Origin of the sequence: Myroides gitamensis (assembly GCF_029894455.1) — a bacterium.
GTDB classification, from domain to species: domain Bacteria; phylum Bacteroidota; class Bacteroidia; order Flavobacteriales; family Flavobacteriaceae; genus Flavobacterium; species Flavobacterium odoratum.
The window spans coordinates 2,825,114-2,940,456 of sequence record NZ_JARYHN010000001.1; the positions used below are offsets into that span (position 1 = coordinate 2,825,114).

113 protein-coding genes, 4 tRNA genes, 2 pseudogenes and 1 riboswitch (1 of these 120 cut by a window edge) are annotated in these 115,343 nt (G+C 36.2%); of the genes and pseudogenes, 50 read left to right on the forward strand and 69 right to left on the reverse strand.

From position 1 onward, the window contains the following. Positions 1-247: the 5' portion of a hypothetical protein gene (locus M2306_RS12450; protein WP_259187706.1), read on the reverse strand. It extends 89 nt beyond the left edge of the window; the window shows 247 of its 336 coding nt (coding positions 1-247); the start codon lies at positions 245-247; its stop codon lies beyond the left edge, outside the window. A 601-nt stretch (positions 248-848) separates the two neighbouring features. Between M2306_RS12450 and M2306_RS12455 the strand changes: the two genes are divergently transcribed. Next, positions 849-1,574 carry a hypothetical protein gene (locus tag M2306_RS12455; RefSeq protein WP_115092388.1) on the forward strand — a complete coding sequence of 242 codons (726 nt, stop codon included), beginning with the start codon at positions 849-851 and terminating at the stop codon, positions 1,572-1,574. 660 nt (positions 1,575-2,234) lie between these two features. Further along, positions 2,235-2,305 (forward strand) — tRNA-Trp (locus M2306_RS12460). 32 nt (positions 2,306-2,337) lie between these two features. Here M2306_RS12460 and M2306_RS12465 read toward each other — a convergent pair. Next, positions 2,338-3,213 (reverse strand): AraC family transcriptional regulator, encoded by an 876-nt coding sequence (locus M2306_RS12465; RefSeq protein WP_050899471.1) that lies wholly within the window; start codon positions 3,211-3,213, stop codon positions 2,338-2,340. 152 nt (positions 3,214-3,365) lie between these two features. On the opposite strand from M2306_RS12465, the gene M2306_RS12470 reads away from it, so the two are divergent. The 4 genes from M2306_RS12470 to M2306_RS12485 are packed head-to-tail and all read left to right on the forward strand — an operon-like array spanning position 3,366 to position 5,809. Next, positions 3,366-3,662, forward strand: a complete 297-nt coding sequence (locus M2306_RS12470) for a hypothetical protein (RefSeq protein ID WP_002989677.1) — start codon at positions 3,366-3,368, stop codon at positions 3,660-3,662. A gap of 1 nt (position 3,663) precedes the next feature. After that, positions 3,664-4,035, forward strand: a complete 372-nt coding sequence (locus M2306_RS12475; RefSeq protein WP_002989675.1) for a hypothetical protein — start codon at positions 3,664-3,666, stop codon at positions 4,033-4,035. A gap of 9 nt (positions 4,036-4,044) precedes the next feature. Further along, on the forward strand, positions 4,045-5,187 hold the full coding sequence (locus tag M2306_RS12480) for a glutathionylspermidine synthase family protein (RefSeq protein ID WP_259187705.1): 1,143 nt from the start codon (positions 4,045-4,047) through the stop codon (positions 5,185-5,187). 49 nt (positions 5,188-5,236) lie between these two features. Next, positions 5,237-5,809 carry a pentapeptide repeat-containing protein gene (locus M2306_RS12485; RefSeq protein WP_002989671.1) on the forward strand — a complete coding sequence of 191 codons (573 nt, stop codon included), beginning with the start codon at positions 5,237-5,239 and terminating at the stop codon, positions 5,807-5,809. A 62-nt stretch (positions 5,810-5,871) separates the two neighbouring features. Here the strand turns inward: M2306_RS12485 and M2306_RS12490 are convergent, their stop codons facing one another. Genes M2306_RS12490 through M2306_RS12500 form a run of 3 tightly spaced genes read right to left on the reverse strand, consistent with a single transcriptional unit; the run spans position 5,872 to position 9,949 of the window. Further along, on the reverse strand, positions 5,872-6,306 hold the full coding sequence (locus M2306_RS12490) for a DoxX family membrane protein (protein WP_259187704.1): 435 nt from the start codon (positions 6,304-6,306) through the stop codon (positions 5,872-5,874). 4 nt (positions 6,307-6,310) lie between these two features. Further along, on the reverse strand, positions 6,311-7,567 hold the full coding sequence (locus M2306_RS12495) for a DUF4374 domain-containing protein (RefSeq protein WP_115092384.1): 1,257 nt from the start codon (positions 7,565-7,567) through the stop codon (positions 6,311-6,313). 12 nt (positions 7,568-7,579) lie between these two features. Beyond that, complete coding sequence (locus M2306_RS12500) at positions 7,580-9,949, reverse strand: TonB-dependent receptor plug domain-containing protein (RefSeq protein ID WP_259187703.1); 2,370 nt, start codon at positions 9,947-9,949, stop codon at positions 7,580-7,582. Positions 9,950-10,058: 109 nt separating this feature from the next. On the opposite strand from M2306_RS12500, the gene M2306_RS12505 reads away from it, so the two are divergent. From M2306_RS12505 to M2306_RS12525, 5 genes are all read left to right on the forward strand, one after another. Continuing rightward, the gene (locus tag M2306_RS12505) at positions 10,059-10,433 is read left to right on the forward strand and encodes a hypothetical protein (protein ID WP_498882873.1); all 375 of its coding nucleotides are present in this window, start codon (positions 10,059-10,061) and stop codon (positions 10,431-10,433) included. A gap of 28 nt (positions 10,434-10,461) precedes the next feature. Further along, on the forward strand, positions 10,462-11,067 hold the full coding sequence (locus M2306_RS12510) for a helix-turn-helix transcriptional regulator (RefSeq protein WP_498882875.1): 606 nt from the start codon (positions 10,462-10,464) through the stop codon (positions 11,065-11,067). A 106-nt stretch (positions 11,068-11,173) separates the two neighbouring features. Further along, entirely contained in the window at positions 11,174-13,462 is a 2,289-nt protein-coding gene (locus M2306_RS12515) for a DUF748 domain-containing protein (RefSeq protein WP_259187701.1), read from the forward strand. An 11-nt stretch (positions 13,463-13,473) separates the two neighbouring features. Next, positions 13,474-14,229 (forward strand): SDR family NAD(P)-dependent oxidoreductase, encoded by a 756-nt coding sequence (locus tag M2306_RS12520; RefSeq protein ID WP_259187700.1) that lies wholly within the window; start codon positions 13,474-13,476, stop codon positions 14,227-14,229. Positions 14,230-14,257: 28 nt separating this feature from the next. After that, the gene (locus tag M2306_RS12525) at positions 14,258-14,920 is read left to right on the forward strand and encodes a WG repeat-containing protein (protein WP_259187699.1); all 663 of its coding nucleotides are present in this window, start codon (positions 14,258-14,260) and stop codon (positions 14,918-14,920) included. Positions 14,921-15,226: 306 nt separating this feature from the next. On the opposite strand, the gene M2306_RS12530 is transcribed toward M2306_RS12525, so the two are convergent. Continuing rightward, positions 15,227-17,110, reverse strand: a complete 1,884-nt coding sequence (locus tag M2306_RS12530) for a TonB-dependent receptor plug domain-containing protein (RefSeq protein WP_259187698.1) — start codon at positions 17,108-17,110, stop codon at positions 15,227-15,229. A gap of 301 nt (positions 17,111-17,411) precedes the next feature. Here M2306_RS12530 and M2306_RS12535 point away from each other — a divergent pair, with 301 nt between their 5' ends. Together M2306_RS12535 and M2306_RS12540 are read left to right on the forward strand one after the other, a co-directional pair. Continuing rightward, positions 17,412-17,948, forward strand: a complete 537-nt coding sequence (locus M2306_RS12535; RefSeq protein ID WP_498882877.1) for a L,D-transpeptidase scaffold domain-containing protein — start codon at positions 17,412-17,414, stop codon at positions 17,946-17,948. Then, positions 17,914-18,915 (forward strand): L,D-transpeptidase family protein, encoded by a 1,002-nt coding sequence (locus tag M2306_RS12540; RefSeq protein ID WP_498882878.1) that lies wholly within the window; start codon positions 17,914-17,916, stop codon positions 18,913-18,915. Before M2306_RS12535 ends, M2306_RS12540 begins: the two co-directional genes overlap by 35 nt. A gap of 57 nt (positions 18,916-18,972) precedes the next feature. On the opposite strand, the gene M2306_RS12545 is transcribed toward M2306_RS12540, so the two are convergent. Together M2306_RS12545 and M2306_RS12550 are read right to left on the reverse strand one after the other, a co-directional pair. Beyond that, positions 18,973-19,431 carry a MoaF-related domain-containing protein gene (locus M2306_RS12545; RefSeq protein ID WP_259187696.1) on the reverse strand — a complete coding sequence of 153 codons (459 nt, stop codon included), beginning with the start codon at positions 19,429-19,431 and terminating at the stop codon, positions 18,973-18,975. 196 nt (positions 19,432-19,627) lie between these two features. Then, positions 19,628-20,392 (reverse strand): murein L,D-transpeptidase catalytic domain family protein, encoded by a 765-nt coding sequence (locus M2306_RS12550; RefSeq protein WP_115092376.1) that lies wholly within the window; start codon positions 20,390-20,392, stop codon positions 19,628-19,630. Positions 20,393-20,694: 302 nt separating this feature from the next. On the opposite strand from M2306_RS12550, the gene gpmI reads away from it, so the two are divergent. The 11 genes from gpmI (at position 20,695) to M2306_RS12605 (ending at position 32,212) form a co-directional block, all read left to right on the forward strand. Next, entirely contained in the window at positions 20,695-22,212 is a 1,518-nt protein-coding gene (gene gpmI / locus M2306_RS12555) for a 2,3-bisphosphoglycerate-independent phosphoglycerate mutase (protein ID WP_115092375.1), read from the forward strand. A gap of 110 nt (positions 22,213-22,322) precedes the next feature. After that, positions 22,323-22,898 (forward strand): hypothetical protein, encoded by a 576-nt coding sequence (locus tag M2306_RS12560; protein WP_259187695.1) that lies wholly within the window; start codon positions 22,323-22,325, stop codon positions 22,896-22,898. A gap of 134 nt (positions 22,899-23,032) precedes the next feature. Then, entirely contained in the window at positions 23,033-23,698 is a 666-nt protein-coding gene (locus M2306_RS12565) for a VOC family protein (protein WP_259187694.1), read from the forward strand. A gap of 116 nt (positions 23,699-23,814) precedes the next feature. After that, positions 23,815-24,633 (forward strand): type I methionyl aminopeptidase, encoded by an 819-nt coding sequence (gene map, locus M2306_RS12570; protein WP_002989643.1) that lies wholly within the window; start codon positions 23,815-23,817, stop codon positions 24,631-24,633. A gap of 13 nt (positions 24,634-24,646) precedes the next feature. After that, entirely contained in the window at positions 24,647-25,417 is a 771-nt protein-coding gene (locus tag M2306_RS12575; protein ID WP_259187693.1) for a class I SAM-dependent methyltransferase, read from the forward strand. A gap of 69 nt (positions 25,418-25,486) precedes the next feature. Further along, positions 25,487-26,152 carry a hexitol phosphatase HxpB gene (gene hxpB / locus M2306_RS12580; RefSeq protein ID WP_259187692.1) on the forward strand — a complete coding sequence of 222 codons (666 nt, stop codon included), beginning with the start codon at positions 25,487-25,489 and terminating at the stop codon, positions 26,150-26,152. 13 nt (positions 26,153-26,165) lie between these two features. After that, entirely contained in the window at positions 26,166-27,410 is a 1,245-nt protein-coding gene (locus M2306_RS12585; protein ID WP_115092369.1) for a type IX secretion system plug protein, read from the forward strand. A gap of 20 nt (positions 27,411-27,430) precedes the next feature. After that, positions 27,431-27,817 carry a Co2+/Mg2+ efflux facilitator ApaG/CorD gene (apaG, locus tag M2306_RS12590; RefSeq protein WP_002989631.1) on the forward strand — a complete coding sequence of 129 codons (387 nt, stop codon included), beginning with the start codon at positions 27,431-27,433 and terminating at the stop codon, positions 27,815-27,817. A gap of 98 nt (positions 27,818-27,915) precedes the next feature. Continuing rightward, a complete protein-coding gene (gene pruA, locus M2306_RS12595; protein ID WP_002989628.1) occupies positions 27,916-29,541 on the forward strand; it encodes an L-glutamate gamma-semialdehyde dehydrogenase in 1,626 nt (541 codons plus the stop codon). Positions 29,542-29,746: 205 nt separating this feature from the next. Continuing rightward, entirely contained in the window at positions 29,747-31,333 is a 1,587-nt protein-coding gene (gene tmaT, locus M2306_RS12600) for a trimethylamine transporter TmaT (RefSeq protein ID WP_115092368.1), read from the forward strand. A 6-nt stretch (positions 31,334-31,339) separates the two neighbouring features. Then, on the forward strand, positions 31,340-32,212 hold the full coding sequence (locus tag M2306_RS12605; protein WP_115092367.1) for a universal stress protein: 873 nt from the start codon (positions 31,340-31,342) through the stop codon (positions 32,210-32,212). Between the two features lie 273 nt (positions 32,213-32,485). Here M2306_RS12605 and rsmG read toward each other — a convergent pair whose 3' ends face one another. Continuing rightward, positions 32,486-33,115 (reverse strand): 16S rRNA (guanine(527)-N(7))-methyltransferase RsmG, encoded by a 630-nt coding sequence (gene rsmG, locus M2306_RS12610; RefSeq protein WP_259187691.1) that lies wholly within the window; start codon positions 33,113-33,115, stop codon positions 32,486-32,488. A 115-nt stretch (positions 33,116-33,230) separates the two neighbouring features. On the opposite strand from rsmG, the gene M2306_RS12615 reads away from it, so the two are divergent. From M2306_RS12615 to M2306_RS12630, 4 genes are all read left to right on the forward strand, one after another. Next, positions 33,231-34,421 carry a pyridoxal phosphate-dependent aminotransferase gene (locus tag M2306_RS12615; protein ID WP_002989614.1) on the forward strand — a complete coding sequence of 397 codons (1,191 nt, stop codon included), beginning with the start codon at positions 33,231-33,233 and terminating at the stop codon, positions 34,419-34,421. Positions 34,422-34,527: 106 nt separating this feature from the next. After that, complete coding sequence (locus tag M2306_RS12620) at positions 34,528-35,106, forward strand: Crp/Fnr family transcriptional regulator (RefSeq protein WP_002989608.1); 579 nt, start codon at positions 34,528-34,530, stop codon at positions 35,104-35,106. Between the two features lie 297 nt (positions 35,107-35,403). After that, positions 35,404-36,135: a pirin family protein gene (locus tag M2306_RS12625; protein WP_002989606.1), complete on the forward strand. Its 732-nt coding sequence runs from the start codon at positions 35,404-35,406 to the stop codon at positions 36,133-36,135. A 27-nt stretch (positions 36,136-36,162) separates the two neighbouring features. Further along, positions 36,163-36,693, forward strand: a complete 531-nt coding sequence (locus M2306_RS12630) for a YceI family protein (RefSeq protein ID WP_002989604.1) — start codon at positions 36,163-36,165, stop codon at positions 36,691-36,693. A 66-nt stretch (positions 36,694-36,759) separates the two neighbouring features. Here M2306_RS12630 and M2306_RS12635 read toward each other — a convergent pair whose 3' ends face one another. The 8 genes from M2306_RS12635 to M2306_RS12670 form a co-directional block, all read right to left on the reverse strand. Beyond that, positions 36,760-37,695 (reverse strand): pseudouridine synthase, encoded by a 936-nt coding sequence (locus M2306_RS12635; RefSeq protein ID WP_181816753.1) that lies wholly within the window; start codon positions 37,693-37,695, stop codon positions 36,760-36,762. Positions 37,696-37,765: 70 nt separating this feature from the next. Beyond that, positions 37,766-38,689: a geranylgeranylglycerol-phosphate geranylgeranyltransferase gene (locus M2306_RS12640; RefSeq protein ID WP_259187690.1), complete on the reverse strand. Its 924-nt coding sequence runs from the start codon at positions 38,687-38,689 to the stop codon at positions 37,766-37,768. Between the two features lie 55 nt (positions 38,690-38,744). Then, on the reverse strand, positions 38,745-39,683 hold the full coding sequence (locus M2306_RS12645) for a mevalonate kinase family protein (RefSeq protein WP_259187689.1): 939 nt from the start codon (positions 39,681-39,683) through the stop codon (positions 38,745-38,747). 73 nt (positions 39,684-39,756) lie between these two features. Continuing rightward, a complete protein-coding gene (locus M2306_RS12650; RefSeq protein ID WP_115092364.1) occupies positions 39,757-40,110 on the reverse strand; it encodes a cysteine-rich CWC family protein in 354 nt (117 codons plus the stop codon). Positions 40,111-40,115: 5 nt separating this feature from the next. Continuing rightward, positions 40,116-41,540, reverse strand: coding sequence for a COG3014 family protein (locus M2306_RS12655; protein ID WP_259187688.1), 1,425 nt, complete (start codon positions 41,538-41,540; stop codon positions 40,116-40,118). Between the two features lie 11 nt (positions 41,541-41,551). Then, entirely contained in the window at positions 41,552-42,145 is a 594-nt protein-coding gene (locus M2306_RS12660; RefSeq protein ID WP_036462937.1) for a penicillin-binding protein activator LpoB, read from the reverse strand. 30 nt (positions 42,146-42,175) lie between these two features. After that, positions 42,176-42,574, reverse strand: coding sequence for a hypothetical protein (locus tag M2306_RS12665; protein ID WP_002989576.1), 399 nt, complete (start codon positions 42,572-42,574; stop codon positions 42,176-42,178). Positions 42,575-42,628: 54 nt separating this feature from the next. Continuing rightward, positions 42,629-43,720 carry a diphosphomevalonate decarboxylase gene (locus M2306_RS12670; RefSeq protein WP_259187687.1) on the reverse strand — a complete coding sequence of 364 codons (1,092 nt, stop codon included), beginning with the start codon at positions 43,718-43,720 and terminating at the stop codon, positions 42,629-42,631. A 218-nt stretch (positions 43,721-43,938) separates the two neighbouring features. Here M2306_RS12670 and M2306_RS12675 point away from each other — a divergent pair, with 218 nt between their 5' ends. Continuing rightward, on the forward strand, positions 43,939-44,559 hold the full coding sequence (locus M2306_RS12675; protein WP_259187686.1) for a hypothetical protein: 621 nt from the start codon (positions 43,939-43,941) through the stop codon (positions 44,557-44,559). Between the two features lie 197 nt (positions 44,560-44,756). Here M2306_RS12675 and M2306_RS12680 read toward each other — a convergent pair whose 3' ends face one another. Both M2306_RS12680 and M2306_RS12685 read right to left on the reverse strand, forming a co-directional pair. Continuing rightward, positions 44,757-45,242, reverse strand: coding sequence for a PH domain-containing protein (locus M2306_RS12680; protein ID WP_115092360.1), 486 nt, complete (start codon positions 45,240-45,242; stop codon positions 44,757-44,759). Positions 45,243-45,251: 9 nt separating this feature from the next. Then, positions 45,252-46,467: pseudogene (locus M2306_RS12685) on the reverse strand (BaiN/RdsA family NAD(P)/FAD-dependent oxidoreductase). Positions 46,468-46,587: 120 nt separating this feature from the next. On the opposite strand from M2306_RS12685, the gene M2306_RS12690 reads away from it, so the two are divergent. Together M2306_RS12690 and M2306_RS12695 are read left to right on the forward strand one after the other, a co-directional pair. Next, entirely contained in the window at positions 46,588-47,163 is a 576-nt protein-coding gene (locus M2306_RS12690; protein WP_259187684.1) for a hypothetical protein, read from the forward strand. Then, positions 47,163-47,567: a hypothetical protein gene (locus M2306_RS12695; protein ID WP_259187683.1), complete on the forward strand. Its 405-nt coding sequence runs from the start codon at positions 47,163-47,165 to the stop codon at positions 47,565-47,567. Before M2306_RS12690 ends, M2306_RS12695 begins: the two co-directional genes overlap by 1 nt. Here the strand turns inward: M2306_RS12695 and M2306_RS12700 are convergent. The 5 genes from M2306_RS12700 to M2306_RS12720 form a co-directional block, all read right to left on the reverse strand. Further along, positions 47,556-48,245 (reverse strand): carboxypeptidase-like regulatory domain-containing protein, encoded by a 690-nt coding sequence (locus tag M2306_RS12700; RefSeq protein WP_259187682.1) that lies wholly within the window; start codon positions 48,243-48,245, stop codon positions 47,556-47,558. The two genes, M2306_RS12695 and M2306_RS12700, sit on opposite strands and share 12 nt — an antisense overlap. 24 nt (positions 48,246-48,269) lie before the next feature. Then, complete coding sequence (locus M2306_RS12705; protein ID WP_259187681.1) at positions 48,270-48,686, reverse strand: lipocalin family protein; 417 nt, start codon at positions 48,684-48,686, stop codon at positions 48,270-48,272. A gap of 10 nt (positions 48,687-48,696) precedes the next feature. After that, on the reverse strand, positions 48,697-49,425 hold the full coding sequence (locus M2306_RS12710; RefSeq protein ID WP_259187680.1) for a YqjF family protein: 729 nt from the start codon (positions 49,423-49,425) through the stop codon (positions 48,697-48,699). Positions 49,426-49,846: 421 nt separating this feature from the next. Next, positions 49,847-50,758 carry a GYDIA family GHMP kinase gene (locus M2306_RS12715; protein ID WP_259187679.1) on the reverse strand — a complete coding sequence of 304 codons (912 nt, stop codon included), beginning with the start codon at positions 50,756-50,758 and terminating at the stop codon, positions 49,847-49,849. 5 nt (positions 50,759-50,763) lie between these two features. Next, entirely contained in the window at positions 50,764-52,080 is a 1,317-nt protein-coding gene (locus tag M2306_RS12720; protein WP_259187678.1) for a hydroxymethylglutaryl-CoA reductase, degradative, read from the reverse strand. Positions 52,081-52,487: 407 nt separating this feature from the next. Between M2306_RS12720 and M2306_RS12725 the strand changes: the two are divergent. The 6 genes and pseudogenes from M2306_RS12725 (at position 52,488) to M2306_RS12750 (ending at position 62,526) form a co-directional block, all read left to right on the forward strand. After that, positions 52,488-54,654 (forward strand): annotated as a pseudogene (locus M2306_RS12725) (S9 family peptidase). A gap of 68 nt (positions 54,655-54,722) precedes the next feature. After that, complete coding sequence (locus M2306_RS12730) at positions 54,723-56,495, forward strand: peptide MFS transporter (RefSeq protein ID WP_259187676.1); 1,773 nt, start codon at positions 54,723-54,725, stop codon at positions 56,493-56,495. A 38-nt stretch (positions 56,496-56,533) separates the two neighbouring features. Further along, on the forward strand, positions 56,534-58,060 hold the full coding sequence (locus M2306_RS12735) for a peptide MFS transporter (RefSeq protein WP_115092348.1): 1,527 nt from the start codon (positions 56,534-56,536) through the stop codon (positions 58,058-58,060). A gap of 151 nt (positions 58,061-58,211) precedes the next feature. After that, a complete protein-coding gene (locus M2306_RS12740) occupies positions 58,212-59,846 on the forward strand; it encodes an MFS transporter (RefSeq protein WP_115092347.1) in 1,635 nt (544 codons plus the stop codon). 101 nt (positions 59,847-59,947) lie between these two features. Next, on the forward strand, positions 59,948-62,056 hold the full coding sequence (locus M2306_RS12745; RefSeq protein WP_259187675.1) for a peptide MFS transporter: 2,109 nt from the start codon (positions 59,948-59,950) through the stop codon (positions 62,054-62,056). A 17-nt stretch (positions 62,057-62,073) separates the two neighbouring features. Further along, positions 62,074-62,526: a thioredoxin family protein gene (locus tag M2306_RS12750; protein WP_115092345.1), complete on the forward strand. Its 453-nt coding sequence runs from the start codon at positions 62,074-62,076 to the stop codon at positions 62,524-62,526. Between the two features lie 2 nt (positions 62,527-62,528). On the opposite strand, the gene M2306_RS12755 is transcribed toward M2306_RS12750, so the two are convergent. From M2306_RS12755 to surE, 5 genes are read right to left on the reverse strand one after another with little or no spacing between them, the layout of a single operon-like run. Next, a complete protein-coding gene (locus M2306_RS12755) occupies positions 62,529-64,544 on the reverse strand; it encodes a ComEC/Rec2 family competence protein (protein WP_259187674.1) in 2,016 nt (671 codons plus the stop codon). A 48-nt stretch (positions 64,545-64,592) separates the two neighbouring features. Then, positions 64,593-65,198, reverse strand: coding sequence for a C40 family peptidase (locus M2306_RS12760; protein ID WP_002989512.1), 606 nt, complete (start codon positions 65,196-65,198; stop codon positions 64,593-64,595). 15 nt (positions 65,199-65,213) lie between these two features. Further along, complete coding sequence (gene lpxB / locus M2306_RS12765; protein WP_259187673.1) at positions 65,214-66,341, reverse strand: lipid-A-disaccharide synthase; 1,128 nt, start codon at positions 66,339-66,341, stop codon at positions 65,214-65,216. Then, positions 66,342-66,620 (reverse strand): hypothetical protein, encoded by a 279-nt coding sequence (locus M2306_RS12770; RefSeq protein WP_115092342.1) that lies wholly within the window; start codon positions 66,618-66,620, stop codon positions 66,342-66,344. It lies immediately after the preceding gene. Next, a complete protein-coding gene (gene surE, locus M2306_RS12775; protein WP_181816752.1) occupies positions 66,621-67,391 on the reverse strand; it encodes a 5'/3'-nucleotidase SurE in 771 nt (256 codons plus the stop codon). Between the two features lie 183 nt (positions 67,392-67,574). Here surE and M2306_RS12780 point away from each other — a divergent pair, with 183 nt between their 5' ends. Together M2306_RS12780 and M2306_RS12785 are read left to right on the forward strand one after the other, a co-directional pair. Further along, entirely contained in the window at positions 67,575-69,809 is a 2,235-nt protein-coding gene (locus M2306_RS12780; RefSeq protein WP_310503454.1) for a carboxy terminal-processing peptidase, read from the forward strand. Positions 69,810-69,821: 12 nt separating this feature from the next. After that, positions 69,822-70,907, forward strand: coding sequence for an ABC transporter permease (locus M2306_RS12785; protein ID WP_259187671.1), 1,086 nt, complete (start codon positions 69,822-69,824; stop codon positions 70,905-70,907). Positions 70,908-70,909: 2 nt separating this feature from the next. Here the strand turns inward: M2306_RS12785 and M2306_RS12790 are convergent, their stop codons facing one another. The 5 genes from M2306_RS12790 to M2306_RS12810 all read right to left on the reverse strand — a co-directional run bounded on the left by M2306_RS12790 (position 70,910) and on the right by M2306_RS12810 (position 74,964). Then, positions 70,910-71,809 (reverse strand): glycoside hydrolase family 25 protein, encoded by a 900-nt coding sequence (locus M2306_RS12790; RefSeq protein ID WP_002989493.1) that lies wholly within the window; start codon positions 71,807-71,809, stop codon positions 70,910-70,912. Between the two features lie 55 nt (positions 71,810-71,864). Next, a complete protein-coding gene (locus M2306_RS12795; protein WP_115092339.1) occupies positions 71,865-72,701 on the reverse strand; it encodes a mechanosensitive ion channel family protein in 837 nt (278 codons plus the stop codon). A 157-nt stretch (positions 72,702-72,858) separates the two neighbouring features. After that, positions 72,859-73,320 carry a hypothetical protein gene (locus M2306_RS12800; RefSeq protein ID WP_259187670.1) on the reverse strand — a complete coding sequence of 154 codons (462 nt, stop codon included), beginning with the start codon at positions 73,318-73,320 and terminating at the stop codon, positions 72,859-72,861. Next, the gene (locus tag M2306_RS12805) at positions 73,301-74,434 is read right to left on the reverse strand and encodes a DUF4221 domain-containing protein (RefSeq protein ID WP_259187669.1); all 1,134 of its coding nucleotides are present in this window, start codon (positions 74,432-74,434) and stop codon (positions 73,301-73,303) included. The genes M2306_RS12800 and M2306_RS12805 overlap by 20 nt, the downstream gene beginning before the upstream one ends. Positions 74,435-74,484: 50 nt before the next feature. Then, positions 74,485-74,964: a hypothetical protein gene (locus tag M2306_RS12810; RefSeq protein ID WP_259187668.1), complete on the reverse strand. Its 480-nt coding sequence runs from the start codon at positions 74,962-74,964 to the stop codon at positions 74,485-74,487. Positions 74,965-75,328: 364 nt separating this feature from the next. On the opposite strand from M2306_RS12810, the gene M2306_RS12815 reads away from it, so the two are divergent. After that, entirely contained in the window at positions 75,329-77,116 is a 1,788-nt protein-coding gene (locus tag M2306_RS12815) for a hypothetical protein (protein WP_259187667.1), read from the forward strand. Positions 77,117-77,309: 193 nt separating this feature from the next. Further along, positions 77,310-78,839 carry a sodium/proline symporter PutP gene (putP, locus tag M2306_RS12820; protein ID WP_259187666.1) on the forward strand — a complete coding sequence of 510 codons (1,530 nt, stop codon included), beginning with the start codon at positions 77,310-77,312 and terminating at the stop codon, positions 78,837-78,839. An 8-nt stretch (positions 78,840-78,847) separates the two neighbouring features. On the opposite strand, the gene M2306_RS12825 is transcribed toward putP, so the two are convergent. The 17 genes from M2306_RS12825 to M2306_RS12905 all read right to left on the reverse strand — a co-directional run bounded on the left by M2306_RS12825 (position 78,848) and on the right by M2306_RS12905 (position 88,209). Continuing rightward, the gene (locus M2306_RS12825) at positions 78,848-79,234 is read right to left on the reverse strand and encodes a hypothetical protein (RefSeq protein WP_259187665.1); all 387 of its coding nucleotides are present in this window, start codon (positions 79,232-79,234) and stop codon (positions 78,848-78,850) included. 108 nt (positions 79,235-79,342) lie between these two features. Beyond that, positions 79,343-80,653 (reverse strand): DEAD/DEAH box helicase, encoded by a 1,311-nt coding sequence (locus M2306_RS12830; protein WP_259187664.1) that lies wholly within the window; start codon positions 80,651-80,653, stop codon positions 79,343-79,345. A gap of 277 nt (positions 80,654-80,930) precedes the next feature. Continuing rightward, positions 80,931-81,365 (reverse strand): DUF6896 domain-containing protein, encoded by a 435-nt coding sequence (locus tag M2306_RS12835; protein ID WP_259187663.1) that lies wholly within the window; start codon positions 81,363-81,365, stop codon positions 80,931-80,933. Between the two features lie 43 nt (positions 81,366-81,408). Next, entirely contained in the window at positions 81,409-81,735 is a 327-nt protein-coding gene (locus tag M2306_RS12840) for a DUF1493 family protein (protein WP_259187662.1), read from the reverse strand. A gap of 42 nt (positions 81,736-81,777) precedes the next feature. Further along, positions 81,778-81,936, reverse strand: coding sequence for a hypothetical protein (locus tag M2306_RS12845; protein ID WP_259187661.1), 159 nt, complete (start codon positions 81,934-81,936; stop codon positions 81,778-81,780). 168 nt (positions 81,937-82,104) lie between these two features. Next, complete coding sequence (locus M2306_RS12850) at positions 82,105-82,440, reverse strand: hypothetical protein (RefSeq protein ID WP_259187660.1); 336 nt, start codon at positions 82,438-82,440, stop codon at positions 82,105-82,107. A 184-nt stretch (positions 82,441-82,624) separates the two neighbouring features. Further along, entirely contained in the window at positions 82,625-83,089 is a 465-nt protein-coding gene (locus M2306_RS12855) for a hypothetical protein (RefSeq protein WP_259187659.1), read from the reverse strand. Between the two features lie 104 nt (positions 83,090-83,193). Beyond that, positions 83,194-83,526 (reverse strand): hypothetical protein, encoded by a 333-nt coding sequence (locus tag M2306_RS12860; protein WP_259187658.1) that lies wholly within the window; start codon positions 83,524-83,526, stop codon positions 83,194-83,196. Positions 83,527-83,549: 23 nt separating this feature from the next. Continuing rightward, the gene (locus tag M2306_RS12865) at positions 83,550-83,867 is read right to left on the reverse strand and encodes a hypothetical protein (protein ID WP_259187657.1); all 318 of its coding nucleotides are present in this window, start codon (positions 83,865-83,867) and stop codon (positions 83,550-83,552) included. Positions 83,868-84,085: 218 nt separating this feature from the next. Further along, the gene (locus M2306_RS12870; protein WP_259187656.1) at positions 84,086-84,232 is read right to left on the reverse strand and encodes a hypothetical protein; all 147 of its coding nucleotides are present in this window, start codon (positions 84,230-84,232) and stop codon (positions 84,086-84,088) included. A gap of 21 nt (positions 84,233-84,253) precedes the next feature. After that, on the reverse strand, positions 84,254-84,571 hold the full coding sequence (locus M2306_RS12875; protein ID WP_259187655.1) for a hypothetical protein: 318 nt from the start codon (positions 84,569-84,571) through the stop codon (positions 84,254-84,256). A gap of 319 nt (positions 84,572-84,890) precedes the next feature. After that, positions 84,891-85,325: a DUF6896 domain-containing protein gene (locus M2306_RS12880; protein ID WP_259187654.1), complete on the reverse strand. Its 435-nt coding sequence runs from the start codon at positions 85,323-85,325 to the stop codon at positions 84,891-84,893. 208 nt (positions 85,326-85,533) lie between these two features. Further along, positions 85,534-86,034, reverse strand: coding sequence for a HEAT repeat domain-containing protein (locus M2306_RS12885; protein ID WP_259187653.1), 501 nt, complete (start codon positions 86,032-86,034; stop codon positions 85,534-85,536). Positions 86,035-86,150: 116 nt separating this feature from the next. Next, positions 86,151-86,507 carry a hypothetical protein gene (locus M2306_RS12890; RefSeq protein WP_259187652.1) on the reverse strand — a complete coding sequence of 119 codons (357 nt, stop codon included), beginning with the start codon at positions 86,505-86,507 and terminating at the stop codon, positions 86,151-86,153. Positions 86,508-86,657: 150 nt separating this feature from the next. Beyond that, positions 86,658-86,987 (reverse strand): hypothetical protein, encoded by a 330-nt coding sequence (locus M2306_RS12895; protein ID WP_259187651.1) that lies wholly within the window; start codon positions 86,985-86,987, stop codon positions 86,658-86,660. A 672-nt stretch (positions 86,988-87,659) separates the two neighbouring features. Beyond that, positions 87,660-88,025, reverse strand: coding sequence for a hypothetical protein (locus M2306_RS12900; RefSeq protein ID WP_259187650.1), 366 nt, complete (start codon positions 88,023-88,025; stop codon positions 87,660-87,662). Between the two features lie 102 nt (positions 88,026-88,127). Continuing rightward, a tRNA-Leu gene (locus M2306_RS12905) sits at positions 88,128-88,209 on the reverse strand. A 148-nt stretch (positions 88,210-88,357) separates the two neighbouring features. Here M2306_RS12905 and M2306_RS12910 point away from each other — a divergent pair. Further along, positions 88,358-89,746 carry a dipeptidase gene (locus tag M2306_RS12910; protein ID WP_259187649.1) on the forward strand — a complete coding sequence of 463 codons (1,389 nt, stop codon included), beginning with the start codon at positions 88,358-88,360 and terminating at the stop codon, positions 89,744-89,746. A 22-nt stretch (positions 89,747-89,768) separates the two neighbouring features. On the opposite strand, the gene M2306_RS12915 is transcribed toward M2306_RS12910, so the two are convergent. After that, positions 89,769-91,031 (reverse strand): glycosyltransferase, encoded by a 1,263-nt coding sequence (locus M2306_RS12915; RefSeq protein WP_259187648.1) that lies wholly within the window; start codon positions 91,029-91,031, stop codon positions 89,769-89,771. Between the two features lie 90 nt (positions 91,032-91,121). Here M2306_RS12915 and M2306_RS12920 point away from each other — a divergent pair, with 90 nt between their 5' ends. Further along, on the forward strand, positions 91,122-91,703 hold the full coding sequence (locus M2306_RS12920) for a MiaE family protein (RefSeq protein ID WP_115092327.1): 582 nt from the start codon (positions 91,122-91,124) through the stop codon (positions 91,701-91,703). Between the two features lie 31 nt (positions 91,704-91,734). Here the strand turns inward: M2306_RS12920 and M2306_RS12925 are convergent, their stop codons facing one another. After that, positions 91,735-92,271, reverse strand: a complete 537-nt coding sequence (locus M2306_RS12925; protein WP_498882879.1) for a HEAT-like fold family protein — start codon at positions 92,269-92,271, stop codon at positions 91,735-91,737. A 139-nt stretch (positions 92,272-92,410) separates the two neighbouring features. Here M2306_RS12925 and M2306_RS12930 point away from each other — a divergent pair, with 139 nt between their 5' ends. From M2306_RS12930 to M2306_RS12945, 4 genes are all read left to right on the forward strand, one after another. Then, positions 92,411-92,830, forward strand: a complete 420-nt coding sequence (locus M2306_RS12930) for a hypothetical protein (protein WP_259187647.1) — start codon at positions 92,411-92,413, stop codon at positions 92,828-92,830. Then, on the forward strand, positions 92,827-93,192 hold the full coding sequence (locus M2306_RS12935) for a BlaI/MecI/CopY family transcriptional regulator (RefSeq protein ID WP_060872810.1): 366 nt from the start codon (positions 92,827-92,829) through the stop codon (positions 93,190-93,192). Before M2306_RS12930 ends, M2306_RS12935 begins: the two co-directional genes overlap by 4 nt. 3 nt (positions 93,193-93,195) lie before the next feature. Continuing rightward, positions 93,196-94,440, forward strand: coding sequence for a M56 family metallopeptidase (locus tag M2306_RS12940; RefSeq protein WP_259187646.1), 1,245 nt, complete (start codon positions 93,196-93,198; stop codon positions 94,438-94,440). A gap of 92 nt (positions 94,441-94,532) precedes the next feature. After that, positions 94,533-94,970: an energy transducer TonB gene (locus M2306_RS12945; protein ID WP_259187645.1), complete on the forward strand. Its 438-nt coding sequence runs from the start codon at positions 94,533-94,535 to the stop codon at positions 94,968-94,970. Positions 94,971-95,004: 34 nt separating this feature from the next. Here M2306_RS12945 and M2306_RS12950 read toward each other — a convergent pair whose 3' ends face one another. Genes M2306_RS12950 through ruvC form a run of 4 tightly spaced genes read right to left on the reverse strand, consistent with a single transcriptional unit; the run spans position 95,005 to position 97,850 of the window. Next, positions 95,005-95,376: an MmcQ/YjbR family DNA-binding protein gene (locus M2306_RS12950; protein ID WP_002989458.1), complete on the reverse strand. Its 372-nt coding sequence runs from the start codon at positions 95,374-95,376 to the stop codon at positions 95,005-95,007. Between the two features lie 11 nt (positions 95,377-95,387). Next, positions 95,388-96,158 (reverse strand): cyclase family protein, encoded by a 771-nt coding sequence (locus M2306_RS12955; RefSeq protein WP_115092320.1) that lies wholly within the window; start codon positions 96,156-96,158, stop codon positions 95,388-95,390. Between the two features lie 4 nt (positions 96,159-96,162). Continuing rightward, positions 96,163-97,296, reverse strand: coding sequence for a radical SAM family heme chaperone HemW (hemW, locus tag M2306_RS12960; protein WP_259187644.1), 1,134 nt, complete (start codon positions 97,294-97,296; stop codon positions 96,163-96,165). Then, positions 97,296-97,850: a crossover junction endodeoxyribonuclease RuvC gene (gene ruvC / locus M2306_RS12965; RefSeq protein WP_002989453.1), complete on the reverse strand. Its 555-nt coding sequence runs from the start codon at positions 97,848-97,850 to the stop codon at positions 97,296-97,298. The genes hemW and ruvC overlap by 1 nt, the downstream gene beginning before the upstream one ends. Before the next feature lie 60 nt (positions 97,851-97,910). Here ruvC and M2306_RS12970 point away from each other — a divergent pair, with 60 nt between their 5' ends. Further along, complete coding sequence (locus M2306_RS12970; RefSeq protein ID WP_115092318.1) at positions 97,911-98,849, forward strand: hypothetical protein; 939 nt, start codon at positions 97,911-97,913, stop codon at positions 98,847-98,849. 181 nt (positions 98,850-99,030) lie between these two features. Here the strand turns inward: M2306_RS12970 and M2306_RS12975 are convergent, their stop codons facing one another. After that, positions 99,031-99,510, reverse strand: a complete 480-nt coding sequence (locus M2306_RS12975) for a hypothetical protein (protein WP_115092317.1) — start codon at positions 99,508-99,510, stop codon at positions 99,031-99,033. Positions 99,511-99,560: 50 nt separating this feature from the next. On the opposite strand from M2306_RS12975, the gene M2306_RS12980 reads away from it, so the two are divergent. After that, positions 99,561-100,064, forward strand: coding sequence for a DUF456 domain-containing protein (locus M2306_RS12980; RefSeq protein WP_115092316.1), 504 nt, complete (start codon positions 99,561-99,563; stop codon positions 100,062-100,064). On the opposite strand, the gene M2306_RS12985 is transcribed toward M2306_RS12980, so the two are convergent. From M2306_RS12985 to trxA, 9 genes are all read right to left on the reverse strand, one after another. Then, on the reverse strand, positions 100,061-100,933 hold the full coding sequence (locus M2306_RS12985; RefSeq protein WP_259187643.1) for a DMT family transporter: 873 nt from the start codon (positions 100,931-100,933) through the stop codon (positions 100,061-100,063). The two genes, M2306_RS12980 and M2306_RS12985, sit on opposite strands and share 4 nt — an antisense overlap. A gap of 143 nt (positions 100,934-101,076) precedes the next feature. Continuing rightward, positions 101,077-102,174, reverse strand: coding sequence for a DUF4465 domain-containing protein (locus M2306_RS12990; RefSeq protein ID WP_115092314.1), 1,098 nt, complete (start codon positions 102,172-102,174; stop codon positions 101,077-101,079). Between the two features lies 1 nt (position 102,175). Then, positions 102,176-103,123, reverse strand: a complete 948-nt coding sequence (locus tag M2306_RS12995) for a PKD domain-containing protein (protein ID WP_115092313.1) — start codon at positions 103,121-103,123, stop codon at positions 102,176-102,178. A 107-nt stretch (positions 103,124-103,230) separates the two neighbouring features. After that, entirely contained in the window at positions 103,231-104,364 is a 1,134-nt protein-coding gene (locus tag M2306_RS13000) for a YncE family protein (protein WP_115092312.1), read from the reverse strand. 4 nt (positions 104,365-104,368) lie between these two features. Next, positions 104,369-106,441, reverse strand: coding sequence for a TonB-dependent receptor (locus M2306_RS13005; RefSeq protein WP_259187642.1), 2,073 nt, complete (start codon positions 106,439-106,441; stop codon positions 104,369-104,371). A 101-nt stretch (positions 106,442-106,542) separates the two neighbouring features. Then, a riboswitch (cobalamin riboswitch) is annotated at positions 106,543-106,722 on the reverse strand. A gap of 58 nt (positions 106,723-106,780) precedes the next feature. Further along, positions 106,781-107,710: a YncE family protein gene (locus M2306_RS13010; protein WP_259187641.1), complete on the reverse strand. Its 930-nt coding sequence runs from the start codon at positions 107,708-107,710 to the stop codon at positions 106,781-106,783. A gap of 299 nt (positions 107,711-108,009) precedes the next feature. Continuing rightward, positions 108,010-108,086, reverse strand: a tRNA-Asp gene (locus tag M2306_RS13015). Between the two features lie 114 nt (positions 108,087-108,200). Continuing rightward, positions 108,201-108,274: transfer RNA gene (locus tag M2306_RS13020), tRNA-Asp, on the reverse strand. Positions 108,275-108,694: 420 nt separating this feature from the next. Next, on the reverse strand, positions 108,695-109,012 hold the full coding sequence (gene trxA / locus M2306_RS13025) for a thioredoxin (protein ID WP_002989433.1): 318 nt from the start codon (positions 109,010-109,012) through the stop codon (positions 108,695-108,697). Between the two features lie 203 nt (positions 109,013-109,215). On the opposite strand from trxA, the gene M2306_RS13030 reads away from it, so the two are divergent. Further along, positions 109,216-109,746, forward strand: a complete 531-nt coding sequence (locus M2306_RS13030; RefSeq protein WP_259187640.1) for a MepB family protein — start codon at positions 109,216-109,218, stop codon at positions 109,744-109,746. 94 nt (positions 109,747-109,840) lie between these two features. Here the strand turns inward: M2306_RS13030 and dnaE are convergent, their stop codons facing one another. Further along, positions 109,841-114,376 carry a DNA polymerase III subunit alpha gene (gene dnaE / locus M2306_RS13035; RefSeq protein ID WP_115092308.1) on the reverse strand — a complete coding sequence of 1,512 codons (4,536 nt, stop codon included), beginning with the start codon at positions 114,374-114,376 and terminating at the stop codon, positions 109,841-109,843. A gap of 117 nt (positions 114,377-114,493) precedes the next feature. Continuing rightward, positions 114,494-115,090, reverse strand: coding sequence for a DUF6252 domain-containing protein (locus M2306_RS13040; RefSeq protein ID WP_115092307.1), 597 nt, complete (start codon positions 115,088-115,090; stop codon positions 114,494-114,496). Positions 115,091-115,343 lie beyond the last annotated feature (253 nt).

A 115,343-nucleotide genomic window follows, 5' to 3' on the forward strand; every position in this document is an offset into this window, starting at 1 on the left:
ACACCTGTTTACTTGCATTGGGATACGTCAGGGTGGTTTCTACATGAAATTCGAGTAAGGCGTGCGTATAAACATAACGTACCACCAGCTCTCCTTTTTTGTTGATTTCCTGTAAATACAATTGGGTAACGCAAGCAGGCTTTATGGGACTATATTCTTCAAAATAACTTTTCACTTCCAAAAAAAGTCCACCTACTTTGACGGGCTGTACTTGAATAGAATCAATCGTTGTTCCTTGCTGTAGCACCTTTAGTTGTTGTTTTATTCCTTGACTTCGCGCAGGTTGGCCACAAGACAGAACCAAAAGGGCAATCAACACCGCCTTACGAAAATCACAATTTTTTCTTAATTCTAAAAAAAGGCACACATATTGCATATAACAATAATAAGATTAATTATCATAAAAGTCTAGAAAAGTACAACAATCTGAAAAAATAAAATGGGGACAGCCCCTAGAATTTGAATAAATATTTTCACAAAATGCCACTAATAACAAAACAAAAATGGGTATTTAGCGTTTATTCTAAACAATGTACTTGCTCTTATCACATAATGAAAGCAACAAAACAAATAAAAACAAAGATATGCGTTAGCAAAATTCATTTTTTAAAAAATTTTAACTATTTTTAATAAACATATGTTTAATTTTGTAGATGATAAATAATCTCCTCATAACGAAAAGAAAATAGTAGGTTTAGGCTTCTAAAACAGCCTTGGAGATGAACCGTTAATCAGAGTGTAATTATAAACAAAAAGTAGCGCTTTATCGCGCGCTTTTTTAGCTACACTTCGAAAGGAAAAAGATTATTTTATATTAAATTTGCAACTGAAAGAAATAAAGAAAAGAAATGAAAAAGATTATCTCACTATCCATTCTACTATTGGCTTTTTCGGTGTCCTATGGGCAAAGAAAACCAGTTATTCAAAGTAGCAGTGATGTTATTGTTTATAAAGATATAGAGAACATCCTTCAGCACAAAGCCGAATTGGGATTAAGTCAAAAACAAGAAGCTTCTTTTGTCGTTAAAAACGAATACATCAAAAGAGACCTACAAGCGTTAAACGACAGAACAGACATGTTGCCTGTTGAGAAAAAAGAAACGGAAAAAAAAGTAAAGGATTCGTATCAACTATTCATTCAACGTACTTTAAACAAAGATCAAATGGATGTTTGGGCGCAAAAGAAAGTTGAATATGATTTGGCTAATATCAAAGACGACGGTTTAAAAGCAGATTTAAAAGCGTTGGATGCTGTGTATAAAGCAGATCAAAAAGAGATTTACAGAAAATATGGTATGGACCGTGCAATTTATGGAGCACAGAAAAATACCCTTCGCAAAAAATATGAGACAGATCGCCTGAGACTAATGGAATACTACAATGCTTCTGGAGAAGAAAGCGAAGTAATGTCCTTAGAAGAAATTGCGAATTTGGTCAAAGAGTTTGATGATTACTACAGTGGAGAAGCTCCATCTAATCCTTTAAAGTATTTGAACATTAGAGAAAATACAGAAGGGGAAGGGGAAGAAGCAGTAGAAGAATCATCGTATACAGAAGAACAAGCAGCGGAATAATAGTACTTTCCCAATCAACAGCAGTAAATCATGGTTTACTGCTGTTTTTTTTATCTTGACTTTATTGTCCGGTATCAATGTCCTAATGCTTTTTATCTTTTTCAAGACAATCAACGCTATAGCGATAAAATAAAACAACAACAAATACGAAAACAGCAATTAAAATGTCTGAATTGTACCAAAATACAGCATTTTAAAACCTATACATTTCAGTATTTTTACTTTACTTTGCATAAAAATAATCTTATGTCATACATATCAAGAGTTTTAAGTGGAAAATGCCCAAATTGTGGCAAGGAAGATTTATTCTATGATAAGGGAAATCCCGTTACAATGCGCATGCCCCAAAATGGCGAAAGAGTGTTCTCATTGTCATTATAATTTCCATAGAGAAACTGGTTTCTACTTTGGAGGGATGTATGTAAGCTATGGTCTTACAGTTGCAGAAATGTGTGCAGTAATGGTATTGAGATTAATCATCAATGCACTTTTTGACGTGCATATTACTCTCCTTCAAACCTTTATCGCCATTGTAGTTGTTCTACTTTTATGTTGGACTTTTAACTACCGATTATCCCGTATAATTTGGTTAAACATATTTTTCAAAAAAGAATAGTTTCTTTCAAAAAGTTATTTATCTTTGCACCACTTGAAACAAAAACGGGTGTAGTTCAAGGGTAGAATAGCGGTCTCCAAAACCGTTGATGGGGGTTCGAATCCCTCCACCCGTGCAAAAAAGTCCTTACTCGCGTAAGGACTTTTTTTATTGGTATCGTTTAAAGAATTCTTTAGGCGTTTCTCCTACTCTTTTCTTGAATAGTTTGGAAAAATAAGAGTAATCATCATACCCTAAAATAGACGCAATATCATTGAGTGGATAATCGGTATAAATCATCATGCGTTTGGCTTCTAAAACCACGCGATCTAGGATAATATCCGTTGTTGTTTGATTGACCATTGTTTTACACACGCGATTCAAGTGCTTTTGCGTCATATTCATCCAGTTCGCATACACAGCAGCTGACTTTTCTTCGGCAAAGTGTTTTTCAATTAATTCCTCAAACAACTGCAAATGGGTTGCATATAAGTTATTGTTAATCGTTTTAAAGGTTTCTCCTTGCAACAAGATTCGATTGGTCTCAATGTAAAACAACAGCGTTAAGCTCACCAATTGCTGGTTGCGCTTCCACTGCTCTTGTCGAACCTCTTTCACCATGCGATTCAAAACAAAAGCCAATACTTGCGTATCCGATTCATTTAAGCAGACATGATTGGGGTAAAAAGCAGAACGAAATACGGGATAGTCACGTAGGGTCTCCTTCAACAAATATAAATCTAAAAAATTCTGTGTATGAAAAAAGATATACCCTTCAATATCTTCTGATAGCTCCCAGCTATGCGTTTGTCCAGGCGCCAACATAAAGACAGATCCTGGTTTTACTTCATAACGGTTAAAGTCAATTTCGTGGATGCCTTCCCCTTTCGTAAACAAAACGCCTACATAAAAATTATGCTTGTGCGGTCGCTCAATATGGCTGTGATTATCAATGAGATGTTGAGATAAGGTATTCGCATAAAAATCAGTTTGTAAATTGTTATGCGTTATATCATTAATTTGTAAAATAGCTATTTCATCCATACCCTCCTCGTTTTGTAGCAAAAGTAAAAAGAATTCCAACGAAGCCCAATTTAATTAACTATCTTACAAGAACTTTCATTTTCTAAAATAAGCATTGCATAAGCAAATTTTATTTTCAAACTTTGTTACTCAATCTAAAAATAATTGCTCCAATGAAAAAAGCAATCGGAATAGCGAGTTTTATTGCCCTTTTAGCGACAGCTTGTACACAACAACAACCGACACAGAATTTAGAATCTCTAGATAAAAAATCTGCTCGAGAAGTTACGTTAAAAACCGTAATTTCGGGTGATAGCATCTACCATATCACGGCTCAAACGATTTGGGTGAATGGTAAAATGGTGCAACAAAAAGCAGACACAATTACCACAGCGAAAAACTTTAGCGACTGGGGTGATAGTCAACCAACCAGTTTAGAAAAAATTCCAATTTACGTAACAGTAGAATAATATGAAAAAAAGTAGTAAAGCCGTTTCTTTAGTTTTAATTACAGCCACTTTAGCTTCTTGTTCTAAACCTACTGAAACGAAAGAAGAACAACAACGCGTTTTTATGCGTGCAGACAGCAGTGCGCCTTATACAGAAGTAACGGATCAATACCAACAACAACGCAGTAGTGGCGGTGGAATGGGTATGGGGAGTGCTTTATTGTGGTATATGGCTTTCCGTCCGATGATGGGAGGAGGCATGGGCTATACTAGTCCAGGTATTTCTCCACAATCCAATGTCGGAACAAATACCTCTAAAGCTGACGCCTATAAAAAGCAAACTGCACGTGGTGGATTTGGCAACACAGCCAAAGACAATACTGCATCTTCTTAATTGTAAAACATGCAAATAAAATACATCACACCGCAATCCAATTGGCAAGATCGATTGGAACAGAACGGTTTTGGTTATCATACAGATGAAAATAACATCCCATACTGGATCGAAGAGTACTACTATAGTATCTCTGAACCTTTAGCGGATGAAATTTATGCGGCTACGGCGGATTTATGGGAGATGTGTCTCAAAGCAGTAGATCACGTCATCACCCATAAATTATATGATCAATTTCAGATTCCCCTTTTCTTCCATGAGCATATTGAGCGTTCTTGGGAAAATGATGAATTAAGTATTTATGGTCGTTTTGACTTTGTGTATGACACGGTTGAAAAACAACTAAAAGTACTCGAATTTAATGCTGATACACCGACTTCTTTATATGAGACGGGCGTCGTGCAATGGCAATGGATGAATACTTATTTTGGCAACTCAAGAGACCAGTTCAATTCGGTACACGATCGATTAATTGAAACGTGGAAAGAAGCGAAAGCCCACATGAAAGGAAGTACCTTACACTTCTCTTGCATGCGTGAAACGCTAGAGGATTTGACGAATATTGAGTATTTACGCGATTGTGCTATTCAGGCAGGTATTGAGACCAAACTCATCTATATTGATGATATTGGTTGGGATGGTGAAACATTTACCGATTTGGAAGATGAGATGATTACTGATATTTTCAAACTATATCCTTGGGAATGGCTAATCTATGAACGATTTGCTTTACACATCCCTAATGATATGGCTCAAGCGCAATGGATTGAACCTTCTTGGAAGATGATTTTATCAAACAAGGCCATTCTGCCTATCTTATGGGAATTATATCCAAACCATCCTTTACTCTTAGAATCGTATTTTGACGAACCTAAAGGCATGCAAAACTTCGTTAAGAAACCCTTATTATCTCGAGAAGGAGCCAATGTAACCTTGTACATCAACAATCAAATTGTAGAGGCAACAAAAGGCGATTATGGCGATGAGGGTTATATCTGTCAAGCCTTAGCCAATTTACCAAATGAAGGTAAAGGGTATTTTATCATTGGCAGTTGGCTCATCGGGCAAGAACCTTGCGGCATTACCTTTAGAGAAAGTGATAAGCGAATTACCACAGATAAAAGTAGATTTGTACCTCATATTATTGAATAACCTATAAGCCTAATTGCTTTTATTAGGCTTTTTTTAATTTCCCTATCCTATGACTCCTGATTTTATATACGACCAAACCTTTGAAAACATCACTTTTGAACCGAATAGTATTTCGTTTAGAGAGTATGAAAACTGTCAATTTATCCACTGTGATTTTAGTGCATGTTCCTTTCTTTCGACTGTATTTATCGATTGTGATTTCAAAAACTGCAACTTTAGAAATGCAGCGATTAACTACGTAGGATTGCGAAATTGTCATTTTCAAACGTGCAATTTCACCCATGTAAACTTCACTATGATGGATCAGACTATTTTTGAATTTTCCTTTACGGATTGTAATTTAGAACTATCGCTCTTCTATGGTTTGAATTTAAAGAAAACAGCCTTTATCAATTGCAGCTTGATTAGTGCGGATTTTATGGAAGCCGATTTATCGCAAGCCATGTTCGACAATTGTAATTTGTATCGTGCTAATTTCACTAAAGCCAAAGCGGAGAAAACTGATTTTTACACCAGTTACAATTTTGATATCGATCCGGATTCAACCAAACTGAAAAACGCCATCTTTGCCAAAGAGGCTTTGGATGGGTTATTGAGAAAACATCAATTGATTATACGATAAGCATAAAAAAAGAGAACCAATGGTTCTCTTTTTTTATATCTTACTGTTGCTTTGCTTACTTCTTAAATCCACGTTTTCTGTGATTTGAAAAAAGCGGCCTTAATAGCAGCATAATTTTCAACAATGAGGTACACATTGAATACTAAGACCATTAAGTCAAAATAGATAAAATCAAGGGCATGACTAATGTAAACATGTGTCAAGAACATCCCTACTGAAACAGGAAATAACCAAACTGCTCCAAAGAAATAGGTTCTTCGGAACAACAGTAATAATCCTCCTACCAATTGAGCAAAACCAATCACTTCAATAAAATTTGTTCTTTCCCAAATCAAATAGAAATCCAAGAAATCTCCTCCTAATCCAAAGTCGATATACTCTTGTTGACTGATTTTTTCTGTCAGTTTTTCATAGCCATGTGGAATAAATACATAGGCTAAAAAGGCGCGAAAGATATAGCTTATCAACAGGCCAATTCGCTGAACTACTTTTTCCATGATGCTATTTGTTTTTATCCATAATATGGAAGCCCATTAAACGTCCACTTCCTTTTAAGCGAAATGTTTCTTTAACTTCTCCTGTTTTAGGATTGTATTGATACGCTCCTGCAAAATTTTCTTCTGAATTATTGGAGATAAAATAGATATTTCCGTTGTGGTAAAATGGATTTTGATACGAATAGAAATTATCCGGTAACATCTCTAAACGGGTTGCTTTTTTTGTATGTACGTCAATTTCGTTCCAGTACCAAATATCTTTTCTATAAGAAACACCGTGTTGACCTCCTCCATAATACGAAGTCGGACGACTTGAAATTGTTGTATACACCTTGTTGTTGTGTGCAAAAATTCTGTTGAAATCACTTGGGTATTGATAATCAGATATCTTCAATTCAAAAGTAGGGTCAAATTTAATTTCTCCTCTTTTAATACGCAGGATTTTCGATTCTGGTTTTTGAACAGTCATATCTCCCACTGCAATCACGTATAAATCTTGTGTAACTTCATCCAAACTCCACAAAACATGGTCTGCAAATAAACCTAAGTTAGTTGCTCCTTCATAAGAAGTAACTCCTTCTATTTTATTTGTAGTCAAATCAAATACTGCTATTTCTACTTTTTCTACATTCGGTTTCACTTGCCAAGCGGTACTACGTGTTCCGTGTTGAATATCAACATATAGTTTATTGTCTCGTTTCGCCAAGATCAACTGACCTGCTGCTTCATAAGAACTCCCATCAGAAAGAGATGAAAAATCCACTTCTCCTATACGCTGCATCGTTTGTGGATTGAATTTTTGTACTTTTAATCCTCCTGCTGCTGAATCCCAATAATATCCTTCTGTAGCATTAACCACTAAATAATTGGTTTCATAGGTATTATTTGGGGTACTAATAAATCCATCAGCTGCAAATTTATTTCCATCCATTTTGTATTTTGACAATCCTACTTCACTCGCTAATGCCCCATCTTTTTTGTACAATACATTATCTACAACACGACCTCCAGCTGAATATCCCAACTGATAGAAAGGAATAGCTGACAAATCCATAACACGAGATTTTGCATCGCCTAAAGCATAAATACCTCCCGCCCATTTTTCTGTTCCATTGAAAATAACCCATAACTCGTCTTTGGGTAATTCATCTGGATTAACAGGTGGTGTTGGTTCTTGCGTATTGTCATCACTACTACACGAAAACAGCAAAAAAGTAGCTAAGAAAGCCGCAGCAATCCCATTGAATGTAAGTTTTTTCATGATTTTGAATTATTAAATGATTTTGTAAACAATTTTAAATTGAACAGCACGTCCAGGTTTTTGTACATTGAAATTATCGTAGCGCTTTACATTTCCTACATTAAGTAGTTCTAAGGCTAGATTAATCTTTCGATTAGCAAAGTGATAATACACTCCTATATCTTGGGTAAACTGTCCTAATCTCCCATCATTGGGGATAATTAACTTAGAATCCACCATATCCGCTTTTCCAAAAAGACTAGGTTCTTGTTTTTTGGGAATATCCGTCAGATAAAAGCGATGTAAATAGTTGAGATTCCAGTTCACACTCACTTTATCTCGAGAGGAAAATAATCCATGAAAGTGACTGGTAAAAAAGGCATTTCCAAAAAAGAAAGGAATGTTGGGCACGCGCGCGCCTTCGTACATTTTAAATTCGGCTCTTTCGTTTATGCGCCTAATATCTTGGTAAGTCACATTCATCCCCAACTCAAACTGTTCTTTAATCTGATGTGTTACTTCTACTTCCACTCCCTTAATTGCTACCTGATGAAAATTAATGTATCGGTTATACGGAATATCTGGCTGAAGAAAAATAGCATCTTTCACGCGGCGATAAAAAAGAGAAAGCCCCACGGTTCCCTTATGTGTGGATTTCCCATAGGTATAAGCTGTATTTAAATTGACATTATGACTCGTTTCTGGAAGAAGATCTAAATTCTCCTTAATCAAAACTCCATCACCAAAAACCTCCATCTCATCGGGTAATCGAGTTGCGTATTCATAAGATAACTTGAGTAAAAGCGGTTTAGCATCCCATTTCAACCCACCGAGATAGCCCCATTGCTTATTGGATTGAGAAGATTGCCAAGCGAAATTGAATTTATCTGTCGTAAATCCTTTCGATTGACTGTTATAATACTTTAGTGAAACCATACTCTCTAATTGGTCGTTCAACCAAAGGGAGCGGAGCGCTAAAGCAGTGATATTTTTTTGATACGTTGCAGGAATGGTCAACACATCCACCTGATAAACAGGAGAAACAGCTCCTAATGGATCAGTGCCCTTTCTGCGCTGGTGGTAAATTAATTCTCCGAATTCAATAAAGTGATTGGGATTAACTTGAAAGGTAGCATTGATTCTCCCTGAAAGTAAATTGTAGTGCAACTGTTGTTGGCTTCCTCCTTTATTTATTTCGCCGATTACTTGATCGCTCAAGATAATCTCATTGTCCCAATTGTAACGCACTGTAGCAGTATCCTCTAATTTGGTATTAAAATGGCTTCCACTCAATACGGCATTCACCTGTAATCGATCATCCCAAAACCCTTTCTTATACGATAAAATAGCGGCGTAATTTTGTTCTGAACTATCTGCCTCTCCAAATACCTTTCCCATCTCACTATCGTGCTGTATTTCCTTGTAAAAATCAGCAAATACGAATGTAAAACTCAAATCATCCGCCCAAGCTTTATCTCGAACTCCAGCAACTAATTCGCCATAATAAGAAGAAGTTCCATCGTGAAATCGACGTACTTTTTTAGTGTATTGTTGCCCTGTTGTAGCATCAACGAAAGGGGCATCAATCTTGTAATTATTAGCCGAAGTATTATAGGTTGTGTTCATCCCAAAATAATACGAAGGATTCTTTCCAACCAAAAACACATTAGCTGTCGCGCGATGGGTGCGAAAGGAACCGATTTCATACGAGAGTTCAACCAAATTGGATTTGGGTTTTCGCGTAACTAAATTCACCCCGCCACCTAGTGCATCTGAAGCTAAATAAACAGGCATTGCTCCTTTGTAAATCTCAATGCGTTCTAACATATTGGTAGGAATCGTACTCAATGAAAAACCATGTCCAAATAACTCTATGGGAATACCATCTTTAAACAGGCGAATTGCTTTGCCTTGTAATCCTCCTAAATTTAACTGAGTTTCGGCTCCCAATCCACCATTAGATCGAACCTTAATTCCCGCTGAGCGATTCAATTGACTACTGATATCTCCTCCTCTATTGTGCACTTGTTTCATATCCAACACCTGCACCGCAAATGGAGTTCGCTCTATTTTTTGTTGTGTCGTTTGAGCGTGAATCACAACCTCTTCTAATTGTTCATTCTTCTCTCTTAGTATCAAGGGATAATGCGCGATTTGACAATCAACCTCAACAGATTGGCTGTCGATCTGTTTTCCATTCTCATATACTTGTAGGGTATATTCTCCCGCGGGTAAATCTATGCGTCTACTATGTCCCTGTTCATCCAATCCATAGGTTTGTTGATTCACAACTAAGGTAAAAGCCGCAAAAGATACGGTTTGACTTCGTTGAACGGAAAAAGATACCTCACAAGCCAAAGCCGTAGAAGAGCAACATAACAAAAAGTATAAATATTTAACCATGTTGTTATTTAGAATAGATTTAAATACTGTATTTTTACGCAAAAATAGCAGTAGGACGTTCAATACGTCTTACGAATTTGAGTGTAAGATTTACGTAAAAAGGTTTATTATGAGCTATAGAATGGATATTGCAGACTTTTTAGACCTGGTGGATTATCCATCGACTCCTGGAGCGAATACTGCCTATAAAAAAGAGAAAACAACGGCACTACTTCCAGAGAAAATAGCCATTGAACAGGAAGTAATCAACGACCATTTACGCGTAGTTTCTCTGCAGTACACAACCAAACAAACCATGACATTGGATTGTTTGGAAAATGATCCTTTTTTAGAATTGCATTTCAATTTATCTCCTCAGGCTATTCCCTATAAAAACTCTTTTTCCTCTTCCAAAGAAGTTCCTCCTATGACAGGAAATATGATTTATTTAGCTTCTACTGGGGAGAAATCAGAACTATCGTTCCAAAAAGGGGGTGGACTATGAAACCTTTGATATTCATCTTCCCTTAAGCATGATTAATCAATATGCAGGTGAACATCGTCAGTTGGATTATTTTCTCAATCAAATCACCCTTGCTAAGAGTGCGGGGTTAACTGAAAACTGCATCTCCATCACTCCTTCTTTATACCATGCAATCCAACAGATCAAGCAATGTTCTTTTGAAGGATTGACGCGAAAAATCTACTTAGAATCCAAGATTTATGAAATATTAGCTTACTGTTTTGAGGAACAAATAGCGACTCAAACCGTTAAATTAACAACAAGAGATATAGAATCCATCCATTTTGTAGCGCATATCATTCAGTCGAATATAGGTCATCCTTTAACCATAGAGGAAATCTCTAAAAAAGTAGGCATCAATCAAACCAAACTAAAACTAGGATTCAAGCAACTATATGGTACAACTATTTTTGGCTATTTACAAGAATTGCGAATGAATCAGGCGCAAAAATACTTGCTGAATACAGCCGATTCCATTGAAGAGATCAGTATAAAATGCGGATATATCAATACATCCAATTTTAGCAATGCCTTTAAGAAACACTTTGGCTATGCCCCGAGTAGATGTCGCCAAAACAGCAGTATACCTCGTTCATATCCAGCACTTAATCAATAGTAAAACAAGTTCTTAGCTGATGTAAAACCAAACAAAGTTGAAACATCTTTACACAAATAAGTAACTAAAATGGTATCTTTGAGTAAACAGTTTTTAACACCTAACTATGCGATTGAAAAAGAAACATAAAATAATAGGGGGTATTTTCATCCTTATTGTGGTAGTATATTGTTCGGGTCAATGGATAATCAATTATGTACTGAATCAGTATTTACCTACAATCATAGCAGAAAAAAACGACTCCCCTTATGATTTAACTTATCAATCCGTTCACTATTCGATTGCTGAGCGAAAGTTAAGCATTCAAGACATCGACATTCAACCCAAAGCCACAACAGTAACGGATACGCTGTCCTACCTCAAAGGTAAATTAAAGCAGATCGATATCAAGCAAGTAGGCCTCTGGGATTTAATCAAGAAACATCACCTCGCAGCAGAAGGAATTACGATCATTCAACCTGATATTCAACTGTTTCAACACCAGACTCCAAAAGACACAACGCCTGCACCACCCCTTCAGTTTATTCAAGCTATTGATATCAAAACGATTGCGGTGAAACAAGCCCATGTTTTGATACACGATGTGGAGAAAAACCTTCGTTTACATGAAGTACACAACTTTAGCGCAGAACTTAAGGGTATTCACTTTGGCGTTGAAACCCAAGATAAACCTATACCCTTTACCTATAAAGATTATATTATTTCTTGTGATTCTGTACGCAGTTTAGTGTCAGATTCCCAACAATTAACGATTCACGGGATTCAAGTCAATCCCAATCAAATTAGCACTTCACGCCTTTTACTTGAACCGTTGACAACAGTTAAGGATAAAGCCGATTTACCCCATCGTCTTTTAACCATCGACACCCCTTCTTTGCTGCTAAAAGGAACCGACTGGGGCTACAAAAACCAGGAGGATTTCTACTTGCATATTGATCAAATTCAGGCTCCAGCTGTGGATGTCGTAGTAGAAGAAAATGCATTATCCACCCGCAAAAAAGAAGTCAAGACCACTGTCAATCCTAAGCTTTTACCTTTTGATTTGACCATTGCGGCTATTGATATGGATAGCATTACTATTAATTCGCTCAATCAATGGTTAATTAAACGAGGAAGTCTACACCTGAAACGCGTAGCAAACAAAGCCAAAGAAGAATTACACATTGGAGCCATTCAGGTAGTACATCCGGATATCCATTTGCATCAATCTCAACAGAAAACAAAACCCAAAACCCAAAAGGTCGATGTGTTTTTCGACGATTTAGTACAAATTGATACCCTATCCCTCCAAGAGGGAAGTTTTACTTCTACAAAAGGAAAAGATCGCACGGTTGTCTTGCAGACCAAAGGAGTTCAAGCCTCTATTGAGCAAATTCACCTCGATGCACAGACGTTAGCCAATAAGATTCCGGTACGTTACAAAGAAATTTCATTTTCATCCGAAGCCATTCAATGGAATACCGGTCGTTTTTACGATATTAAAATTGATAAAATACAAGGGCATAATACGACATTAACCTGTACTAATTTGGAGCTTACCCCTAAATACAATCGCAAAACGATGGTGCGCATGTTCACCTATGCGGATGATATTTTTACGGTTAAGACCAAAGCCATTACCCTTTCCAATTATACTTGGGGATTTGACTCCCAAGACGTGCTATTCTTCAAAGCGGATCACGTTCGATTGGACCATATTAATGCCAATATATTCCGCGATAAAACGCCGACATTTAATATGAGTATAAAACCTTTGTTTAGCAAAAAACTACGTGATATTCCGTTTACATTGGAGCTAAAAAAGGTAGATATTGTCAATTCTACTTTAGAATATGAAGAATACGATCAAAAGGCAGTTGCACCAGGAAAGTTGACTTTTGGGAATTTCAATGCTTCCATTCAAAATGTATACAGCGGGTATAAACAAACGAAATTACCGACGACCACATTGGCTATTCAGGCTAGTTTTATGAATGCTGCACCGTTACAAGTCAACTGGTCTTTTAATGTTTTGAATCGCTCAGACGATTTTCGCATTAGCGGAACCATTAAAAACTTCCCTGCTACAGCTATGCAACCGTTCTTACAACCTTATGTGAAAGCCTCTACCGAAGGGAATTTAGATTTAGTTAAATTCAATTTCACGGGGAATAACAAAGTAGCAACGGGTACTTTCGGTATGAATTACAAGGATTTAAAGGTGACTTTATACCGAAAAAATGGAGAAAAGAAACGAAAAATACTATCTAAAGTAGGTAATTGGTTCATTCACAAAAACTCCGCTGGGGAGTTCAAAGAAGTTGAGATAAAAAAGGTAAATCGCATAGAAGAAAAGTCTTTTTTCAATTACCTTTGGTTATGTATTTTACAAGGTCTAAAACAAACTATTTTATAACACAATCGCATATGAAAACAGTATTTATCACAGGAGCATCTTCAGGTATTGGGCAAGCTACGGCCAAAGCGTTAGCACCCAATCATCGTTTAATACTTTGTGGAAGAAGAAAAGAGCGATTAGAAGCATTAGCCCAAGAATTAAACCAAACGACTGAAACCCATATCTTAACCTTTGAAGTTCGCAACAAAGAAGAAGTTTTTCAGGCTGTTGCTTCTTTACATGATGCTTGGAAAGATATTGATATCCTGATCAACAACGCTGGAAATGCACATGGCTTGTCTTCCTTTCAAGATGCCGCTATTGAAGATTTAGAAGCGATGATTGATATCAATGTGAAAGGGTTAATTTACGTCACTAAAGCCGTTTTACCGTTGTTATTACAACACAATCGCGGAGGACATATTGTAAATCTATCTTCTATTGCAGGGAAAGAAACTTATGCGAATGGAGCTGTATATTGTGCTTCAAAAGCTGCTGTCGAATCCATTTCAAAAGGCTTGCGCATTGACTTAAACACCAAGGGAATCAAAGTAACGAATGTAGCACCTGGTGCTGTAGAAACCGAATTTTCTATGGTGCGTTTTAAAGGAGATCAATCGAAAGCAGATCAAGTATACAAAGGATATGATCCATTAAGTGCAGATGATATTGCACAAGCAATTGCATACGCAATCAATCAACCCGATCACGTACAATTAGCAGATATGACTATTTTTCCGAAAGCACAGGCTAGCGGAACAACTTTTTACAGAAAACCTGAATAGTGCAAAACGATTTAAAATCAACCACTTTATGAAACACCTTTTTGCAATTAGTCTTTTTGTTGGACTTCATTGCACCTTTAGTTCTCCGCTTCAAGCGAGTGAAGCTAAAAGCGCTTGGAATGAAAACCTTATTCCTTTACTTCAAGCGACTTCGGATACCGTTTTTATTGATTTAAAAAACGATCCAGATTTTAAATTTGTCAATAATTTACGTTGGTTTCAAGACCCTGAATTATCTCTTTTTGGGATCAAAACAAAAACAGGAGAATTGTTTATTGAACCTTTGTTTCATCAAATAGAATCTTTTGTTGATAATGTTTCTATTGTAACCTTTGAAGGGTATCAAGGGGCAATTAATGACAAAGGAGAAGTTGTCATTCCTTACATCTATGAAGAATTACAAACGAGTAGTGAGGAGCGAATCGCTTATTATGAAGGAGGTTTATGGGGATTTTTCTCCACCACTGGAGATAAAGTAATTCCCGCTTCGTATGAGTTTGTCGGTAATTTCTCAGAGGGACTTGCATTAGCCTCTAAAGACAATTTATTCGGTTATATCAATAACCGAGGTAAAGTTATGATTCCCTTTCAATACGAGTATGCTAGTAATTTTGAAAATGGACAAGCACAAGTGGAAGTGAAATTCCGCGCTTTTACCATTAATAAAAAAGGAATGAAAATATCGGATTAAGGGAAACAATGTAGGGGCAAATGGCAATTTGCCCATGAATCTGAATGGTAATTGGAAAGAAGGTGAGGCGATGAGATTGGTGAGACGATGAGATTGGTGAGATTGGTGAGATTGGTGAGATTGGTAAGACGGTGAGATTGGTGAAGTCCCTTACCTCTTAACCCTTAACCCCTTACCCTTACCCCCTACCTCACAAAAAACAAACCTAAATAGAAAATGGGAGAAGGAAATCAGAACGGAGTATACTCTTTTCTAATTTCTCTTCTCCCATCTTCAATAAACAACTAACTCAAACATCCGTATAGTTTACAGCCCATCAAACTTTATTCCTAAAGTGAACCATCTACCAGGCATTGGCACAGCGCCCGCCTCAATATAGGTTGTATCAAATATATTCTGAGCATCTATATAGAACTTTAGCTTATCCAAGGCATAGTTCAGACGAATATCCGTAATCCAATAACTCTTATACGTCAATCGTTCGTTGAATCGATTCGCTAAGGTTATACTAAACTTATCATGCGTATAGTTTACAGTTCCCACGACTTGGTGTTTTAAACTTTCTAAAGAATATTTAGAGAGCATCCCTGCTTCTGCTGATTTATTTTCAATCGTTGGAGACAAGTACGTATATGAAAGTCCTAAATTCCAGATATCCACCTCATCACCCAAGCGATAACGCAAGGCAGTATTGACTCCTTTTGTTTTATTCTTAGACGCATTATACGGTTGGTAGGGTTGATTCATATCCACGCGAATCCAATCTACGAAGTCATCAATATCGCGGTAGAAGACAAAAGCTTCCGCCTGAAAGCGATCCTTTCTATACTTCCCTCCCACCTCAACTTGATACGCTTTCTCTGGGGTTAAATCTGGATTTCCGACATTACCTGGACGTTGATCTAAGTATAAATCCGTAAACGAAGGAATTCTACTAGCCGTTCCAGCGTTAAACGTAGCTTGCCAATTCGGGTTAAAGTTATAACTCGCATCAATTCCTGGGAAAAACTCCCATCCATATTTTGTATTATAATTGACATAAGCGCCAATATTAACATCTAACTTTTCGAACCAATCGCGTTGAAAAGCAGCAAAGAATCCGTAATTACTTTTACTATGATCCCCAATGTTGGTTGAATTAATTTCTTCATAACGCATTTCACCTCCAAATGTAAATTTCCCATAATCTGCGGTATATTCTCCATTGACATTTGAGGTAATTGCATGCGTATAATGTCTACTTCTTGCAACATCCAAACGCTGGCGATAATAGCGATAATCATCAAAATTATAGCGATACGCTACACTAGGCATCAACGTCAAACGATCAGATAAATAATGGCGAGAACTCAAGTTCAACATAGTCGTACTGACAATTTCTTTCGATTCTTTATCTCCTGGTGCGGCATAAAAACCATTTGCACCAAAAGAACTATTCGCATGTCCGGCCAAAATCATGATCGCATTTTGATCATTGGGAACAATATTTCCTTGATAAAATACTTTGTTGTTGTGGTAAGCCGTGTTGTAGCGGTACCCATTTCCTGAATCATGACTAGCGAATAGCAAGTGATTATCTTTGGCTCGTACTAGCGTCCCCCCTACTTGAACCCCTCGGTTATTATAGGTTTCATTGTGATCCCCATCTTTGTCTTTTTTAAAGCTCGTACCTCCGTACATAGCTGCAAAGACTCCATCCTTCTTTGGGTTTTTCGTCACGATATTCACCACGCCAGTCAAGCTATTTACCCCATACAAGCGTGCTGAAGGTCCACGTACAATTTCAATGCGTTCTACAGCCTCTAATGGAATCGGAATATTCAGTGAATTGTGTCCCGTTTGTGGATCCGAAATCTTTTGCCCATTCAACAACAAAACATTCTGCTCAAAACTTCCGCCATCAATACTCAAATCCGCTTGTGTTCCATTAGGTCCACGTTGTCTCAAGTCCACCCCAGCCACAAAACTCAATAACTCATTAACTGAACTCACCGGTAATTGCTTGATTTGATCCTGTCCAACGACCGTAATATTTCTATTCTTTAAAGTACTTGGAAGCTGTAATCGCTGATTGTAAATTACAATTTCTTCCATATTATCCTCAACCGTTGTGGTGCTTTTTTCTTGTGCATAACCAGCTACAGATAAAAAGCTACAAAGCGTTAAGGCTACATAAAATTGACGTTTCATAAGTATTCAATATTCATTTGTATGCTGCAAATGTAGGAGAGGATTCCAATTCATTTCTAGTCCGGTTTAAAGATACAAAACAGACCGGTTTTAAACTTTCTGAAAAAAATATTTTATTTCTTTCATTTTAGGACTTCCGCATCAACTCAAACAACAATCATATCTTAAATGTAAATTATTTTCATTATTTTTGGTTTATAATCTTGCTATATGATTAAGAAATTAGTACTCCCAACCGTATTGCTTACTTGTGTGCTTTCCTCTTGTGGTGAGCGAAGCAAGCAAGCCATGCGAGTCGTCTATGGTGAACAATGAAGTGGTTGAGGCTTTGAATGAAGTTCCCAACATCCAATTTGATTCCCTACAAACCAGTGCACTTCAAGAAGAAGTTCGTCTTTTTTACAAGACCAATGACTACCATTTAGGCTGGTTTAATGCTGCTAACAGACAGCAACTCTTAGAAAGTGTTCGCGATCTCCAGAATGATGGAATCAAAATTGCGTCGAAAGAAATACACCAACTCGTAGATTTAGATGCGACGTATGAACAACTCAATGAAACAGATAAAATTCAAGCGGATTTTTTATTTTCTACGATGTATGTCAATACGTTAGACAACCTATTCAACGGAAGTGTTAGAGCTAAGCGTTTATATGGGGATTGGGAAATAACCCCAAAGCCATTAAATACCAGTGCCACGATGCTTTTGGCCTTAGAGCATGAAAATGTTGCATTAACCTATGACAGTATTCGAACCAAACAACCAGTATACACCCAATTAAGGAAAAAACTATCTGCTTACTATGCGTTGGGAAAAAGACAGTTTAAAACCGTTTAAACAAGGTAAAATTAACGATACGATTCCGGAGCTTGTTGCCGTTAAAAAACACTTGATTTTCTTAAATCAATTGGCGGATAGCATGCAAACCGATGCAATTTACAATCAAGCGACAGCTCAATCCATTAAGGCCTTTCAAACCCAGAAGAAACTCAGTGTTACGGGCTTTACCGATACGAAAACCATTGAGGCTATGTTGCGCGATGAAAATGCTTTAAAAGAAAAAATTATCGTCAATTTAGAACGTTGGCGTTGGTTTCCGAGAGAATTTTCATCCAATTATATTTTGGTGAATATTCCCGCCTATAGTTTAGTTTCAGTGTCCAATCAAGATACAATTCGACAACACAAAGTTGTTGTAGGAACAGCTGCGCGTAAAACACCAATTTTAAGCTCAACCTTGACAACTGTTGTATTGAACCCGACTTGGACTGTACCACCAACCATCAAGAAAAATGATTTGGTACCAAAAGCGAGTAACGATTTATCTTATTTTTCAAGGTTGAATTTTACGATTTACAACAGCCAAGGAAAAGTAGTTACTCCCGAAAACTGGGATGCGAGTAAAGGGACTTCCTACCGTTATGTACAAAAAGGTGGACCAGGGAATACGTTGGGGCGTGTCAAGTTTCTATTTCAAAACAACCATGCGGTTTATCTCCACGATACACCAAGTCAATGGGGGTTTGCACGCAACGACAGAAATCTGAGTTCGGGATGTGTACGTGTACAAGATCCTTTTGATTTAACCAGTTATATTTTTGAACTAGCAGCTCCAGATCTTACGAAAGAGGAAGTTGATAAGATTATTGCTTCTCAAGACACCAAGAGTATCAAGGTAAGTGAAAATCCAATTGATGTTCATTTGTTGTACTGGACGGTACAAGTAGATACACAGGGGAAGTTCACCTATTTCAAAGATATCTATAAGTATGACGAAGAGCTTTACAAGCGTTTAAATAAATAAAAAATCTCCTTATATATAAAAATAGCCTCTGATATCAGGGGCTATTTTTTATATCTTTTATTTTACCAACTGAAAAGTTCCTTGAATAAAATTTGAGCTTCGCTTTCCTTGGCTGCTTGTTTCATCCGCATAACTTAGAAAAGCATCAACACTTCCTTTTTGCATATCGATAACCTGACTAACTGTTAAGCCATCGCGTTCAATCCAGTTTATAAAAAACAGGTGATCTCCTATTTTCTTATAACTCATTGTTTCCGTTCCTTCTGAAACTACTCCCTCTGCATTCGTTGTTTTCCAATGCAATTGATTTTCTGATAAATACGTTACCTCTGCTTTAAAATCAGGGTAAGTTAATATTCCCTTTTGTCCAATTAGCCCACCATGATCTTGTATTGATTGCGTCTGAGTAGCCTCACTTGTTTGATTGGATTCTGCTCCTTTTGTTGTTGAATCTCCTTGTTTGCAAGACAAGAGCAACAAAGGAGTTGCAAGTAAACATAAACTGATTTTTTTCATCGCTTTAATTTTTTTTAAGTAATACTATCGTTTGTACTACAGTGCATCACATGCAATCCCAACTTGTAGCACACTTAAAAGTAACAAAAAGTAGGCCTGTTTGTATTAAAAAATTTGATTTATTTTAAAACAAAAATGTCCAACGCACCAGAGTACGTTGGACATTTTTAGCAACTATTCGTTGAATCCTATGCTATTAGATTAAATATTTTGATTGTTTTAAATAATCTTGTTGTGTAGAGTAAATAAATAAACAAGACTCCTCTTTAATTAATTCGATTAATTCTTTGTTTACTTCATTTGGAACAGCAGGGCAACCATAACTTCTACCTAAACGACCTTGTTTTAAGGCTAAGGCTGGAGAGGCATAATCTGCGCCATGTACAACAATCGCACGAGTACGTGCATTGTCATTGATTCCTTTTTCCAATCCGTCTAAACGCATAGAAAAGCCATTGCTTCCTTGATACGTTTCTCCAGTTTTATAGAACCCTAAACTACTCATGTGAGAATTGATTCGATTTGAAAAAGCAGTTGCAAACTCATCCCCTGTTCTTTTGCCATGGGCAACAACAGATTCTAGTAGCACTGTATTTTTTTCCATATCAATCACCCATAATCTTTTTTGTGTAGAAGAAACACTAAAATCAACAATGGTCAATTTACTATTTTTGATTAACCCTTCTTCTTGCATTTTAAAATAGCCTTTCAGTGCCATAGTAAATACTTTTTCAGAAGGAGCATTAAACGCTTTTAAATCTAACGTATGAAAAAGAGTATTTGCTTTTAGTGCAAAACTTTCTTCTGCGGTTAATTCCGTTTTTTCTACTGTTTCTGTTTTTTCTGTTATATCAGCATCCAATTGAATGGATGAACTATCAAATTGAATTGAATTCTTGGCAATACCTGCACCAACTAATACCAAAGCCGCCGAAGCCACTATCCACTGCTTATAATTCATTGTATTATCTTTAAAAAAGGGGTTATTTTTAATTACGAAGTCGTAAAAATAAAAAAATATTTTTACCAAACAAATGATAATCACCAAAGTAAGGCTATAATTATGTTTTTTTTGTACATTCTTTGCGAATTGAGCTTTTTTCGTAGCCTAAAATCACAATTTCCTTAAATCCTCAAAAGTCAACAGCGAAAAGCGTATTTTTTTTAAATAAAGTGCAGGAATCTCCCCTTAAAAAGTAGAACTTAAAAATACAATCTGTAAATTTGTATAAGGAATAATTCAAACGACAAAAACACACAACGATGAATAAGAAAGTAATTTTAATGATATTAGATGGCTGGGGGAAAACACAAGATCCTAAAGTTTCAGCCATCGCACATGCTCAGACTCCTTTTATTGACAGCCTATATACCCAATACCCGAATACGTATGTATTAACGGACGGATTAAATGTAGGATTACCAGCAGGTCAGATGGGAAATTCTGAAGTAGGTCATATGAACTTAGGTGCAGGTCGAATTGTGTATCAAGATTTGGTCAAAATCAATATGGCGGTTGAAAACAAAACGATTGCGCATGAACCTGCTTTGCAAGCGGCTTTTGCCTATGCAAAAGAAAACCACAAGAAAGTTCACTTTCTAGGTTTACTTTCAGATGGGGGTGTGCATTCACATGAAAAACACTTGTATGGTTTACTTGACGCTGCAGTGGATTATGGCCTACAAGATTTATTTGTTCATGCTTTTACAGATGGACGTGATGTAGACCCGAAATCGGGAGTGAAACACATTGCTAAATTAGAAGAACACATTGCCTATTCTCCAGTTCAATTGGCTTCTGTCATTGGGCGTTATTACGCTATGGATCGCGACAAACGTTGGGAGAGAGTAGCAAAAGCCTATCATTTATTGGTAGAAGGAAAGGGAATTCACTCTACAGATGCAGTAAAAAGCATCGAAGCAAGTTACGTGAATCAAATTACAGATGAATTCATTGAACCTATCGTGATGGTTGATGAAGACAATCATCCTGTTGGTAAAATTGCAGCCGATGATGTGGTTATCTTTTTTAACTTCCGTACAGATCGTGGGCGTGAATTAACCCATGTGCTATCACAAGATAATTTCCCTGAATACGAAATGAAAGCCTTGCCTTTGTATTTTGTAACCTTAACCAACTATGATGATACCTTTAGACGTGTGCATGTGGTATACGACAAAGAGAATTTACATCATACGCTTGGAGAAATTATCGCTCAACACGGTAAAAAACAAATTCGCATTGCCGAAACGGAGAAATATCCACACGTAACCTTTTTCTTTTCAGGCGGTAGAGAATTGCCTTTCGAAGGAGAGCAACGCATTTTATGTCCTTCGCCTAAAGTGGCAACCTATGATTTGCAACCCGAAATGAGCGCTTATGATTTAAAAGATGCTTTAATTCCAGAATTGCAAAAAGGAGAAGTTGACTTTGTGTGTTTAAACTTTGCCAATGGAGATATGGTTGGACATACTGGAGTAATGGAAGCAGCAATTAAAGCTTGTGAGGCAGTAGATCAATGTGCCAAAGAAGTAATTGAAGCAGCTTTAGCGAATAATTACACGACTATCGTATTAGCCGATCACGGAAACTGTGAAACCATGCTAAACGAAGACGGTAGTCCGAATACAGCACACACCACGAATCCAGTGCCAATTATTCTAGTTGATAAAGACATCAAAACCATCAACCACGGTGTTTTAGGAGATATTGCCCCAACGATTTTAAAATTAATGGGATTACCTCAACCTGAAGAAATGACGAGACAATCTTTGGTTTAATACTTAAATCAAACAACAACATAAAAACAGCGCTTTGTAAAAATACAAAGCGCTGTTTTTTTATAATTAATTCGCTATATTCGTTTGACTTAACACCGACCAATCAACCCATGAAATATAAATTACTCGCGTTAGCAGGTCTTGCACTATTGTGCAGCTCTTGTATAACGATATATGGAGTCGCCAGTGATTATAAAAAATTAGATCCAGCACTCCACCCCTATCTTGCAACTTATGAAGAAGGAAAAGACACCCTACACAATCGCGTCTATGCCATAACAGGAGAACAAATCCGTCAACAAATGGAACAACACGATAAAATTCTGGTTTACACCTTCGCGAATAGCTGTGTAGGATCTACTTGTTATCCTTTAGCAACTTTTAAACGCTGGGCAGATGAGAATGGATATAAACTGTTCTTGGTTACTACAGGGTATGGTGCCCTAGGTACCACATTGAGTCAACAAATTGACCTACCACTCTATGTAGTCAACTACAAAGCATATAATACCAATATGCACGGAAAATGCAATAATCGTTTTTTGATGGATTTACTTCAAAACGAACCCAATCCAAAAGCAATTGTAAAAGGCAAATACGCGAGTTTATATGCTTTTGAAAAGGGTAAACTCACGCAAATTTCCGGTGATTTACTACAACTTGAACCGAAATTTATTCAACTATAATACAAAAGAAGAGGCTTTTTATCGCCTCTTTTTTATTGTTTTTATCTATACTTCTATTTTTTTATTCCATAGGAATCACTTACAATACCGCATAGTTCCACCTACCTTTACTTTAAACAAATACAAAGTAGATCATGAAAATAACAGCCTTAACCTTAGAAACAGCAAACCTAAATAACATCGTTCATTTTTATCAACATACCTTAGGTTTAGCACTTACAGCACAAACACAAAACGAAGTTCACTTTCAAGCAGGTGACACCAAATTAATTTTTCAAGAGAAAAAAGACAGCTCTGCTTTTTATCACCTTGCGTTTAATATTGCTACGAATCACCTAGCGCAGGCTATTGCTTGGGCAGAGGCGCATAACCTTGAACTACTTCCTTCTCCGAAAGCCGAAGTTATTACCTATTTCGATGCTTGGAAAGCGCAATCGATTTACTTTTGGGACTTGAACGGAAATTTGCTCGAATTCATTGCGAGAGAAGATATTCAAACGGTACTCGATCAACCTTTTTCACCAAAAGAAATGTTGAATATTAGCGAAATCGGTATTGTAACTGCCCAACCGATGCAAACAGCAGAAGGGATTATGCAACAAACGGGATTACAGTATTTCGACAAAGCGCAACCTTTACCTGAATTCTGTGCGATTGGCGACGATGAAGGGTTACTTATCTTCGTCACCCCCGAAAGAAACTGGTATCCGACTGCAATAAAAGCCCAACCAGGCAATGCGGCGATTCAGTTAGAAGTCAATGCTAATTCTTATACCATTCAGGCTTCAGATTGGAAATAAGCCAATTATTTTGCTGTTCAACAACATAGAACTTCTTTATTTCTAAAATTCCATTTTCATCCATTTTTTAGATTCAAAGGAATACCGTAATTTTGTAGTTCTTAAATCAATAAAGTATGATCATTCCAAAAACTCTAGAACAAATTGAGTTGATGAGACAAAGTGCCCTTTTAGTTTCTAAAACATTAGGGATGCTTGCAACAGAGCTAAAGCCAGGAGTAACGACTTTAGAATTAGATAAAAAAGCAGAAGAATTTATCAGAGATCACGGTGCAGTACCGGGATTCAAAGGATTATATGGATGTCCTTCTACTATTTTGACTAGTGTAAACGAGCAAATTGTACATGGACTACCAACAGATAAACCCATTATAGAAGGTGATATCGTATCGATTGACTGTGGAACAGTTATGAATGGATATTATGGTGACCATGCCTATACCTTTGAAGTAGGTGAAGTTGCACCTGAAACAAAGCGTTTATTGCAAATCACCAAAGAATCGCTTTACGTTGGGATTCGCGAATTCAAATTGGGTAACCGCGTAGAAGATGTAGGAAGTGCTATTCAGCGTTATTGCGAAAAAGAAGGCTATACGGTAGTACGTGAATTAGTAGGTCACGGACTAGGAACAAAAATGCACGAAGCTCCTGAGATGCCAAATTACGGTAAACCAGGAAGAGGAAAGAAATTCGTTGAAGGTATGGTTGTTGCGATTGAACCTATGATTAACTTAGGAACAAGAAACATCAAACAACTGAATGACGGATGGACTATCGTTACGCGTGATGGAAAACCATCTGCACACTTTGAGCACGATGTGGCTTTAGTGAATGGTAAACCAGAATTGTTATCTACGTTCCAATACATTTACCAAGCCTTGGGAATCCAAAGCAATGAAGAAGATGAGTTTAGAGCTAATCCTTTAGTTTTATAATTCACTTCCACTAATGAAGAAACTTTTCAAAACAATACTGAACATTATACCTCGACCGATTTTAATTCGGTTGAGTTATCTTGTTCGACCTATTTTTGCCTGGTACCTCAAAGGTGATCGCTATACAGATCCTATTGATGGCAAAAGTTTTAAAAGTTTTTTACCTTATGGCTATGCCAAACAGCGAAACAACGTACTTTCTCCAAGCACATTGTCTTTAGAAAGGCATCGTTTGTTATGGCTGTACTTACAAAGAGAAACCGATTTTTTCACGGCTCCACATCAGGTCTTGCACTTTGCCCCTGAACAAGCCTTTTATAAGCGCTTTAAAAAACAGGCCAATTTAACGTATACTACGACAGATTTAGAGTCGCCTTTAGCAGATGTCAAAGCAGATATCTGTCACTTACCTTTTGCGGATCATTCATTTGATATAATCTTGTGTAATCACGTATTGGAACACATTCCCGATGATACCAAAGCCATGCAAGAATTATATCGCATCCTAAAACCTGGCGGTATGGGCATTTTTCAAGTCCCTCAAGACTTGAATAGAGCAACTACTTTTCAAGATGACAGTATCACAGACCCCAAAGAGCGCACCTTGCTGTTTGGTCAATACGATCACGTTCGCGTTTATGGAACAGATTATTTTGATAAACTGCGTCAAATTGGTTTTACGGTTATTGAAGAGGATTACACCCATCGACTTACCCCAGCCGAAGTGGAAAAATATTGTTTAGCAGCGGGAGAAATAATCCCAGTTTGTTTCAAACCACTGTAAACCTTCCTTTCTCATTCTATCGCTTTTCCGTATATTCGTACAACTATTATTCGTTTACGTATTTTAACTATGATTACGACCGTACTTTTTGATATGGATGGCGTTTTAATTGATTCTGAAAAATTTTGGCAACAAGCAGAAAGAGAAGTTTTTACTGCAGTTGGTTGTCAATGGAGTGAAGCAATAGCCCATCAAACCACTGGACAAACCACAAGAGCAGTAACTGAACTTTGGTATCGTTTATTTCCTTGGACTAGCCATTCACTCGAAGAAGTAGAACAAGCCGTTATTGACCGAGTAGATGAACTAGTTCGCCAAGAAGGAGAAATCAAAAGAGGAGTTTTAGCCACCTTAACCTTTTTACAAGCCCAAGGGATTAAAATTGGTTTAGCGACAAACTCTACGCCTTCATTGATCCAAACTGTTTTAACGCGATTGGATATTCATTCCTTTTTTCAAACGACGGTATCTGCATTGGATGTTCCTCAGGGCAAACCCGCTCCTGATGTGTATCTACAAGCCGCACAAAATCTAAACAGTCAACCAGAGCATTGCCTTGTTGTTGAGGATTCTTTTACAGGAGCTACAGCAGGTAAAAATGCAGGAATGACCGTCTTTGTGGTTCCTGAATTGGAGTTTTACGATGACCCTAAATTTAATTTAGCAGATAGAAAGCTATTTAATTTAGAGGAATTTGAAGAAAATTTCTTAGCTTTAAATTACGTAACCCCTTAATAGATCATCGCTCATGTTGAACGTAAAATGGCTTTTTATTTTCTTTTTTTGCACGTTGCTTACTCAAGCACAGTCAACACAGGATTATACTGCCAACTACATCAAAATGGCTGCTTTCATGAATAATGATCAAGCTGTCACTCCTTTCTTTCCCTTAAATGAGAGTTTTGCACTCGAATTTGACGATTTGTATGGAGATGAAGGAAATTACTACTACCGTGTTCAGGCTTATAATTACGATTGGACCCCTTCTCAATTGAGACCGATTGAATATATCAAGGGAATGGACAATCAACGCATCCAGCAGTACAACACTTCATTCAATACGTTGCAGATGTACACGCATTACAAGTTGACCATCCCTAACTCCATGTATCGCATTACCAAAAGCGGTAACTACATCTTAGAGATTTACGATGAAGATAATCAAGTAGTCATCCGACGTAAATTTGTCTTGTATGAAAATACAGTTGGTGTGGGAGCACAAGTAAAAAGAGCAAGAGATTTAACCTATATCGATACGAAACAATCTTTAGAACTGACCATTAAATTAGGGGATCAAACGTATCAAAATCCAACAGCGAATATCAAAGTAGCGTTGTTCCAAAATGGTCGTTGGGATTCATATATTACCAAAGTTCCCCCTCAATATACCATTGGTACAGATTTGATTTACAAATACGACAAGGAGACTAGTTTTTGGGGAGGTAACCAATTCCGCTATTTTGACAATAGTGATTTAAAACAAGCCAACAACATGATTTACTTCAATGGGAAGGAAAATGACATGTATAAAACGACACTTTATCCGATTACAGGATGGTTGGACAAGAAATATTCTTACTATCCCGATATCAATGGCTCGTTTAGAGTGCGCAATATCTATGGAAAAAAGGCGGCAATTGAAGCAGAATACAGCTGGGTATATTTCACCTTTCAACCTGTAGCTGAGGATAAAAACGAGGTGTATTTTGTTACGGGAATGTTCAACAATTATGAATTAACCTCAGAGCATCAGTTGACCTACAATCCAGAAACGGATCGTTTTGAGAAAGCCATTCTCATCAAACAAGGATTCACCAATTACAACATTACAGCCGTTGTAAAAGGTAAGGTTAGCACCGAGCACAACCCAGACGGGAATCACGCTTTGACCACAAATAAATATCAAGTTTTAGTATATTATAAAGGAAATACTGATTTATATGATCGTGTTATCGGTTTTGCAGAAGCAAATGCAGAACAGATTACGTACTAAAAATAAAAAGGAACAGCATTATGGTATCAAAACAAACCAAAGGAGTAAATGTAACAGTAGAAACACTGTATGAAGGTTTTTTTCAACGAAGTAATAGCATGCAATTTGCTTTTAGTTATGAAATTACCATCGAAAACCAGAGCGATTCTACGATTCAGATCCACTCGCGTCATTGGGAAATTTACGATTCACTCAATGCCAAAGAAATTGTAGAAGGATTGGGTGTTGTAGGGGAGCAACCCCTTATTTTACCCAATGAAACCTACACCTATAGCAGTGGTTGTGTATTGACCTCTACTTCTGGAGCGATGCATGGATATTACAACGTCATTCGCACAGAAAATCAAGAAATGATTACGGTTGAAATTCCCTTCTTTAAACTCGTAGCGCCCTTTATTTTAAATTAGACGCTTTAAGTTAAACTAGTGTGTAATAACCTGTAATTCGAGTAAAATTAATTACCTTTGTAGTTATATATTTTAATAAACCCGAAAAAAAGTACATTATGTCAAAAGGATTCTACAAAGTTCCGAGTGCTATTAATGAGCCTGTAAAATCATACGCGCCTGGGACGCAAGAGAGAGAATTGACTTTGAACTCTTTCAAAGAGCAATATAGCCAATTAGTTGATATTCCATTATTTATTGGTGGAGAAGAAATCAGAACTGGAAATACAAAAGATTTATTCCCACCTTTTGATCACAAACATAAATTAGGTGTTTATCACCAAGCAGACAAAGCATTAGTTGAAAAAGCAATCGCTACTGCTTTAGAAGCAAAAACAAAATGGGCAGCAATGCCATGGGAACACAGAGCAGCAATTTTCTTAAAAGCAGCTGAATTATTAGCAGGTCCTTACCGTGCTAAAATCAATGCCGCAACGATGATTGCTCAAGCAAAAACGTTACACCAAGCAGAGATTGATGCAGCTTGTGAGTTCATCGACTTCTTGAGATTCAACGTTGAATATATGTCTCAAATTTATTCAGAACAACCGCTATCAGTTGATGGAGTTTGGAATAGATTAGAGCACAGACCATTAGAAGGTTTCGTATACGCTATTACTCCATTTAACTTTACTGCAATTTCTGGAAACTTACCGTCTTCAGTTGCCATGATGGGGAACGTGGTTGTTTGGAAACCATCTGCTACACAAATTTACTCTGCAAGAGTAATTGTTGAAGTATTCAAATTAGCAGGTTTACCTGACGGTGTAATCAACGTAGTATACGGTGATTCTGCTATGATTACAGATACACTTTTAGCTAGCCCTGACTTCGCTGGTATCCACTTTACAGGATCAACTGGTGTTTTCAATAGCATGTGGACAAAAATCGGACAAAACATCAACAACTATAAAACATACCCTAGAATTGTTGGGGAAACAGGAGGAAAAGATTATGTGTTAGCACATCCATCTTCTTGTCCAAAAGAAGTTGCTGTTGCTTTAACAAGAGGAGCTTTCGAATACCAAGGACAAAAATGTTCTGCAGCTTCAAGAGCATATATTCCTGCTTCATTATGGCCACAAGTAAAAGATTTCATGGCTGCTGATTTAGCAACAATCAAAATGGGTACGCCTGAAGATCCTTCAAACTTCGTATCATCTGTAATTTCTGAAAGTTCTTTCGACAAATTAGCGAAAGCAATCGAAGCAGCAAAAGCGGCTACAGATGCAGAAGTAGTATTAGGAGGAAAATACGATAAATCTGTAGGGTACTTTGTTGAGCCAACAGTTATCTTAACTTCAAATCCAAAATACGATACAATGGAAACAGAATTATTCGGTCCTGTTTTAACTATTTACGTATACGAGGATGCAAAATGGACTGAAACATTGAAATTAGTAGATGAGACTTCAGCTTATGCCTTAACTGGAGCTATCTTCTCTCAATGTCGTTATGCTATTGCAGAAGCTACTGAAGCGTTAGTAAACTCTGCTGGTAACTTCTACATCAATGACAAACCAACAGGAGCTGTTGTAGGTCAACAACCATTTGGTGGAGCGAGAGCTTCTGGTACAAATGACAAAGCAGGTTCTATCTTGAACTTATTGCGTTGGGTATCGCCAAGAACAATTAAAGAAACCTTTGTTCCTGCAAAAGATTACAAATATCCTTTCTTAGGATAAGAACATACTAAAAGGCGGTTTCAAAAGACCGCCTTTTTTCATTCACAATTCAGTGCTTTTTATTGGGATCGTTTCCTCTTTTTAGACCAAACGATTAAGTAAAAATTACTTTTATATTTTGCTTTTATTCTTTTTCAGTAGAAAAAGATCCTTATTTTATTTCTAAAGTACTGGGTTATAATTATTAACAAATAGTATATAACTCATGTTTAAAAAATTACTAGACAAAAGACAACTGGTGATTAATCCACCTGTTTTTACCACCTCCATTTTTCTAATCATTTTACTTATTGCCGTCTGTCTCCTCTTCCCTAGCAAAGTAGGTGATTGGTTTCACGTAGGACAATTAGCAGTAACAGAAAATTTTGGTTGGTTCTTCATTCTTACCGTCAATATCATCCTCATTTTTGCCCTCTTTTTAGCCTTTGGTAAATATGGAAATATCCGTTTAGGGGGTGATGATGCAGAACCTGAATTCTCCAAACCTTCTTGGTTTGCCATGCTCTTTAGTACGGGAATGGGAATCGGAATCATGTTCTTTAGTATTGGAGAGCCTGTATCCCACTTCTTTAATCCTCCTCGACCTGCGGATAGCGATATTGATTCGGCTATTCAGGCGATGGAATTTACTAGTTTACACTGGGGATTACACGCTTGGGCTATTTATGCCATTGTTGGACTGGCTCTAGCCTTTTTCAGCTTCAATAAAAAATTACCCATGACCTTCCGTTCTTTACTATATCCTTTTTTAAAGGAAAAGATTCACGGTTGGTGGGGACATACCATTGATATTTTATCCACCTTAGCTACCGTATTTGGTTTGTCTACTTCGTTGGGATTGGGGGTAACTCAAATCACAGCGGGACTTGAATACCTGTACGGCTGGGAGATTTCTCCCTTAATGCAAGCAGGGATTATTATTGGTGTAATTAGTGTTGCAACCATCTCTGTTTTCTCCGGATTGGATAAGGGAGTCAAACTATTGAGTAATGTCAATATGTATATGGCTTCTGGTTTTATGATTCTGATTTTCGTTTTAGGGCCTACCTTATTTATTCTAAAAGGGTATGTGCAAAACACAGGAGCATACTTGGCAAACTTCATTGATATTAGTACGTGGAATGATACCTATAAAGGATCGGGTTGGCAAAATGTCTGGACGATATTCTACTGGGCTTGGTGGATTGCTTGGTCTCCTTTTGTGGGTAGCTTTATTGCCCGAATTTCAAAAGGACGAACAATTAAAGAATTCGTATTAGGGGTTTTAATCGTACCGGGGTTGATTACCTTACTTTGGATGAATGTTTTTGGCGGAAGTGCCTTACACACCATTCTAGAGGGTGATATGACAATGGTACTTGCTGTGAAAGAAGATATTTCAACGGCACTCTTCGTTTTCTTAGAAAACTTTCCATTCACGAACTTCCTGTCTATTGTAGCCATTATTCTAATTTTTTCGTTCTTTATTACGTCTTCGGATTCGGGATCTCTTGTCATCGATAATATTACATCTGGTAGTGAAGGAGATTCGCCCGTTTGGCAACGTGTATTCTGGTCCTTTTTACAAGGGTTTATTGCCATTGTCTTGTTGTGGGGTGGTGGTTTAGATGCCTTGCAAACCGCTGTAATTATAACCGGACTTCCGTTTGCAGTTATCCTGCTATTGATGTGTTACAGCTTGCAAAAAGGACTACAAGATGAACTGAATAAAAAAGCCAAACAATTGAAGTCGAAACAAGAAAAGAGTTACAAGGATATTATCTCTGATTTAATCGAAGAACAGCAAAAATAACGCATCATGGAAACAAACAAAGCACTCAATATATTAGTTGGTTTAGATCTCTCTGAGATGGATCATTACTTGATTCAATATGCCAAAATACTCGACCATATTCTAAACGTAGAACAAATCACCTTTATTCACAATTTAAAATTAGGTGAACTACCCAAAGAACTGATTCAAAAAGATCAATTGGCATTGATTCAAAAAAGAATCACCAAACGTGTAGAAGAACAAATCAGCGCAACAGAAATTACCTATAAGTACGAAATTATTATCACCGTAGAAAACTATTCTGAAATTGCTTTTGCTAGTATTTCAAAGCAGAAAAACTACGATTTACTTGTCTTGGGGAATAAACAACAGTTAACGGGTAACGGTGCATTAGCCAATAAATTAGTTCGCCTTTTACCTTCTGCTACACTTCTTGTACCAGAAACATTCCATATTCCCATTGAGACGGTAATTGATGCTATTGATTTCTCTCGCTATACCAATGCGATTATGCTATGGGCAGATCGTTTTAAAAACAATTCCAAAGGACAGCGCATTAAGCACTCCGCAGTACATATCTCTAAATCATACTGGAGCTATTTACCTATGATGACGGATAAAGAACTTGATAAAATATCACTCGAGGATATCAAAGAGAAAGAAGGAAAATGGAACAAACAATATGCGCAATACACCGATATTGACATCGTTCCTGCAAAAAATCAAAATGTCGCTGCTGCCTTAATACAATATGCCAAAACAAAAAAGGCAGACCTTATGATCCTAGGAGTTAAAGGTTCAGCAGGTATCAAAGATATTATCTTGGGAAGTGTAGCCAATCACGTGCTCCATCGACCTACAGATACGTGTTTGCTGTTTGTGAAACCACTTCGTTAACTATTGGAGAGGAGGTATGGGTATGGGTTATGAGGTTATGGGATTCATTCATCGAATACTAAAATAAAGATAACCCCGTGAGATAAATGGGGATGATCTGAAATCTCATACGGACCTATTATCTTGAATCTCCTTGTGAAAAATAATTATGATTAAAAAAAAAGGATGAATTGCAGTTGCAATTCATCCTTTTTTTATATGATACTGTTTTTATCTTATAGGTTTGATTTTTGTAGTAATTTTAGATGCTCATCCATTCATCTCATAACCCATTTACCCTTTATATTTCAACGGCAAATACACTACTTTTTTCGTTTCAAAGAATTCATCATCAAAGATATTACTCAAATCAAACTGAACGGCTTTTGGGAAGTCTTGTAATTCTTCTGTCAAATCCCCACCTTTCAAGTATAGGATTCCATTTTCAAATTCATGGTGATTTTCCTTTTTCGTTTTATGGCGAATCCACTTCACAAAATCAGGCATATTGGTTACAGCACGACTCACAATAAAATCGAACTTCTCCTCTACTGTTTCGGCTCTTTTTTGTTCTGCAACGACATTGGTTAACCCTAATGCTTGGATAACTTCATTAACGACACGTATCTTTTTTGCAATGATATCAATCAAGTAGAATTTTGTTTCTGGAAACATAATAGCCAATGGAATTCCAGGAAATCCTCCTCCTGTTCCAACATCCATTACACTACTACCGGGAACAAATTCCATTACCTTGGCAATTCCCAACGAATGCAAGACATGCTTTACATATAATTCGTGTATATCTTTTCTAGAAATAACGTTAATTTTTGCATTCCACTCCTGGTACACAACTTCCAATTGTTCAAATTGCGAGATTTGTACAGGGGTAAGATTAGGGAAATATTTTAAAATTTCTTCCATTTCAAAAGTTTTGACAAAAATAGCCTTTTTTCTCGGTAAATAAGCCCCTCTTAACTATAATATAGATTTATTATACTTACCTTTGGTTGATACTATTTAAATGTATTTAATACCTATGGAAACTCAAGTTCTATCAGATAGAATCAACAATCTTACAACTTCACAGACTTTAGCGATGGCAGCAAAAGCTCGCGAGCTAAAAGAACAAGGAATAGACATTATCAGCTTGAGTCTTGGTGAACCAGATTTTAATACACCTGACTTTATCAAAGAAGCAGCTATTCAAGCAATCAAAGATAACTATAGTAAATATCCACCTGTTGAAGGATATTTAGAGCTAAGACAGGCGATTAGCAATAAATTCAAAAGAGATAATAACTTACACTATACAGCAAACCAAATCGTTGTATCTACAGGAGCTAAACAAGCTTTATTCAATGTAGCTCAAGCGATGATTAACCCTGGAGATGAAGTAATCATTCCTGCTCCTTTTTGGGTGAGTTATGCTGAAATCGTAAAAATTGCAGAAGGTATTCCAGTAGAAGTATCTACGACGATCGATACTGATTTCAAAATCACAGCACAGCAATTAGAGGATGCCATTACCCCAAAAACCAAAATGGTATGGTTTAGTTCTCCTTGTAATCCAAGTGGATCTGTTTACAGCAAAACAGAATTAGAAGCTATTGCAGCTGTATTGGAGAAATACCCTTCTATTTACATCCTTTCGGATGAAATCTACGAACACATTAACTTCGGTAGCGCTTACTGCAGTATTGGTTCAATTGGCAATTTACTTGACCGTACGATTACTGTAAACGGAATTTCAAAAGCGTTTGCTATGACAGGATACCGTATTGGATATATTGGTGCTCCTGAATTTATCGCAAAAGCTTGTGCAAAAATGCAAGGACAAGTAACCTCTGGAGCGAATACAATTGCACAACGTGCAACAATCACAGCTGTTAATGCTGATCCAAGTGTTTTAAAAGACATGGTACATGCCTTCAAAAACCGAAGAGACCTTGTTGTAAACTTGTTGAGAGAAATTCCAGGAGTAAAAGTAAATGTACCTGATGGTGCGTTCTATTTATTCCCAGATGTATCTTCTTTCTTTGGTAAAACCTTGCAAGGAGTAACCATCAACAATGCTAATGATTTATCAATGTATTTATTGGATAAAGCTTATGTGGCGACAGTTACAGGAGATGCCTTTGGAAATCCAAATTGTATCCGCCTTTCTTACGCAACAAGCGAAGATCAATTGACAGAAGCTTTAAAACGAATGAAAGAAGCTTTACAATAAGCTACCCCATAATCGAATATAAAAGCGCCCAACACAACGGTATTGGGCGCTTTTTTTTATGTATTCTAAAATAAAAAACGTATTTTTATAAGATAAACGAATTGCTGTGGATATATTATTAGAAAGCATTGCGAAGCATGTAACCTTGACAGAAGTAGAGCAAAAAATCGTATTGGATTCTTTCGAATCTCATCGTTATAGTGCAAAAGAAAAACTCCTGGTAGAGGGTGAAATCTGTTATAATTCAACTTTTGTAATCTCGGGAATTTTGAGAAACTATTTTGTAGATGATCAGATTGTTGAGCATACCGTTAGTTTTGCAACAAATGGATGGTGGATAGCTGATATGTACAGCTTCCTATCTCAAAAGCCAGGCAATTCTTATATCGAGGTAGTAGAAGACGCCATGGTACTAACCATGACTCGCGAGCAACAGCTCAACCTCTTTGACCAAGTTCCAAAAATGGAGCGTTATTTCCGCATTCTGATTGAACGATCCCTAATTGCGAATCAACAACGCTTGATGGATAACCTTTCGCTAACCGCTGAAGAGCGTTATGAGCGTTTTTGCGAACGTTTCCCTGATATTAAACACTGTTTACCACAAAAACAAATTGCGTCTTATTTAGGCATTACTCCTGAGTTTTTCAGTAAATTGAAAAAACGCATGCTTACGGCGAAGTAAATATTGGTTGACGGTTTACTGTTGACACAGGACGTGTGCATTTCCCTTTTTCCGATTATTTTCAGGGTAACGGGCAAATTGCCATTTGCCCCTACGTGCGTATTTCATCCTCTTCTTCTTTCCCTTTTCCAAATACCATTCAGGGTAATGGGCAAATTGCCATTTGCCCCTACGTATTTCACCCTTTTCCCCTTTCTTCTTTCCCCTCTCCAATTACCATTACGTAATTTCTTAACCTACATTAAGCAACTAAACCATTGACTATCTGTATCTTTGTATAACAAAATCGATACAACTATGGAAAATTTTATTTTTTACAAATCTGACACAAGAGGATATGCTGACCATGGTTGGTTAAAATCAAACCACACCTTCAGCTTTGCTAACTACAGAAACGATGATCGTGTACACTTTGGTGTTTTACGCGTACTCAATGATGATTATGTAGCACCAGGTATGGGGTTTGGGACGCATCCACATGAAAACATGGAGATTATCTCAATTCCATTGAAAGGAAGTTTAGCGCATAAAGACAGCATGGGCCACGGCGAAACCATTCACGTTAATGAGATTCAAGTGATGAGTGCTGGTACAGGTGTACAACACAGCGAATTCAACCCTAGTGAAACAGAAGCTAGTGAGTTCTTGCAAATCTGGGTATTTCCCAATAAGCTGCATGTAACACCACGCTACCAACAATTGCCATTGGATGTTACTAAACGCCACAACAATTGGGATCAAATTTTATCACCTAATCCTGACGATGCTGGTGCATGGATTCACCAAAATGCGTGGTTTCATTTAGCCAACTTAGATCAAAATAAAACACTAAACTACGAGCTGAAAGATAAAACCAACGGAATTTATCTCTTTGTATTAGAAGGTAGCATCACCGTAAACAACCAAACACTGGATCGCAGAGATGCCATCGGCATTTGGGATATTGATTCACTTCAAGTACAAGCAACAGCAGATGCACAGCTTTTATTAATGGAAATTCCTATGGAATTACCTAGTTACTTACAATAATTACTAACAGTAAAAAAAATAAACAAAATGGAAACTAAAATTTGGAACATTGACAAAACACACTCTTCAATTGGATTTAAAATTAAACACATGATGTTTACCAATGTAAGAGGAAACTTCACTGATTATCAAGCAACAATCAACTTAGTAAATGATAATCTGGAAGAAAGTACCCTACAATTTGAAACGCAAATTGCTTCAATTGATACAAACAACGCAGACCGTGATAATCACTTAAAAAGTGCGGATTTCTTTGATGCAGAACAATACCCTACTGTAACTTTTACCTCAACTAAAATTGAGAAAAAAGGAGAAGCTCATTATGTAGTAGAAGGTACTTTAACCATGCACGGTGTAAGTAAACCTGTAAAATTAAATGCAGAATACAGCGGTATTATTCAAGATCCATGGGGAAATGCTAAAATTGCTCTAGCCCTAAATGGTAAAGTGAATAGAAAAGACTGGAATTTAAACTGGAACACCACACTAGAAACAGGTGGTTTATTGGTAAGCGAAGAAGTAAACTTCGACATCGAAACTCAGTTTGTTTTAGCTTAATAGCTGACCGTTAACTGGATATAGTAAAATATAAAAAAAGCTCAACCTTTTCGGTTGAGCTTTTTTTTATCCTTGTTGTAAACTGCGAACTTCATCGTCCGTTAAAAATCTCCAGCTTCCTCTTGGTAGATTCCACTTGGTGATATTTCCGTACATCACGCGATCTACTTTTAATACATTATAATCCATTGATTCAAATAAAGCACGTACTAATTTTACGTTCGATGCTTTTAATTTGATTCCAATTTCAGTCTTCGGTTGATTCTCAACATAAGCAACATCTTCAACAAATACACGCTTTTCGTCAATGTAGATTCCCTTTTGTACGCGTTCTAAATCTTCGTATTTTAAATTTCGATCTAACGAAACTTGGTACATTTTTGAAGAACGTTGTTCTGGTGAACTTAACTTTTGAATTAAATTAGTATCATTGGTAAAAATCATCAGTCCCAATGTACTTTTATCCATACGTCCTACAGGTGCTACTGCTGACTTAGTTGCATTTTTAATCAAGCTCAATACATTCTCTTGACTAATAACATCTTCATTGATTGTAGAGAATCCTTTTGGCTTATTTAACAAGATGTATACCTTTTTCTCTGGTACTAATACCATACCGTCAAAGTTTACGACATCTGTTATATTTACTTTGTATCCTAATTCCGTTACTACTTCTCCGTTCACTTTTACGTTACCCGAAGTAATATATAAATCTGCGTCTCTTCTAGAACATACTCCAGAATTACTAATATACTTGTTTAAGCGCATTACTCCATTATCTTCTTTTGGAGTAGCTACTACTTTTGGTTTTTTATCGAATGTTCTAGCAGAAGGATTAGGTTTTTGTGCTCCTTGTCCTTGACTAGCTCGCTTTTGGAAAGGTTTTGCACCTCCAACTTTTGATCCTCCAGCTTTAGATTTACCAGCTTTTGGCCCTCCAGCTTTTGGTTTTCCACTGCGATTAGATTGGGGTTTTCTAGAACCTGATTTACCGTTATTCATATTAAATATTTTTGCAAAGATAGACAAACTCCGTCTTTTATTTCAAAATACGAAAAAATATAGCTTTTTATTATAAAGTCTCCTCTAAAAGATACTTCCCACTTGCCAAAACATCGGGTTTAATTAACACAATAGATAAGACCCCTAAGAGAATCAAAAGCTTAAGTAAGAAATGCAATTGGTGATACTCTTGCGTGGTGTGCGATTTCCATAATCTCAACAAGAAGAACAGCAAAATGACAATACTGAAATAGAAATAGTAAATCATATAGCCGACATCAAAGCGAACGGTCATGAAATAAATGGGAATCAAAGCTAACACAAAAACACCCGTAATGACTTCTTTTGCTTTTTGTTCGCCAAAACGTACCGGAATTGTCTGGTAGTTATTCGCAAAGTCTCCTCGGATATTTTCTAAATCTTTCATGATTTCTCGAATCAAAATAATCAAATACAAGAAAAAGGCATGAACAAAAATAGAAATATGAAAAGATCTAAAGTACATCAGAATAGCAAAGAAAGGCAACATGGCCAATAAAGAGGCTAATAGATTACCAATGATTGGGTATTTTTTCAACTTATGGGAATAAAACCACAAGAGAAAAATATAGATGGCAAAGAAAATAGCTCCGTGTATGGATACAGGAATTACAATACAAACAGATAGAAAATTGAGGAAGAAATAGACTCTCAATTTTGTTGTTTGACTCACCAAGCGATCCAACATTGATTTATTGGGGCGATTGATTAAATCTTTTTCTGCATCATAAAAATTGTTGATGATATAGCCTGAAGCAATTGCTAAGGCTGAAGCCAATATAATAAGAAATAACTGCCAATCTAAAATAACATCTAAAGCTCTTTTTTCTGGAGCGAAGATAAAAATGGAAGCTAAATATTGGGCTAAAATAATAACAAAAATGTTATAACCTCTCACCACAGAAAACAGACTGAATATTTTAGCTAAGAGGATTTTATTTTTCCTAGATAACATATTTATTTTTTTCTTGTGATTAAAAAAGGTTATAACATTCTCTATAATTTATTGCTTAAAATTGATATACTACTTCTAATTTGTAATCTTTAAGCGTTTCTTTTGCTTTGTCAATATCTGGCGTAAATCCTAAGATATAACCACCTCCACCAGAACCACATAATTTCAAATAGTAATCATTGGTTTCGATTCCCTTTTGCCACACATTGTGAAACTGTTCTGGAATCATAGGTTTAAAGTGATTGAATACAACAGATGAAAGTTCTTTTGTATTGTTAAACAAAGCTTTCAAATCTCCTTTTAAGAAGTTTTCAACACACGCATCCGTATGCTTGATGAACTCTTCTTTTAGTACTTTTCTGAATCCCTGTTCTTTTAATTTTTCCATAAAAATCGTAATCATAGGTGCTGTTTCACCTACAATTCCTGAATCGATTAAAAACACAGCCCCTTTTCCATCTAAACTTTGAGAAGGTATTCCGGTTGGTTCGATATTATCTTTGGAGTTAATTAAGATTGGTAAACTCAAATAGCTGTTCAACGGATCTAACCCTGAGCTTGTTCCGTGGAAGAATGCTTCCATTTTACCAAAAATCCCTTTTAATTTCAGTAATTTATCTTTGCTTAGATTCTCTAAAACGGTGATTTTTTCTAGTGCATATTGATCGTAGATAGCTGCAACTAAGGCACCACTACTACCAACACCGTATCCTTGTGGAATACTAGAATCAAAGTACAATCCATTTTCAATCTCTGCTTGTAAGCGATCGAAATCAAATTGTACCAAAGCAGACTCAGCCTCTTGCATATCTTCTAGATACGCAGCGAAGTTTCGTAAGCTTTCGTTTGATTTTTTAGCGAATCCCTCTAGGTTCTCTTCCATTTTTAAGGCTCCCTTATAAAAATTATAAGGAATAGATAATCCTTTTGAGTCTTTTATAATTCCATATTCTCCGAATAATAGAATCTTTGAATAAAATAAAGGTCCTTTCATAGCTGATAAAAGTAATTTACCCTGCAAAGGTACGTATAATATTCACGCTTAGGTGATTTTGTTTTATTTTTTTCTATAAGTAACGGTTCTTAAAACCATACACGCAATGTCTGCATCCATTTTGACAGCATTGTCCTTTCAAAAAGTGGTACAATTCAGTAAAAACAAAATAGCCATTTTCCATGTAATAATGTTTTCCTTCTACCATTTCACTTCTTGTCCGTGGAAACTCATTCGCATGTCCTTCTTGTACCAACTGTTCCATTTTTTCCAGGCAACTTGGACATAAGCACTTGTGAAAGGAGCTTCGCAAGAAGTTTCGAGTAGCCGAGCTAACCTCAACTTGAGAACAAGCACATTGATCAATCGCTTCCGGTTGACAATCAATAGGAGTTTTACAGTGCGTACACACTTTATTCTTCGTCATAATTTCTACTTCATGGTAGCAAAATTGTAGAACTTCATGTTTCCTGTTGCCTCAATTTCGACTTGTTGTTTTACAATTTCACCTTGTGGTCTTTGCAACTCCAAGCTCAATTGATTCTTTCCTTTTGTCAAAGGTACACGAGCATATCTGATTTCAGCAGGTAGGGTTTGCCAGTTACGTGTATCTGCTTTTTCTGAAAACAAATTATACAGCTGTAATCCCAAGCCCACACCTTCTAGTACTGCATTATTATCATTGGATCTAGCTGTAGATTTAACAGCGTATTCTGCCGCTTTTTTTACAGCCAATCGCGTTAATATTTTTCCTAACTCTTTTCCTGCTCTTTCTTTTAAAGTAGAAACTGCAACAACATCTATATCTTGCACTTTTTCTAAAACAAAAGTTGCTGAACCATTGACTTGCACTTGCGCTTTTGCGTAAGGCACTGGAATGCTAATGTACTTAGGAAAGGCAATATTCACACTGTGAACATCACTTAAGTTCGTATTACCCGCAATACCAAAATCCAACGGAATCATAACCCCTAAGGCATTGGTAAAAACTAAAGCTCCACTATCTCCTTTAATTAACGAAAAGACAATATTCTCTTCCTCTTTAATTGGTGCAACCCCATTTTCCCAGAAGACGACTAACTCTCCTCCTTCAGCCGTTTGATATGGTTTAAAAGGCATTGAAAATTCCTTCTCAAATCTTTTCAAATCACTGGTAAAACCCAGCTTATTTGCCATATTCATGACATCATACTTTAGGTTTTCAGGAATACTTACCCCATAATACAAACCACCTGTTGCACTTTGATACACTTCTACAGCATTTCTATACGCAATAAAAGCATCGTTGTAATTTCCGGTAGATTCGTAAATAAGTCCTTGTAAATTTAGAGCAAAGGCATCTTTTGAATAACGCGTAGTCTTGTTGTTGTATTTATCTCCTTGTTCATAGTTCTGAAGGGAAATACGACGCGCTTCTACTAAAGCTTCTTGGGATTGTCCTAGGTATAAATAGTTTAATGCTTTATAGTAGTGAATCATGAAGATCTCAAATTCCTCTCCTTTGTAACTTTGAGACATGGAGTTCAAGAAAAGTCCTACCATAACATCCCCAACTTTTGTCACTTGATCTTCAATTAAAAGATCCGCCTTATTTAAGTATTGATTACTCAAGGCATAGTTCCCTTTGAGGTGTTCCACTCGCCCCTTTTCCATATAGAATAGGAGTAAGTTTCTTGTTTTTTGCAGTAGTTTATTCTTATCCAATGCATTATCGGCTCCTACGTAGTCTTGTTGAGTCATACGCTGGTAGTAATCCGTAATGCGATCGTGATAAGTGGCGCATCCAAATACGAAAAACATTAGCGCCAATGGCACTAATGTTTTTGATATTGAAGATATGGTTCGATTGAAAACCATCAATTATAAGTTTAGTTTTTTACGTATTTCGCTATTTTTTTATCACCGATCCAAACAACTTCATTTGTTTGAAGATTCGTTAATTCCAAATTAACTTGATAGTAAACCACTTTTTTCTTTTTGTGTGAATCAACGATTGAGTTGATTGAACCTTGCAACATGAAATCTGCTCCTTGTTCTAGTCCAAACTGTTTCATTGAAGAAGCAGAAGCATTTGTTTGTTGATCTGCTCTTTCTCCTCTTAACTCATCGCGTTTTTTACCACCTTGTACCAAACGAACACGTCCAGATTGGATGAATGATTGCTCTACGTCTTTTACGAAAGTTTCAGCGTCAATATGCTCATGGCTTTTGTTGTAAACCATTCCGACGATAACTACCGGTTTTTTATTGTCGTTGTCATCTTGAAAATTACCAATCCAAGCACCATCTAATACTTGTCTTGTCATTTGTTGTGCAACTTCTCTTGAATCTGAGTTATTCCATCTACCACTTAAGTCGATTGTTTCTTCTGTGCTAACACGTGTAACTTGACGACCACATGATGTGATAAATAAACCTGATGCTGCTAAAATTGCAGCTAATGCTATCTTCTTAATTTGCATACTTTTTTTATTATTCATTAATTTTTTCCATTAAATAGAGAACCACCAATTACCAGTTCTAAAACCAATACGAGGAGACCAATTCCAGTTGCTATAGTTTCTATAATAACCGTTGTACCCTGAATTGTAATTATAGCCATAATCCGAATAATAACTACGGCCGTATTTTGCACGAGCCATACGTTCTTCGTGGCGGTATTGTCTTTTTAGCGCTTTTCGTTCTTGCTTGGCTTCATACCAATCGTACGCTTTATAAGTATCTTGTACAGTTTCCCCTAAATTTACTAAAAGTGAATCCTTTTGCATCATGTATTTTTCCATACTTACACGATAGTTGGGATTCTGATCAAAAATAGGAGTTTGTGCGCTAACTTGATATGTTAACAAGCTACATATCACGAGTCCGAATAACTTTATAACATTTTTCATAGCTTGAATTTTAAAAATTAAACACTATTTTTTCTAAGGTAAATATAGCGCTTTTTATTTAATTAATAAAGCGCCTGATCCCATTTTATCTTCAATAAAATGTTCATTCTGACAGAATTTGCTTAATTCCTCACGTATAAACGCAAGGACAATCTCTTTATTGCTTTCTGGAAAAAGGACGTGTACATTCGCTCCTGCATCTAACGTAAAACAAACGGGAATTTCTGTTTTAGCGCGAAAGGCCCAAATTTGCTCAATAATTTGAAGTGTATTGGGTTTCATCAAAATAAAATAAGGCATTGATGTCATCATCATCGCGTGTAAAGTCAAGGCTTCACTTTCTACCAAAGCCACAAATTGTTTCAAATCTCCCGTTTGGAGGATGTTTTTCAATTGACTCAAGTTTTGATGCGCTTGATTAAAACGCTCCTTTGCAAAAGGGTGGTTGTGCATTAGGTCATGTCCAACCGTACTTGATACTTGTTTCTCTCCCTTATCCACTAACAAGATAACATCTTGGTAATTTTTAAAATTAGCATGCACATCAAAAGGCGCTTCAATACCAAATAAATCAGAACTACCTGCCACCTCTGCTTGCTCGCCCCAAACGACAATTTCTCCAGCAATACTTCTACAAGCACTTCCAGAACCTAAACGCGCTAAAAAAGAAGCTTTTTTCAAGAAATAATCTTGTGTCATGGCAGGGTTTAATACTTGTTCCAACGACATGATATTCATCGACAAGGCAGCCATTCCGGAAGCAGAAGATGCAATTCCAGAACTATGAGGAAATGTATTTGTAGTATCGATAGTGAAGTGATAATTTTCAATATACGGGCAATAGGATAAAATACGCTCAAAGAATTTTTGAATTTTCGGTTTGAAATCTTCTTTGGGTTGCCCCTCAAATAACAAATCGAAAGTAATGCCTTTACTTTCTTTCTTTTTAAATTCTAATGTGGTAATTGTCTTGCAGTTACTCAATGTAAAACTCAATGATGGGTTTGCGGGAATCTGGTGTTCTTTTTTCCCCCAATATTTCACTAGAGCAATATTACTTGGAGCACTCCAGGTAAAAGTTCCTTGTGCTGCTAGTTGTCCTTTTGTTGCAGTTGCATCGAAAATAAAATCAGTTGCGCTTGTCATTCCTTTCAAAATTTTGACAAAAATACCACCTTTTTATCACATACCGAGTTTTCTTCTCCATATCCCTTAAAACTACTTATAACCAAATCTTTCACATTTTTTATTACACTATCCGTACAGTTTTTATGTATTTATTGCAAAAAAAATAGTTCAATATTGGATATTATATAAACATATATTATATTCGCTCTACACCGAACCCACAAACTCACAAAAACATGGTTAAATTACACCTTACAACGACCACTGAAAATAAATTGAAGGGGATCCAATCCATTTCCATTTATTCAGGGACGAATTTGATCAAAGAGCTAGATTGCACCACTTCGTCTAGTATAGCTTTAGATGATCACACCCCAGATCTGTTTATTACAGATGGGCATACCTTACAGCACATTTCTCTCGCAGAAATCAAAGAAGCCAAACAACTAACTGTACAACTAACAGAAAATTTAGCCGTCCAACTGCGCGCAAGCAATCCTATTAACCTTTGGGATTACACCAACTGGATCTTAGCTTCGCTTTCCGGTATTATTGCCATTGGTTACTCTATTTTCACCAATTCCAATTCGAGAGAATTTTTATTTCTACTAGGTAGTACAATTATTGTCTTGTTTGTTTTTATGTTACTGTACAAGCACCCTATTAAGACTAGAAATTACAACATTCGAATGTACGCTACAATTAGTGCACTTGTTTTAATTTTCATCTTTATTCCCTTTGAGAATTGGTATTTGAAAACACTTGTAGGTTTATCAACCTTAACGGTGATTACGCGATTTATTAAAGCTTATCAACGTTCATTAGCTGTGGCTTATCAGCCTTTTACGAAAGAATAAAAAAAATATGGAAGGGGATACCTTCCATATTTCTATTAGCACTTACAAAATTACATACATCTTTAAATCATACTTGAAGTAGTCTAATTTATTCGTTGTGTGTTTGCCAAAGGAACGCAAAATACTTGCATACACTACCAAAACAAAATAAACTTATCAACAATGTTATCACCAATTATCTTTTATTTAAGATAAGATTAAGAACGGTAATAATATTGATTAATTTTTTCAATTACTTCCTTTCTACACTGCACACTGATATAGTCCTCATCAATCGGAGCACTAAACATAAACATCGGATTTGCAGGGAATTCGGTTGATGTTCGGAACAGTAAAAAGTAACTTTTTCCTGAGCGTCCCGCTTGCATCCATTCTTCTAGTTTATAATAATCAGGGATAGAACGACGCTCTCGGACAACAATTAAAACATCTTTAATCTCTGACCAGGGTAAAAATTTCTCTTTAAACAAACTTTTATAGCTTACTCCTTTTTCGTCAATCGTCACTTTCATAAAGAGCACTTTATATAAAAAAACAAAAAACAAGAAGAATAGCAGGACCGCAACAAATTTAACGATGCCCGAAGCAACCAAGAGGAAAAAAATTCCAATGGATAAGAAAGGACCTAAACACAGAATCAAGAGTAGTACACTACTACTTGTATTATAATAGTTGAATTTCATGTTGTTCTTTTAAAATTTTGAGGCAATTGCTTGAGCCGCTAAGAAACCAGTTGTCCAAGCATTTTGAAAATTAAATCCACCTGTAATTGCATCAATATTGAGAATTTCACCTGCAAAATATAAATCTGCATTGATTTTGCTTTCCATAGTTTTAAAATTGACATCGCGTAGATCAATTCCACCAGCTGTTACAAACTCCTCTTTGAATGTACTTTTTCCATTCACTTGAAACTCTCCTTCTTGCAATTGAAGCATAAGGGCTTGCATTTGCTTGTTATTGACATCCGCCCAAGTTTGTGTTACATCAATTTGTGCTGCTTGCACCAATCGTTCCCACAGACGTGTTGGAAAATCAAACAATCCTCTTTTCATTACCATTTTCTTGGCATGTTCATGTTTGAAGTCTTTCAATTGTTCCAATAAATCTTCTCGATCTACCGTTGGCAGCCAATTGACTACAATGTGAAACTGGTAATTTTTCTCAGCTAAGATTCGAGCACCCCAAGCCGATAAACGCAAAATACCAGGTCCGCTCATTCCCCAATGGGTAATTAGCAAAGGTCCGGTAGCTTCTAACTTTGTTCCTTTTACTTTAATAGATGCTTCTGTAGAAACCCCCATTAAATCTTGAATGCGTTTATCTTTGATATTAAAGGTAAACAAAGACGGTACAGGCTCAACCAAACGGTGTCCTAACTCCCCCATCATTTGCCATATTTTCGGATTACTCCCTGTGGTGAACACCAATTGCGCGCACGTCATACTTTCTTTTGTCGTATCCAGCTTCCACCCTTTTTCACTTTGATATACTCCTTGCACACTAATGCCTTGTAAGACATCAATTTTATATTGTGCAGTTGCTTTAGTAAAACAATCGATAATCGTCTGTGAAGAATCCGTTGTCGGAAACATTCGCCCATCCTCTTCAATTTTCAATTCAACGCCGCGGCGCTCAAACCACTCAATCGTATCTCCACTGCAAAATTGATGAAAAGGCCCTAATAATTCTTTAGCCCCTCGAGGATAAAACTGCACTAATTCATTGGGAATAAAACAAGCATGGGTAACATTGCAACGTCCACCACCCGATATTTTCACTTTAGAGAGTACCTCTTTTCCGCGTTCTAGAATAGCGATACGCAAACTAGGTTGGCGTTCTGCAAGATTAATTGCCGTAAAAAAAACCCGCTGCGCCCCCTCCTACAAGTATAACATCATAATACATACCTTCTGTATTTAACCATTAAGTAAAGATCCTTTTTTTTATTTTACATGAAACAATTATCTTTACACCCACAAAGATACTTACTTACAATCGCATCCTTATCATTGTAAAATTAAGATTATGAAAAAATTGCCTTTTTTATTCCTGATTGTTTTATTTGCCATGTGTAAATCTGTTCCACCTGGAAGTAGTACAAATAACAACAGCAGCAGTAGTTCCAACTCTTCCAAAGATTTATCTATTGAGGAGCGCTTAGAAGAGATCAAAGAAGAAAACAGATTACCCGAAGCCAAAGACGTCATCGATTTGCCTTCCTATGCTCAAGTAAGAGACGATTTCCGTTCTGTAACCGACAAGACCAAAGAATCGTATTTACAGGGGATGCAAGCAACTGGAGATAAATACAGCGTTGTTATTTTAACCCAAGGGTTCAAAGGAGAGAATATTGTTGTTAAAAACAGCAGTAAGACATTCTTCAAAGGAATGACCATGAGTGATTTATCCAATGGAATTGCGAAATCGATTCGCGTAGACAACACGGATGATTTTACGATTATGGACACTTATACCAATAGCGAAGTGCTAATTGAAAGTGATCATGCTAAGATGTTTAAGTTTATTTATGTGATGAAGAACAGCAGCAAAGACAATCCTTTCAAAGTAACGTTTAGCAATACGCTACGACCTGTACGTTAATGGAAACACGAGATACTATTTTACGACTTATACAACAAACGGCTCTTACTTTAAGGGCCTTTTTCAATTCATTGCCTTTGGAAGATCCTCTTCATGAGCAAACCGTTGACGATTTTTCTTCCCAGTTGAAAGCACAAACAGCTATAGATCTTGAAGCTCTACTCCTATTGAAGTCTTCCGTTGATCTGCAAGATTATTTTGCCCGACACACCTCTTTTGACTCAACGAATCAAGAGCTCTTAGCTGATTTACTAGTTAACCTTGCCGAAAGAACAGTAGCTTTAGATACAATCAAAAGTCAAGCATATCAAAACTTAGCACTATCGTTGTATCAACTAATCAATGAAACCACGCAAACCTATAATTGGGAAAGAGAAGCTAAAATAGCGCGTTTAAAAGAATAACCATTTTTTTTTCTTTTTGACAATAACCTCCCCAAGAGCAAATTCTTTCATAATAATTACTTCATTTTTTGAAGCTAAGAGTCTCTCCACGTTCAGTAATTGATCTTCAAAACCAATATATTGCAAAATCACATTCTTTGATACATCAAAATCCAAAGAAAGCTCTAGCTTAAAAAAACCATTAAAATCAGAACTCGTCTTATATTCTGTCCCTTCAATATAAACAGCTGCACCAGGTAATCCTAATCCCTCCTCATCGACAATTTGCCCTGTTACTATGCGTTTCAACGGTTGTGTTGGAAGAACTGTTACTTCAATATTATCACTACTATTCCCCTTTTGTTGCTCACTTTGTTCTACTGAATTTTTAACTTGTGCTTGTGTATTCGCAGCTGTGGTCAAAACCAGTAAATTAATTGTAGCCGCAACAAGACCACGCAGACCAATTCCACGATTCGCTGTTGATTCATTCAACTCAATATCTAAATATTTTGCAGGAACTCGTCCACAAATCTTTCCTTCTTGTTTGATGTGCTGAATCAATTCTTGTTTTGTATAGTTAGAAAAGTCTAAGATAGTCTTTTCGCAAACTGCACAATGTCTTCCTTTTTCTAAAGGCGTCATCTGATTCCAATCTTCAGAACAAGGTTTAGGGATATTGATGGTATATTTTGCCATACAGGATAGTCTATAAATAAAGCCTTATTTTTTATGCTTGCTTAAAAGTAAGTAATCTTTTTCTCTTTGAATGTCATATACTCCTAATTCAACCGTTTCAACACGAGAAGAGGAACAAGTACCACTTTGTTCCACTTGATGTAAAGTAAGCACTACTTGGTCTTGTCCTTTATATGTAAAAACACCTTCACTAGAAGTAAAACAATCATTTCCACAAGGCGCTGCATAGTTACTTGTGAAAGTACCATCATCCTTAAACACAATGAAATTGCCATATAGAGCCACTTCCACTGTTTCATCATTTCTATTTACAAAAGTCATGACGTATTGCTCTTTCACGCGATAAGTTAAGAGCTCATCCGTTCTCCATATTCCCTCAATACCTTGCGCATATACAGCACCTCCTATCAACAGTAAGAAAAATAAACTAAAATTCTTCATTGCCTTTTATTTATTCGTTTATTTTTTCTTTACTCCAGGCGACCACTTTAATTCCATCCGAATAATTAGGAGCGATTACCTGGTTTTCCGTCAAGTGAATCCCCGCGAGTTGATAATCTACTTTCAGTTGATCAAACGTTATTTCTTTCAATTGCCAAACTTCATGGTGAATTTGATAGTGATACAAATTATGGTTGACGTAAACATACAAACAATAGCGTTCCGTTAACCATACTTGCAGTGGAGTCTTCTGTTGTACTTTTTCTCCGATCGTGTATTTTACTTCTAATTGAAATTTCTTTTTTTCATTTGAAGAGGCATATACCTTCTCTTTGCGTTTCATGGTTGCTTTTTCATAGGGTAATCCCGATAGTTGCTTGGAAACAAAAACGGAAAGCGATTTTCCACCTTCAATATTCAAAAAGTAAACGCCAGCTTTTCCTTCTTTTTTTACATAAGTACGTACATTGATTTCATCAAAATTGGAAATAAAACCAACAGCAGGTAAAAACCGAGGGCGAATCTTCTCCATGGTAAAAGGAACCACTGAGATGTAGTATTTTCCATCAAATTCATCTAGTTCTAATGCGGTAGGTACCAAAGCTCGTAAAACATCAAAGGGAACTTCAAAGTGCATGAAGAGCAATCGATTCCACTCTTGATAATAGCTCCACGATCCGGAGGGTAATGCCCAAGGCCTATGTGCAGTATCTGCCATAATGTCTTTGATCTTCTTCATTTCTTCTTTTTATTTAAAGATACTGAAAACCAAAGTAACAAACACTAAAAAGGCACCTGAATAAGATGCCTTTTTCTCAATAGCTTCTTCCTATATTGCTCATACCAAAAGCTATTACTATACAATTGAACACATTCGGAAACTAAAAGAGTTATCAACGAATTAAAACATTATAAATATACTAAATTCCACTAAAACTTCCCTCTACTAGCGAGGCAAACCCTTATTTTTCAATAATACCTAGCGAAACAATCAAAAATCAATTAATCTGTTGACCAAATGAAACATCTCATTTAATATCCTTAGCAAAAGGATTGGATTACAATAGGTTTCTCGCATTTTGTATTGAGAAATCTTGCCATTGAGGCTAAAAAACACAAAAAAACCCGAAGTTGAGCTTCGAGTTTTTTTATTTTTCTATTTATATCGCTATCATTTCTGTGTAAGGCAGTACCGTAGCATATCCTTTCTCTTGGAAATAGTTTGTTGGATCATTTTCGGCAACCGCCATAATAAAATCACCTCCCCAAGCACCTAAGCTTTTAATTGCTCCATCAAAATCAGCAAACAATTGTTGTTGAATTGGTGGAATACCTAAAATAGTACTGAGAATCGATTCATGTTCCGTCATTAACGCTTGAAACTCCTCTCTTGTGTTTGCAGTCACCAACAGCTGGCTAATAGCCGTAATCCGTTGTATTTGTTCCACAATCTCTCCTTTCTTCGTTCTATATGCAGCAATTGCCTCTTTGCTACTTTGTTTTTGATTCAGGTAGACAAAGTAAATATGTTGAGCAAAAGTAGGTTGAAACTCTACTAAATCAACTTTAGGTTGAATTGGCGACGTTCGTTGATACAACAGTGCACTTTTAAATTGTGCACAAGCAATGTCATATCCACTTCCTCCGAATGATTCTTGTAGTAATTGGTATGGATTAATTCCGAACCACTGTGCCACGTTATTGATCCAAGTCGATGATGTTCCCAATCCCCATAGACGTGGAAAAGTTAGTTTACTTTCAACTCGAAATCCTCCTTGCTGTGTCAGTACGTTTGGATTTTGTCGATGTGCTGCACGTAAAACGTCAATTAAAGTTTGAAGGTAAGAAGATTCTTGTCTATCAGTTCCATTTACTACTTGTTCAATTGCTACTTGTTCTTGCATCCAAACTTGTCCATCTACATCATAGCTGGTCCAGTACAATATAGGCTCTTCAATTACTGTTACCTGTAAGAATTGTCCCATTGCTGTGGGCAATGCGAAAGCAACCGCTCCATCAAGGACCACATACTCCCCAGATACCAACAATTTTCCATGACTATAAAACTCCATCGAAATTACTTTCTCAGCGTTTCTAACAATTCTACAACTGCACTATGTGACACTACATTTTTTTCAAAATGCGTCACTACTTTTACACGTTCTTCATCTGTTGCTTTGAATTGATTTAGGATATTCATTAAGTGCATCTTCATATGTCCTTGCTGAATTCCCGTTGTTGTCAGGGATTTCACAGCAGCAAAATTCTGCGCTAATCCAGCAACTGCGATGATTTGCATCAATTGTGTTGCTGAAGGTTTTTGCAGCATTTGCAAGGCAATTTTCACCATTGGGTGCAAAGAAGTTAATCCACCTACTGTTCCTACGGCTAATGGTAAATCAATCCAAAATCTAAAGATACCCGCTTCAATTGAAGCATGAGATAAACTGCTGTATTGTCCATTTCTAGACGCATAAGCATGTACTCCCGCCTCAATCGCTCTAAAGTCATTTCCAGTTGCTAAAACTACCGCATCTACTCCATTCATCACTCCTTTATTGTGCGTAACCGCTCGAAATGGTTCAATTTCAGCAATGCGTACCGCTTGTACAAATTTCTCTGCAAAAAGCACTGGATCTTGAATCTCACTTGATTTTAATTCTTCAACTGGACAAGATACTTCAGCACGCACTACACAATTTGGTACGTAGTTTGACAAAATACTCATCACGACATCAATTGCTTTTTCATCTTCAGTGAATGCAGCATATTGCAAAGCCTCACGTTTCAATGTAGTTGCCATTTGCTCCAAACACGAATTGATAAAATTCGCCCCCATGCTATCTTTCGTTTCAAAAGTAACATGCAATTGGTAATAGTTTGGAATAGCATCTGTTTTATCGCGCAAGGTTACAGAAAGGATTCCTCCTCCGCGTTTCTGCATATTTTGCGTAATTGAAAAGGTATCCGTTAAGAAAACACCTTGTATCGATTGGATGAATTGTTCTAATTTTTGCTTTTCTCCTTTATAAATAAAGTGAACCTGTCCAATTTTTTCGGTGTTTAGAATTGAAGCTTTAAATCCGCCTCGGTCCGCCCAAAACTTAGCAGCTTTGGATGCTGCGGCTACAACAGAACTCTCTTCAATTACCATCGGAATGGTATACCAAGTATCATTAATCAGGAAGTTAGGAGCTACACCAAGAGGCAAATAAAAATTCGTAATCGTATTTTCTATAAATTCATCGTGCAATTTTTGTAACTCTTCATCTGAATTCCAATATTGCTTGATTAAATCTACGACCGCTTCTTGGTTGTTTAAATATGTTTTTGCTATCCAATTGATTTTCTCTTCTTTGTTTAGTTTCGAAAACCCATTTATACTCCCTATCATGATTAAATATTTTAATCACAAAGATAGGAGATTCTATTGGGTTATTGGAAAGGAGTTCATAGAAAAGGGTGAATGGAAAGAGAGCAAGGAAATATTTATTTACGATTTAACTCCATTTTCATTTCCTTGCCCTGCATTTCTCCGCTCTATTTTACACGCTCTAATATTCATTTTGCTGTCTTCAATCCCCTTTCTTCTTCAAATTATTCATGATGCAAGAATACTCTAAACATGAGGGAGTAAAAAATGCAAATAGCAGAAATTAGATACGATTTGTTCAAGGTATTATGATTTTCACTACCAATATCGCGTCAATAATTTTAAGTTTTTATTGTTTAATCTCAAATAAAATTGGCATAAATCATATTTTTTCAGTAAAATTGGAAGTTTTTTCGACTAATTAGATAATGAAATACATTAAAATCACCTCTCTGATTTGTGTGATTGCCACGCAAATTGGTCTTGCACAAAAGAAGATCGAGCTATCAGAAATTTGGGATGGCACCTTTAAAACGGAGGCCATGCAAGCGGTTAATACGCTAAATACCACGAATCAATACGCGCGTATTGAGCGCATCGCTAAGCAACATCAAGTCATCAACTTATACAACTTTGCCACTTTAGAAAAAGCCAAAACTGTATTTAGCAATGAACACTTTCCGGAAATTGAATCGATTGAAAGTTATGTTTTTGATGCAAAAGAGGAACAAATTCTAATTGGAACGAATACTACCCCAATCTTTCGTCGTTCTTTTTTAGCGGATTACTACTTATTTAATCCCAAGACGAATCAAACGACTAAAATAGCCAATCATCCAATCATGGAGCCTTTATTCTCACCGGATGGAACTAAGATTGCCTATGCCTACCAAAACAACTTGTATGTTTATACCATTGCGACACAACAAACGACGCAATTGACTCAAGATGGAGCGAAAAATCATATCATCAACGGTATTTCAGATTGGGTATACGAGGAAGAATTTAGCGTAGTACGCATGTTTGATTGGAACAAAGCAAGTAATCAACTGGCTTATGTGAAGTTTGATGAAACAGAAGTGCCTGAATATTCAATGGATGTCTATGGCAATGGCTTGTATCCAACACAAGATAAATTCAAATATCCTAAAGCCGGAGAAAAAAATGCGGAAGTAGCTTTATACATCTATGACGTAGATAAGGCAACAAACAAACGTGTAGATTTATCTGAATTTTCTAATTTTTACATTCCTAGAATTAAGTGGACAAATGATGCTAAACACTTAAGTGTACAAGTAATCAATAGACATCAAAACGATTTAAAAGTATTTTTTGTCGACGGTTCTACTTTAACGAAAAAGCTAATTCTTAACGAAAAGGACAACGCTTATGTCGATGTACATACGCTTTCTTTTTTAGACAATAACGACTTTATTTGGCTAAGTGAACGAGATGGTAATAACCATTTATACCACTACAACAAAGAAGGAAAACTATTAAATCAAATTACCAAAGGGAACTGGGAAGTTACAGATTACTACGGTATTGATTTAAAAAACAAGAAATTATTTTTCCAATCGGTTGAAAGAGGATCGATTTACCGAGATATCTACTCAATTGATTTAAATGGAAAAAACAAAAAGCTATTATCCAATCAATTAGGAACGAATACTGCAATTTTTAGTCCTGATTTTGATTTGTTTATCAACACTTATTCTTCTACTACAACAGCCCCACTTTACACCTTACAACAAAGTAAAACGGGTAAAGTAGTAAAAGAAATTTTGAACAATACCGCTTTAGAGCAAAAATTACAAGCCTACCAATTGCCACAGAAAGAATTTACTCAAATTCCAACTGTCGATGGGGTATTATTAAATGCTTGGATTATGAAGCCAGCTGATTTCGATGCATCGAAAACGTATCCGGTATTCATGTATCAATACAGTGGTCCTGGATCACAACAAGTAGCAGACAAATGGTTGGATTCGAACGACTATTGGCATGCCATGTTAACGCAAAAAGGATACATCGTTGTAACCGTTGACGGAAGAGGTACTGGATTTAGAGGTGCTGCATTTAAGAAAACAACACAGTATGAACTAGGAAAATACGAAGTTGAGGATCAAATTGAAGCGGCTAAATATCTAGCAAAACAAAACTATGTCGATGCAAATCGAATTGGTATCTGGGGATGGAGCTATGGAGGTTTTATGTCAACGAATTGCTTGTTAAAAGGCAACGACGTTTTCAAAATGGCTATTGCTGTAGCACCAGTAATCAACTGGAGATTTTACGATTCAATCTATACAGAGCGCTACATGAAAACACCACAGGAGAATCCTTCTGGTTATGATGACAAACTCGCCGTATTTCTTTGCCAACCAATTGAAAGGTCGTTATTTACTTGTTCATGGAAGTGCAGATGACAACGTACACGTTCAAAATGCCATGGCCATGATTGAAACATTGGTGCAACACAACAAAGATTTCGATTGGTTAATTTATCCAGATAAAAACCACGGGATCTACGGAGGAAACACACGCTTACAACTGTATACGAAGATGACGAATTTCATCTTAAACAACCTATAACACTATTAACGATCAACTATAAAACTATAGTTTAAACTTTAAAACAAACTATATTAAACTTAACGTAAATGGCAGCAGAAACAGCTACTAAATCGGACCTTTTTAAGTCTAATGTCTTAGGGCATCCAGCAGGTCTTTTCGTTCTTTTCTTCACGGAGATGTGGGAACGTTTCTCTTTCTACGGAATGAGAGTCTTATTGATTCAATTCTTAACCGCTCAAGTGCTTTTTGGCAGTGAGTTTTCAGGTTGGGGTTGGTCAGCAGAGCAAGCCGGAGCCTTATACGGTACTTATGCTATGCTTCTTTATTTAACTCCAATTTTAGGGGGAGTTATCGCCGATAAATACATTGGTTCTCGTTGGGCTGTAATCGTTGGAGCGATTATTATGACTGTAGGTCACGCTTCTATGGCAGCAGAGGGAATCTCTAAGATCTGGTTCTTCGTCGGATTGGCTTGTTTAGTTATTGGTACAGGTTTCTTTAAACCAAATATGCCTTCAATGTTAGGAGAAATGTATAAAGCACTTCCTGAAAAGAAAGATGGAGCGTATACTATTTTCTATATGGGAGTAAACTCAGGTGCGTTCTTCGGAATGATGCTTTGTGGTTACTTAGCAGAAACAAAAGGATGGCACTATGGATTTGGATTAGCGGGTATCTTCATGTTATTGGGAACGATTCAATTCTGGTTAGCTAAACCGCTATTTGGCGATTTAGGGGAATTGAAAAAAGTTGACGTAACGAAAGAGAAAACAGCGGAGGAAATCAAAGAAGAAGAGGAAACAAAAAATCCTTATACCCTTGTAGATTACATCTTAATCGCTATCGTATCTATCGTTGGATTACTGTATGCGTTTAATGACCCATTATCAAAAAACAACGTATTAGATCTTTTTGCCTTCTTAGATACTCCATTCTTACGTGGACAAAACTTAATGGCAATCTTAGCTTTAGTTTCTTTCTTATACTTAGTAATATCACGTATTCTACGTTATGGAAAAGTAATTAGAGACCGTATGTTTGCGGTTATCTTATTGGCTTTCTTCTTGATGTTCTTCTTCATGAGTTTTGAACAAGGAGCTACTTCATTAGTATTAGTTGCTAGAGATTATGTAGATCGTACTTTAGAGGGTACAGCCTTGACGATATTCAACATCGTCAATACCTGTTTAACCATTATTCCATTGTTGATTATTTCATGGGTATTGATTCTATTAGCTAAAGCAACTTGGAAAAAAATTGCCTTATCTAATGTTATCTTATTCATTTGTTTCGCTGGAATTTGGGCGATGGCTATTTATATGTTAAATGCAGAATTTTCAAAAGAAGTATCGGAAATCACCGTTTCTTGGTTCTCTATTTTGAACTCATTCTTCATCATTGCTTTAGCATCATCTGTATCGAAACTATGGGATTCTAAATACAATCCACCTGCTGCATTCAAATACGGTATTGGTTTGTTATTAGTGGCTGTTGGATTCTTAATTTTAGGATTGGGATCAATGGGATTAGGTGATGGCGTAAAAATGTCGATGATATTTTTAGTTTTAACTTACTTATTCCATACTTTAGGGGAATTATTTATTTCACCAGTAGGATTGTCTTATGTGTCGAAATTAGTACCTGGAAAAATGCTAGCTTTTATGTTTGGTATGTGGTACTTAGCTTTGGCTATTGCACAGAAATTTGCAGCCATCCTAGGAGGTCAAATTGAAAATATCAAAGAAGAATATTCATTGAGTCACTTCTTCTTCTTATTTACTTTAATCCCTGCTGCAGCTGCAGTATTGGTGATGTTAGTAAATCCATTATTGAAAAAACTAATGCACGGTGTTCGTTAACCCACCGTGCATTGCACAATAAATAAAAACTATATACAATGAGTCAAACACAAACAATAGAAGAGATTCAGAATTTCGAGGGAAAATACCCTAAACAGATCTGGAGCTTATTCTTCTCCGAAATGTGGGAACGTTTTTCGTTCTATGGAATGAGAGGAATGTTGGTATTCTTTATGATACACCACTTGGATTTCGAACATGGTAAGGCAAACTTACAATACGGAGCTACTCAAGCGTTCGTTTATGCTTTTACCTTCTTAGGAGGAATCTTTGCAGATAAAATTTTAGGTTTTCGAAAGTCTCTTTTTTGGGGTGGCTCAATGATGATTTTAGGAAGTTTGATTCTTGCGATTGACCCGCATGCTTACTTCTTTACAGGTATTGCCTTTACCGTTATTGGAACAGGTTTCTTTAAACCAAACATTTCAACTATGGTAGGTAAATTGTATAAAAAAGGAGATAACCGTACTGATGCTGGTTTCTCGTTATTTTATGCAGGGATTAACTTAGGAGCTTTACTAGGAGGATATTTGTGTATCGCTATTGGTAAAGGTCAACTTTTTGCTGATACTATTGATGAAGCTCATCGTTGGAATGTAGCTTTCGGATTAGCAGCATTTGTAATGTGTGTGAGTTTAATCAACTTCATCTTTACAAAGAGACATTTAGGACCTATTGGACTTCAACCGATGCAAACAAATGCAAATGGGGAGCAAACTAAAATGCCTTTATGGAAAGAAGTTGGAACTTACATCTTAACTTTTGCTATGGTTCCTGTTATTGTATTCATGATTGACAATACAGAATATACAGCGTACTTCATGTACACCGTTGGACCATTAGCGTTGATTTACTTATTCTATGAGATGAGAAATTTAACGAGCGCTGAACGCAAGAAAATTATTGCAGCTTTAGTGTTTATTTTCTTCTCTATTTTATTCTTTGCGATTTACGAACAAGCAGGAGGATCATTGAGCATCTTTGCTGCACAAAACTTAAATTCAGAGTTATTGGGGATGCATTTAGATCCGAACGGAGTGAATAACTCTGGGGGAGCTTTCTTCATCATCTTTATTGCTCCAATCTTAGGTTTATTGTGGATCTGGATGGCGAAAAAGAAAATTGAACCTAATACAGTTATGAAATTCGGTATCGGATTTATCTTATTAGGAGCAGGTTTCTACGCTTTATTCGGGACTAGATTCTTTGCTGATGCTGCAGGTATGACGTCTTTAGACTTCTTTACCTTTGCTTTATTAATCATCACGTTAGGGGAATTGTGTTTATCGCCAATTGGATTATCCATCATGACTAAACTTTCTACAGCAAACCTTCAAGGGATGATGATGGGAATGTGGTTCTTAGCTAGTGCATATGGTCAATATGTTGCCGGTATTATTGGGGCTTCTATGTCTACACAAGAAGTTGAAAATCCAACAAACTATGATTTATTAATTACGTATACAGACGGATATAAAGAATTAGGATTATACGCTGTAATTGCAGGGGTAATTTTAATTGCTTTCTCTCCAGTAATGAAAAAATTAATGCAAGAGGTGAAGTAATTATACAACACTTCTTTTCTATCCTATCAAGAAAAAGCGGCTAATTAGCCGCTTTTTCTTTTTTAGAGCGTTTTTTTTAACACGGAATCCATTGCTATATAGAATATAGGAATTAAATTACGCTCCTTAATTTTAACAATCTTTTATACGCATGTCACAAAATAATAAAACCTTTGGACAGACTTTAAAATCGTTCAATAAAAACTTCTGGATCGCCAGCTTCATGGAACTTATGGAACGTTGGGCATGGTATGGTATCTATACCCTTTTAGGGCTTTACTTAGTCGGATCAACAGACACAGGTGGTCTTGGTTTTGACCACGTACAAAAAGGAAGTATCATGGGAGGTGTAGTAGGTATCTTATACTTCTTACCTTTATTTTTTGGTGTTATCGCTGACCGTATCGGTTATAAAATTTCATTGATTATTTCCTTTGTTATCATGATTGCTGGTTATTACCTTTTAGGGGAAGTAACTGCATTCTCCAATGTCTATGCCGCCTTTTTATTAGTTGCGGTAGGAGCAGCTTTCTTTAAACCGGTAGCATCAGCCATTATTGCAAGTAACACCGATGAATCTACGGGTACCTTAGGTTTCGGTATCTTTTATATGATGGTAAACATCGGAGGTTTTATCGGACCAGCGATGTCTTCGGGATTGCGCACTACCTATGGTTGGAACATCATCTTCATCCAAGCGGCTGTGGTAATCGCTATCAATTTAATTGTTGTATTGTTTTTCTATAAAGAATCAAAAGTAGAAAAACCGAAAGACTCTATCGTAAAAGCCATTAAAGATTCTATACTAGGTATCTTTGAAGCTTTAAAAGACGTCCGTTTAGGTATCCTTTTGTTGTTAATGATTGGGTTTTGGACCATGTTTAATCAATTGTTCAATACACTACCAAACTTCATCGAAGACTGGGTTAACTCGGCGGTATTAAGTGAATGGATCAATGAACATATCCCTTTCTTAGGAACATTACTAACGCAAGATGGTCAGGTAAAACCAGAATGGTTTACTAATATTGACTCATTTATGATTATCATCTGTCAGGTAACTATTTCCTATTTCGTAACTAAAATGCGTCATATCAATGCCGTAATCCGCGGAGCTATTATTGCAAGTATTGGAGTTGGATTAACCTTCTATACCAACAATCCGCTTTTCACTATTTTAGGTACCATGATCTTCTCTATTGGAGAGATGATGTCAAGTCCAACAGTATCTTCGTTCATTTCATTAATCACGCCTAAAGGAAAAGATGGTTTGTACCAAGGGACTTACTTCTTACCTGTGGCAGCGAGTTACTTTGTTACGGATTACATCTCAGGAAACTTATACCAGTCGTGGTCTGATAAGTTATCTCTATTAAAAACGGAGATGGCAACACGCAATGTTCCAATGCCTGAAGTAATCAGCCATGAACAATTTATAGAACAAGGAGCCAAAACGCTAAACATGTCGATAAATGCTTTTGAAAAGCAATTTAATCTTAAAGCTGAATCTGTAGATTGGCCTACTGTAATACAATCTTTTAAAGACTTTGCTATATCTAAGAGTATTGACATTAGCCAAGTACACTTCCCTTTTTCTAAAAATGAATACTTTGCTTTAGCAGAACAAAAGCTAGGGATGTCGCATTGGGAAATGGTTGATATGTTGTGGGCTACCTACAATCCAAACAAAATTTGGTATGTGATTGTTGCTATTGGTGTATTTTCAGTTGTTACCTTAATGATCTATGACAGATTGGTGATTAAACCGATCGAAAACAAGAAATAATGGATTGTTTTTATATTAAAATTATTGAGAACAAAAAAAATAGCCTTTTAAACTAAATAAAAATAGCTATCTTTCTCAACCAATTTAAAAAACGACTATTTATGCAGACAAGCTCGAGTACGCAGCCGAACTTTTTTGACACCAAGGTACTTGGACATCCGGCCGGTTTATTTGTTTTGTTTTTCACTGAAATGTGGGAACGATTCTCTTTCTATGGAATGAGGGTTTTATTGATTCAATTCTTAACCATGTCCGTGATAGGAATCAACACCGGTTGGGGTTGGAGCGTTGAAGATGCGGGAGCCTTGTTTGCTACATATGCCATGCTATTGTACATCACTCCTATTTTTGGAGGTATCCTAGCAGATAAATACATTGGTTATCGCTGGGCTGTCGTTATTGGTTCTTTGATTATGACCTTAGGACACGCAGCTATGGCCTTAGAAGGCGAAACCTTTATGTATATTGGATTGGCGTGTTTGGTTATTGGAACAGGATTCTTTAAACCGAACATGACTTCGATTTTATCTGAGATGTACAAATCCTTTCCTGAGAAAAAAGACGGTGCTTACACCATCTTCTACATGGGAGTAAATGCGGGTGCATTCTTTGGGATGATGCTTTGTGGTTACTTAGGAGAACGCGTTGGATGGCATTGGGGATTCGGATTAGCAGGAATCTTCATGTTGTTGGGAACCTTACAATTCTGGTTGGCAAAACCTATTTTCGGAAATATTGGAGAGGTACCTTCTAAAGAAGCGAGAAGCGAGAAAGAAGAAGTGGTAGATACAACCAATATGACAGCAGAAGAAAAAGATTCGCTAAAACGCAATCCTTTTACAACTGTTGATTATATCTTAATTGCGATTACAACCGTTATCGGGTTAATGTACGCCTTTGACGATGTATTCCGAATTGTTGGTGGTATTAACTTATTCCCTGAAACAATTCTAGGGCAAGACGGTTCTACCGTTGGAATTGCTTTCGGATTAATTGTGTTCTTACTCTTAGTGATTTGGCGTATTGCTCGTTACGCAAAAATAGTGCGTCACCGTATGATTGCAGTAATCATCTTTGCTTTCTTTACTATCTTTTTCTGGATGAGTTTTGAACAAGGAGCAACCTCTTTGGTTATTTTCGCTCGTGATAATACACAACGTGTACTTTCTGGTGATACGGCTCTGCTATTCAAAATATTCAATACGCTATTGACGATTATTCCATTGGCTTTAATTTCATGGGTATTGATCATCTTAGCGAAACGAACGTATAAAAAAGCATTGATTTCCAATATTATCTTAGGACTTACCTTTTTAGGTGTTTGGGGTGCTGTGGTTTGGATGTTAGACCGAGATTGGTCTTCACACGCCTACCAAGTACACTTCCAAACAGTGGAAACACCTGTGCTAAATGCAGATGGTACACCAAAATACGATGAGAACAAAAATCAAACGTATCATTATCAAGCTATCTCAACTGCTTTTCAAGCGAAAGACGGAGATAAAATCGTAGAAAAAAACACGATTATTTCTAATAGAGGGGAATATGAAATTGGTTCTACTATCAAGATTTACGAAGAGTTAGGTACCTATCATATCCTAACAGAAGAAATAGAGACTAAGTTAGTGGCAGAATATGGAGCGAAAGATAAAACTCCACATATTGTTCAGGCAGAGGTTAAAGAAATTAAAGACAACCAAGTGGAGATTACGGCTTCGTGGTTCTCTATCTTAAACTCCTTCTTTATTATTGCTTTTGCTTCTTTGGTTTCTAAGCTATGGGATTCAAAATACAATCCACCTGCTTCAATTAAGTATGGATTAGGATTAATCATTATGGCACTTGGATTTGGTGTGTTAGCGTATGGAGCACATGGAATTACAGAAGGAAATAGAGTTTCGATGATGTGGCTTGTTTTTGCCTATTTATTTCATACCTTAGGAGAATTATTCTCTTCACCAGTGGGGCTTTCTTATGTTTCTAAGCTTGTTCCTGCGAGAATGATTGCCTTTATGTTTGGTATGTGGTATTTGGCTATTGCAATTGGTAATAACTTAGCAGCTAAATTAGGGGGACAAATTGAAAATATTACAGAAAAATACTCTTTATCTGGGTTTTTCTTAATCTTTACCATTGTTCCAATTGTTGCGGGTATTTTAGTAATTGCACTAAATCCAGTTATGAAACGTCTAATGCATGGTGTTAAATAAAAACAAACCTAATTACAATGAAAAAAATCGTATTCTTATTTGCCTTGATTTTGGTTGGATTCACAACACAAGCACAAGAAATCAAGTGGATGTCATTAAATGAAGCTTTAGCTGCACAAAAGAAAGATCCGAAACCTATTTTTATGGATGTTTACACAGATTGGTGTGGCCCATGTAAAATGTTAGATAGCAACACATTCAGTGATGCAAAATTTGCAGAGTATGTAACGAAAAATTACTATGCTGTAAAATTTAATGCTGAAGGAAATGAAACGGTTACCTATAATGGTAAGAAATACAGCAACCCGAACTATGACGCGAGTAGAAAAGGAAGAAATGCAACGCATGAATTAACTTTATTCTTACGTGTACCTGGTTATCCAACAATGGTTATCTTGGATAAGAAAGGAAACTTAGATCAATCGATTGTTGGTTATCATACACCTGTTCAGTTGTTGAGTAAAATATAATCTCAAAGAAATTGAGAAGACCAATATCCCTTTTCGCGTATATCGTGAAAAGGGATATTTCTTTTTAGGCAACTCTGTATTACCTTATCTCGATACCAGAAACTCATAGCACGACCGATAATAACCATTTGGGGCTGATGTAAGGCCAAAACGCGATCAATGTTCACTTGGATGGGCTCACTGAAGTAAATCAGCTCAAAATGCAATTGAAATTGATAATAGAGCATCTCTTTGGAAAGCACCAACAACTTGTGATTCGCATCTATTTGAAACAGATGCTGACGAGGTTTTTTGGCCACTTCCTTAGGTACGTAGTGCTTGCTATATCCTTCCACAACTCCTTTTGTTTGTTCTACTTCTCCAAATACCTGCAATTGCTGTTGGGTATAATGTAGAAACAACGGCTCTTTGCCATGTATTGCAGCAATAATAAATTCATCTTTATTTGCCTTTTGATCCGCAAAGTGAAAACAGCTAATTTGAACAACCATGGCTACTATCCCAAGATAAGCCATTTGCTTGATGCGAGGTTTATACAACACCACTCCTATTCCAACTCCCACCATACACATAGCCATCATTGCTTCCTTAGTAAGATAGAACGAGATAACTGAAAGATTAATCTCATTCAACCCCTGAAGCACCGTAAAAGTAAACTGTATCACTTGCTCCAACATCCATCCCAAAAATTCAGCAATGGAGGTAGACATCCACCCCATACTCAAAAAGCAAAATCCGCCCACTAACACAACTGTAATTAAGGGAATGACAACGAGATTACTGCCTAAAAAAGTCCAAGAAAATGAATTAAAATAGTACAGTTGAAGAGGCAATACACAAAGCTGAGCAATCAACGAAACATAGACTATACCTAAAAAATAATTGACGATATTCGATTGTGTATATCCCTTTTTAAACAAAGGCATCAACCATACAATACTGAGAACAGCCAAATAGCTCAACTGAAATCCCAAATCAAAAAGCCAATAGGGTTCAAACAACAAACTAAGAAAAAAAGCCAAACCAATACTTTCCTTAGTCGGTTGCTTTCTCTTAAACGATTGAGCCAGAATCAGGAGGGTAAACATAAAAACGGTACGGAAAACAGAAGGAGAAAAACCAGCTAGAAAAACAAAAATCCACAAGAGCACCAAGAGTATACAATGGCGATAGCTGGTTCGCAAAAAAGAGGTGATTTTAGATAAAAATACAGTAATCACGCCAATATGTAATCCTGAAATAGCTAAAATATGCATCAACCCCAACCGCTGAAAAGAAGCAACGGTTTGTTCATCCATCTGATTTCGGTTTCCCAACAACAAACTACTCAACAAGGCTTTGCTCTGACTGGACAATTGTTCGTTTTGATCGATTTGCTGTTGGAACGCAGCTCGACCTTGCATCAACCAGGCATATACGCCTTCAGTTGACCCAATATAAATCGAAGTTTTAGTCTTTAGCTGTTTTCCTATATGCTTTCTTTTCATATACGCCTGATAATCAAACTGCCCCAGATTTCCTACAGTCGGAAACGATTGAAAAGAACCAATAGCAGTAAATCTATCCCCTATTTGAGCCAAACTATCCACAGACATCAACAACGCTTGTCCTTCTGTTTGCTTCCCTTCTGTTTGCTTCCCTTCTACTTCTTCAATCACAACAACATAACGCATCGCTTGTCCTTTCGTCTTTTGTTTTTCGACGATGCGATACTGCACAGCATATAATTGCTGATCCGTTACGTTCGGAATATAACTAGCTTGATTGTCCTTCCAATCCGCATAATGCACAACTAGAAAGCCTAAGATAAAACACAACAAATAAAAGACAATCCCTGTTAGGTAGAAGACAACAGGATGAAAAAGCCAATTTTTCTTACTATAGGCACCAACAGCCAGTAATCCAAGTAGCACAACAAAAAGAAGACTCATAGCCATCAGATTACATGCATCTTTAGCCAGAATACCAAACGCTACCGCAGTAGCATAAAACAAAAAAGAGAATTTTAATGGGCTCATACTCTGAGTACATCAAAATTCTCTCCAATTTAAATTAAATCCTTTGATTTAAATATCTTGATCCAATAAAACTCGGTTTATTTGAACAAATCTTCTTTTATAATAATCTTCTTTGGTTGAAGATACAATAACTCCTTTTGTTGTTGAAGAATGAATGAACTTAATTTCGTCATCAATAACCTCTGTAATAATTCCCACGTGGCTAATTCTACTTCCTCTTCCTGTGCGGAAGAAAATCAAATCCCCCTTTTGTGCATCGTTTTTAGAGATTTTATCTCCTACTTGCGCCATTGCACTAGAGTTTCTAGGTAGATTAATTGACGTATCATTAAAAGCATTCATTACTAATCCGGAGCAATCCAATCCACTGCGTGTTGTTCCTCCAAAGCGATAACGAACACCTTCAAAGTCAAAAGCAGCACTTAATACAAGATCAGATACTTCTTCACTCATACTTTTTGACGTACTCATTTCTTCTAAAAGAGCATCTAATTCATTTCGAATCGCATCATCCGTCTTTTTGCTTTCTTTTAAAACAAGCGTTTCTTTCTTTTTACCTGGGTTCTCGACTTCTGCTTGTGCAGCCTGTGTATGACTTGAGCAAAGCAGGCTCAAACCGAATAAAATTGTGGAAAGTATTGTTTTATTTTTCATAGCAAAAAGGGGGTTTTACATAGTCAATCCTAAATTAGAATTTTTAATTATTTCATTAGCGGCTAAATCACTAGCCCCTCGACCGCCTAAATTATGAATTAATTCTTCATAATCCAACAAAATTTTGTCTCTTTTTTCACTTTTGACAATTTTTTCGAATTCTACAGCGATTCTTTTAGCATTACAATCGTGTTGAATAAGCTCTACAACCACCTCATTATCCATAATTAGGTTGACCAATGAAATATATTTCAACGTGATGATTCGCTTGGCAATTTCATACGAAATTGTATTTCCTTTATACAAAACTACCTGAGGTACTTTGAACAAAGCTGTTTCCAGCGTTGCCGTTCCCGAAGTTACTAAAGCAGCATAAGCGACATCCAACAAAGCATACGTATCATTGGTAATAAAAGAGATATTCTGTCCTTTTAGAAATTGCTCATAAAATACGGGTTCCTGTCCTGGAGCACCTGCAATTACAAACTGATATTCTGGATGCTTTTGCACCACAGATAACATTTCGCCTAGTAGTCGTTTAATTTCCTGTTTTCTACTTCCTGGCAATAACGCAATAATTGGACGCTCATCCAACTGGTACTTTTTGCGGAAGTCAACTTTTTCACGACTGCGGAACTCTTCAATTTCATCAATTAAAGGATGTCCTACGAAAGTCACCGGATAATGATGTTTTTTTTCGTAAAAGTCTTTTTCGAAAGGCAAAATCACATACATATAATCTACGTCGCGTTTAATTGCTTTAATTCGATTTTCCTTCCACGCCCAAATTTGTGGTGATATATAATAATGTGTAGGGATTTTGTGTTCCTTTGCCCATTGTGCGATACGCATATTAAACCCTGGATAATCAATAAAGATTAACACATCTGGGGCAAACGCAGCAATGTCCTTTTTACACAAGGAGATATTTTTTAGAATTGTACGCAGGTTTTGTACGACTTCCACAAACCCCATAAAGGCTAAATCTTTATAATGCTTTACGAGTGTTCCTCCCACTTTTTGCATTAAATCTCCGCCCCAAAAACGCATTTCTGCTTGAGGATCTTTGGCATAAATCGCTTTCATCAAATTAGCACCGTGCAAATCGCCAGATGCCTCTCCTGCAATAATGTAATACTTCATCTATAAGAATAGGGTAATTAGCGTTACAATAATCACTGCAAAGATGCAGCCTCTTGCATAATAGTCTTTTCTTCGATTGATAAAAAAGGTAAAAATCCCCAAATTCAACAAACTTCCGATAGCGACAATTCTGCCTAATAATCCTGCTTTTCTAATGAGGTCAAAATTGACAAATAAGTCAAAATTCGTAAACAACCTCAAATAAAGTTCAGCGCCCAATACGGTCAAACCCGAGCCAATTAAAAAGCCCAGAAGAATATCTTTAATTCTATTTCCCATTTATACTAATTCCCAATTATTAATTCTATTAATAGCATGATGTGCAGTTAGATCAAAATGAACTGGAACAATCGAAATAAATCCATTTCTCAAAGCCCATTCATCTGTATCTTCTCCTTTATCTTGGTTGACAAATTCTCCTTTTAACCAATAGTATTCTTTTCCATTTGGACTCAATCGTTTATCAAAATCCTCAATCCAAACCGCTTTCGCTTGTCTACATACTTTAATTCCTTTGATTTCATCTGTTTGTAGTCTTGGGAAGTTAACATTCAATACCACTTCTTTTGGGATGCCTTTTTCTAATGCCTGCGTTGTAATTTTTTTGACAAACGTACGCACTTGCTCAAAATCAGCATTCCAACTAAAATCCAACAGAGAAAAACCAATCGCTGGTATTCCGCTCATTCCTGCTTCTAAAGCAGCACTCATTGTACCAGAGTAAATCACATTGATAGATGAATTCGATCCGTGATTAATTCCTGAAACACATAAATCTGGTTTGCGATCTAGAATTTGACCCAACGCAATTTTGACACAATCAACGGGAGTACCTGAACAAGCATATTCATGTTCTAATTCAGCATCAATCTGAACCTTTTCTAAAGTCAAGGTATTATTAATTGTAACCGCGTGTCCCATTCCAGATTGCGCACTGTCAGGAGCCACCACAACTACTTCTCCTATTTCTTTCATCACATCAATCAAAGCACGGATTCCTGGCGCCGTGATACCATCGTCATTAGTAACAAGTATTAATGGTTTTTGCATCATCTCAAATTTTTAATTACTTTCGTAAAAGTAACAATTATTATGTAAAACATTCCGTTATTTCAGACTTTCTAAACATTAAAACACGTCGATTCGAAGTTGTATGTTGTGATTTAACAAATAATTATCTGCTTACTTAATAATTACTTTGCTTTTTTAACTACTTTAGTTCAAAACTATTTAATGAATACTATTTGGGCATTTATGAAAAGAAATTATAAGGTTATCATTCTTCTACTCGCAGTTTCTGCAGCTTTATGGAGTTTTATACCTAAAAAGGAAACTGAGGATCCAGAAAAAGACCAACTTTTATTAGAGTTAGTCACTTATCTAATGGAGCGTACCCATTATGATCCACCCAAGTTAGACGATAAGTTTTCACAACAAGTGTACAAGGAGTACATCAAGGCACTTGACCCGATGAAACGCTATTTTCTTCAATCTGATTTAGATGAATTTAATAAATACGAACTTTTAATTGATGATATGATTCAATTGAAAGAGCTTTCATTTTTTGATTTAACCTATGAGCGTATTACAGCTAGGATGAATGAGGCTAAAGCCATCTATACAGATGTCTTAGCAGAGCCTTTTGACTATAAGCAAGAGGAATCATTTGATGCAGATTACGACAATATTGAATTTGCTAAAACGCCAGAGGAATTAAAAGACCGTTGGAGAAAACAATTGAAATTGAATGCTTTATCTACACTTACTGATAACATTAAAGTCCAAGAGGGCAAAGATGTTGTGGAAGAAGAAGAGGAAGAAGTAGATGAATATGGCAATACGGTTGAAAAAGCAAAACCAGCTAAAAAGAAAAAAGACGATAAACCGAAAGAAATTAAATCTTTCGAACAATTAGAAAAAGAGGCACGTGAAAGCACTAAAAAATCTTTAGATGAATACTTTGACGCCTTGAATGATTTAGAGCGCAAGGATTGGTTCTCTGTTTATTTGAATTCTATTGTTGAGCGTTTTGATCCGCACTCGTTTTACTTTGCTCCAGAGAACAAAGAAAAATTTGATGCGAGCATGAGTGGTAGTATCGAGGGAATTGGTGCTGTCTTAAGAAAGAAAACAGAAGGTGTTGAGATTAATGAATTAGTACCTGGAGGTCCAGCTTGGAGAGGAAAAGAAATCGAAGTTGGAGATATCATTCTTAAAGTAGCACAAAGTAAAGAGGAAGAACCTATTGATATTGTAGGGGTCCGTCTGGATAATGTGGTAAAATTAATCAAAGGAAAAAAGGGAACAACGGTATACTTGACGATTAAAAAAATCGAAGGGACAATCAAAACGGTTGCCATTACTCGTGAGGTTATTGAGTTTGAAGAAACATTTGCCAAATCGAGTATTATTGAAGATGGAGATAATCGCTATGGAATCATCCAATTGCCGAAATTCTACATCAACTTTGAAAATAAAGATAACCGCAATGCCTTTACTGATGTTCAAAAAGAAATTATTGAGCTGAAAAAACAAAATGTAGATGGTATTATCATGGACTTACGAAACAACGGTGGAGGATCCCTTCAAACGGTTGTAGATATGTTGGGATTATTCTCTAAAGAAGGCCCAGTAGTACAAGTAAAATCATCTAGAGGTAAACAACAAATCTTAGATGATAAAGGAACTCCAATTGTTTGGGACGGTCCCTTAGTTGTATTAGTAAACAATTTCTCTGCTTCGGCTTCTGAAATTTTTGCTGCAGCAATTCAAGATTACAAACGTGGATTAATCATTGGTAGTAAACACACGTACGGAAAAGGAACAGTTCAAAACTTAGTTGATTTAAATGAGTTATTGAAAAAACAACCTTATGGTGATTTGGGTGCCTTAAAAATTACCCTACAGAAATTCTACCGTATCAATGGAGGTTCTACACAACGAGAAGGTGTATTAAGTGATATTGTTTTACCAGACCGCTATTCGTATATCGATATGGGAGAACGCGATATGGACAATGCAATGCCTTGGGATAAAATTGATCGTGCAAACTATACCCCATACAACAATGACTTTACTTCTGTGATCAACAAAAGTAAATCTAGAATTGCGGGTCATGATCAATTCAAATTGATTGATGAAAATGCGAAGTGGATTAATGAGCGTAAAGACGAAAAATCTTTCACATTGAATCTGAAGAGCTACGAGAAAAAACAAAAAGAAGTAGACGAAAAAGTGAGGAAATTCAAGTCGATTTCAAAATACAATAACCATTTAAAATTCTCTTCTTTGCCAAGTGAAATTGAACGTGTAAAAACGGATACGCTTCTAGAGCAAAAAAGAGATAGATGGCACGAGTCTTTAGGTAGTGATGTTTACGTTGAAGAAGGTGTAAAAATCTTAAAAGACATTCAACAGCTAACGAAAGCGCCGAGAAATACGAAAACGTTTTCAGATAAAAAAATATAAGCTACTAGTTTAATGGCTAGAAATAAGAATAGTAACACAAGTATTGCGCTCCGAAAATTCAAAAAAGATTTTCGGGGCGTTTTGTGTTTTTGGATTATCATCTTTTTTCTTTTGGTCAGTGTGTTTGCGTATTTCATCATTCCCGATCAATCGCAACATGCTAATGCAGGGGATTTAGCTATTCGTTCCAAGCATCCAGGATTTAGTACTGCTGTATTGGTTTTTCCAGCTACAGCGTCCACTACGTGGTCCGAATATTGGTTTGGTCGTAAGACACCCAGAGAACAAATTCCGTTGCTTAGCCATCGTATAACACAGGATACCTTATTTTATACGCCTTATACTGAACTAAGTGATTTAGCACAAGAAAAAAAACTAGCTTTAGCCTCTTTCTCAGCAGAAGAAAAAGCAGTCTTAATCCAGCAGAAAACCTTTTGGTTGGGAACAGACAATCAGGGTAGAGATTACTACAGTCGATTGGTATTGGGGTCTCGTGTTTCTATTGCTATTGGCTTCATTGCTGTTTCCATCTCCTTGATTATCGGTATTAGCTTAGGTGCTATAGCGGGATATTACGGCGGAAAAATAGATGCTTTTATCTTATGGGTGATCAACATCTTTTGGTCTATTCCTACACTTTTACTCGTTATTGCTATTACGCTAGCATTAGGTAAAGGATTTTGGCAAGTATTCATTGCTGTCGGACTAACCATGTGGGTAGAAGTTGCCCGTGTTGTTCGAGGGCAGGTAATTAGCGTAAAACAACAGCAATATATCACAGCTGCACGTGCTTTAGGTTATTCGGATTACGCAATCATCACCCGACATATTTTACCTAATTGCATGGCACCTGTCATTGTGATTTCAGCAGCTAACTTTGCTTCCGCTATTTTAGTTGAAAGTGGGTTGAGTTTCTTAGGGATTGGTACGCAAGTACCCACACCCAGTTGGGGCGCCATGATTAAAGAAAATTACAACTATATCTTAGTTGGTAAAGCGTATTTAGCGCTATTACCTGGTTTTGCGATGTTCATCATTGTTATGTGCTTTACGCAACTAGGCAACGCCATTCGCGATGCTTTTGACGTGAGAAAATAGCGCTACTTGACAAGAATATTGCGAATATCAGACTTGTTTCCGTTGTAGATATTTAAGTCGACCTTACCATCAATTCCCTTTACTATTCCTTTTTCTGTAAATTGCCAAAAGTGCCAATCAGGCTTTATTTCTTCCACAAAGAAATTATAATTAGCAATCCAGACAATATGGTCGGGAAACCATTTTTGAAGGTGATTGGTATAATAGTGTTCTCCTGAATATAAAATAGGCTGTACACCGTAATGTTCTTCAATCATTTCCATCCATCGCTTCAATCCTAAAACTAAATTTTCCATGGATTGCTTTTTAGGTAGATCTTCAATATCTAGTACCGGAGGAAAATCTCCTTCTGATAATTTTACGGTTGCAATAAAGTTTTCTGCTTGTTTGATGGAATTTTCATCCGGACGATAATAGTGATAAGCCCCGCGAATAAAGTGATTGGCGCGTGCCCCTTTCCAGTTTAAATCAAAGGCTTTATCTTTTCCATCATCCCCCATCGTTGCGCGTACAAAAACAAATTCCAAAGGCGCACGTTGAGCCACAGAATCTACGGCCTCCCAATCAATAACACCCTGATAATGAGAAACGTCAAACCCAATCATGCGATCCTGATGACGTTGTAATACTTCTACTGTTCTAAAATCAAAAAAGGATTTCTCATCCGCTTCTTTGCGTTGAGCACTAAAAAAGTACTTAATTCCCTCTTGAAAAGTAATACCAAACCACACACCTGCTCCTAGTAAAACCACAACAATACACACCCATTTGATGCGTGTAAATGTTGCATTGTTTTTCTTCTTCTTTGGGCGTCGAGGTGTTGGCTTTCTTCTTGCTGGTTGTTTTTGATTCACAACTGCTATGGGAGAATTCTTTCCAGTTCCGTATTTTGTAGAAGCCATAATTACATTAAAAAGACAAAAGTAAGTATTTTACCCGAACGTCATTCAACTGAATTTACGCTACAGGTGTTTGATCTACTTTCAGTACCGGTACTGGAAGTGCAATATTATTAAGCTTAAATTTCTTGTCTATAGCAAAGCGTATATCACTTGAAATACGATCGTTATCAAACGCATTTTCAATAAAGTAGTACAGAATAAATCGAATGGATGAATCCCCAAACTGGTCGATAAAAACGATCGGTTGAGGATTTTTCAATACCTCTTTATTGTCCTCCACTGCAGAGATTAAAACGGCTTTTACCAATTCTACATCTGTTCCAATATATACACCCACATCAATTCGCGCACGAATAACAGGATCTTCATGTGTCCAGTTGTACACGATATCATCAATTAACTTGCGGTTAGGAATTACAATATCCTTTAAATTTCGCGTTTCCACTATCGTACATCGCAAGTGAATCGCTTTTACACGAGCAACTTGTCCATTCACTTCAATGACATCCCCCATATTCAGGGTTTTATCAAATAGAATATAGATTCCCGCAATGATATCGCGGAAAATATCTTGAAGTGCAAATCCCAATCCAACAAATAGAGCTGCTGAAGTGGTCAAGAACATGCTAATATTCAATCCAACTACATTGAGTATGAAAAAGAACATAATCACATAGATGAAGTAATTAACAAAATTAAATACACTTCTCAATCGCAACGCCACATCAGGAGGTGAACTTTTAATAACCGCCTTGCGCAAAAAGGTCAAACCATATTTGGTAATCAACAAGGTAAAAACGATAAAGAGAATCGTACCTATTGTAATACTCAGTGATTTGCTTGTATAAAGCTCATATTCTAAAAACTTGGAAAGCAGTAGTTTTAAATTCAAAATAAGTCTCTTATTAAGTTAGCTATACTATTTGGACTCGCAATCGTTGAAAAGTCACTTTTATGAACCATCCAATTGATAAATTTAAAGCTTTATAAGAAATATTGAAAGAATTGAGGCAAATAAAAACAAATCTGAATCCATTTTCCTCTTTGCATTAAGGATATACTAGAGAGGAAAAATAGTTTAAATTTTCTTGCAACACATCCGAATTGGATAACACGAGAATCGTATCTAGTTGCTTCTCTTTAAAAACAAGTACGGCGGAGTCCTCAATAATATTCTTATTGTAGAATAATTTCTTATTATCAATAATTAGATTCTCCTTATTGATTGTTTTTAATTCAGACAAGTCCACAAAACGTTCATCATTAGACACGACAAATAATATATCCTCATTATCGATATGCTGAAGCATAAACGCATTCAATGCTTTTTGGCAACTGGGACAACTGCCATCTTCTAACACTAAGATTGCTTTATAGTCTTTTCGTATGTTTAGTGAATCAACTAATAGGGTCTGAATGCGATCATACTTACTAGGAACTGCTTGTTCACAAGCAGCAAACAAGACTAAAACAAACAGGTAAAAACTTATTTTATATTTTGAAAAGGTCATAACTTAAGGTATTGGTTTTATAATTTGGGTTCATTTTACTATTAGAATGGATGAGCAATCCTTCTTTGGTGGGAAACATACTTTTATAAAAATCATATTTTCGATTGTAGAATACTTGTTCATCTATTTTATTCAATGCTTCGTCATAGGTAATAATCGAAAAAGGCCTATTGGTGTATTTTTGTTCTGGATTCTTCTCCACATCTGCACGATGGGCCAATACAACTAAAAACGTATTCCGATACGGATCATAAATAATTTGATTAACCGAAGTTGCATATTCATAATTATAATCTGTAAAATTGACGGTCTTTGCTTTTTCTTTGGTATAAAAAGTAAAACTACCGATCGCCGTATCCGTATACTCAGACTCAATCGCGACCGTTCGTTTTACTTGTAAAGTCTGTCGATCTAGTACATAGATGAGATTAGCCGATCGATCCACAAATAACACTTGATTTTTAGTCAATATAGCCGAAGTATAGGAGGAGAAATGTTCTTCCTTATTTTTCTTTGCCTGTTCCGTTAAATAAGCTGGAGTTAGATTAGAATAAACTAATCTAGTATCATTATCAAGCCCTTCAATCTTACTTAATATTGGTTTATTTTTACTTTCTAACCACCTTAAATCCCGACTACCTCTATTTAAAGTATCTTTAAAACTAAGATCAAGTAAAATTGTCTCTCCTTCAATTCCATCTATACCTATCGTAAAATATGCCTCAAGTGACTTGTTTCTAATATAATAAGCAGTATCAATCTTCTTAACAACATTTGCTAAAGAATCAAGTTTATAAATAAAATGATTTGCATAGTCTAGGAGATAAATATCATTTCTGGTTAATACTTTTACTTGAAATCCGGTTGTATTGGGGATAATTACATGTTCCAAATTCAAGCGATTTACTTCCTTCCCTTTACTATCATAAAAACGCATGGTTCGCGTGCCTAAATTGGTTGTATAGAAAAAATCACCTTCCTCTACATAACCCGACCAATAAGAAGATGAATAGACATCAAAACTTATTGTACGATCATAGGTATATCTCTTTTTTTGCTGCTGTTTACAACTAAGTAAAGCAAGCATTAGGACAATTAAAATAATTTTCTGCATCAGATTTATTTTTGTAGTGGAAGACTGTACATCTTCCACTAATTAAAAATTTACATTTGAATTGGATAAACTCCCACATCCATATCATCTATTATGCGATAGAATCTTACATACTTGGTATTTGTACCCTTATTGAAATCAATGCGAATAGAAAAAAATGCATCTATCGTTCCTTCAACTAACTTGGGTTCGAATGTTTCGAGTGCCACCTCTTTATACCTTGTAAAAAGATCAGCAACCTCTTGTGGATTTTGCTCTAATCTTTCAATAAGTTCTTCTAGTTTCGGTCTTGTAACAATAACTGTTGTATCCGCACAAGCACTGCCCTCACCGCTACAATTACCTCTTTCTGTACTATACCACCCCTTAGCTGGTCCTCCTGCCAATTGAAAGTCTTTATAATCGCTAGGAGATTCATCATTTACTGATGTTTGGTTAACGAGATTCGAATTATTGGATTCTACCTCATGTTCATTAGAACAACTAGTCATAAAAACAATGCTAGCCATAAAAAAGAAAATACTTTTCATAATGTATTGTATTCAGTATTCAACCGCTGTCTCCCGTTTTAATTAGTTTAATAAAAAAACACAAAAACAATACCCAAAAAGTAACCAACACCATTTTTAGTTGAAACATTACACAAAAAACATCCCTATCATTGATTATTTAATAACACACTTCACTCTAAGCTTCTAAAAGCTCCAATAAAAAAGAAAACAAAACACAAAAGGCAAACTTTTCGCCTTTCTAAAAAGAATATAATCATCAAATTATCAACACGATATACAGAATAAAAAGATTTCTGCAAATTCATTCTAGTATGATAAATATCACCTCTTACGCACCATAATTTAGCTATTTTTCGCCCTTTACAACTAAACCTAAACTCGAATGAAAATAAAACCTTTGCATTCCTTTCACATTCCTGTGATGGGGCTCGCTTACACCATTGACAGTCCTGTACGCGTTGCACAATATGGACTAGCTTCCACGTTATCTGTTATGGACGATGAGCTTATTGAACGCATGAATAAATTCTACTGCGAGAAATTCGAATTGCCATACCAAGAGATTACAAAAAAAATTGAAGATTTCAGAGCCAAGCGCATTACTGCCTACCTCAACACATTGGATACCATTGTAAAACAGAAATTCGACCACCTCAAAAAGGATTTACTTCAAAGTAAAAAAAACGTAGAAGATTATATTGATATGTTGCCTACCGTTTCGGATATGCGCAAGCAATTACAAACGTATATTGACGATAAGATTTCCGTAGATAACCTCAAGAATATTCTCGATACCTATCTGACTCCAGGAGATATTGACGTCAATATTATGACGAAAGTAGATCGTGAAAACTTTGACAAAAAAGAACCACTACCAGCTAAATACAACGATGCACATGCCGCTTTACGAGGATTTAGCAACAGTAGTTTAAATTCTTCTGTGGTACTCTCTGCAGGGATGAACCCAAAGTTATTCAGCTATTTTGAAGAATTTGATGCCTTTTACCCAGCACCTGATCAAGCCTTGCAGAAGCGAATCATCTTAAAAGTAAGTGATTATCGTTCTGCCTTAATTCAGGGGAGTTTTTTGGCTAAAAAAGGACTTTGGGTATCCGAATACCGCATTGAATCGGGGTTAAACTGTGGTGGGCATGCTTTTGCTACAGATGGTTATTTACTAGGAGTTATTTTAGAAGAATTCAAAACGAAGCGTCAAGAATTAATTCAAACTACCCACGACTTGATGTGTAAGGCTTTAGCACAGAAAGAACGCTTTGTGCCAGCATTGCCTTTGGAGTTAAAAATTACAGCTCAAGGAGGAGTTGGAACAGCGGCTGAACATCAATTTTTACTTGATTATTACCAAGTAGATTCTGTGGGATGGGGATCACCGTTCCTCCTAGTTCCTGAAGCTACTTCTGTGGATGTTGCTACACGTCAACTTTTGGCCAATGCTAAAGAAGATGATTTGTATTTAAGTCATATTTCTCCTTTGGGTATTCCTTTTAACAACATCAAAGGAACGACAAATGAATTTCACAAAGCACAGCGCATCGCCAAAGATAAAGCAGGAAGTTCATGTCCGCGCAAGTATTTAGCTTTAGATAAAACGCATGATAACGAAGGAATTTGTACAGCGTCACGCAAGTATCAAACCATCGAACTAGCGGCTTTAAAAAGTCAAAAAGAAACACTAACAGCAGCCGCTTATCAACAAAAAATCAATGCCATTACTGAAAAAGCGTGTTTGTGTATTGGATTAGCCAATGCGTCTTTTTTAGAAAATGGCTTGCAAATCAAAGGAGAAGCCCAAGGCGTTGTTATTTGTCCTGGACCTAATATTGCCTATTTCACTAAAGAAGTGTCTCTCAAAAATATGATGCAACATATTTATGGGCGAACCAATATTATAACGGATGATAACCGTCCACATTTCTTTTTAAAGGAATTGCGCATGTATATGGATCATTTTAAACAGGAGAAAAGCCAATTAGAACTGGAATCGACACCTTTAAAAATGAAAAAAACAGAGAAAACCAGAGCGAATTTACTAGCTGGTATTACCTATTATGAAGCTCTATTCGCAGATGATACTGTTTATTTTACGAATCATCAATCGAAGATCCTCGAAGAATTAAACAACAGCAAAATAGCGTTGTTACACGCATAGCCCCCCTAATTAGTTTTTTTTGATTGTAATCAGGTTCTCTTTCTTTGAGAACCTGATTTTTTTTATTCTATTCGTTTTCGTTTTAATTGCTTCCACTATTCGTATACAATTAAAACATTTACACTCAAATACTTACTTATATCACACATCGTCAAGGTATTGCGATTTTTTTTATTTAGTTTTAAAAATAAAAATGCAGCTCGACCCAACCTTATTGACCTTTTCCCTCTATCTGTTGCTTATTTTAAGTATCGGAATCATCGCTTATTTGAGAACCAAAAACTTTTCAGATTACATTCTTGGTGGACGTCGTTTAGGTCCATTGGTAACCGCTTTATCAGCAGGAGCATCAGATATGTCAGGATGGTTGTTAATGGGATTACCGGGTAGTATTTTTAAATCGGGATTAGCACAAAGTTGGATTGCAATAGGATTGCTGATTGGTGCTTATTTCAATTGGCGTCTCGTAGCAGGACGATTACGCGTACATACCGAATGCAATCACAACGCTTTGACTTTACCTGATTTTTTCTTGTATCGATTTGGTACAACGGGTCAAGGGGTTAAAACCATCGCTGCGCTCGCTATTCTTCTGTTCTTTACCTTATACTGTGCCTCTGGTATGGTTGCAGGAGCACAACTATTCACCACGATCTTTCATCTCCCTTACCTCCAAGCTTTACTGCTTAGTGCATTAGCGACCATTATCTATACGTTTATTGGTGGTTTCTTGGCCGTAAGTTGGAGTGATACCCTACAAGCGTCTTTGATGTTATTTGCTTTAATCCTAACCCCTATCATGATTGTTGTTTCACTTGGGGGGTGGTCTGAGATACAAGAACAGATGGAATTGGCTATTCAAACGCATCAAATCGCCTATGCGAACCTCATCCACAACGTCAATTTCATCACCATTGTAAGTGCAGCAGCTTGGGGTTTGGGTTATTTTGGTCAACCCCATATTCTAGCTCGATTTATGGCTGCAGATTGTGCAAAGACGATGCGCAATGCGCGTCGTATCGGTATGACTTGGATGTTATTGTGTCTATTTGGTGCTGTTGCTATTGGTTATTTGGGCATTAGCTATTTTCAAGCCCATCCCAATCAAGCAGCTGCTGTACACAAAAACAACGAAATGATTTTTATTGAATTAATTCACTACCTCTTTAATCCTTGGGTAATTGGAATTTTACTATCTGCTATACTCGCTGCCGTAATGAGTACATTAAGTGCTCAACTGCTCATGGCATCAAGTACATTAACGCAAGATTTTTATCGTTCATATTTTCGACGCAATGCGCATCAACGGGAATTAGTCTGGATGAGTCGCTTAGCCGTTTTACTCATTTCCTCTCTTGCCTTGTATATTGCCTTAGATGAAAACAACAGCATTTTAGGCTTGGTATCACGTGCTTGGGCTGGTTTTGGTGCAGCCTTTGGACCGTTGATTCTCTTTGCGCTATTCTCTTCCAAAACAACGGGAACAGCTGCCTTAACCGGAATCATCGTTGGAGGGCTAACCGTAATCTTTTGGCCCCTTTTCCAAGAACAAGTTTTAGGCGGTGTTATTTTTGGTTATCATGAACCATTATATGAAATTATCCCAGGATTTATATTGAGTACACTGAGCATTTATCTCGTTTCTACTTTTGGTTCACCAGCTACTCCAACGATGAAGCTACAATTTAAAGCTGCTGATGCAAAATATCACAGAGAGAAGTAAATTCGCATTTATACTGTAACAATCCCTTTAACGAATTCAATGACAGCAAGCCAAAGTAAAGCTGAACCAAACAGTACAGCTGCTTGCATGAACCATTCTAACCAAGTGGATTCTTCTGCTTCTTTGATATAAAAATAATTACTTATTCTACAACTAAAGTAGATATGTCGTTTATACTTTTTTAAAGCTATGGTATCTGCAATTTTATACAACAATAGATAAAACAACAACAGTAGAGGACTCAAAACGCTGAGAATTTCATTGTGTTCCCAACCCATTTTAATTTGAAAACACGCATAAATTACTCCAATACTAGACAGAATAAAGAGGGCATAAAAGACGTTCTGTTTTCTAAGATAGCTGTGAATTGGTGAGTATATTAAACTACTCATCATTAGTATAAAAAATACACCCAAAAAAAAGGGTGAAAAATCAAAATAACTATTCATCTATGCTACACAACTTAGTATCTCTAACCTATTACCGTTTCTCAAAAAGTAAATTTAATCTTTCGCTACAGCAATTTTAACTTTCTTATTCTTTAATCGGGTATTTTCTAGTGTACGCAATAAAGGCTTGATTTTAGCGGTACGCACTGCCACAAAAGCTTGTGTATCGCGTACGTCAATTAATCCGATATCCTCCTTTTGCAGGCCTCCTATTTTAATTAAATACCCAACGATATCTACTTTATTGACTTTGTCCTTTTTTCCAGCACTGATATAAATCGTTTTAAAGTCTGTGGTATTGTCGATCTTATATTCTCCTTTCAGCTGCTCAATAGGCATCTCTGGATCAAGAAAGCTATACTCTTCTTCATTGGTAACCATCACATAGGCTTTCCCCGTTGCTTTCATACGCGCAGTTCGTCCATTTCGATGAATAAACGCGTCTTCCTTCTCTGGAATCTGATAGTGAATAACATGTCCAATTTCAGGGATATCCAAGCCTCTAGCAGCTAAATCCGTCGAGATTAGAATATGACAACTTCTATTGCGAAACTTCATCAATGCACGCTCTCGATCCTCTTGTAGCAATCCTCCGTGAAAAGCACCATTAGCCACTCCTTTTTTAGTCAAGGTTTCACTGATTCGCGCTACTGCCTCTCGGTGATTACAAAAGACCAAAATGGTATCCTTTCCAATTTTTCCAATCAATTGGATGACAGCTTCTAATTTTTCTTCTGCTGGACAAACGACTTTACTAAATGTCAACTTGGGTTTGATTTCTTCCGTCTGTAAGAACTTGAGGTTTTTAGGATTGTCAATTCCAGTAAATTCTGGTATTTTTTTCAATGCCGTAGCCGAAGTCAACATGCGAAATTCAAGTCGATCAAAAGAATTAATGATGTAATCCATATCATCTTGAAATCCCATTTCTAATGCTTTGTCGAATTCATCAATCACATAGCTATGTACATTGGCTGTATCAAAAGAATTTTCTTCAATATGAAAAGCCACACGTCCAGGTGTACCAACTAAAACAGCAGGTGGAGAAGCTAGGTTATTTAATTCTGTACGCGTGGAGTGTCCCCCATAACACGCATTGATTTTAAAAGCAGTTCCCATCTTCTTAAACACCGTTTCAATCTGAAGTGCAAGTTCACGTGTTGGCATAAGAATAACGGCCTGTACGCCTTTTACTGCAGGATTTAATCGTTGAACGATAGGCAACAGAAAAGCCAATGTTTTACCAGATCCTGTCGGAGATAATAAAACAATGTTATTTTTTGTTTGCGCGGTTTGAAGGGTTTGAAGTTGCATCTCATTTAGAGCTGCAATCTCCAATTTTTTAAGGATATCAACTTGATTCATGCGACAAAGGTAGGGATTTTGATGGATAGTTTAGGGCGAACTATTTACAGTTTTCTTACTGATTATATTTATTCAATGATCGAATCAAATCTCTGATAAAAATCTCCTCTTCTTTTTGCCTTTTGAGAAAGACACATAAAAAAGAATATACAAAATCTTTCCTTCTATGTTGAATCAAAAATACCTGATACTAAAAAAGCAGTAGAATCAACGCTACTGCTTTTATTTACAATTATAAATTACTAGGCAGGATTTAGAGATGCTACCTAGCGGATTCTTATTTATATCTTTTTATCAAAAACGAATTATACACCCTACCATCTTCAATCAATTGTTCGATAAAACCTTCTTTTGCTAATGCTACTAATTGGTCATTTAATTCCTTTTCATCACTAACAAGATAATAATAGCTATCTATAAAATCTTTCAACTTCATAGCAGTTATTTGATAAGTTAAATCCTCTATGAAACGAGAATAATTAAAATCACATTTTACACCATCTTTCTCTACAAAACATCCTGCTCCATGGTATTGATAGTAGTACCCCTTTATATTACCCCGCTTATAGTTGATGCTACCCTTCGATTTTGAAAATAGTTTATGAATTTCTTGGTATACATCTTCTTCAACCAATCCCAACTCTTTTCTCAATATTCCCTCAAAATCAAGTACAAATTTTCTAAAATCAATGATACTTTGTTTTATTCCCATTTTCAACATTAAGACCAAAATAATATTTTTTCATCTGCTTCATTTAATACTCCCTTTTTTTATTCCATTGTTTTTTATCCAATGATAGTATCAAATCTCTTACAAAAATTTCATCTTCTCTTTTTCTTTTAGCAAAGACACTTAAAATAGTATGTACAAAAAAACCGCTCTCCTCAGGAATAAAATCTCTGTAATTTGTTCCTTCATACTCTATTTTAAATTCTTTGAAGAACTTTACTAAAAACGCTAGGACATCATCCCCATCTAATCCTAAATCAGACAGTGAAGTATTAACTGTTAATTTACTTTTATCATAATTAAGTTCTTCACAGATATAATCTAATACAATATGATAATTTCTATTTTCCATTAATTATATTATTTGTGTATTATAAAGTGTCATTCACACATCTTATGCAAGTAGGCCCCAAAAATTACCTCCTGTTAGTACAGCTACTCCTCCTCCACTAACCGTAGAAAAAGAAACCATTGCAGCGGTATTATCTTTTAAACTATCGCCGTATTTAAAAAACCTTGCACTATTTATTATTCCAAATATAATGCTTTTCACAAAGCTGTAACTCTTTTTAAACGTTGCTAGTGTACATGTATCACCTTATGATTAATCTTATACAAAGTTGAAAGTACCCACATAGCAAATGTAAGTTGAATAGGAAATACCTGATACTAAAAAAGCAATAGAATCAACTCTACTACTTTTATTGGTTATTATAAATCGTTATTGGGGATCAAACCACGCTTTTCGTTTAGCGACTTCAATCATATGTCCAACTGTAATAGGTGTTTTTTGAACGTATTTCTTTTCAATTCTTTTTGGAAAAAAACCTAAAAACAAAGCATCCAAAAAAGCTAATTTATAGAAATACTTATCGAGATCAACATCAAAACAGCTAGATTCCTCTATGTCAAATTCAACTAAAAAATCCTCAAAAATCATTATAGCATCTTCTCGGTCTAATTCTATCGTGTTAATAACCTTATCTAACACATTCAACTTATCACACAAATCCCACTTATTAAAAAAATCAATAACTTTAGTTTCTATTAATTCCATAACCATTTAATTACTCATTAATCCTCCAGTACCTGCAGCAGTTCTCGAACCACCAAAAATCAAAGTATTTCTTCCCATAAAAGAGGACCAATAATGTGTTCTACCAACACCATAAACTGAAAGATAAGGGAGTCTTTTTATGCGACCACCAAATAAATTTATCTCTTTAGCTCCTAAAATCGATTTATAATATACAGATGATTGTAGCGTTCCTCTCGAGGTATCCCTTCCAAAAACTTTCAATAGTAAATCCTTTTTTTGATAATACTTTAACTCCCATTTTCAGTTCATATGCTCCCGTAATTACATTAAATGCATCCAACACAAAATCAGTTAATCCCATTCTAACCCCCTGTGGGCCAACCATATTTATTTTAAATCCATTATCCCTTAATACTTGTCCTAATTCTCCTTTGGGGGTTGCCAGAACTTCTTCACCATCTACAAAAATTTTATCATAATCATCCTTCGTTCTTTCAACTTCGACTGTTTTATCTTTGGTATTAATTCTAACATTTTCCTCTGTTGTCATTTTATGCACCCCATGATTCAACATACTCACGTAAAAAGCAGTTGCAGCTCCTTCACGGAAATTACCTCCTGTTAGTACAAATACTCCTCCTCCACTAACCGTAGAAAAAGAAACCATTACAGCAGTATTATCTTTTATACTACCTCCGTATTTAAGAAACCCAGCAGATAGCAAACTACTGATTGCTGCAGATGAAAAGGAAGACCCAAATTTACCAAATACTATTTTGTATAAAAAAACCGATCATCAACACCATTCCCTTCATGATCTATTACATAAACATATTCTCCAATTTCTCTATCTTCTTTTCCTAGTAGTGTAAGAAATACTTCTATTGTGTCATCGGCTGTATTCTCATGAAACCAAAAAATCTGGATCTCTTTATTTTGCATTGTAATATCTGTAAAATATATTCCTAGATCTTCTTGAAGTTCATTTTCTATAGATTTATTATCAGGAACATTAATTAAATATCTAAATCCTTCTCTTGCTTCATCATAAAGTCTATCCATTTCTTCTGCACTTGGCATATTAAATAGTTTTTTACTCATCATATCAATTAAAATTTATTTTCGCATTAATCAAAAATTTCAAAAAAATATATTCTATCTTCAATGTAGTTTCCTTGCATATCCTCGAAATATAGAAATTCTCCTAAAAGAATACCTGAATCTCCAAAAAAATAAATTGTTATACATACTTTATAGTTTTCATTGTCTCTATTTAACCAAATCAAAGTTATTCTAGTATTCTTAAAACGTAAATCATTAATATTTTTCAAATATTTTGGTTCTATTTCATCTCCTATTTTTTTAATGTTTTCAGGCTGTTTAATCCAAATATCTATAAAGTTTATTGCCTTACTATATAAGGCTTTTATATTTTCTTCATTCATACTATTTATCTGTTCTTTTTATGAGTCATTGGTGTTTCAAAATATATATACCCATTTGCATTACCATAAATTCTAAGATCTATTACATAAACATATTCACCTATTTCTTCTCCTTCTTTTCCTAGAAGTATAAAAAACACTTCTATCGTATAATCGGTTGTATTCTCATGAAACCAAAAAATAGTAATTTGATTATTTCTTATCTTAATATCGTTAAATCAAATTCCAAAATCTTCTCTTAATTCATCTTCAAGCGATTTATTATCAGGAACACTTATCATATATTTGAACCCTTCCTGTGTTTCATCGTAAAGCCTATTCATCTCCTGTGCACTTGACATATCATACAATTTCTTTGTCTCCATATTCAATTCTTATATATCATATTAATCAAAAATCTTAAAAAAATAGATTTTACTATTAATCTGATTCCCTTCCATGTCTTCTACATAATGAAAATCAACTAATTCGACATCTCCTTGCCCTAGAAAGAAAACACGTACACTTATGTTATACTTTTCATAATCTAATCCTGACCAAATTAAAGTTATCGTGTCATTTTTAAATTTTAAATCTTTTAGACTTTTTAAATATTTGGGCGCAATTCTATTGGTTATTTTTTTTTGATTTTCCTCATTCTCTAGCCAATCTTCAATGGCTTTTCTAGCTTTACCATATAAAGCTTGCATATCTTCTATGTTCATTTTATTTTTTAAAACTATGTCCTCATTACAGCAGTATTATCTCCTTAACTACCTCCGTATTTAAGAAAACCAGTGGACAACAAACTATTTATTATTCCAAATATAGTGCTTTTCATAAAGCTGAAACTCTTTTTAAACGCTGCTAGTGCACATGTATCACCTCATGATTATTCTTCTACAAAGTTAGAAGTACCCACACATCAAATGTAAGTTGAATCGAAAATAACTAATACTAAAAAAGCAGTAGAATCAACTCTACTGCTTTTATTTACAATTATAAATTACTAGGCAGGATTTAGAGATGCTACCTAGCGGATTTTTATTTATACCTTTTTATCAAAAACGAATTATACACCTTCCCATCTTCAATCACTTGTCCGATAAAACCTTCTTTTGCTAATGCTACTAATTGTTCATTTAATTCCTTTTCATCACTAACAAGATGATAATAGCTATCTATAAAATCTTTTAGTTTAAATGAATCAATACAGTAGGTTAAATCTTCTGTAAACCGAACATAATCAAAATCGCATTTTACACCTTCTTTCTCTACAAAACATCCTGCTCCATGGTATTGATAGTAGTACCCCTTTATATTACCCCGCTTATAGTTGATGCTACCCTTCGATTTTGAAAATAGTTTATGAATTTCTTGGTATACATCTTCTTCAACCAATCCCAACTCTTTTCTCAATATTCCCTCAAAATCAAGTACAAATTTTCTAAAATCAATGATACTTTGTTTAATGTCCACCCTTAAATTATTTTTAATATTAAAATAAACCTTGATGTATTTGATCTATTGAATCTCCAAATTGTTGCATTCCTTTTTGAGCATTAAATTTTACAACTTTTAAAGATTTATTCGCTTTAATTGCAACTTGGGTTCTGTGATGCCCATCTAAAAGATTTGTTACCTCAAAAGCAACTTTATCCTTTACCTGAAAATATTGCCTTACGCGTTAATTCCTTTTAAGAACCTGCTCAAGTTGAAAGGTTGCATTTTCTTTTATTATAGAATCGTCATAACTTTGTAATAACTCCAATTTTTGTATTGCTTCCGGTGTATTGATTGCACTTAAAGCCCACATGCATTTTTTCGCCAAAGCCCTCATCTCATCATAATCAGGAATATTAATAGCAACTTCGTACAATTTATCTACACTCTTAGCATCTTTAATTAATTCAAGGGTGCTTACAATATCCTCTTCATACATATGCCATTTCTCATCTAAAAGATGTAGTAAAATATCGGTATAATCACTATCAGCTCCATCATTATAAATAATAGCTAGGGTAGCAGCTAATCCTTTTTCATTTTTATTTGCAACATTTTCTTTAAGTAAAGAAAATGTCTCTTCTTTAAATCGTAAACGTTGACCACTAGGAAACTGCTCCCAATAATTATCAAAATAATCGGTTCTATCTAATAGACCTTTATAAAATTTCCAAAAATCAAACATTACTTAATTGCTTTAAAACTATTTATCCAAGGATTAAACATATGTATATTTTGTTGTATTCCTAAATTCATCGCTCCTTCTTCTGATTTCCACCATAATCATCACAAAAAACCAAACTAATTGACATCAAAAGACACCTTACTTTTACTATCATAATAAATAACATTGATATTTGTCTTTTTAAATACCTCTCCGTACATCAAAATATCCTTTGTATAAACCCTCATTGTATCGTTAAGTTGATTGACGCTCCATTTCTCTACCATCGAAATTTCATCTAATTTAGAAATTAGGTATTTGGTGTCTTTGACTTTATATGTAAATTTTAAAGAACCATTATCAATATCATGCGTTCCTTCAAAATTAGCTTCAACTTCAATCACAAATGGTTTTAACCACTCGTATTTTACAACATCTTCTTGTTTGAGTTTAACTGTATCTCCACAAGAAAAACACAAAAAACCGAGTATCACAAAAACTCTTTTTATGGAATACATCTTACTACTGTTTAGGTAAATTATTCTGTACAAATTTAAAAAGCACCTCTTGATAAATAAAATGATAATAATTGAAATAAGGCAATTTTTGAGCTGACATTCTTCAATAGACATTATTATGTTTCATTATTTGAATGACCATCTATCATCAACACCATTCCCTTCATGATCTATTACATAAACATATTCACCTATTTCTTCTCCTTCTTTTCCTAGAAGTATAAGAAATACTTCTATCGTATAATCGGTTGTATTCTCATGAAACCAAAAAATAGTAATTTGATTATTTTTTATTATAATATCGTTAAAGCAAATTCCAAAATCTTCTCTTAATTCATCTTCAATCGATTTATTGTCAGGAACACTTATCATATATTTGAACCCTTCCTGTGCTTCATCATAAAGCCTATTCATCTCTTGTATGCTTGACATATCATACAATTTCTTTGTCTCCATATTCAATTCTTATATATCATATTAATCAAAAATCTTAAAAAAATAGATTTTACTATCAATCTGATTCCCTTCCATGTCTTCTACATAATGAAAATCAACTAATTCGACATCTCCGTCCCCTAGAAAGAAAACACGTACACTTATGTTATACTTTTCATAATCTAATCCTGACCAAATTAAAGTTATCGTATCATTTTTTTATTTTAAATCTTTTAGGCTTTTTAAATATTTGGGCGCAATTCTATTGGTTATTTTTTTTGATTTTCCTCATTCTCTAACCAATCTTCAATGGCTTTTCTAGCTTTTCCATATAAAGCTTGCATATCTTCTATGTTCATTTTATTTTTTTTAATTATGTCCCATTACTTTCTCGAAAAAAATATGCCATTGCTATTCGCATTACCATAAATTCTAAGATCCCCCTGACTTTGTGCCTTTCATTTTTAGTTTATGAGTAAAGCCTGTTGCTTTAGCTCCAGAGGCTGTTAACCTTATGATTATTCTTCTACAAAGTTGGAAGTACCCACACATCAAATGTAAGTTGAATCGAAAATAACTAATACCAATACAAGCAGTAGAATCAATTCTACTGCTTGTATTGGTTATTAAAAATCGTTATTTGGAATGAAATCATTTTTTTTATATAGCTGCTTAAAAGTTAACAACACAAATTTAGATATCGTTCCACCAGGTCTGAAAATCGTTAATTTCTTCAAACGAGTAATCAAAATCATCCGTCTTCAAAGTTCCTATTTTTGTAAAAACTTCATCTAGTCTTCCCTCTTTGATTATGCGATCAATAGCCTTTTTAATCGTTGTTTTTTCCATATTTGCAATAACGATTGTATCCACCATATCGATATATCCGTCATAATCGCGTTTCGAAGCTAATGTCGTGACATTTTTTACAGTCATTAGTAAGCCAAAATATATTTCTCCTGTCTCTAGTACAATATTAACATCACAATTATCATCCTCTTTATTTACTAAACTAAAGGGACTGATGAAAATAATTTTATACTTCACTTTGTGTTCCATAAATTCTTTTTTATGCTATCCCCAACTTTTGTACTTGATCCTAAACTACAAACGGTTCACCATAAACCATAAAAAAAGCCTCTTCTTTCGAAGAGGCTTTAGTGCGGGTGATAGGACTCGAACCTACACACCTTGCGGCACCAGATCCTAAGTCTGGCGTGTCTACCAATTTCACCACACCCGCAGGTGGCTTAGAACTGCCGTACACTTGTGTACTGTTGTTCTTTTAAGACGTTGCAAATATACAACCTGTTTTTTAATGCGCAAGAAAAAAATAATTTTTTTTTATTCTTATGTTTGTAAGGAATAATATAACTGTATCGATACATACTATGAAAGATTCAAAACAATTTGTTCAAGAAAACAAGCAACGTCTTCTAGATGAGCTAATTGAACTACTTAAAAAACCTTCTATCAGTGCAGATAGTGCGTACTCTCAAGACGTAATAAACACGGCTGAAGCAGTAAAAGAAAATTTAATAAAAGCAGGTTGCGACAATGTAGAATTGTGCGAAACTCCAGGATATCCTATCGTATATGGAGAAAAAATCATCGATCCTGCTCTTCCAACGGTATTGGTTTATGGTCATTATGACGTACAACCAGCAGATCCAATTGAACTTTGGACCTCTCCACCGTTTGAACCTGTAATTAAAACAACACCTATTCACCCAGAAGGAGCAATCTTCGCTCGTGGAGCTTGTGATGACAAAGGACAAATGTTCATGCACGTGAAAGCGGTTGAATATATGATTGCAACAAATACTTTACCTTGTAACGTGAAATTCATGATTGAAGGAGAAGAAGAAGTTGGATCAGTAAGTTTAGGATGGTTCGTAAAAAGAAACCACGATAAATTGAAAAATGACGTAATTCTGATTTCTGATACTGGAATGATTTCTAATCAACAGCCTTCTATTACAACAGGATTGAGAGGATTAAGCTATGTTGAAGTTGAAGTAACTGGACCTAATAGAGATTTACACTCTGGATTATATGGTGGAGCGGTTGCTAACCCAATCAACGTATTAACGAAGATGATTGCTTCCTTACATGATGAAAACAATCATATCACTATTCCAGGATTCTACGATAAAGTAGAAGAGCTTTCTCGTGAAGAAAGAGATGAAATGGCAAAACGTCCATTCTCTTTAAACGATTACAAAAAAGCATTGGATATTGATGAAGTATACGGAGAAGCAGGATATACAACAAACGAACGCAACTCTATTCGTCCAACATTAGACGTAAATGGAATTTGGGGAGGTTATACTGGTGAAGGAGCTAAGACTGTTATCGCTAGTAAAGCATTCGCAAAAATCTCGATGCGTTTAGTTCCAAACCAAGATTGGGAGGAAATTACAGCGCTATTCAAGAAACACTTTGAAAGCATTGCGCCTGCAGGTGTGAAAGTAGAAGTAAAACCTCATCATGGTGGGCAAGGTTATGTAACGCCTATCGACTCTATTGGATATCAAGCGGCTGCAAAAGCGTATGAAGATACATTTGGTGTAACGCCAATTCCAGTACGTTCAGGAGGAAGTATTCCAATTGTCGCTTTATTTGAGGAAGAATTAGGATCTAAATCAATTATGATGGGATTCGGATTGGACTCTGATGCGATCCACTCTCCTAATGAGCACTTTGGTGTATTCAACTACCTAAAAGGAATTGAAACTATTCCATTGTTCTATAAATACTATATGGAATTAGTAAAATAATAAAAAAAGCGAGTAAAGATTTTTACTCGCTTTTTTTATGCTTATTCTTTTCTTCAATCCAAAGGGCCATGTACTTTGTACTTTGTGCACTGTGGTGTTTGAATACTTCTTTTAAAAAATGGGTCTTGCGATACTGTTCCAACGTGGTATCCAAATCAATTATTTTCGCTTTAAATGCAGCTGTAAAATGTGTTTTACTATAATACTTTTGAATGATGTCTACGCCTTTTTGTTGTTTAACTTTCCAAAGGACTTCATCTTGATAAAGTTCTACGGCCTTTGAAACAAATTCCTCCACTTCATCTGCACAACATCCACTCCACTCTTCAGTAGTTGCCATAGCTTCTATACCAACCCTAGTAGTTACATTGGGTGTTCCCACACGCATGGCATCAATAAACTTCCCTTTAATTCCAGCACCAAAAGGAATAGGTGCCAATAGCACTCGGGCCTTTGCAATTACTTCCAAAGCATCTTTCGCTCTACCGTGGATAAAGAAATTTTCTTGTTCCTTGTGTAACTGTAACACTTTAGCCGAGGGATAGGCTCCATAAATATGCAATTTTGCTTTAGGCAATCGCTTGCGCAACACGGGCCAAATAACGGTCTTTAATTGCAACACCGTTTGCCAATTGGGCTCGTGTATAAAGTTTCCGATAAAGACAAAATCTTCTTTTTCTTCAAAGGTCAACCAGTTCTGTTGTTGTTCTGTTGTTATTTCTTCTTCTAAAAAAGGCAACACAAAGAGGCCTTCCTCGGATAGTCGAAAAGTTTCAGTCAACAGATGAAATTCGAAACTAGAAATCAACAACGTCAAATCACATCGCATGATACTCGCGAGCTCTCGTTTCGTTCGTTCGCTATACAAGTAATCTTCCAAATGACCTTCTCCTTTTTTGCATAGCTCTTGACGTGCATAACGCAAAAAGTGTAGATCTTCTGTATCGAGTAGGGTTAACGCATTAGGGCATTGCGAGCTGATACGCCATCCGAATTGTTCTTCAATCATAAAACGGTCATACATCACCCAATCGGGCTGCAAATCCGCTAATAACTGGTCGGTGCGCTCATCATTGAGGAAAACCTCAACTTCTTTCACAGCATAAGGGATTAAATCATCGCTATAGGGTGTTTTCTGTGCCGTAGATCCAAAGTAAATCTGCATCTCCCATCCTTGAAAAACCTCCAATAACTGCAACATCCGTTTACCTGCTGCAGATGAACGAGATTCAGGCCAAACTTGCCCAATGATCAGTATTTTCTTTCCTTTTAACGAATGCTCCATCTTACAAAAGTACAGCTTCTAAAGCAGTATCACTCCTTAATTTTTAATCTCTATTATATTTAGTATTTTTGCTACAAACGAAAAGGAACTATGTTAGGACTTAAACTTTTAACCGATCCAAGATGGGCAAATATTGCAGAATCAAACCTTGAGGAAATCTTGACGGATCATTGCTGGTGCGAACAAAAAGCCGCAACCAATGCCATTACGTTGATTACGTACAATTCAGAACACGAAGATTTAGTAACCGAATTGACAGCAATTGCTATTGAAGAAATGGAACATTTCAAGATGGTACATGAAATCATCAAAGAAAGAGGCTATACTTTAGGGCGCGAACGCAAAGATGATTATGTCAATCAGTTGGTTAAATTCTGCAAAAAAGATGGAAGTCGAAATGATGCTTTCATTGATCGTTTGCTCTTTGCTGCTATGATTGAGGCTAGAAGTTGTGAGCGTTTTCGCGTTTTATCTCAAAATATAAAAGACAAAGAATTAGCAACGTTTTACTATGATTTAATGGTTTCTGAAGCCAATCACTATACGACCTTCTTAAAATTCGCCCGCAAATACACGGAACGCGTAGATGTAGATCAACGCTGGAAAGAATGGTTGGAATTTGAAGGAAACTTAATTCAGAGCTACGGGACAAAAGAACATATTCACGGATAATAGCTAAATGCGAGTCATACACTCGCATTTTTTATTTCAATGCACTAACTTTCTTCAGTAGTTTTCGGGCCTTACTTTGGTAAGCAGGTGTTTTGGCAGCAAACCTAACTTCAATTAATTCGGCAATTAACTTCGCTTGTTCTGGAAACTTTGCAGCCAATCGCATGATGATATGCATCGCATTGGCTTCTGTAGCTACTTTGGTTTCTGAAGTTAGGCACCAAATCAGACACTGATCGAGGATCGCTTCCTCTAAGGTTGCATTGAGCAAACTTTGGCGTTTCTCAACCAATACAATCGTCATTTTACTCGTTAGTCGCTTGACACTTTCATCTTTGACTGATGACAGTTGAAGAATAAAGCGTTCAACATGGTCATCTAACAACAAAGGATTCTCTTGGACTAAATCATCCAAAACAATACTAGCCAAAACATTCACTTTGGATTGGGTATCAAAAGTAAAGTCAATTAAAATAGAAATTACTTCATTCTCCTTTGACAATTGTTGAATAATGTCCCTTCGGCTGGCTAAGCTAGTATTCCCTTTAGCTAATAACTCAAAAATCATAGTATAAATCGCATAGATGGTTCAATATAAAGGTATTGAGCTAGTAAATATACTAGATTTTTTTTCTGTTTTTAAAAATAACATTTGGTTTTTAAAATACTTATTCTATATTTGTAGAACAACATCTACATAAATAGAAATGAAAGCAATTGTCTTACTTTTAGTTTTACTGTTTTTACAAAGCTGCGCCATCAATCAAAAGGTGAATGGTGAAAAAGTAGGACGTTGGGTTTATAGAACTAAAATAGAAGACAAAGATAACGAAGTCGTACGAGGGCGTTATGACAACAAGGGATTTCAAAAAGGAGTCTGGCGTTATCGTTACAATGGAAAATTATACAAGAAACAACAGTTTAAAGATTCCATTGCTTATACGACCTATTACCATCCCAATGGCAAAATAGCCGAAAGAGGACAAACGAAACTAGTATCTACAGCTTCTAGCTTGCATTATTTTTACTTTGGCTCTTGGTTTATTTACGATACTAAAGAACAATTGACGCATGTTAGACATTATGAATTTGGACAATTAAAACACGAAACAAAATTACAACGATGATAAAACTACCTCAAACTGAAGAACAACTAATGCAGTATATCTGGGATTTAGAAACAGCTTTTTCCAAAGAATTGTTAGATAAATACCCCGATCCGAAACCGGCACAAACGACCTTAGCAACGTTGCTTAAACGACTGACAGAAAAAGGTTTCATTACCTATGAAATGTTTGGAAACTCAAGAGCGTATACTCCCTTGATTAAAAAAGAAGATTATTTCGAAACACATCTGAACACCATGGTCGAACAACACTTCAATAATTCTGCTTTCTCATTTGCTTCTTTCTTCACCCAAAAAAGTAAGATGAGTAAAAAAGAATTAGAAGCGTTGAAAAAGATTGTAGAAGATCAACTAAAAAAATAAACTATGCTGCTATACCTCATCCAAACCACACTCTTATTGTTGTTATCTATTGGACTATACAAGCTCTTCTTAGAATCGACGAAGATCCATGTATTCAAAAGATATTACTTGCTTTTTGCTCTTGTTTTTATTTTTATTTTGCCTCTAATCAAAATACCATCAACTAGTATATTGACCACGACAAATACTAAATTACAGGAATTAAATGAAGTAATTATTGCACCGCAAATCGAGACTGCTTCGTCTGCCTCGTCGATATGGACCTTATCTACGCTTCTTTGGGGCATTTATGGACTAGGTGTGTTCATTATGTTTGTACGTTTTCTCCTTTCGCTTCGACGTTTTAGTCGTTTAGCTCAACTGGGTACCCCAATTGTTGACAAGGGGCAAAAATTTGTGTTCGTTCAGCATCTCGATGCCGCATTTACGTTTAGACAAACCATCTACCTGCCACTTCATATTCCCATTGATTGGACCAATAAAATCATTTTACACGAATACAATCACGTGAAACAGCAGCACTCTTTTGATATTTTATTAATTGAAGGGCTGAAAATAATCTTTTGGTTTCAACCTCTATTATACTGGTACCAACAACAGATGGCGTTAAATCATGAATTTTTAGCTGATGACACGCTTAATTCTTCCCAACAAGAAACACAAGAATACCTACAGCTACTATTAACCCAAACCTATTTACACAATGAACAACCGCTCAGTAGTTCATTCAATTTTAATTTAACTAAAAAACGTTTTACTATGCTTACAAAAAATAACAATCCCCTACAAAACACCTTTGCTGTGTTTGCTACATTGACCTTCTTTAGCTTCTTAGGTCTTACTACCGTTTTTGCTCAAGACAAACCAAACCGAGAACCTATTGTATCCAAATCAACTCAAAAAGAAGATCCCAATGAAGTCCACATTTCTGTTACAGAGCCTGCCAACTATCCAGGAGGGATGCAAGCTTTTAACCAAGACTTTATTACCAACTTTAAGACACCTAAATTTGAAGGAGAGTCAATCCGTATTATTCTAATGTTTATCGTGGAAAAGGACGGAAGTTTGAATGAGATTAAATTGGTCAAAGATTCGGGTTATGGCGTAGGAGAAGCAGCATTAGACGCCTTGTCAAAAACCAAAAAATGGACTCCTGCAAAAGATCATGGAAAATTGGTTCGCAGTCAATTTACGTTGCCTATTACCATACAAATTGACCCTACAGAAGAGGCAACAAAAGAAGCGTAACATAAGGTATTAACATTTTTTTATAAAAAAATCAAGAAGAGCGTTTCGGCGCTCTTTTTTTTATTACCTTTAATCCACCTAAAAACTACTAAATGAAAATTCACCTTACTATTTTTTTATTTATTATAACTTTAGGTAGTATCTCAGCACAAACACTTGTTCCTACTACTACTCAAAAGGAACAAGTACAGGATGATAACGATATTTATACCCTTGTTGATACCCCAGCTAAATATCCTGGAGGCTCTACGGCATTCAATCAAGCTTTTATCGACAATTTCGAACCGCCAAAAATCGATTCTTCTGTACGAAAATTAGTTTTCACGATTCAATTTGTCGTAGAGAAAAATGGCCATGTATCCCAGATTAGTGTGCTAAAAGATTTCGGATACGATATCGAACAAAATGTAAGAGCTGCATTCGAAAAATTAGATACTTGGACGCCAGCGCTAATCAAGGAAAAGCCTGTGAGATATAAAATGACATTTCCTTTTACAGTCAATCCTCCAATTAAAGAAGAAGCAAACTAAAAAATATAATTGCTAAAAGCTACTTTCTTTCTCATTACACTAGTTCATCGTTTAAACTGTCTTTGACTTTTTTGGTCAAACTGGCATAAACTAATTCATAGGAGTGATCGATTAACGCTTTAAGCAAAGTCCATTGTACAGCACCCCCTAGGTGTACGCTATTCCAATGTTTTTTGCTCATGTGATACCCTGGAACGATTTCACTGTAATCGGCACGCAATTCTTCTGCTTTTTCAGGATCACATTTTAAATTGACAAAACAACTTCCCTGCTCCCATTTTGTTAAGTTCAACAAGAGATAAATCTTACCTCCAACTTTAAACGTCAATGTTTCTTCATCAAAAGGAAAATCTTCTGTTGTTCCTTTTTTATTTAAACAATAATCGTAAATCACATGTACATCCATGGTGTATGAGATTAAAAAATTTGATACAAAATTGGTTTACTTGGTGAAGCATCATTGACAAAAGAGGCAATCTGAATATTTAGAATATACATTCCATCTGCTACCTCATCAGCAACATAAATTAGTTCTGTAATCGTCGCATCGAATTGAGCGTCATTATTCACTTGATTTACATCCTTGACGTTCCAAAACGCTTTGTGAGCCGCTAATTTTCCTTCGTCTTTTTCTTTATCTACACTTGGTAAATCAATCAATAGGTGTTTGATTCCTTTTTCACGTAAGAAAGTAGCGGCATCTGCTGCTAAATACGGAGGATTTGTATGGGAATATTTGCTGTGTTTTTTGTTTTCTTGATTTGGTAAGGTACGAAGAACAACAGCTGTTTGGCCTTGTTCGTTCCATTGACGTTGGATTTGTGTCAAAGTAATCACAGCATCCCCATCTTCTTGTTGTTCTGGTGTTATCGTTAGTAATTGTGCAAGAAAAACAAAGGTTTTCAACGTATCATTAATACTGTAAAATTCACGTGTAATATGACCTAAACACTCTGTATGTGTTCCATGTCCATGTGGATTAAACGCTATGGTATTAAAATTAGTTGAAGATTGCCCTTCACTCACTTTTCCTACCCAATCGCCCATGCGTACTGGTTCAATAGAAGGTTTATCCAAATACCAAGCAATGGGATTTTCATCTGTATTCGTCAAGGGAATAGAGATATCAACAGGCTGTGAAAAATCAACAGTATAGGTCTGATTGGAAATAGAGAGGGTTGCTTTCAATGTTTTATTTCAAATCTAACCAAAATAAATCAGATGCAATACCGTCACTTAAAAATTTTCCTTTATCAGTAATCGTTAAAATATTTTCTTGCTGTTGCATCAATCCATCTGCAATAAATGAAGTGGATTCTCGAACGAGATAGTCGTGAAATGTAGCGCCAAATTCATTTGAAACTCGCGTTAAATCAACTCCCCATATTGTTCGCAATCCCGTCATTACGTATTCATTATACCGATCAATAACAGAAAGTTCTTCTATTTCAGACGGCAATTCACCAGCTTCAATGGCTTTGATATACAAGGGATTATTGGAGATATTCCAACTGCGGTATCGCCCATCAAAACTATGTGCTGAGGGGCCTATACCTACATATTTTTTACCCAACCAATACGCTGAATTGTTTTTAGAGTAATATCCTGGTTTTGCAAAGTTTGACAATTCATAATGTATATAGCCATTGGCTCTTAATTTTTCAATTAACAGCATAAAGTGTGCGTGAGCCACTTCTTCTTTGGGACTGGGAATCACGCCTTTTTGAATGAGTTTATTTAAGGCTGTACGCTCCTCAACAGTAAGCGCATAGCAAGAAATATGGGGAATACCTAAATCTAAAATACGCTGAATATTTTCTATCCAACGTTCATTGGATAAATTGGGAATTCCGTAGATTAAATCAATCGAAATATTATCGAAATACTTTACTACTTCTTGTAAACAGCTGATTGCTTCTTGTGCATTATGCGCGCGATTCATCATTTTGAGGTCTTCTTCTCCGAAAGATTGAATGCCTATACTCAAACGATTGACTTTTGATTGTGCTAAACGCTGAATCGTTGCGGCATCTAAATCATCTGGATTGGCTTCTAATGTGATTTCAGGTTGTTCTACAACAGTATATTGCTGGTAAACGGTATCAATCAACGTATTGATTTCATCCACAGCGAGTATACTTGGTGTTCCTCCTCCAAAGTAAATGGTCTCGATGTGTTCTCCTGCTAATTCATCTTTACGCAAAAAGAGCTCTTTTTGAATAGCTGCTAACATTTCTTCTTTCTTCTTTAATGAAGTAGAAAAGTGAAAGTCACAGTAATGACACGCTTGCTTGCAGAAAGGAATGTGAATATAAATACCAGCCATTATTTTTTTACTCGATCTTGATTTTGTTTTACAAACGCATCCCAACCTGTATAAGACTTACCTACAACGGTTTTTCCTGAATTAAAGAAATGACATACCGCCGCTGCTAAACCATCTGTACTATCTAGATTTTTAGGTAATTCTTTTAATCCTAAAAGTTGTTGGAGCATCTTTGCCACTTGTTCTTTACTCGCATTTCCATTCCCTGTAATCGCCATTTTTATTTTCTTTGGTTCATATTCGGTGATGGGAATTCCACGGGAAAGTCCAGCAGCCATTGCGACTCCTTGTGCACGACCTAATTTCAACATGGACTGCACATTTTTACCAAAGAAGGGGGCTTCAATGGCAATCTCATCTGGACAATGTGTTTCAATTAATTCAATGGTACGTTCAAAAATTCGACGCAATTTAGTATAGTGATCATCGTATTTATTCAACTGTAATTCATTTAGTTGAATAAACTCCATCTTCTTATTTACCACACGTATCAGCCCAAACCCCATGATGGTAGTTCCTGGATCAATCCCTAATATAATTCTATCTATTGTCAAATCTTTACTTTTTTTCTTTCCTATTCATCCAGACCAAAAAATATGATTTACTTTGCATGAATGAAAATTGTATCCAACAAAACTAAGCAATTCCTAGTACTTCTACTTAAGATTATTGTCGTAAGTAGTGCTTTTTATTATATCTATAACAAACTCTCCAGTGATGCTACTTTGGATGGGAATTTGCTCAAAGAAGTTTTGGTTGATCCCCAACATACTTGGGCCTTATTGGCTTTGCTTTTCTTGACTTTCTCCAATCGCTTTGTTGAGATTTTGAAATGGCAGAATCTATCTTCATTGATTCAGCCCGTTACAGTAGGACAGGCTACGAAACAAGTATTGAGCGCTTTAACCTTGGGAATTTTCACCCCTAATGGTATTGGGGAATATGCGGGAAAAGCGTTGTATTTTTCTAAAAAAGATACGGGAAGGGTTATTTTTCTCAATATGGTATGCAATGGTGTTCAGGTCATTTATGCCATTTTATTTGGTTTACTCGGTCTAACCGTCCTCAATTACACCCATCAGTTTATTCCGCCTTACTACTTGTGGATCCTCTATGGAATCGCCTTAACGATTATTCTTTTGGTCTTTTCTTTTCGTCATTTGAGCATTAAAGGATATTCTATCAATACCTTGATTCAGATGCTTCGAGATATTCCTAAAGAAAAGCATCGCAAAAATCTATTTTTAGCTTTGTTACGCTATGCCTCATTCACTCATCAATATGTAATTTTATACTATCTATTTGGGGTAGATATTCCTTATTTTGAGTTGTTATGCGCCGTATCAGCCATCTATCTTTTGGCCTCTTCTCTCCCTAATTTTCAATTTTTAGAATTTGCCGTAAAAGGAAGTATTGCCATGTTTATTTTTTCTGCTTTGGATGTCAATCAATGGGTTGTTGCTTTAGTAGCTACCTTAATTTGGCTACTGAATATCGTATTGCCCATCTCTATTGGTAGTTACTTTGTGTTGACTTTTAAAGTAAAAAAATAAGATTGACCGCTTTCTTGTGGGATTCTTTTTTACAATAAATAAATCAAATTATCGGGCAAATTGCCATTTGCTTTTACGTTTTCACCTTCATAAATCACCCTCTCATTTTACAATAAATAAATCAAGGTATTGGGCAAATTGCCATTTGCCCCTACGGGAGGTTTTACATTTCCCTTTTCCCTTATTGCTTATGCAACACCAGTGGCAATACAAATTGACTTGTTACGGGAACGCCTCTTTTTGTTGCGGGAGAAAGTTCGTGAAACTTCTTGCTTTTCTCTACCAATAAACTATCTACGCTTTTTAATTGTTGTTTCAAACTGTCGTTCAATTGATAGAGCGATAGTGACACTTGGGCATCTGCCTGAATTGTCACAAGTACTTTTAGGGTATCTAATGTGGCAAAGGTGCCTCGAAGGGTATCTACGCGTAAATTTTCTTCTAGAGCAGCTGTGATATAGTCGAAAAAGCAGGTTTTTCGAGCTGTTTCATCAAAAATAGAATCACAACTGGCTACACTGGGATAGGTATCTACTTTAGTCCAATCAATTTTATTCAACTCTTCCTCCAGCAATTCTTGCTCATTGGGAAGCTGAGCGGACATCCACTGACAAGAAGTGAATACAACGGGAAAAAAGAAAATAATCCAACTCGATTTCATGAAATAATATTGTTGTACTTTAGTTAATCAAAAATACAAAAAAAATAGAGATGGACTATTTCTTATTAATCTTAAGCCTTTTACTATTAATATTCGGTATTATTGGTAGTGTACTTCCGGCATTACCTGGGCCTCCTGTTAGCTGGTTAGGGATCCTGTGCTTATATTTTGTTGATGGAGTTGAAATCAGTTCGATTGCCCTTTGGGGAAGTTTACTCATTACTATTGTGGTCTCTATTTTAGATTACGTCATTCCGGCGCAAGGAACCAAGCGCTTTGGCGGAAGTAAATACGGCGTTTGGGGAACCAATATCGGTTTAATCATAGGAATCATTGCTCCTATCCCGTTTGGCTTTATTTTAGGCCCATTCTTAGGTGCTTTGATTGGTGAACTAATCTTGGATAGCCGAGACATTTCTCGGGCGTTAAAAGCAGCTATTGGCTCTTTTATTGGCTTTTTAGCCTCAACCTTTTTAAAAGTGGTATTGGGTATTGCTTTTCTAATCTGGGGCGTTTTACTGATTATCCAGAAATTTTCTGCGTATAGTTTTTAATTTGATGGTCCTATTAAGGGTTTATTGATAAAGGTAATTCCAATTCCCACCAAAATAATACACCCGCCAATAACCATTTGCAGGGAAATTGCCTCATCTAAGAAATACCAAGCTAGCAAAGCGGCAAATAAGGCTTGACTTAGCAAACTCAACGACACACGAGTAGCTCTCATATTTTGGGTAGCATAACTAATCAGCAACCACGCCAACAACTGACAAACAACCCCTTGTACGACTAAAGTCATCCAACCTTCTGGAGAGAATCCCGTAAACGCAGACCCCATAATTAGGTTGAGTATAGCAAGAAAAATAGTTGAAACAAGAATACTATAAGACATAAATGAAACAACACCTACTTGCTCCAATACTTTTTTACTCATTAGAATGTACGTTGCATACAGCAATCCTGACAGAATACTAAACAGAAAAGGAATATCAAACGATAAGTTCACAAATACCTCAACGCCAACTAAGGTCACCATGCCGATTAAAGCGAGGATTGTTCCCAGCCAAAAATTGAGTGTTGGTTTAATCTGTAAAAAGAAATAACTTCCAATTCCCACCCATACAGGAGCCAAGTTACCGAGTAAAGTGGCCTGCGTTGCTGTTGAACCTTGAATGGCAATATTCCAAACGCCAATATCCAACCCAAAACACATACCGCACAAAACAATCAAGAGCATGGTTTTTCGATCGTATACTTTGATTTGTTTGGTAAACAAGGCATAGGGTACAATAAAAAGGGCCGCAATTGCCATACGATAGAAGGCGGATATTAAGCCAGGCACTAAAGCCATTTTTACTAAAACAGGGAAAATAGAAATACACAAAATTCCTATAAACAGTGCAATTCTAGGTTTATTTGCCATGGGATTGTATGCTTTACATTTGCTCCGCAAAATACATTAGTTTTTCTGGTTAAAAGGTATTTTTTGCTTTTTTGTTTGTGCCAAGGAAAAACAAAAAAACCCTATCACAGGGATAGGGTTTCTTCATTTATGTATTGATTTTTTTATTCTTCGATTTTATCAACAGTTAATTTATCCATTGTAAAATACAACGCTGTATTGGCATATCCTTGTGCGTTTACATCTGTTGTTTCAAGGAAAAATAACAAGTATTTCACCTCACCTAAAGAAGATAAATCTAGAGTACTCCAATTTTTATTAATTGTATTAACTCCATTTCTGAAATCAACTAAATAATGGGTTACAGGTTTTGCAGATGTTAATTTCATATCTGCTCCTACTCCATACACTTGAAGTGCAAAATAATCTCCTTGTTTAAATTTAGTTGCATAGTCATCTCCTTCTGCAATTCCATAATAAGCCCATGGACTTAAAGCAACAGCTGTACTTACTGCTTTGTATCTGTTTTTATTATCTAAAGTTACTACAGCACTGAAGTTTTCTACATCAATTTTTGCTCCTTGTTGTAATACACTTGCATCCGGTTTATGATCTGCATAAGCCACTAAGAACGGTTTTCCAGCTCCATCAACTCCACCTTGTGCCATTGATCCCCATTGGTTTTTCACCCAGCCTCCTTCAGCATCGATCTGATTGCTGTTATCTGAACTGTTAGAAACAGTAAATCCATACCAAGTATTCCATTCTTCAATAGCATTGTGGTTAAACGAAAAGATGTTCGATTTTAAAACTGCGTCTTCTGTAAATGTATCTTTCCAGATTTTCCCTCCAGTAACTTCTACACCATCAGCTAAATCAAAATCAACAAGATTCAATTTTACGTATCCAAAATCATCTGATTTTGCAACATCAACGCTATACTTATATAATTGTACGTTACTACCACGTTCAATTTTTAATGAGATGTTATGTATTCCTGGTGTTTGGAAAGCATGTTTTAAAACTGCTTCCTTCGATATCACAACATTCGTTGTATGATCAAACCAAGTAAATACGCCTCCTTGTGTTTCTACTTGTGGATCAATTACAACTTCTTGGAAGGTAACGGCTTTTAAACTTCCTTTGTCAACTGAAACATTGTACACATTACTGTCATCACTAGAACAACTTGTTAATGTTACTGTTGCTAAACTTAGCCCAAGAACAAATAAGGCGCTAAGACGCAAAAAACTTTTTTTCATATTATTTAAGTGTTTGTATTGATGTTCCTTCTACATGTAAATCAATCGCTCCAGCTACTTCAGTTGAGGTTTCCCCTAACCAACCCGCTTCTTGATTTAATCCTGTATATACTTTTACAAAATCAATTCCAGGTAAATGAACTTTATTTCCTGCTTGGTCTACTGCCCAATCAATATCAATAGCAGCTCCTTCGTGACGATTGGGATAATTATCTGCATACCCCCAGGCAAACGTTTGCAACTGCCAACTCGTTTCTGTTTCTCCTACTTGCACTGCATTATTGGGTAATAAAGTACCTTGAAATGTAATTGTTTCATCTTCTATCCATTGCGGATAATAGCTTTGATGATGAAACGTATTTTTCGTTTTCCACCCTTCATTTCCTTGGTTATCCGTCCATCGAATATAATGATCTAATGCTTCAACTGTCTCATCATGCTCTTTGGATGGTTTATAATATGTAATCCTATATTCTTTAATCGTTTTCTTATTCGTATGCTCACTTCCTTCAATTTCATACCATTCATCTTCATCGGGAACTCCATTTTTATTTTTGTCGTATGCAACTAAAATAACCCCTGGTTCTGCATTATGTGCAAAAGCATTACCTAAAACTTTAAAATCTCTTTCTCCAGCAATATTTTCAATGGTATGATCAAAACCAAAAACAACATAGCCTCCAAATCCACCCAACGAAATAACCTCATTATTAATTAAGGCTTTTTCTGCTTTTACGCGCATGCTTTCTGCCGTATCTCCTACTTCATATCGCGGCAATTCATTGACGAATTGTCCAAAGGCAGGTACATACTCCAAAACACGTGTAATGGTTGCTTTGTATTGCTTCGGCTCTTCTCTTGAATCACTATCACTTGAGCAGCTTATACCACTCCATAGGGTTATTCCTACTACACAAAATAGTCCTACTCTTCTTTTTTTGTTTTTCATTTTCTTTTTTTCTTCTGGTAAATGGTCTTTGACCTATTCATTTTTATGGAATGAAATTCTCATTTGATCTCCAAATCTTCATGTTATGGCGCAATTGCCGTTGTCCCCTACTTGTTTGTGAATGCAAGATGTGCGGGAATATTTCCGGCCATTGTTTTCCACTTTAATTCCCCATTTGAAGAAAAACAGTAAATATAGCCATTCCCTATATAATCTTGCGCATCGGTTACAAAAATTTCTTTCGTTTCTGGGTTTACTGCTATTCCATAGGGCATCAGTATCTTTTTTTCTGTACCATCTGTACTTAAAGAAGAGCGTATGATTTGCTTTGTATTGGTATCTAATATCCCCAAGGATACTTCATTTGTATTGGTATTAGCCTGATAAGCACTGGCATAATAGTACAACTGATCTTCATCAAGGGTCATATTTGAAACTGGAATATCCAATTTTTGTTTGACTTCATCCACAGCTGAATCAATAACATATAAATTAGGTGGTATATCCTTGTAGTTTCCACGTGAACTTACATAGATGTCTCCTCTACGATCTACTTGCATGCGATGTAAATTGGGTGCTACTTCTATTTTTTTGATTTCGGTAAACGTCAGTAAATCAACAACGGAAACCGTAGTATCATAATGGGGTTCTCGATAACCTCCAGAATTAGCCACATACAACTTATTGCCTCTAATTGCCATCTCCTCGGGTTGATATCCCACTTCTACTTTTCGTCTCACCTGCAAAGCAATCGTATCAATTTCCGCTACAAAACCAATTTCTGCATTGGGATTGGTTTCTATTTTGCCTGAAAAGGAACTCACATAAACTTTTCCATCAGCAAAAGCTAAATACCGACAATTAGGGACATGAATTTGCTTGATGTGTTTACCTGTTGCTACATCAAAAACCTCAATAAAATTGGAGGCATTGATGGTTGCATAGGCTTTGGTTCCATAAATTTTAAGGTCATTCCCAACATCGCCTAATTCACGGGGAATCGAAGGATTGCGTTCGGCAAAAATATCACGCGTATACAATCCTGTTTCATAATCAAACCAATCGAGGGTTGCGCGATTCATTCCCATATTTCCTTCATTTAGAAGATAAAACCCTTGAATATTTTCTAATTGTACAGGGATAGAAACGGCTGAACTATCGGAAACAAAAATCAATTCGTCCTTGCGACAGCTACTGAATAATAAGCCTACAATCAACAGGATATAGCTAATTTTTCTCATATACTTATAAGGCTACACGTAGGGTTAAACGAAAATTTCTTCCAGGCATGGGAAAATTAGTCACTACTTCATAATATTGATTGGCTAGGTTATTGGCCTCAGCTCGAATCTGAATGGTCTTATTTCTCCATTGCAACTGTTTTTGTACGCTTAAATCATGCGTATACCACGGTTGTAACTCATTGCGTTTGGTATTGTTTTTATTGCCATTGTAGCGCTTTCCAACATAAATGAAGCTATAATCCAGCTGCCAATTGTGATAATCTAAACCGAAGATAGCGGATCCAGAATGCCAAGGGGTATAGGGAATTTGATCTCCATAAAAAGAAGGTTTTCCTGAAGGTGTCAAGCTTAAATCTTGAGCAAGGGTATATTCATACGTTGCTCCAATTTGAGCCGTCATCCCCTGCATCAGTTCCCAATGCGTTTTGATTTGGCTTTCTATTCCATAATGCTCCACTTTTCCTAAATTGGACATCATCCAACGCATCATACTCGAAGTAGGCGAAGCGATTATCTTGTCTTCTACTTGAGCGTAGTATGCATCTACTGTTAGGTGAACTTCTTTCAGCAGCGTGCTTTTAATTGCTACTTGATGAGCAAATCCTACATTAAACTGACGAGAAAGTTCTGGTTTTAAATGAGATGTCCCGATTTGGGTATAATACAAATCATTAAATGTAGGCAGGCGATACATCTGTTTGTAAAATGCATGTACTGTAAAATTTGATGTATCCCAAGGTTTATAACGCAGAAAAACAGAGGGTGTAAACAACGAGCGATTCGGCGCTTGGTAGTTATTCCGTACCTTTTCTTTAGTAAAGGTCCCTAAAAGGTTTGCTTGTGCTTTCAATCGACCTACATCCACACTTGTTGAGAGCACCGTATAAAAAGTATAGCGCTCTGGATAGGTAAACAGCGCTTCTTGCCCTAAACGCGTTGCATTTAATTTATTATACTGTACATCTGTGGCTAGTGAAACATTCCAAAATGGGGCTAGTGTAAATAAATGAGCGGCCGATAGGTACCATTCTTGTTGGTGGTAAGTATTGTCAAATTGCGGATTATAGGTTACCTCTTCGCCTTGAAAGTCGACTGTTTTTCTCGATTGATAATGCAGTTGATCATAGGCAAACTTCCCTTTTATCATCCATTGATACAAAGGAGATACCACGCGTTTCCACTCCCCTTGTAACATGACATTTTTATCGTTTTGTTTTTCATTGTTTTGTTCCGTAGCCAGAGTTGCATCGCTTTTTTTAATAATTGCTTCTGGCAATCCTCGGTGGGATTGATAATAGTATAGATTAACCTGCCAAGTATTAACTTCATCTTGACCAAACCAATTATTTTCTAAACGGAAGGATTCAATACCGCTATTTTTTCGATACGCGGTGGTATCATAGGCTACTGTCCCATCCAGATTAAAGCGTTTTTGCCTGAATTTATAATTGCCATTGGAATATAAATAAGCTGCACTAATACTCGTACTAACATGATCACTGACTTTAATAGCCACACGAGCGGAAGGATTGGTCCATTGAATGGAGCCTAACTTATATTGAAACTGCGTGTGTATTTTCTCTTGCGCGATAAAAGTGGGGCGCTTGGTTTGAATATAGATGGCTGATGCAGTTGCATATTCTTTAGCAGCTTGCAAGGGAGCACTTCGCTGTCCGTTATACAATTGGATCGCTTCAATATCATCTAAGGAGAACTTCCCTAAATCAACAACCCCATTTTGGGCATTGCCCAATTGGATACCATTGTAAAAAACACCGACTTGATGGGTTCCCATATGACGTACATCAACTGTTTTCATTCCTCCCATACCTCCGTAGTCTTTCATCTTTACTCCGGCGAAATAACGCAGAGCATCCGCTACATCTGTACCATTTAAACGGCGCAATTGCTCTCCTTCTAATGTTTGGGGTAGAATAACATCCTTCGTTCGTTCTTTGACTACTAAGATTTCCTTTAATGCCGTAAGGGTGTCTTGACTTTGTTGTGCATATCCACTAAGTGCTCCGAAAAACCACAGACTTCCTACTAAGAAAAATAAATACTGTACTCGCATAAGCATGAATCATTTCGCATACAAACGCATCGTACGGGTTCCTTCATCAAATGAATAAAGGATACGTAGTATTGCGTTTACTATTTTGGCATCGAAAACATTAAACAAAACCTAAAATGGCAGGTATTCTGACTTACTCTTAACAAGGTCCTTCCCATTTTACAACAGTGGACAACCAAGCTTGTTAAACCATTGAGCTTACAGCAGCGGGCCTGTTGGAGATTTTCACTCCATTCCCTTTTCATTATCTTTTCAGATAAACCATTTTATTGATGCGTAAATATAGTGAAAAAGTGATGGAACAAGAGAGTAGAGAAAGAGGTGTAAAGACGAACCTAACTAAAATTTCCAACAAGTAATCATTGAAGCTTGATCATATTCATAACTTATAAAAACGCGATGCTCATCAAAAAGTTGAGCAATTCTCACTTTCTCATTTAAAACAATCGTATCTACTATTTGTCGTTTTACTAAAGAATACAACCAAATTGTATTATTGTAAATCAGATATACAATTTCTTCCGTTTTAGAAATAACAAAGGTTTCAAAATAAAAATCAAATCGAAGCGCTACTTTTTCAGTAAAGTCTTGATTGTAGATATCAAGTTGATTGATTGGTGCTATAGATTCATGTGTATTGGAAGTAGCAGGAATAACCTTTCCCATATGTAAATAGAAATTACCCGATAAACCTTGCTGCACTTGATAAAAGATATCGGTTTGGATAACTTCGCTTACCTTATTCTCACGCAGATTATAGCGTTGTACACTGCCAATTCGAGCACAGAAAATTAAATATGCATCTTCACTCGTTTTGAAGATACCTCTACACGTATTCATCTTTTTTCGCTTCCCTTTTTCATTTTTATAGTCATACACAAACAAAAATTCTGAATTCCAATTCATTAGGAATAACATATCCTCATCATTAGAAGAAATATAATCACTATATCTTGCGATGCCTTTTTCATACTTTTTAATAAGAGTGAAGTCAGTTCGATCAACTTGGAAGATTTTACGATCCGAAACGACAAAGAGATTTATTCCATCTGGATGGAAGTACAAGCAACGAACCGTATTTTTTATTGCAATCGATTTTACTTCTTTCCCATCTTCTAAAGAAAGCTGTCTTAATTTCATCGAAGTAAAAGAAGAACCCCATCCATCTGAAATATAAAATTTCGTTGAATCAAATGGATCAAGTATAGGCATTAATCCACCAAACAGATTATTTTTCAAACCTACGGTCCAAGTTTGTATTGGTTTCATTGCAATAAAAATTGAAGATTGTAAAGAGAAAGATACAATTTTTTTCTTAACTGGTTCGTTTACGGTTACGATGGACGGTTTACGGTAAGTCTAAAAAGAAAATACTCTCCTCTCCATTTTCCAATCCAGTATAAAAACAAAAAAGCTCTCCATGAATTTCAGGAAAGCTTTTCATTGGTCTAACTACTAAACCTAGTGCTTGCGCACTTAACAACACAACTAAATTTTACAATCTAATAATCCAGTGATTATTAGAGGGCAAAAAAAGCCTCCCACGAAATGAGAGGCTTCTTTTTTACTGGCGGTCTGGACGGGACTCGAACCCGCGACCCCATGCGTGACAGGCATGTATTCTAACCAACTGAACTACCAAACCAGTATTAACCATAAAATCATTACAGCGACAAAGATAGACTTTTTTTAAAAACTACAAAGAAAATTATTCTTTTCTTCGTCTTTTTCGCTGACTCAAAATTGCTCTTGAGTTTTGCGGTCTGGACGGGACTCGAACCCGCGACCCCATGCGTGACAGGCATGTATTCTAACCAACTGAACTACCAAACCTTGTCTTTATTGCTGTAATGCGGTGCAAATATACGACCATTTTCTACACTTCCAAATCCTACAGCAAAAAAAATCAAACTTTTTTTCACCAAAACCAGAAGCCACCTGAGTTTCAACACTATAAAACCATAAAAAAAATGAACTTTTTTTTTCCTCCTTTTTGAATCTTTCCCCATTTGGAGGAAATAATTCCTCCTTCTTTCTACTTCAAAACGACTACAACTCGATTTCTCCCACTCTTTTTTTGTTCTTTTTCTATTCTTTTTTGTTCCTTTTCTTCAATCCTCCCTCTTATTATTTTTCTTTTCGATGTAGAAATTTATCTTTTCAGGTGCTGTAAAAACAAAATAGAGCAAAAAAAAACAGCAGTGAATCAAATTTCACTGCTGTTTTTTTATCTTTTTAATCGCAAAAGGCTTCTTATAAAGCTTCATTGATTAAGTCTTCGTATGCTTTTTTAGGAGCTACTCCTACTTGACGTCCTACAACTTCTCCATTTTTGAATACTAATACTGTAGGAATGTTGCGGATTCCATATTTTGAAGCGAATTCTTGGTTGTTGTCTACATCCACTTTTCCAATTACTGCTTTTCCTTCGAAATCTGCACTTAATTCAGATACAACTGGAGCTAACATTTTACATGGTCCACACCATACTGCCCAAAAATCTACTAAAACTGGTTTGTCTGATTTTAATACTACTTCTTCAAATGTAGCGTCTGTTATTTCTAATGCCATGGTAATACTTTTTTACGTTATAAGACAAAACTACTAAAATAATTATACTTACCTCATCCTTTTTAATCAATTTTATCTATTTCGAGATATACAAAGCTAATTCAATAGATACACTAAGATGATGAAATACATTTTACCATTTCTATATCCCATCCAACTACAGCAGAATAATACCGATATTTGTACCTACTTATAGAATTGTTATGCAAAAGGAGTTACAACAACTTAAAGACTTTTTTCTACAACATGCAGGAATAAATTTCATTCCGCAAGCAGAAGATCCTGAATGTGAAGAATACAGCGGTTATACCTGTCTATTGGATACCTTTACTATTAAGTTTAGAAAAGCCAAGATAACACCTAAAAAAATCGGTCAATTTGTAACGGTATGGAAACGGAATGCTGAGGGCATCACAACACCCTTTACCCTTTCAGATCCTTTTGATTTTTATAGTATACTGACGGAAGCATCAAATCAAGTTGGCTGTTTTATTTTTTCCAAGTCTATTTTGGGAGAGAAAGGCATTCTAACTACCCCAAAACAGGAAGGGAAACGCGGTTTTCGCGTGTATCCCACTTGGGATTATCCAACGAGCAAACAAGCGCTAAAAACGCAACAATGGCAAGAAAACTATTTTATTTTGCTCTCTGCTCAGGAGGATCAATCATCCACAAGTCATAACACAGTAAAGCTTCATCGAATACTAAAACAACATATCGACACAGTGAAATAAAAAAGCAATCCATGCTACAACGTCTTACATAAAATAAAAAAAACGCCTTACTTCCGTTGAAGTAAGGCGTTTTACTATAACTAAATTGGTAGATTTAATTCAATTTAAACATGATCTGTTGGCGTTCTAATTCTTCTAACAGATCCGCGCTAATTGTAATACGGCTATTTCGACTAGACATCTCAATGCGGTTCACAATTCTAAATTCTTCTCTTTTATCTTCTAATTCAAAAGAAGCTCCTTCTCCATCTTCCATATCATCCAACATTTCTCCTTCTTCATTCAGTGCCACATTGATGACTGGCATTGGTTTGCTCTCTTCTTCCAATTCTACTTTCTCCACTTCAAAAATATCAAAGAAAACCTGTTTATCTCCCATATATTTATCTAGCGTAGCCTTGATTTCATTGAGTTTATTTTCGCTCAACTCCTTAATGTTCATTTGCACGACTAATTGTTTTGCAAAAGCAGGAATCACCTCATGTAATAATTTCATCTCCATAAACTGTAAACGAGGTTCACCACGTTCACCCGTATCCTTGCGAATCCATCCTTCATTCACTTGCACGCGAACAAATACAAAAGTATTTGTCAATAAGAAATGCCTAAATTTCAAGAAGTCCTCATTAAACAAACGGAATTCAAAAGACTCGTCATATCCTTCAATAGTAAAGGCCGCCCAATCTTTTCCTTTTGCTGACGTTCGAAACTGAACATCGCTAATCATTCCGCCAAAACTAACAACACGTCCTGTAAAGTTTTCCAAACGAACCAATTCCTCTACTCGAACATTACAGAAATTTTTCAACTCAAAACGGAAATCATCCAAAGGATGCCCAGAAATATAAATTCCAACGACTTCTTTTTCTTTCGCTAGTTTTTCCATGGTGCTCCACTCTTCACAAGCAGGCAACATCGGTTCTGGAATCTGTACTTCACTACTATCCCCAAATAAACTTACCTGTGCGGAGTTCTCACTTTCTTGTGTTTTTGCTCCATACTTGATGGCTTTTTCCAAGAAGGTATTTGGATCTGATGGATCCGTATAGAAATATTGCGCACGATGTGTATTCTCAAAACAGTCAAAACCACCAGCCAAGGCTAAGTTTTCGAATGCCTTTTTATTTGCAGCTCTCAAGTCAATTTTCTTCGCTAAATCGAAAATCGAACGATAACGAGCATTGCTTCGATTATCGACAATCGTTTTCACCGCTCCTTGTCCAACTCCTTTAACTGCTCCCATTCCAAATCGAATCGCATATTCATCGTTTACCGTGAATTTATAAAACGATTCATTTACATCTGGTCCTAATACGTGAAGCCCCATGCGTTTACATTCTTCCATGAAGAACGTTACTTGCTTGATGTCATTCATATTATTCGATAGTACAGCAGCCATGTATTCTGCAGGATAATGAGCTTTCAAATAAGCCGTTTGATACGCAATCCAAGCATAACAAGTCGAGTGCGATTTATTGAAGGCGTACGAAGCAAATGCTTCCCAGTCTTTCCAAATCTTTTCTAGCACTACAGGGTCATGTCCTTTTTTTGCCGCTTGCTCCACAAATTGAGGCTTCATTTTATCCAGTACATCTTTCTGTTTTTTACCCATAGCCTTACGCAAAACGTCAGCCTCACCTTTGGTAAAGTCAGCTAATTTTTGCGACAAAAGCATTACCTGCTCTTGGTATACGGTAATTCCATAGGTCTCTTGTAAGTATTCTTCACAAGCATCTAAATCGTATACAATGGGTTCTTCCCCATTTTTACGGCGAATAAACGAAGGAATATACTCCAAAGGCCCTGGACGATATAGGGCATTCATGGCGATTAAATCCGCAAATACTGTCGGTTTTAATTCGCGCATGTATTTCTGCATTCCCGCGGACTCGTATTGGAATACTCCAATCGTTTCTCCACGCTGGAATAATTCATACGTCTTTTCATCATCAATCGGAATCAAGTCGGGATCAATTTCAATTCCCGTTCTATACTTCACTAACTTGATGGTATCTTTAATAAGGGTTAAGGTTTTCAACCCCAAGAAGTCCATTTTCAACAACCCTGCACTCTCTGCCACGGAGTTATCAAACTGCGTCACATATAAGTCCGAATCTTTCGCTACGGTTACAGGCACGAACTTGGTAATATCATCTGGTGTAATAATTACCCCACAGGCATGAATACCTGTGTTTCGCATGGATCCTTCTAATATCTTTGCTTGCTGAATCGTTTCTGCGGCCAAAGAATCTTCTTTAGCCAATGCAATCAGCTCTTTTACTTTATCAAACTCCTCACTTCTCAATACGCCTTTAATTGCATCTTCTCCTTCCGATAAGAAACGAGCTAAATTCCATTTGGAAGGCATCATCCCCGGAATCAACTTCGCAATACGATCGGCCTCAAACAAAGGCAAATCCAATACACGAGCTGTATCTCGGATTGCAGACTTGGTTGCCATCTTACCATAGGTAATAATTTGCGCTACTTGATTGGAACCATATTTATTAATTACATAATCCATTACCTTACTACGACCTTCATCATCAAAGTCAATATCAATATCGGGCATGGATACACGATCAGGGTTCAAGAAACGCTCAAAAAGCAAGTCGTACTCAATCGGATCTAAGTTGGTAATCCCTAAGCAATAAGCTACAGCAGATCCAGCAGCAGATCCACGACCAGGCCCAACAGAAACTCCCATTTGACGAGCTGCGGCAATAAAATCCTGTACAATTAAGAAGTACCCTGGATATCCCGTACGCTCAATGGTCGCCAATTCAAAGTCTAAACGCTCGCGTATTTCCTCTGTTACTTCAGGATAACGGCGTTTAGCCCCTTCATAGGTTAAATATTTTAAGTAGTTGTTTTCTCCTCTTTTTCCAGATCCATCCCCTTCTAAATCTCGAGCATCTTGAAACTCTTCAGGAATATCAAATTTAGGAAGTAATACATCGCGGTGTAAAACAAAAGGTTCAACTTTATCGACAATTTCTTGTATGTTGTAAATTGCTTCAGGTACATCCTCAAACAATTTTTTCATTTCGTCTTCTGATTTGAAATAGTACTCTTGGTTGGGTAATCCATAACGGTACCCACGTCCTCTTCCAATCGGTGTACTTTGTTTTTCACCATCTTTCACACACAACAAAATATCGTGTGCATTGGCATCTTTTTTATCTAAATAATAGGCGTTATTTGTCGCTACCATTTTGATATTGTGTTTGCGAGCTAGTTCAATTAACACTTGGTTCACGCGATTTTCATCTTCTTGACCGTGACGCATTAATTCAACATATAAGTCTTCGCCAAATTGTTCTTTCCACCACAGTAACGCTTCTTCAGCTTGACGCTCTCCAACGTTCAATATCTTTCCAGGTATTTCTCCAAATAAGTTACCCGTCAATACGATGACATCTTCTTTGTATTGTTCTACAACCTGCTTGTCAATACGCGGCACGTAGTAGAATCCATCGGTATACGCAATAGAGGCCATTTTAGCCAAATTATGGTATCCCTTTTTATTTTTAGCCAAGAGTACCACTTGATACCCGTTGTCTTTTTTCGTTCGATCGAGGTGATTTTCATTGATGAAGAATTCACATCCCACAATAGGCGTAAGCAAAGGCAAAGCCTCTTCCCCATTTTCCAATCGCGCTTTATTCTGTGCTTCAATTCCTTTGTTATGGTTATTGACCGCCATAACAAAGTGAAACGCTCCCATCATATTTCCGTGGTCTGTCATTGCGATGGCAGACAAATTCATTTCTCCTGCTTTTTTAACTAGATTGGGAATCCCAATTGTCGATTGCAATACGGAGAACTGTGTATGCACGTGTAAATGTGCAAATCGAGCGTTTTGAAACTGTTGGCGTTCTTCTGTAGAAATTGCTTCAGTAGCACTTCCTTGTAATTTCGCCAGACGCGCTCTGATTTCATCAGATGCTTTCTTTAGGTTAATGTGTTTTAATCCTACTGGCTGAAAAGGCTGTGGATTGAAAGCGGTATAACGTTGAATATACGTTTCATCACATTGCAATTCATCCTTTGAAAACGTTTCGCGTTTAATCAATTCAAGAAAACAACGCGTTGTTGCTTCCACGTCGGCTGTTGCATTATGCGCTTCTGCGAAAGCTTCTCCAAATAGATAGGTGTGTAATTCCGTTAGGGTAGGCAATTTATATCGTCCTCCGCGTCCACCAGGTAGCTTCAACATTTCTGCCGTAACCTCTGTACAGGTGTCTAATACTGCCATGGTTGTCAATTGGCTATCCACCCCCATACGGTAGAATTCACATCCCATAATATTCACGTCGAAACCAATGTTTTGACCCACAATAAAACGAGCTTTTGAAAGCGCAATATTGAATTTGGCTAATGCTTCTTCTAAGTCAATTCCTTGTTCTTCTGCTAATTCTGTAGAAATTCCGTGAATACGCTCTGAATCATAAGGAATATTAAACCCTTTCGGCTTGATTAGGTAATCTTGATGTTCAACAAGTCGTCCCATATCGTCATGTAACTGCCACGCGATCTGTACACATCGCGGCCAATTATCCGTATCCGTTAAGGGAGCCGACCAACTCTTCGGAAGCCCAGTAGTTTCCGTATCAAAAATTAAATACATACTTGATTTATAGAATATTAACCCAAAAACAGGGAGATTTGTAACAATTTCAAAGGTACAAAAAAAGCTGCTTAGTTAATAAGCAGCTTTTCTCAATATCGATATTTTCACAAATCTTTATTCTCCTTTTCCTAGTGGAATTCTAAAGAATACTCCACCGTCGAATGTTTTTCTATCTACATAACGCTTGATTACTTTGTTTTTATCATCCAACTCGTTATCTGGTAAAATACTCGCATTCATGTTAATTACAAATGTTCCAGAAATAGTTCCTGGCACTTGTTTATCAGCAGGATCTAAGATAATATATCCTGGGCGATTCACTGGTTTATTTGTAATAACGCTCAATGCATCCGTAGAATACATTGAAGCTGTATTTTTATAATCATCATATACGATATAATCGGCTTTGATATTATCTGTTGCGTTAAATTCATATTTTGCCCCAAATTCATAATCTGGTAAATAGATTCTCAAAGTAGTTGAATCCGTTTTAGCTTCTATGTTCAACGTTTTCTCATTCACTACAAATGCTTTAAACGTTTGTGGTTTGTATTCCGTATAATGACTATAGGGATTACCATTTATTCTCGTTGAATCTGTGATTGCATCAAGAGTCATTGATGCATACATTCCTGGATCTGAAAATTTAACATCACTTTCACATGCCATGAATCCCAAAACTAACGCGAACATTCCTATTATCTTTCTCATATTATACTAATCTATTAGTGATATATATACATCGCAAAAATATATTTTTTATTGTTCATAAAAAAATTTTTTTAATAAAACTTTAACTTTGAAAAAGAACTTATTTTTCCGTTTCCTTAAAATAAAATTTCAATGCTGCTTCATGTACCACTGAGAATTAATTTCTATTGAGAAAAATACAATTTTTATATCTTATAACTGCTTTTCTATTTAGATTTTTTTAATTGGATGCTTTTTCTTTCCCTTTCTACTT

What these genes read in the sequence shown, in the direction of transcription:
- M2306_RS12455 (WP_115092388.1), top strand. Translation starts at nt 849, where the DNA reads ATGAAAAAGATTATCTCACTATCCATTCTACTATTGGCTTTTTCGGTG.
- M2306_RS12465 (WP_050899471.1), bottom strand. Translation starts at nt 3,213, where the DNA reads ATGGATGAAATAGCTATTTTACAAATTAATGATATAACGCATAACAAT.
- M2306_RS12470 (WP_002989677.1), top strand. Translation starts at nt 3,366, where the DNA reads ATGAAAAAAGCAATCGGAATAGCGAGTTTTATTGCCCTTTTAGCGACA.
- M2306_RS12475 (WP_002989675.1), top strand. Translation starts at nt 3,664, where the DNA reads ATGAAAAAAAGTAGTAAAGCCGTTTCTTTAGTTTTAATTACAGCCACT.
- M2306_RS12480 (WP_259187705.1), top strand. Translation starts at nt 4,045, where the DNA reads ATGCAAATAAAATACATCACACCGCAATCCAATTGGCAAGATCGATTG.
- M2306_RS12485 (WP_002989671.1), top strand. Translation starts at nt 5,237, where the DNA reads ATGACTCCTGATTTTATATACGACCAAACCTTTGAAAACATCACTTTT.
- M2306_RS12490 (WP_259187704.1), bottom strand. Translation starts at nt 6,306, where the DNA reads ATGGAAAAAGTAGTTCAGCGAATTGGCCTGTTGATAAGCTATATCTTT.
- M2306_RS12495 (WP_115092384.1), bottom strand. Translation starts at nt 7,567, where the DNA reads ATGAAAAAACTTACATTCAATGGGATTGCTGCGGCTTTCTTAGCTACT.
- M2306_RS12500 (WP_259187703.1), bottom strand. Translation starts at nt 9,949, where the DNA reads ATGGTTAAATATTTATACTTTTTGTTATGTTGCTCTTCTACGGCTTTG.
- M2306_RS12505 (WP_498882873.1), top strand. Translation starts at nt 10,059, where the DNA reads ATGAGCTATAGAATGGATATTGCAGACTTTTTAGACCTGGTGGATTAT.
- M2306_RS12510 (WP_498882875.1), top strand. Translation starts at nt 10,462, where the DNA reads ATGATTAATCAATATGCAGGTGAACATCGTCAGTTGGATTATTTTCTC.
- M2306_RS12515 (WP_259187701.1), top strand. Translation starts at nt 11,174, where the DNA reads ATGCGATTGAAAAAGAAACATAAAATAATAGGGGGTATTTTCATCCTT.
- M2306_RS12520 (WP_259187700.1), top strand. Translation starts at nt 13,474, where the DNA reads ATGAAAACAGTATTTATCACAGGAGCATCTTCAGGTATTGGGCAAGCT.
- M2306_RS12525 (WP_259187699.1), top strand. Translation starts at nt 14,258, where the DNA reads ATGAAACACCTTTTTGCAATTAGTCTTTTTGTTGGACTTCATTGCACC.
- M2306_RS12530 (WP_259187698.1), bottom strand. Translation starts at nt 17,110, where the DNA reads ATGAAACGTCAATTTTATGTAGCCTTAACGCTTTGTAGCTTTTTATCT.
- M2306_RS12535 (WP_498882877.1), top strand. Translation starts at nt 17,412, where the DNA reads ATGGTGAACAATGAAGTGGTTGAGGCTTTGAATGAAGTTCCCAACATC.
- M2306_RS12540 (WP_498882878.1), top strand. Translation starts at nt 17,914, where the DNA reads ATGCGTTGGGAAAAAGACAGTTTAAAACCGTTTAAACAAGGTAAAATT.
- M2306_RS12545 (WP_259187696.1), bottom strand. Translation starts at nt 19,431, where the DNA reads ATGAAAAAAATCAGTTTATGTTTACTTGCAACTCCTTTGTTGCTCTTG.
- M2306_RS12550 (WP_115092376.1), bottom strand. Translation starts at nt 20,392, where the DNA reads ATGAATTATAAGCAGTGGATAGTGGCTTCGGCGGCTTTGGTATTAGTT.
- gpmI (WP_115092375.1), top strand. Translation starts at nt 20,695, where the DNA reads ATGAATAAGAAAGTAATTTTAATGATATTAGATGGCTGGGGGAAAACA.
- M2306_RS12560 (WP_259187695.1), top strand. Translation starts at nt 22,323, where the DNA reads ATGAAATATAAATTACTCGCGTTAGCAGGTCTTGCACTATTGTGCAGC.
- M2306_RS12565 (WP_259187694.1), top strand. Translation starts at nt 23,033, where the DNA reads ATGAAAATAACAGCCTTAACCTTAGAAACAGCAAACCTAAATAACATC.
- map (WP_002989643.1), top strand. Translation starts at nt 23,815, where the DNA reads ATGATCATTCCAAAAACTCTAGAACAAATTGAGTTGATGAGACAAAGT.
- M2306_RS12575 (WP_259187693.1), top strand. Translation starts at nt 24,647, where the DNA reads ATGAAGAAACTTTTCAAAACAATACTGAACATTATACCTCGACCGATT.
- hxpB (WP_259187692.1), top strand. Translation starts at nt 25,487, where the DNA reads ATGATTACGACCGTACTTTTTGATATGGATGGCGTTTTAATTGATTCT.
- M2306_RS12585 (WP_115092369.1), top strand. Translation starts at nt 26,166, where the DNA reads ATGTTGAACGTAAAATGGCTTTTTATTTTCTTTTTTTGCACGTTGCTT.
- apaG (WP_002989631.1), top strand. Translation starts at nt 27,431, where the DNA reads ATGGTATCAAAACAAACCAAAGGAGTAAATGTAACAGTAGAAACACTG.
- pruA (WP_002989628.1), top strand. Translation starts at nt 27,916, where the DNA reads ATGTCAAAAGGATTCTACAAAGTTCCGAGTGCTATTAATGAGCCTGTA.
- tmaT (WP_115092368.1), top strand. Translation starts at nt 29,747, where the DNA reads ATGTTTAAAAAATTACTAGACAAAAGACAACTGGTGATTAATCCACCT.
- M2306_RS12605 (WP_115092367.1), top strand. Translation starts at nt 31,340, where the DNA reads ATGGAAACAAACAAAGCACTCAATATATTAGTTGGTTTAGATCTCTCT.
- rsmG (WP_259187691.1), bottom strand. Translation starts at nt 33,115, where the DNA reads ATGGAAGAAATTTTAAAATATTTCCCTAATCTTACCCCTGTACAAATC.
- M2306_RS12615 (WP_002989614.1), top strand. Translation starts at nt 33,231, where the DNA reads ATGGAAACTCAAGTTCTATCAGATAGAATCAACAATCTTACAACTTCA.
- M2306_RS12625 (WP_002989606.1), top strand. Translation starts at nt 35,404, where the DNA reads ATGGAAAATTTTATTTTTTACAAATCTGACACAAGAGGATATGCTGAC.
- M2306_RS12630 (WP_002989604.1), top strand. Translation starts at nt 36,163, where the DNA reads ATGGAAACTAAAATTTGGAACATTGACAAAACACACTCTTCAATTGGA.
- M2306_RS12635 (WP_181816753.1), bottom strand. Translation starts at nt 37,695, where the DNA reads ATGAATAACGGTAAATCAGGTTCTAGAAAACCCCAATCTAATCGCAGT.
- M2306_RS12640 (WP_259187690.1), bottom strand. Translation starts at nt 38,689, where the DNA reads ATGTTATCTAGGAAAAATAAAATCCTCTTAGCTAAAATATTCAGTCTG.
- M2306_RS12645 (WP_259187689.1), bottom strand. Translation starts at nt 39,683, where the DNA reads ATGAAAGGACCTTTATTTTATTCAAAGATTCTATTATTCGGAGAATAT.
- M2306_RS12650 (WP_115092364.1), bottom strand. Translation starts at nt 40,110, where the DNA reads ATGACGAAGAATAAAGTGTGTACGCACTGTAAAACTCCTATTGATTGT.
- M2306_RS12655 (WP_259187688.1), bottom strand. Translation starts at nt 41,540, where the DNA reads ATGGTTTTCAATCGAACCATATCTTCAATATCAAAAACATTAGTGCCA.
- M2306_RS12660 (WP_036462937.1), bottom strand. Translation starts at nt 42,145, where the DNA reads ATGCAAATTAAGAAGATAGCATTAGCTGCAATTTTAGCAGCATCAGGT.
- M2306_RS12665 (WP_002989576.1), bottom strand. Translation starts at nt 42,574, where the DNA reads ATGAAAAATGTTATAAAGTTATTCGGACTCGTGATATGTAGCTTGTTA.
- M2306_RS12670 (WP_259187687.1), bottom strand. Translation starts at nt 43,720, where the DNA reads ATGACAAGCGCAACTGATTTTATTTTCGATGCAACTGCAACAAAAGGA.
- M2306_RS12675 (WP_259187686.1), top strand. Translation starts at nt 43,939, where the DNA reads ATGGTTAAATTACACCTTACAACGACCACTGAAAATAAATTGAAGGGG.
- M2306_RS12680 (WP_115092360.1), bottom strand. Translation starts at nt 45,242, where the DNA reads ATGAAATTCAACTATTATAATACAAGTAGTAGTGTACTACTCTTGATT.
- M2306_RS12690 (WP_259187684.1), top strand. Translation starts at nt 46,588, where the DNA reads ATGAAAAAATTGCCTTTTTTATTCCTGATTGTTTTATTTGCCATGTGT.
- M2306_RS12695 (WP_259187683.1), top strand. Translation starts at nt 47,163, where the DNA reads ATGGAAACACGAGATACTATTTTACGACTTATACAACAAACGGCTCTT.
- M2306_RS12700 (WP_259187682.1), bottom strand. Translation starts at nt 48,245, where the DNA reads ATGGCAAAATATACCATCAATATCCCTAAACCTTGTTCTGAAGATTGG.
- M2306_RS12705 (WP_259187681.1), bottom strand. Translation starts at nt 48,686, where the DNA reads ATGAAGAATTTTAGTTTATTTTTCTTACTGTTGATAGGAGGTGCTGTA.
- M2306_RS12710 (WP_259187680.1), bottom strand. Translation starts at nt 49,425, where the DNA reads ATGAAGAAGATCAAAGACATTATGGCAGATACTGCACATAGGCCTTGG.
- M2306_RS12715 (WP_259187679.1), bottom strand. Translation starts at nt 50,758, where the DNA reads ATGGAGTTTTATAGTCATGGAAAATTGTTGGTATCTGGGGAGTATGTG.
- M2306_RS12720 (WP_259187678.1), bottom strand. Translation starts at nt 52,080, where the DNA reads ATGATAGGGAGTATAAATGGGTTTTCGAAACTAAACAAAGAAGAGAAA.
- M2306_RS12730 (WP_259187676.1), top strand. Translation starts at nt 54,723, where the DNA reads ATGGCAGCAGAAACAGCTACTAAATCGGACCTTTTTAAGTCTAATGTC.
- M2306_RS12735 (WP_115092348.1), top strand. Translation starts at nt 56,534, where the DNA reads ATGAGTCAAACACAAACAATAGAAGAGATTCAGAATTTCGAGGGAAAA.
- M2306_RS12740 (WP_115092347.1), top strand. Translation starts at nt 58,212, where the DNA reads ATGTCACAAAATAATAAAACCTTTGGACAGACTTTAAAATCGTTCAAT.
- M2306_RS12745 (WP_259187675.1), top strand. Translation starts at nt 59,948, where the DNA reads ATGCAGACAAGCTCGAGTACGCAGCCGAACTTTTTTGACACCAAGGTA.
- M2306_RS12750 (WP_115092345.1), top strand. Translation starts at nt 62,074, where the DNA reads ATGAAAAAAATCGTATTCTTATTTGCCTTGATTTTGGTTGGATTCACA.
- M2306_RS12755 (WP_259187674.1), bottom strand. Translation starts at nt 64,544, where the DNA reads ATGAGCCCATTAAAATTCTCTTTTTTGTTTTATGCTACTGCGGTAGCG.
- M2306_RS12760 (WP_002989512.1), bottom strand. Translation starts at nt 65,198, where the DNA reads ATGAAAAATAAAACAATACTTTCCACAATTTTATTCGGTTTGAGCCTG.
- lpxB (WP_259187673.1), bottom strand. Translation starts at nt 66,341, where the DNA reads ATGAAGTATTACATTATTGCAGGAGAGGCATCTGGCGATTTGCACGGT.
- M2306_RS12770 (WP_115092342.1), bottom strand. Translation starts at nt 66,620, where the DNA reads ATGGGAAATAGAATTAAAGATATTCTTCTGGGCTTTTTAATTGGCTCG.
- surE (WP_181816752.1), bottom strand. Translation starts at nt 67,391, where the DNA reads ATGCAAAAACCATTAATACTTGTTACTAATGACGATGGTATCACGGCG.
- M2306_RS12780 (WP_310503454.1), top strand. Translation starts at nt 67,575, where the DNA reads ATGAATACTATTTGGGCATTTATGAAAAGAAATTATAAGGTTATCATT.
- M2306_RS12785 (WP_259187671.1), top strand. Translation starts at nt 69,822, where the DNA reads ATGGCTAGAAATAAGAATAGTAACACAAGTATTGCGCTCCGAAAATTC.
- M2306_RS12790 (WP_002989493.1), bottom strand. Translation starts at nt 71,809, where the DNA reads ATGGCTTCTACAAAATACGGAACTGGAAAGAATTCTCCCATAGCAGTT.
- M2306_RS12800 (WP_259187670.1), bottom strand. Translation starts at nt 73,320, where the DNA reads ATGACCTTTTCAAAATATAAAATAAGTTTTTACCTGTTTGTTTTAGTC.
- M2306_RS12805 (WP_259187669.1), bottom strand. Translation starts at nt 74,434, where the DNA reads ATGCAGAAAATTATTTTAATTGTCCTAATGCTTGCTTTACTTAGTTGT.
- M2306_RS12810 (WP_259187668.1), bottom strand. Translation starts at nt 74,964, where the DNA reads ATGAAAAGTATTTTCTTTTTTATGGCTAGCATTGTTTTTATGACTAGT.
- M2306_RS12815 (WP_259187667.1), top strand. Translation starts at nt 75,329, where the DNA reads ATGAAAATAAAACCTTTGCATTCCTTTCACATTCCTGTGATGGGGCTC.
- putP (WP_259187666.1), top strand. Translation starts at nt 77,310, where the DNA reads ATGCAGCTCGACCCAACCTTATTGACCTTTTCCCTCTATCTGTTGCTT.
- M2306_RS12825 (WP_259187665.1), bottom strand. Translation starts at nt 79,234, where the DNA reads ATGATGAGTAGTTTAATATACTCACCAATTCACAGCTATCTTAGAAAA.
- M2306_RS12830 (WP_259187664.1), bottom strand. Translation starts at nt 80,653, where the DNA reads ATGAATCAAGTTGATATCCTTAAAAAATTGGAGATTGCAGCTCTAAAT.
- M2306_RS12835 (WP_259187663.1), bottom strand. Translation starts at nt 81,365, where the DNA reads ATGGGAATAAAACAAAGTATCATTGATTTTAGAAAATTTGTACTTGAT.
- M2306_RS12840 (WP_259187662.1), bottom strand. Translation starts at nt 81,735, where the DNA reads ATGGAAAATAGAAATTATCATATTGTATTAGATTATATCTGTGAAGAA.
- M2306_RS12850 (WP_259187660.1), bottom strand. Translation starts at nt 82,440, where the DNA reads ATGGAATTAATAGAAACTAAAGTTATTGATTTTTTTAATAAGTGGGAT.
- M2306_RS12855 (WP_259187659.1), bottom strand. Translation starts at nt 83,089, where the DNA reads ATGGTTTCTTTTTCTACGGTTAGTGGAGGAGGAGTATTTGTACTAACA.
- M2306_RS12860 (WP_259187658.1), bottom strand. Translation starts at nt 83,526, where the DNA reads ATGATGAGTAAAAAACTATTTAATATGCCAAGTGCAGAAGAAATGGAT.
- M2306_RS12865 (WP_259187657.1), bottom strand. Translation starts at nt 83,867, where the DNA reads ATGAATGAAGAAAATATAAAAGCCTTATATAGTAAGGCAATAAACTTT.
- M2306_RS12870 (WP_259187656.1), bottom strand. Translation starts at nt 84,232, where the DNA reads ATGGAGACAAAGAAATTGTATGATATGTCAAGTGCACAGGAGATGAAT.
- M2306_RS12875 (WP_259187655.1), bottom strand. Translation starts at nt 84,571, where the DNA reads ATGAACATAGAAGATATGCAAGCTTTATATGGTAAAGCTAGAAAAGCC.
- M2306_RS12885 (WP_259187653.1), bottom strand. Translation starts at nt 86,034, where the DNA reads ATGTTTGATTTTTGGAAATTTTATAAAGGTCTATTAGATAGAACCGAT.
- M2306_RS12895 (WP_259187651.1), bottom strand. Translation starts at nt 86,987, where the DNA reads ATGGAGACAAAGAAATTGTATGATATGTCAAGCATACAAGAGATGAAT.
- M2306_RS12900 (WP_259187650.1), bottom strand. Translation starts at nt 88,025, where the DNA reads ATGGAACACAAAGTGAAGTATAAAATTATTTTCATCAGTCCCTTTAGT.
- M2306_RS12910 (WP_259187649.1), top strand. Translation starts at nt 88,358, where the DNA reads ATGAAAGATTCAAAACAATTTGTTCAAGAAAACAAGCAACGTCTTCTA.
- M2306_RS12915 (WP_259187648.1), bottom strand. Translation starts at nt 91,031, where the DNA reads ATGGAGCATTCGTTAAAAGGAAAGAAAATACTGATCATTGGGCAAGTT.
- M2306_RS12920 (WP_115092327.1), top strand. Translation starts at nt 91,122, where the DNA reads ATGTTAGGACTTAAACTTTTAACCGATCCAAGATGGGCAAATATTGCA.
- M2306_RS12925 (WP_498882879.1), bottom strand. Translation starts at nt 92,271, where the DNA reads ATGATTTTTGAGTTATTAGCTAAAGGGAATACTAGCTTAGCCAGCCGA.
- M2306_RS12930 (WP_259187647.1), top strand. Translation starts at nt 92,411, where the DNA reads ATGAAAGCAATTGTCTTACTTTTAGTTTTACTGTTTTTACAAAGCTGC.
- M2306_RS12935 (WP_060872810.1), top strand. Translation starts at nt 92,827, where the DNA reads ATGATAAAACTACCTCAAACTGAAGAACAACTAATGCAGTATATCTGG.
- M2306_RS12940 (WP_259187646.1), top strand. Translation starts at nt 93,196, where the DNA reads ATGCTGCTATACCTCATCCAAACCACACTCTTATTGTTGTTATCTATT.
- M2306_RS12945 (WP_259187645.1), top strand. Translation starts at nt 94,533, where the DNA reads ATGAAAATTCACCTTACTATTTTTTTATTTATTATAACTTTAGGTAGT.
- M2306_RS12950 (WP_002989458.1), bottom strand. Translation starts at nt 95,376, where the DNA reads ATGGATGTACATGTGATTTACGATTATTGTTTAAATAAAAAAGGAACA.
- hemW (WP_259187644.1), bottom strand. Translation starts at nt 97,296, where the DNA reads ATGGCTGGTATTTATATTCACATTCCTTTCTGCAAGCAAGCGTGTCAT.
- M2306_RS12970 (WP_115092318.1), top strand. Translation starts at nt 97,911, where the DNA reads ATGAAAATTGTATCCAACAAAACTAAGCAATTCCTAGTACTTCTACTT.
- M2306_RS12975 (WP_115092317.1), bottom strand. Translation starts at nt 99,510, where the DNA reads ATGAAATCGAGTTGGATTATTTTCTTTTTTCCCGTTGTATTCACTTCT.
- M2306_RS12980 (WP_115092316.1), top strand. Translation starts at nt 99,561, where the DNA reads ATGGACTATTTCTTATTAATCTTAAGCCTTTTACTATTAATATTCGGT.
- M2306_RS12985 (WP_259187643.1), bottom strand. Translation starts at nt 100,933, where the DNA reads ATGGCAAATAAACCTAGAATTGCACTGTTTATAGGAATTTTGTGTATT.
- M2306_RS12990 (WP_115092314.1), bottom strand. Translation starts at nt 102,174, where the DNA reads ATGAAAAAAAGTTTTTTGCGTCTTAGCGCCTTATTTGTTCTTGGGCTA.
- M2306_RS12995 (WP_115092313.1), bottom strand. Translation starts at nt 103,123, where the DNA reads ATGAAAAACAAAAAAAGAAGAGTAGGACTATTTTGTGTAGTAGGAATA.
- M2306_RS13000 (WP_115092312.1), bottom strand. Translation starts at nt 104,364, where the DNA reads ATGAGAAAAATTAGCTATATCCTGTTGATTGTAGGCTTATTATTCAGT.
- M2306_RS13005 (WP_259187642.1), bottom strand. Translation starts at nt 106,441, where the DNA reads ATGCGAGTACAGTATTTATTTTTCTTAGTAGGAAGTCTGTGGTTTTTC.
- M2306_RS13010 (WP_259187641.1), bottom strand. Translation starts at nt 107,710, where the DNA reads ATGAAACCAATACAAACTTGGACCGTAGGTTTGAAAAATAATCTGTTT.
- trxA (WP_002989433.1), bottom strand. Translation starts at nt 109,012, where the DNA reads ATGGCATTAGAAATAACAGACGCTACATTTGAAGAAGTAGTATTAAAA.
- M2306_RS13030 (WP_259187640.1), top strand. Translation starts at nt 109,216, where the DNA reads ATGCAAAAGGAGTTACAACAACTTAAAGACTTTTTTCTACAACATGCA.
- dnaE (WP_115092308.1), bottom strand. Translation starts at nt 114,376, where the DNA reads ATGTATTTAATTTTTGATACGGAAACTACTGGGCTTCCGAAGAGTTGG.
- M2306_RS13040 (WP_115092307.1), bottom strand. Translation starts at nt 115,090, where the DNA reads ATGAGAAAGATAATAGGAATGTTCGCGTTAGTTTTGGGATTCATGGCA.